Annotated in this window: 85 protein-coding genes, 2 tRNA genes and 1 pseudogene; 45 read left to right on the forward strand and 43 right to left on the reverse strand. The window is 32.9% G+C overall.

Features of this window, described 5'->3' with window-relative positions; genetic code table 11:
• Positions 1 to 160 precede the first annotated feature (160 nt).
• From folB to ACVBED_RS00040, 7 genes are read right to left on the reverse strand one after another with little or no spacing between them, the layout of a single operon-like run.
• Complete coding sequence (folB, locus tag ACVBED_RS00010) at positions 161 to 532, reverse strand: dihydroneopterin aldolase (protein WP_447119925.1); 372 nt, start codon at positions 530 to 532, stop codon at positions 161 to 163.
• Positions 525 to 1,034: a hypothetical protein gene (locus tag ACVBED_RS00015; RefSeq protein WP_473094280.1), complete on the reverse strand. Its 510-nt coding sequence runs from the start codon at positions 1,032 to 1,034 to the stop codon at positions 525 to 527. Before ACVBED_RS00015 ends, folB begins: the two co-directional genes overlap by 8 nt.
• 1 nt (position 1,035) lies before the next feature.
• Positions 1,036 to 2,052 carry a quinolinate synthase NadA gene (gene nadA, locus ACVBED_RS00020; protein WP_447119927.1) on the reverse strand — a complete coding sequence of 339 codons (1,017 nt, stop codon included), beginning with the start codon at positions 2,050 to 2,052 and terminating at the stop codon, positions 1,036 to 1,038.
• Positions 2,053 to 2,054: 2 nt separating this feature from the next.
• On the reverse strand, positions 2,055 to 2,813 hold the full coding sequence (gene tpiA / locus ACVBED_RS00025) for a triose-phosphate isomerase (RefSeq protein ID WP_447119928.1): 759 nt from the start codon (positions 2,811 to 2,813) through the stop codon (positions 2,055 to 2,057).
• A gap of 4 nt (positions 2,814 to 2,817) precedes the next feature.
• Positions 2,818 to 3,168, reverse strand: coding sequence for a tellurite resistance TerB family protein (locus ACVBED_RS00030; RefSeq protein WP_447119929.1), 351 nt, complete (start codon positions 3,166 to 3,168; stop codon positions 2,818 to 2,820).
• 9 nt (positions 3,169 to 3,177) lie between these two features.
• Positions 3,178 to 4,257 carry a BT_3928 family protein gene (locus tag ACVBED_RS00035; RefSeq protein ID WP_447119930.1) on the reverse strand — a complete coding sequence of 360 codons (1,080 nt, stop codon included), beginning with the start codon at positions 4,255 to 4,257 and terminating at the stop codon, positions 3,178 to 3,180.
• Between the two features lie 4 nt (positions 4,258 to 4,261).
• A complete protein-coding gene (locus tag ACVBED_RS00040; protein WP_447119931.1) occupies positions 4,262 to 4,828 on the reverse strand; it encodes a DUF1599 domain-containing protein in 567 nt (188 codons plus the stop codon).
• A 114-nt stretch (positions 4,829 to 4,942) separates the two neighbouring features.
• Between ACVBED_RS00040 and folP the strand changes: the two genes are divergently transcribed.
• On the forward strand, positions 4,943 to 5,788 hold the full coding sequence (gene folP / locus ACVBED_RS00045) for a dihydropteroate synthase (protein WP_473094281.1): 846 nt from the start codon (positions 4,943 to 4,945) through the stop codon (positions 5,786 to 5,788).
• Here the strand turns inward: folP and ACVBED_RS00050 are convergent.
• The 6 genes from ACVBED_RS00050 to ACVBED_RS00075 form a co-directional block, all read right to left on the reverse strand.
• Complete coding sequence (locus tag ACVBED_RS00050) at positions 5,785 to 6,021, reverse strand: hypothetical protein (protein WP_447119932.1); 237 nt, start codon at positions 6,019 to 6,021, stop codon at positions 5,785 to 5,787. The two genes, folP and ACVBED_RS00050, sit on opposite strands and share 4 nt — an antisense overlap.
• 22 nt (positions 6,022 to 6,043) lie before the next feature.
• A complete protein-coding gene (locus ACVBED_RS00055) occupies positions 6,044 to 6,688 on the reverse strand; it encodes an alpha/beta hydrolase (protein ID WP_473094282.1) in 645 nt (214 codons plus the stop codon).
• A 67-nt stretch (positions 6,689 to 6,755) separates the two neighbouring features.
• A complete protein-coding gene (locus tag ACVBED_RS00060; RefSeq protein ID WP_447119934.1) occupies positions 6,756 to 9,191 on the reverse strand; it encodes a hypothetical protein in 2,436 nt (811 codons plus the stop codon).
• Between the two features lie 110 nt (positions 9,192 to 9,301).
• Positions 9,302 to 11,959 carry an alanine--tRNA ligase gene (gene alaS, locus ACVBED_RS00065; RefSeq protein ID WP_447119935.1) on the reverse strand — a complete coding sequence of 886 codons (2,658 nt, stop codon included), beginning with the start codon at positions 11,957 to 11,959 and terminating at the stop codon, positions 9,302 to 9,304.
• 150 nt (positions 11,960 to 12,109) lie between these two features.
• Complete coding sequence (locus ACVBED_RS00070) at positions 12,110 to 12,955, reverse strand: ABC transporter permease (protein ID WP_447119936.1); 846 nt, start codon at positions 12,953 to 12,955, stop codon at positions 12,110 to 12,112.
• A gap of 1 nt (position 12,956) precedes the next feature.
• The gene (locus ACVBED_RS00075; RefSeq protein ID WP_447119937.1) at positions 12,957 to 13,847 is read right to left on the reverse strand and encodes an ABC transporter ATP-binding protein; all 891 of its coding nucleotides are present in this window, start codon (positions 13,845 to 13,847) and stop codon (positions 12,957 to 12,959) included.
• A 164-nt stretch (positions 13,848 to 14,011) separates the two neighbouring features.
• Here ACVBED_RS00075 and ACVBED_RS00080 point away from each other — a divergent pair, with 164 nt between their 5' ends.
• The 3 genes from ACVBED_RS00080 (at position 14,012) to ACVBED_RS00090 (ending at position 17,197) form a co-directional block, all read left to right on the forward strand.
• Positions 14,012 to 15,001 (forward strand): AAA family ATPase, encoded by a 990-nt coding sequence (locus ACVBED_RS00080; protein WP_447119938.1) that lies wholly within the window; start codon positions 14,012 to 14,014, stop codon positions 14,999 to 15,001.
• A gap of 176 nt (positions 15,002 to 15,177) precedes the next feature.
• Positions 15,178 to 16,290, forward strand: a complete 1,113-nt coding sequence (prfB, locus tag ACVBED_RS00085; protein ID WP_447119939.1) for a peptide chain release factor 2 — start codon at positions 15,178 to 15,180, stop codon at positions 16,288 to 16,290.
• Positions 16,291 to 16,525: 235 nt separating this feature from the next.
• The gene (locus ACVBED_RS00090) at positions 16,526 to 17,197 is read left to right on the forward strand and encodes a DedA family protein (RefSeq protein ID WP_447119940.1); all 672 of its coding nucleotides are present in this window, start codon (positions 16,526 to 16,528) and stop codon (positions 17,195 to 17,197) included.
• A 142-nt stretch (positions 17,198 to 17,339) separates the two neighbouring features.
• Here ACVBED_RS00090 and ACVBED_RS00095 read toward each other — a convergent pair whose 3' ends face one another.
• Entirely contained in the window at positions 17,340 to 18,269 is a 930-nt protein-coding gene (locus tag ACVBED_RS00095; protein ID WP_447119941.1) for a YeiH family protein, read from the reverse strand.
• A 72-nt stretch (positions 18,270 to 18,341) separates the two neighbouring features.
• Positions 18,342 to 19,226, reverse strand: coding sequence for a LysR substrate-binding domain-containing protein (locus tag ACVBED_RS00100; protein WP_447119942.1), 885 nt, complete (start codon positions 19,224 to 19,226; stop codon positions 18,342 to 18,344).
• 128 nt (positions 19,227 to 19,354) lie between these two features.
• Between ACVBED_RS00100 and ACVBED_RS00105 the strand changes: the two genes are divergently transcribed.
• The 3 genes from ACVBED_RS00105 to ACVBED_RS00115 all read left to right on the forward strand — a co-directional run bounded on the left by ACVBED_RS00105 (position 19,355) and on the right by ACVBED_RS00115 (position 22,091).
• A complete protein-coding gene (locus tag ACVBED_RS00105) occupies positions 19,355 to 19,915 on the forward strand; it encodes an RNA polymerase sigma factor (protein WP_447119943.1) in 561 nt (186 codons plus the stop codon).
• 87 nt (positions 19,916 to 20,002) lie between these two features.
• Positions 20,003 to 20,872, forward strand: coding sequence for a lipoyl synthase (gene lipA / locus ACVBED_RS00110; protein ID WP_447119944.1), 870 nt, complete (start codon positions 20,003 to 20,005; stop codon positions 20,870 to 20,872).
• Between the two features lie 382 nt (positions 20,873 to 21,254).
• Complete coding sequence (locus tag ACVBED_RS00115) at positions 21,255 to 22,091, forward strand: dienelactone hydrolase family protein (protein ID WP_447119945.1); 837 nt, start codon at positions 21,255 to 21,257, stop codon at positions 22,089 to 22,091.
• Between the two features lie 26 nt (positions 22,092 to 22,117).
• Here ACVBED_RS00115 and ACVBED_RS00120 read toward each other — a convergent pair whose 3' ends face one another.
• Both ACVBED_RS00120 and ACVBED_RS00125 read right to left on the reverse strand, forming a co-directional pair.
• A complete protein-coding gene (locus ACVBED_RS00120) occupies positions 22,118 to 22,252 on the reverse strand; it encodes a DUF6496 domain-containing protein (protein WP_447119946.1) in 135 nt (44 codons plus the stop codon).
• Between the two features lie 60 nt (positions 22,253 to 22,312).
• A complete protein-coding gene (locus tag ACVBED_RS00125; RefSeq protein WP_447119947.1) occupies positions 22,313 to 22,780 on the reverse strand; it encodes a hypothetical protein in 468 nt (155 codons plus the stop codon).
• A gap of 165 nt (positions 22,781 to 22,945) precedes the next feature.
• On the opposite strand from ACVBED_RS00125, the gene ACVBED_RS00130 reads away from it, so the two are divergent.
• From ACVBED_RS00130 to recG, 6 genes are all read left to right on the forward strand, one after another.
• Complete coding sequence (locus ACVBED_RS00130) at positions 22,946 to 24,232, forward strand: DUF819 family protein (protein ID WP_447119948.1); 1,287 nt, start codon at positions 22,946 to 22,948, stop codon at positions 24,230 to 24,232.
• A gap of 16 nt (positions 24,233 to 24,248) precedes the next feature.
• On the forward strand, positions 24,249 to 25,166 hold the full coding sequence (locus ACVBED_RS00135; protein WP_447119949.1) for a prohibitin family protein: 918 nt from the start codon (positions 24,249 to 24,251) through the stop codon (positions 25,164 to 25,166).
• An 85-nt stretch (positions 25,167 to 25,251) separates the two neighbouring features.
• On the forward strand, positions 25,252 to 27,000 hold the full coding sequence (locus tag ACVBED_RS00140) for a peptide MFS transporter (RefSeq protein ID WP_447119950.1): 1,749 nt from the start codon (positions 25,252 to 25,254) through the stop codon (positions 26,998 to 27,000).
• Between the two features lie 86 nt (positions 27,001 to 27,086).
• The gene (locus ACVBED_RS00145) at positions 27,087 to 28,598 is read left to right on the forward strand and encodes a peptide MFS transporter (RefSeq protein ID WP_447119951.1); all 1,512 of its coding nucleotides are present in this window, start codon (positions 27,087 to 27,089) and stop codon (positions 28,596 to 28,598) included.
• Between the two features lie 15 nt (positions 28,599 to 28,613).
• On the forward strand, positions 28,614 to 29,147 hold the full coding sequence (locus ACVBED_RS00150) for a thioredoxin family protein (RefSeq protein ID WP_447119952.1): 534 nt from the start codon (positions 28,614 to 28,616) through the stop codon (positions 29,145 to 29,147).
• A 91-nt stretch (positions 29,148 to 29,238) separates the two neighbouring features.
• Positions 29,239 to 31,332 carry an ATP-dependent DNA helicase RecG gene (gene recG / locus ACVBED_RS00155; RefSeq protein ID WP_447119953.1) on the forward strand — a complete coding sequence of 698 codons (2,094 nt, stop codon included), beginning with the start codon at positions 29,239 to 29,241 and terminating at the stop codon, positions 31,330 to 31,332.
• Here the strand turns inward: recG and ACVBED_RS00160 are convergent, their stop codons facing one another.
• Positions 31,333 to 32,142 (reverse strand): anti-sigma factor, encoded by an 810-nt coding sequence (locus ACVBED_RS00160; RefSeq protein ID WP_447119954.1) that lies wholly within the window; start codon positions 32,140 to 32,142, stop codon positions 31,333 to 31,335.
• Positions 32,143 to 32,146: 4 nt separating this feature from the next.
• Positions 32,147 to 32,719: an RNA polymerase sigma factor gene (locus tag ACVBED_RS00165; RefSeq protein WP_447119955.1), complete on the reverse strand. Its 573-nt coding sequence runs from the start codon at positions 32,717 to 32,719 to the stop codon at positions 32,147 to 32,149.
• Positions 32,720 to 32,793: 74 nt separating this feature from the next.
• On the opposite strand from ACVBED_RS00165, the gene msrB reads away from it, so the two are divergent.
• The 4 genes from msrB (at position 32,794) to ACVBED_RS00185 (ending at position 35,691) form a co-directional block, all read left to right on the forward strand.
• Positions 32,794 to 33,336, forward strand: a complete 543-nt coding sequence (gene msrB / locus ACVBED_RS00170) for a peptide-methionine (R)-S-oxide reductase MsrB (protein WP_473094283.1) — start codon at positions 32,794 to 32,796, stop codon at positions 33,334 to 33,336.
• 77 nt (positions 33,337 to 33,413) lie between these two features.
• Positions 33,414 to 33,989, forward strand: coding sequence for a fasciclin domain-containing protein (locus ACVBED_RS00175; RefSeq protein WP_473094284.1), 576 nt, complete (start codon positions 33,414 to 33,416; stop codon positions 33,987 to 33,989).
• A 245-nt stretch (positions 33,990 to 34,234) separates the two neighbouring features.
• The gene (locus ACVBED_RS00180; protein WP_447119957.1) at positions 34,235 to 34,810 is read left to right on the forward strand and encodes a fasciclin domain-containing protein; all 576 of its coding nucleotides are present in this window, start codon (positions 34,235 to 34,237) and stop codon (positions 34,808 to 34,810) included.
• A gap of 371 nt (positions 34,811 to 35,181) precedes the next feature.
• Positions 35,182 to 35,691, forward strand: coding sequence for a fasciclin domain-containing protein (locus tag ACVBED_RS00185; RefSeq protein WP_447120017.1), 510 nt, complete (start codon positions 35,182 to 35,184; stop codon positions 35,689 to 35,691).
• Positions 35,692 to 35,759: 68 nt separating this feature from the next.
• Here the strand turns inward: ACVBED_RS00185 and ACVBED_RS00190 are convergent, their stop codons facing one another.
• Entirely contained in the window at positions 35,760 to 36,251 is a 492-nt protein-coding gene (locus ACVBED_RS00190; protein WP_447119958.1) for a GNAT family N-acetyltransferase, read from the reverse strand.
• Positions 36,252 to 36,533: 282 nt separating this feature from the next.
• On the opposite strand from ACVBED_RS00190, the gene rimO reads away from it, so the two are divergent.
• From rimO to ACVBED_RS00225, 7 genes are all read left to right on the forward strand, one after another.
• Positions 36,534 to 37,835, forward strand: a complete 1,302-nt coding sequence (gene rimO, locus ACVBED_RS00195) for a 30S ribosomal protein S12 methylthiotransferase RimO (RefSeq protein WP_473094285.1) — start codon at positions 36,534 to 36,536, stop codon at positions 37,833 to 37,835.
• A 306-nt stretch (positions 37,836 to 38,141) separates the two neighbouring features.
• Positions 38,142 to 38,516 (forward strand): septal ring lytic transglycosylase RlpA family protein, encoded by a 375-nt coding sequence (locus ACVBED_RS00200; protein ID WP_447119960.1) that lies wholly within the window; start codon positions 38,142 to 38,144, stop codon positions 38,514 to 38,516.
• A gap of 464 nt (positions 38,517 to 38,980) precedes the next feature.
• Positions 38,981 to 39,277: a hypothetical protein gene (locus ACVBED_RS00205; protein WP_447119961.1), complete on the forward strand. Its 297-nt coding sequence runs from the start codon at positions 38,981 to 38,983 to the stop codon at positions 39,275 to 39,277.
• 189 nt (positions 39,278 to 39,466) lie between these two features.
• Complete coding sequence (locus tag ACVBED_RS00210; protein WP_473094286.1) at positions 39,467 to 40,465, forward strand: hypothetical protein; 999 nt, start codon at positions 39,467 to 39,469, stop codon at positions 40,463 to 40,465.
• Positions 40,466 to 40,687: 222 nt separating this feature from the next.
• Positions 40,688 to 42,229, forward strand: a complete 1,542-nt coding sequence (locus ACVBED_RS00215) for a WG repeat-containing protein (protein WP_473094287.1) — start codon at positions 40,688 to 40,690, stop codon at positions 42,227 to 42,229.
• A 59-nt stretch (positions 42,230 to 42,288) separates the two neighbouring features.
• On the forward strand, positions 42,289 to 42,624 hold the full coding sequence (locus ACVBED_RS00220) for a hypothetical protein (protein ID WP_447119967.1): 336 nt from the start codon (positions 42,289 to 42,291) through the stop codon (positions 42,622 to 42,624).
• Positions 42,625 to 43,174: 550 nt separating this feature from the next.
• A complete protein-coding gene (locus tag ACVBED_RS00225; RefSeq protein ID WP_447119968.1) occupies positions 43,175 to 43,462 on the forward strand; it encodes a hypothetical protein in 288 nt (95 codons plus the stop codon).
• 585 nt (positions 43,463 to 44,047) lie between these two features.
• Here the strand turns inward: ACVBED_RS00225 and moaA are convergent.
• Genes moaA through ACVBED_RS00270 form a run of 9 tightly spaced genes read right to left on the reverse strand, consistent with a single transcriptional unit; the run spans position 44,048 to position 51,187 of the window.
• The gene (gene moaA / locus ACVBED_RS00230) at positions 44,048 to 45,052 is read right to left on the reverse strand and encodes a GTP 3',8-cyclase MoaA (protein WP_447119969.1); all 1,005 of its coding nucleotides are present in this window, start codon (positions 45,050 to 45,052) and stop codon (positions 44,048 to 44,050) included.
• On the reverse strand, positions 45,053 to 45,958 hold the full coding sequence (moaCB, locus tag ACVBED_RS00235) for a bifunctional molybdenum cofactor biosynthesis protein MoaC/MoaB (RefSeq protein WP_447119970.1): 906 nt from the start codon (positions 45,956 to 45,958) through the stop codon (positions 45,053 to 45,055).
• Positions 45,959 to 46,399, reverse strand: a complete 441-nt coding sequence (locus ACVBED_RS00240; protein ID WP_447119971.1) for a molybdenum cofactor biosynthesis protein MoaE — start codon at positions 46,397 to 46,399, stop codon at positions 45,959 to 45,961. It lies immediately after the preceding gene.
• Positions 46,362 to 47,420 (reverse strand): ThiF family adenylyltransferase, encoded by a 1,059-nt coding sequence (locus ACVBED_RS00245; protein ID WP_473094288.1) that lies wholly within the window; start codon positions 47,418 to 47,420, stop codon positions 46,362 to 46,364. The genes ACVBED_RS00240 and ACVBED_RS00245 overlap by 38 nt, the downstream gene beginning before the upstream one ends.
• 8 nt (positions 47,421 to 47,428) lie before the next feature.
• A complete protein-coding gene (locus ACVBED_RS00250) occupies positions 47,429 to 47,659 on the reverse strand; it encodes a MoaD/ThiS family protein (RefSeq protein ID WP_447119973.1) in 231 nt (76 codons plus the stop codon).
• 7 nt (positions 47,660 to 47,666) lie between these two features.
• On the reverse strand, positions 47,667 to 48,416 hold the full coding sequence (locus ACVBED_RS00255) for a sulfite exporter TauE/SafE family protein (RefSeq protein WP_447119974.1): 750 nt from the start codon (positions 48,414 to 48,416) through the stop codon (positions 47,667 to 47,669).
• A gap of 4 nt (positions 48,417 to 48,420) precedes the next feature.
• Positions 48,421 to 49,593, reverse strand: coding sequence for a molybdopterin molybdotransferase MoeA (locus ACVBED_RS00260; protein ID WP_473094289.1), 1,173 nt, complete (start codon positions 49,591 to 49,593; stop codon positions 48,421 to 48,423).
• The gene (locus ACVBED_RS00265; RefSeq protein ID WP_447119977.1) at positions 49,590 to 50,168 is read right to left on the reverse strand and encodes a nucleotidyltransferase family protein; all 579 of its coding nucleotides are present in this window, start codon (positions 50,166 to 50,168) and stop codon (positions 49,590 to 49,592) included. The genes ACVBED_RS00260 and ACVBED_RS00265 overlap by 4 nt, the downstream gene beginning before the upstream one ends.
• Complete coding sequence (locus ACVBED_RS00270) at positions 50,165 to 51,187, reverse strand: XdhC family protein (RefSeq protein WP_473094290.1); 1,023 nt, start codon at positions 51,185 to 51,187, stop codon at positions 50,165 to 50,167. Before ACVBED_RS00270 ends, ACVBED_RS00265 begins: the two co-directional genes overlap by 4 nt.
• 245 nt (positions 51,188 to 51,432) lie before the next feature.
• On the opposite strand from ACVBED_RS00270, the gene ACVBED_RS00275 reads away from it, so the two are divergent.
• The 3 genes from ACVBED_RS00275 (at position 51,433) to ACVBED_RS00285 (ending at position 55,675) form a co-directional block, all read left to right on the forward strand.
• Positions 51,433 to 52,257: a 2Fe-2S iron-sulfur cluster-binding protein gene (locus tag ACVBED_RS00275; RefSeq protein WP_473094291.1), complete on the forward strand. Its 825-nt coding sequence runs from the start codon at positions 51,433 to 51,435 to the stop codon at positions 52,255 to 52,257.
• Positions 52,254 to 53,246 carry an FAD binding domain-containing protein gene (locus ACVBED_RS00280; protein WP_447119981.1) on the forward strand — a complete coding sequence of 331 codons (993 nt, stop codon included), beginning with the start codon at positions 52,254 to 52,256 and terminating at the stop codon, positions 53,244 to 53,246. The genes ACVBED_RS00275 and ACVBED_RS00280 overlap by 4 nt, the downstream gene beginning before the upstream one ends.
• A gap of 137 nt (positions 53,247 to 53,383) precedes the next feature.
• The gene (locus ACVBED_RS00285; RefSeq protein WP_473094292.1) at positions 53,384 to 55,675 is read left to right on the forward strand and encodes a xanthine dehydrogenase family protein molybdopterin-binding subunit; all 2,292 of its coding nucleotides are present in this window, start codon (positions 53,384 to 53,386) and stop codon (positions 55,673 to 55,675) included.
• Between the two features lie 194 nt (positions 55,676 to 55,869).
• On the opposite strand, the gene ACVBED_RS00290 is transcribed toward ACVBED_RS00285, so the two are convergent.
• Together ACVBED_RS00290 and ACVBED_RS00295 are read right to left on the reverse strand one after the other, a co-directional pair.
• A tRNA-Ser gene (locus ACVBED_RS00290) sits at positions 55,870 to 55,956 on the reverse strand.
• A gap of 66 nt (positions 55,957 to 56,022) precedes the next feature.
• On the reverse strand, positions 56,023 to 57,039 hold the full coding sequence (locus ACVBED_RS00295) for an asparaginase (protein WP_473094293.1): 1,017 nt from the start codon (positions 57,037 to 57,039) through the stop codon (positions 56,023 to 56,025).
• 291 nt (positions 57,040 to 57,330) lie between these two features.
• Here ACVBED_RS00295 and ACVBED_RS00300 point away from each other — a divergent pair, with 291 nt between their 5' ends.
• Positions 57,331 to 57,765: a J domain-containing protein gene (locus tag ACVBED_RS00300; RefSeq protein WP_473094294.1), complete on the forward strand. Its 435-nt coding sequence runs from the start codon at positions 57,331 to 57,333 to the stop codon at positions 57,763 to 57,765.
• A gap of 119 nt (positions 57,766 to 57,884) precedes the next feature.
• Complete coding sequence (gene gcvP / locus ACVBED_RS00305) at positions 57,885 to 60,746, forward strand: aminomethyl-transferring glycine dehydrogenase (protein ID WP_473094295.1); 2,862 nt, start codon at positions 57,885 to 57,887, stop codon at positions 60,744 to 60,746.
• Between the two features lie 73 nt (positions 60,747 to 60,819).
• On the opposite strand, the gene ACVBED_RS00310 is transcribed toward gcvP, so the two are convergent.
• Entirely contained in the window at positions 60,820 to 61,392 is a 573-nt protein-coding gene (locus ACVBED_RS00310; RefSeq protein WP_473094315.1) for a basic secretory protein-like protein, read from the reverse strand.
• Positions 61,393 to 61,488: 96 nt separating this feature from the next.
• Positions 61,489 to 63,779 (reverse strand): annotated as a pseudogene (locus ACVBED_RS00315) (GH92 family glycosyl hydrolase); the annotation flags it as partial.
• A gap of 152 nt (positions 63,780 to 63,931) precedes the next feature.
• Here ACVBED_RS00315 and dgt point away from each other — a divergent pair.
• Both dgt and ACVBED_RS00325 read left to right on the forward strand, forming a co-directional pair.
• Entirely contained in the window at positions 63,932 to 65,290 is a 1,359-nt protein-coding gene (gene dgt, locus ACVBED_RS00320; protein WP_473094296.1) for a dGTP triphosphohydrolase, read from the forward strand.
• Between the two features lie 61 nt (positions 65,291 to 65,351).
• On the forward strand, positions 65,352 to 66,305 hold the full coding sequence (locus ACVBED_RS00325; RefSeq protein WP_447119995.1) for an SPFH domain-containing protein: 954 nt from the start codon (positions 65,352 to 65,354) through the stop codon (positions 66,303 to 66,305).
• 71 nt (positions 66,306 to 66,376) lie between these two features.
• Here the strand turns inward: ACVBED_RS00325 and ACVBED_RS00330 are convergent, their stop codons facing one another.
• The 3 genes from ACVBED_RS00330 to ACVBED_RS00340 all read right to left on the reverse strand — a co-directional run bounded on the left by ACVBED_RS00330 (position 66,377) and on the right by ACVBED_RS00340 (position 70,113).
• Positions 66,377 to 66,688 carry an Mpo1-like protein gene (locus tag ACVBED_RS00330; RefSeq protein ID WP_473094297.1) on the reverse strand — a complete coding sequence of 104 codons (312 nt, stop codon included), beginning with the start codon at positions 66,686 to 66,688 and terminating at the stop codon, positions 66,377 to 66,379.
• Between the two features lie 39 nt (positions 66,689 to 66,727).
• Positions 66,728 to 68,350 (reverse strand): M1 family metallopeptidase, encoded by a 1,623-nt coding sequence (locus ACVBED_RS00335; RefSeq protein WP_447119997.1) that lies wholly within the window; start codon positions 68,348 to 68,350, stop codon positions 66,728 to 66,730.
• Positions 68,351 to 68,436: 86 nt separating this feature from the next.
• Positions 68,437 to 70,113, reverse strand: a complete 1,677-nt coding sequence (locus ACVBED_RS00340; RefSeq protein WP_447119998.1) for an APC family permease — start codon at positions 70,111 to 70,113, stop codon at positions 68,437 to 68,439.
• A gap of 441 nt (positions 70,114 to 70,554) precedes the next feature.
• On the opposite strand from ACVBED_RS00340, the gene ACVBED_RS00345 reads away from it, so the two are divergent.
• The 3 genes from ACVBED_RS00345 to ACVBED_RS00355 all read left to right on the forward strand — a co-directional run bounded on the left by ACVBED_RS00345 (position 70,555) and on the right by ACVBED_RS00355 (position 75,450).
• Positions 70,555 to 73,521: a tetratricopeptide repeat protein gene (locus tag ACVBED_RS00345; RefSeq protein ID WP_473094298.1), complete on the forward strand. Its 2,967-nt coding sequence runs from the start codon at positions 70,555 to 70,557 to the stop codon at positions 73,519 to 73,521.
• Positions 73,522 to 73,597: 76 nt separating this feature from the next.
• Positions 73,598 to 75,364: a TonB-dependent receptor gene (locus ACVBED_RS00350; RefSeq protein WP_447120003.1), complete on the forward strand. Its 1,767-nt coding sequence runs from the start codon at positions 73,598 to 73,600 to the stop codon at positions 75,362 to 75,364.
• Positions 75,365 to 75,376: 12 nt separating this feature from the next.
• Positions 75,377 to 75,450, forward strand: a tRNA-Arg gene (locus ACVBED_RS00355).
• A 111-nt stretch (positions 75,451 to 75,561) separates the two neighbouring features.
• Here ACVBED_RS00355 and ACVBED_RS00360 read toward each other — a convergent pair.
• From ACVBED_RS00360 to ACVBED_RS00380, 5 genes are all read right to left on the reverse strand, one after another.
• Positions 75,562 to 77,421 (reverse strand): PLP-dependent aminotransferase family protein, encoded by a 1,860-nt coding sequence (locus tag ACVBED_RS00360; RefSeq protein ID WP_473094299.1) that lies wholly within the window; start codon positions 77,419 to 77,421, stop codon positions 75,562 to 75,564.
• 146 nt (positions 77,422 to 77,567) lie between these two features.
• Positions 77,568 to 78,059 carry a CIA30 family protein gene (locus ACVBED_RS00365; protein ID WP_473094300.1) on the reverse strand — a complete coding sequence of 164 codons (492 nt, stop codon included), beginning with the start codon at positions 78,057 to 78,059 and terminating at the stop codon, positions 77,568 to 77,570.
• 106 nt (positions 78,060 to 78,165) lie between these two features.
• Positions 78,166 to 78,588: an organic hydroperoxide resistance protein gene (locus tag ACVBED_RS00370; protein ID WP_473094301.1), complete on the reverse strand. Its 423-nt coding sequence runs from the start codon at positions 78,586 to 78,588 to the stop codon at positions 78,166 to 78,168.
• Between the two features lies 1 nt (position 78,589).
• Entirely contained in the window at positions 78,590 to 79,024 is a 435-nt protein-coding gene (locus ACVBED_RS00375; RefSeq protein WP_473094302.1) for a MarR family winged helix-turn-helix transcriptional regulator, read from the reverse strand.
• Positions 79,025 to 79,052: 28 nt separating this feature from the next.
• Complete coding sequence (locus ACVBED_RS00380) at positions 79,053 to 79,685, reverse strand: NAD(P)H-dependent oxidoreductase (protein ID WP_473094303.1); 633 nt, start codon at positions 79,683 to 79,685, stop codon at positions 79,053 to 79,055.
• Between the two features lie 180 nt (positions 79,686 to 79,865).
• Between ACVBED_RS00380 and ACVBED_RS00385 the strand changes: the two genes are divergently transcribed.
• Both ACVBED_RS00385 and ACVBED_RS00390 read left to right on the forward strand, forming a co-directional pair.
• Positions 79,866 to 80,285 (forward strand): SRPBCC domain-containing protein, encoded by a 420-nt coding sequence (locus tag ACVBED_RS00385; protein WP_473094304.1) that lies wholly within the window; start codon positions 79,866 to 79,868, stop codon positions 80,283 to 80,285.
• A gap of 27 nt (positions 80,286 to 80,312) precedes the next feature.
• Positions 80,313 to 80,753: an SRPBCC family protein gene (locus ACVBED_RS00390; protein WP_473094305.1), complete on the forward strand. Its 441-nt coding sequence runs from the start codon at positions 80,313 to 80,315 to the stop codon at positions 80,751 to 80,753.
• Between the two features lie 4 nt (positions 80,754 to 80,757).
• Here ACVBED_RS00390 and ACVBED_RS00395 read toward each other — a convergent pair whose 3' ends face one another.
• Entirely contained in the window at positions 80,758 to 81,231 is a 474-nt protein-coding gene (locus tag ACVBED_RS00395) for a BlaI/MecI/CopY family transcriptional regulator (RefSeq protein ID WP_473094306.1), read from the reverse strand.
• Between the two features lie 7 nt (positions 81,232 to 81,238).
• Positions 81,239 to 81,682 (reverse strand): phosphatase PAP2 family protein, encoded by a 444-nt coding sequence (locus tag ACVBED_RS00400; RefSeq protein ID WP_447120011.1) that lies wholly within the window; start codon positions 81,680 to 81,682, stop codon positions 81,239 to 81,241.
• A gap of 347 nt (positions 81,683 to 82,029) precedes the next feature.
• Here ACVBED_RS00400 and pdhA point away from each other — a divergent pair, with 347 nt between their 5' ends.
• The 9 genes from pdhA to ACVBED_RS00445 all read left to right on the forward strand — a co-directional run.
• The gene (pdhA, locus tag ACVBED_RS00405) at positions 82,030 to 83,037 is read left to right on the forward strand and encodes a pyruvate dehydrogenase (acetyl-transferring) E1 component subunit alpha (RefSeq protein ID WP_473094307.1); all 1,008 of its coding nucleotides are present in this window, start codon (positions 82,030 to 82,032) and stop codon (positions 83,035 to 83,037) included.
• A gap of 63 nt (positions 83,038 to 83,100) precedes the next feature.
• Positions 83,101 to 84,777, forward strand: coding sequence for a 2-oxo acid dehydrogenase subunit E2 (locus ACVBED_RS00410; protein WP_473094308.1), 1,677 nt, complete (start codon positions 83,101 to 83,103; stop codon positions 84,775 to 84,777).
• Between the two features lie 103 nt (positions 84,778 to 84,880).
• Positions 84,881 to 85,549 carry an ABC transporter ATP-binding protein gene (locus ACVBED_RS00415; RefSeq protein ID WP_473094309.1) on the forward strand — a complete coding sequence of 223 codons (669 nt, stop codon included), beginning with the start codon at positions 84,881 to 84,883 and terminating at the stop codon, positions 85,547 to 85,549.
• 10 nt (positions 85,550 to 85,559) lie between these two features.
• Positions 85,560 to 86,237: a RadC family protein gene (gene radC, locus ACVBED_RS00420; RefSeq protein ID WP_447120012.1), complete on the forward strand. Its 678-nt coding sequence runs from the start codon at positions 85,560 to 85,562 to the stop codon at positions 86,235 to 86,237.
• Positions 86,234 to 87,133 (forward strand): hypothetical protein, encoded by a 900-nt coding sequence (locus ACVBED_RS00425; protein ID WP_473094310.1) that lies wholly within the window; start codon positions 86,234 to 86,236, stop codon positions 87,131 to 87,133. Before radC ends, ACVBED_RS00425 begins: the two co-directional genes overlap by 4 nt.
• Before the next feature lie 95 nt (positions 87,134 to 87,228).
• Positions 87,229 to 88,338: a hypothetical protein gene (locus tag ACVBED_RS00430; protein ID WP_473094311.1), complete on the forward strand. Its 1,110-nt coding sequence runs from the start codon at positions 87,229 to 87,231 to the stop codon at positions 88,336 to 88,338.
• A 32-nt stretch (positions 88,339 to 88,370) separates the two neighbouring features.
• On the forward strand, positions 88,371 to 88,880 hold the full coding sequence (locus ACVBED_RS00435) for a DUF7935 family protein (RefSeq protein WP_473094312.1): 510 nt from the start codon (positions 88,371 to 88,373) through the stop codon (positions 88,878 to 88,880).
• 13 nt (positions 88,881 to 88,893) lie between these two features.
• Entirely contained in the window at positions 88,894 to 89,505 is a 612-nt protein-coding gene (locus ACVBED_RS00440) for an inorganic pyrophosphatase (protein ID WP_473094313.1), read from the forward strand.
• A gap of 165 nt (positions 89,506 to 89,670) precedes the next feature.
• The coding region (locus ACVBED_RS00445) for a sodium-translocating pyrophosphatase (RefSeq protein ID WP_473094314.1) at positions 89,671 to 91,316 on the forward strand (1,646 nt) is incomplete at its 3' end.

The following is a 91,316-nucleotide window of genomic DNA, read 5'->3' on the forward strand; positions in this document are numbered from 1 at the left end:
AACGATCTCTTTATGGAAATCGATGTACCAAAAAAAGATGGTTGCAAGAAAAAATACTATTAAAAATACGGTCAGAAAAATTATTGTAAAATTTAATATTTTACTCATTTTCACTTTATTTTCCTTTGATTTTTCTAAAACTTTAAACATAATTATAAGACTAAAATTGTTTGAAACTTTCTTCCATTTCCACACTGACGCCGTCCATTTCACCTTTCATTGGCGGATTTGTTTTGGTCAGTTTTACTTTTATAAAAGAGATTTGCGTGAAAGTATTTTTTAAATTTTTAATTATTCTCCCGATTGCATGTTCTAATAGTTGCGATGGAATTGCCATTTCAAAATGAAGAATATCATTGATTTCTGCATAATTAATGGTGTCTTTTAAATCATCAGATTCTGCGGCTTTTTCTAAATCTGCATGAATTTCTAGATTTAAAATATAGTAAGTTCCCAGAATTTTTTCTTCGGGCAAAACGCCGTGATAAGCGTAGATTTTTAGGTTTTCGAAGATTATTTTTGAATTATTCAACTGGTACTAAATCTTTGTTTATTATTTTTAAATCTGGACTTAAGTTTGGAAAAACTTTTTTTAATAAATTTCTATTTTCTTTTGTTGTTCCAACAAACTTCCAAACTTTACCATTATCGTTAGAGATTGCGATCATTGTATTTTCCTCTAGAAGTTTTCCATTTTTTGTTCTAACTACTATTTTTTGAATAACCGCTGCTTGCAATTCTCCTTTATATTTAATAATTTTTATTGGCGGTTCATAATTGTATTTTTCAAAAATAAAACCTTGCTTTTTATATTCTGCAAATGAATTCGTGAAATTTTTTATTGCATTTTGCTTTCCGCCAAGATATTTAATTAATTGTGGATGGAGGAAATTAACGGCATTTTTCACATCGTAATTTTCATTAAACTTTCCCATTTGATTAACTTGCGTCATCAAGTTCTCTTCTGAAGTGGAATTTTGGCTGAAACAAAAATTTGAAAATATAATTAAGATAAATATAATTTTATTTTTCATCTTACTTTATACTTTTACTCATTTCCAACATGGCTTCAATCGGTTTTAAGGCTTTTAAACGCAATTCTTCGTCCATCATGATCTCTGGCAATTCATATTTCATGCAGAGATAAAGTTTTTCTAAAGTGTTTCTTTTCATGTGAAAACACTCGCTGCAATTGCAACTTTCGTCAAAAACTAAAGCGGGAATTAATTCTTTATGCGGCGCACGTTTTCTCATTTCGTGTAAAATGCCTTCTTCAGTCGCCACAATAAATTTCTGTGAATCATCTTTTTCCACATAATTTAAAAGGGCAGAAGTGGAACCGATAAAATGCGCGAGATCTAAAACCGCAGTTTCAGATTCTGGATGCGCAATCAGTTTTGCATCAGGATTTTCTGCCATTTGTTTTGCAATTCTTTCCATAGAAAAAGCCTCGTGAACGATGCAACTTCCGTCCCACAAAATCATGTCGCGACCGGTTTTTTTCATTAAATATTTGCCTAAATTTTTATCCGGCGCAAAAATCAGCGGTCGGTCTTTTGGCAAAGATTCTATAATAACTTCTGCGTTGGAACTCGTCACAATAATGTCAGATTCTGCCTTTGTTTCTGCGTTGCAATTGATGTAAGTCGCGACCAAAGCATTTGGATGTTTTTTACGCATTTCACGTAAACCTTCTCCGCTACAACCATCTGCCAGAGAACAACCAGCCTGTAAATCGGGCAAAACCACTTTCTTGGTTGGATTGAGAATTTTTGCGGCTTCCGCCATAAAATGAACGCCACAAAAAACGATCATATCGGCGTCAGTATCTTTTGCTTCACGCGCTAATTGCAATGAATCACCTAAAAAATCTGCAATATCCTGAATATCTGCAGTCTGGTAATAATGTGCCAAAATAATGGCGTTTTTTTCCTTTTTTAAATCTAAAATGGCTTGAACCAATGCTTCACCTTTCGGAATTTCAAACTCTTTAAATTTCAAAAATCCGTGAATGGGAAGCGTCACTTTTGCTTGTTCTAATGAATTTTCCATACTTAATTAAATCCTTCAATAATTTTAGAAAAATCGTCAATTTTTAGAGCCGCGCCACCTATTAAACCACCATCAACATCGGGCATTGAGAAAATTTCTTTCGCGTTATCTGGTTTCACAGAGCCGCCATATAAAATCGAAATTTCATCTGCAACATCCTTTCCATATTTTTCTGCAATTAAATTTCTGATAAAAGCGTGAACTTCCTGCGCTTGTTCTGCAGTTGCCGTTTCGCCAGTTCCAATTGCCCAAACTGGTTCGTAAGCAATGATTACTTTTTTGATTTCTTCCGCGGACAAAGTAAATAAAGCAGTTTTTGTCTGGTTTTCTATAACTTCCAGATAATCGCCGCCTTTTCTTTTTTCTAAATTTTCGCCGTTACAATAAATAGGCGTTAAATTTTTATCCATTAAATTTTTAATTTTCACATTGGCGCGAGCGTCGGTTTCGCCGTGATAAAGTCTGCGTTCAGAATGTGCAACTAAACTTCCTTTAACACCGATAGAATTCAACATGTCAACCGAAATTTCACCAGTATAAGCGCCTGATTCGAATTCTGAAATATCTTGAGAAAAAACGCCAATTTGGTTATCCTCAAAAACATCTTTTGCCATTGTGAGATACAAACTTGGCGGCGCAATGTAAATTTCACAGTTTGGTTTATTGTTTTTTTTATATTCTAAAAGTTGCAACATTAACAGTTGTGCTTCAGAATAATTCAAATTCATTTTCCAGTTTCCGGCAACAATATTTTTTCTCATGATTTTAGTTTAATTTCCAGATTTTTTTCATTAATAAATAATAGTGATGCTCTTCTTCAGTTACTTCATCATCAGCTTTAATTAATGTTTTCGCAAATTTTAAAAAGTCTTTGCGTTCTTCTTTTGAGGAATCTTCATTAAAACAATTGGCGTGAAATGTAAAATGTTTTTCCCACTCTTCCGCATGAAGTGTTGCGATGACATCCAATTCATTATCCAAATCCATTTTAAATGGAAATTCATTGGCTAAATATGCCTGAATTAAAAGGCCTTCTTCAGCTGAAAATTCATTATCGACAGACGATAAAATCATTAGTAAGTGATAACCCGCGATTGATTTATTAGATTTTTGCATAGTGTAATTTTATTTTTTTAAATAATCTTCCGCAGAAGATTTTGCGGTAATTTTTCCGTGTTGTAAAGTTAAGATAAATGGATTACTTCTCGCAATCGTTTTAATTGCTGTTCCGTCCATTAGGGCATTTTTAATAGTTTTAAAGGTGTTTTGCGAAGTAGAAACTCCTAAAATAAGCGCATCTTTATTACTTTTCATTTTCTTAATTACTGCTTCCAGGTTTTCAGTTTTCATTTCTGAAGTATTGTAAGAGAAAATTAAAATAGCATTCGGGGCATTCAATATTTCGTCCGTAAGAACGCTTCCGTTTTCATCTTCAATTTTAAATTTTGAAATTTCGGAAACGTAACCTTGTTTAACCACTTCTGAATGGGTTTTGTCAGATTGGATTTCCCAATCTTTATTTTCCCAATAATTTTTTGAAATATAATCGTCTTGATTTACTTTTAAAATCTCGCCGGTTTTTTTATTTGTTAATGTGTAAAAAGTTTTAAATATTGCCGGATCTGCTGTAATTTTCGCTTGTTCTGCTTTAAGATCTGTTCCAATTTTATAATCTCTAAAATCAATTAAAGGTTCATGTTTTACACCAAAATAAATATTAAATAAGAAATCCAAAATCAAAATTACCAAAATTGAATATCTTAAAGTTTTTGCGGAAACATCTTCGAGATTTTTGCGGTACAAATAATATATAACACAAAGTAAAACCAGTAAAATAATATCTTTCCCAAAACTTTGCCACGGGGTAAATTTAATAGCATCACCAAAACAACCGCAATCTGTCACAACTTTAAAATAAGCGGAATAGAAGGTTAAAAATGCAAAGAAAATACAAAGTAAAATGAGCAAATTAAGCGTCAATTTTAATTTAATTTTTAAAACCAACATCACTCCTAAAATCAATTCTAAAAGCACCATAAAAATTGAAAGTGGTAACGCTAATTTTTCTAAAAACGGTATATTAAAAACCGAAGCCGAAAAATATTCCTCCATTTTAAAGGAAAAGCCAACAACGTCAACAGATTTTACAAAACCCGAAGCGATGAAAACTAAACCGACAAGAATTCGTAAAATATTTTTAAACATACTTTTAAATAAATTTTGTTTCAACCGATTTATCTTCTTCAGAAAATTTAATTAAACAAAAAACTGCGTAATTTAAAATATCGAAATAATTAGCGTCTAAACCTTCTGAAACAATTGTTTTCCCATTGTTATCTTCAATTTGTTTTGTTCGCAATACTTTTTGATAGATTAAATCTGTGATAGAAGAAATTCGCATTTCGCGCCAGGCTTCGCCATAATCATGGTTTTTTTTCTGCATTAATTCTGTTGCTTCTTTTGCGTAGAAATCATAAAGTTTTAAAATTTCTGCTGGATTTTCATCCAAAACTTCACTAAAACCTTTCTCTAATTGAATTAAACCAATAACAGAATAATTAACGATCGCAATAAATTCACTTTCCTCGCTTTCATCAATCATTTGAACGTCTGTCATTTGCAATGTTCTGATTCTGTTTACTTTAATGTAAATTTGATCTGTAATTGAACTTGGTCGCAAAACACGCCATGCCGCACCATAATCGGAAAGTTTTTTTTCAAAAAGTTCGCGACAATTATTGATGATTTCTGAGAATTGTGATTTGGTATTTAGCATAAAAATTCTTGATGCTTCAAATATAGTGAAAATTTGAAATTTTAGAAGTTGTAAAGTCGTTTAGTTGTAAAGTTGGATACCGAAAAACTATAATTTAATTCTTAATTTTGAAAAATGATTTCAGACTTTCAAAAACCTTTTCATTCCATCAATTGCAACGGAAAATTAATAGATTTAAATCGCCCAAAAATAATGGGAATTTTAAATCTGACGCCAGATTCTTTTTCAGACGGCGGACGATTTTTTGAGGAAAAATCTGCTTTAAAGCAAGTAGAAAAAATGATTTCTGATGGCGCCCATTTTATTGATATTGGCGCCCAATCTACACGACCGAAAGCAGAATTTCTTTCAGCGAAAACTGAAATTGATAGATTGAGAAATATTATTTCAACTATTAAAAAAGAGTTTCCAACGATTATAATTTCATTGGATACTTTTTATTCAGATGTTGTAAATTTTGGTTTTAATGAGGGAATTGATTTGGTTAATGATATTTCTGCGGGACAATATGATTCAAAACTTTTAGAAACTGTCGGGAAATTGAAGTTGCCCTACGTTTTAATGCACAATCACGCGGAATATTCTAAAATGCATGAAAAAATTAAGCACGAAGATTTGATTTTGGCTTTAAATTATTTCTTTTCAGAGAAAATTTTAGAATTGCAATATCATGAAATTACGGATTATATTTTAGATCCGGGTTTTGGTTTTGGGAAAACGGCAAAACAACAATTTCAATTAATTGATGAATTACAATATTTGAATTTTGGCAAAAATCCTTTGTTGATTGGGATTTCACGAAAATCTTTTATTTATAAATCTTTAAATAAATCGCCGTTGGAAATAAATGATGAAACCCAGAAATTACATCTGACATGTCTGCAAAAAGGGGCCAAAATTCTGCGTGTTCATGATGTTTCAGAAGCTAAAAAAACGGTAAAATTATTCGAAGAAAATTAAGTAAGATTTGCGATTTTCTCAGCATATTCGTGGGAAAATCTTTTTTGATCAGTTTTTAGCTGCTCAACATCTTTTGGCAAAAGATATTCAAATAACAGTTGATCATCATTATCCGAAAATAGTAATAATTTTTCTTCGCCATCGATCATCTGCGAAAAAATATCCCACATCGATTCTCCTTTTAATTTTAAAAGTTCAAAAAAAGGTGCGGCTTTTATTTCTATATTTTTCATTAATCTAAATTATGGTGTAAAATTAATTTAAAATTTGTTTCAGTGCGGCAGAAACTTCATCAGCTTTATTCAATACCATTAAATGACTTCCATTTTTTATCTCAAAATCAGGTGTAGAAACTTTCACTGGTAAAAGATGATCGTTACTTCCATGAATTCTGAATAAGTTTTCTGGAACTTTCACATTTTTCCAATTCAAGATTTCATTTATCGCCCAAACTACAAAATCTAAATCTGTATCTCGCAAAACTTCCTTAAGTAAATTTTTATCTTCTCTTTTTTTTACTCCAAAAAGCCAATAAATAAAAAAGTTTGATTTTTTATAAAGTTGACACGGGATCAATGTATTTAAATTTAAATAAGCGGCGAATTGATATAGTTTCGGAATTTCAAATTTATCTTTTGCACTGGAAATTAATATAATTTTTTCAGTTTTGATTATTTTTGAAATTTCTACCGCCATCATTCCGCCTAAAGATAAACCAATAATGATTGGGTTTTCTTGGTTAATTTGAGGTAATAAGCGGGACGCATAATCTGAAATAGTCTCATTCTTTTCGGGTGAAATCCATTTAATATATACAGTTTCAAAATTGTGAAAATTGAGTCGCTGAAACATTCTTTCATCTGTGCCAAGACCGCTGATCAAAAACAATTTTTTAGACAAGATTTTTTTTTTAGAAATTTAAAATTACATATTAAATAAATAAAAAATGCAAGAACAATTTTAAAAATTAAAAACCAAGCGCTTTCAATTTTAATTGAATAGCAAAATTTTCTTTAAAGACAGAAGTTTGATAATAACCAACCCGGTAGAAAACACCTAAATTAAATTGCGAAGAAAGGAAATTATTCCATTCAAAACCTACTTCCTGATAAAGATGGTTTAATGGTTTAAAATCAAAATTCTGGTATTCCGGATGTTTCATATCTCCTGTAATACCTCTATAAATAACATCAAAACTGGAAACATTTTTACCAAAACTTTTAAAATACCAGGGAATTCTGTGTGTGAAATAATAGCCAACGAATTTATCATTATAATATTTTCCGCCTTCCATCGTCGCAAAACCAAGGTAACTACTCAAATTAAAATGAGAAAGTAAACCTGTAATTTCGTGAGGTCCCAAACCATTCATTTGAAATTGATGCCAAACTGGAGTATCTGCGGTACTATAACCCCCAAATAAACGAAGTCCTGTAACGCCTAATCTTGATTTGAAAGTGTCATTAAACATTGCATCAATACGGCTATATTGTAAATCTCCACCCAACGTTTTAAATCCTTGCTCATAATTTAAATAAAGTTCAGGATAATTTTGATCATATGTATATTTACCTGAAGGCGTCATGATGTTTTTAGAATTTGGGGAGAATTTTAGCGTTACTAAAGTAGCAACATTGTCGAATTTATTACCTAACCCTCTAAAATCATAAAGAAATCTGGATTCTTCCTGGTCTTTTTTGGCTGAAACATTTAAAGTGATGCCGTTTGTTAAATCGTTTTCATAAGAAACTTTAAAACCTTTAAAAGCATAAAAACGATCATTTTTTAGATCTACACCAGAATTGCTAAGTCTCATGCGAAAGTTCCATTGATTTTCACTAAATCTTCCGGCGGCCAATACATCATTATAATATTCCGCACGAAAAAATGAGTTTTTTTGAAGTGTTGTTTTGAAATCAACACCGAGACCATATTTAAAACCTCTGTCTTTAAAACCATAGGCAACATAACCATCTGGCGAAATGTATCTATTAAATTTTTCATTTAATTTTACACCAACACCTAATCTTAGCCCCTCATACTGATCATAGCCGAGAAATCTAGTAGCATCAAAATCAACTTCACCGACTCTCAGTTTTCCTTTCAACAAATTTGCAAAAGCACTAGCTTTTTGATCAATGTGGTATTTTTTGCCAACACTGTCTATTTTTACGTACGTGTTTTTTTCTCTATCTGTTAATGGTTCGCTGCGGTATTTTGCGAGAGAAGTTCCATCTGCTTTTTCCACATTCATAGTGTATCCGCTAAAATTTTTAGATTTATCATCTATGGGTGTTTTAATGTCGAAATAATTGGAATTTACATAAACGTAATTTCCAAATTTTTTCTTTTTCTTATCTTTTTTATCTTTCGAATTGTTTTCATCAAAAGTTATATCTCCGGCTCTCAATTTTAAATTTTCTTTATCTAAAAACCATTTGTTATCGTACGGTTTCCAAATAGAAGTGATACTGCCATCGCTTGCGATTTTACTGTTACTTTCTATCTTCTTTAAGGCATAGGAATCTTTGTCGATGTAAAGATAACCGTTGAACTTTCGTTTCATTCTGGCCACTTTATAATCCACTTGACGAAATCTAATGACATAGTTTTCCCTTCCCTCGATCTCAATTGAATCTGTTAAAAAGTAACGGTATAGATCTCTGTTCTCCTTGCTAATTTCTTTTGGGATCTTTCTTAAATTTGAGCGAAGGGTCATCATTTCATATACAGGCTGTTTTAAACCTGACACACGATTATCTAAAACATTTATTTTATCACCATATTTCTGCGAAAAAAGATGTTCCTGAACGCGTTCCCACAAGAAAAATTTGCTGCTTCTAATCAACTTAGATACATCAACGCTTTGTATCGAATCTTTCATTTTCTTTTTTGAAAGTTTTTCCTGCGGTGTGTTTTGTAAAGAGTCATTTCTTTGCGCCACATATTCTTTATAATTGGCAAGACTGTCAATATTAATGTCAAAGGCTATTTTATCGTATGACTTAAAGCTATATGAATCTAAACTTTGTGGTGAATTATCTTTGTATTTTGAGTTAACGATATCCAGTATTTTTAAAGCGCGGGGATCACTTTTATCACTTAAAACGATACCTTCAATATTTTTTATATCCTTAGCTTCTTTGGCTAATTCTACTTCCATTTTAGAATCTACAACGACTTCGTCTTCATTATAGCCTTTGGCAAAAACCTTTACTTTAGCACATTTAGATTTAAATTTTAAATTCCCGGAAACATCAGTATAGCCTAAAATCACATTATTACAACTGACTTTTGCACCCGAAATTGCAGTTCGGTTTCCCGCAGATAAAACGCTTAATTGAGATTGAGAAAATAGAAAAGAAGAAAATAGAGAGAGGAAAAAAACAGAGATATTTTTCATAAAATATTTTAAACAAATTTATACTTATAATTGAAATTTTTTCGGTACTTCAACTTAAGAAAGGGGTTTACAAAAATTGCACCCTTTTTTACTATTTCTGCGGAATTATTTTAAATATTCAAAGCTAATTGATAGGCGCTTTCCAAGCCTTCTAAATTTTTACCGCCTGCAGTTGCAAAACCTGGATTTCCACCGCCGCCACCCAGTATTTCTATAGCTAATTTTTTAATAATATTTCCTGCAGGATATCTACTTTCTAAATCGGCTGAAACGCCAACGGTAATCATTGGTTTTCCCTGAGAATCAGACAAAATAATAGTAATTGAGTTTGAGATTTCTTTTTTTAATTGAAATACCAGATCTTTGACAGAACCTGAATCCAAAGAAGTTTTTTTCACCAAAAGCATTTTCCCATCTTTATCTAAATAATTATTTTTCCAGTCGGAAACTTCGTTGTTTGCTTTTTCTTTATTTAAAGAATCGATTTCTGATTTCAAATTTGAGTTTTCTTCCAATAATTTTTCAACTGATTTTTTCAAATCTTTTGATTTTAAAATTTCGGAAAGTTCTTTTATTTCAGTTTCTAAATTTTTAAAATAGTCGCTGCTTTTCTCTCCAGAAATCGCTTCAATTCGACGAATTCCCGCGGCAGCCGAAGTTTCCTGCTGAATTTTAAAATGACCGATTTCGCCCGTATTTTTTACGTGCGTTCCGCCACATAATTCTTTCGAACTTCCAAACTGAATTAAACGAACATCATCGCCATACTTTTCCCCAAAAAGTGCCATCGCCCCTTTTTCCATCGCTTCTGCAATTGGAATATTTCTAAACTCTTGAAGTGCTAAATTTTCTTTAATTTTTTGGTTTACTTTATTTTCTACCAAAACCAAATCTTCTTCATTTATTTTTCCAAAATGAGAGAAATCAAAACGCAAATAATTTGGACTAACAAATGACCCTTTTTGTTCCACATGGGTTCCTAAAACATCTCTCAAGGCTTCATGTAAAAGGTGTGTCGCAGAATGATTCGCTTGAGAATTTTGGCGATCATCATTTTTAATTTTAGCAAAAAATAGTGCGCCTGCGTCTTTTGGCAGATCTTTAATTAAAGAAATATTGAGATTATTTTCTTTTTTAGTTTCTAAAATTTCAATAATTTCCGGATTATTTTCAATGTTAAAAAGGTTTGGATTTGAAATATCAAAATCTTGCGCATAAGAAGGAATCAGAAAACCTTTATCGCCAACTTGTCCGCCACCTTCAGGATAAAAAGGTGTTTTCGCTAAAACGATTTGGTAAAAAACGCCGTCTTTATTTTCTATTTTTCTAAATCTATTGATAAAAGTTTCAGATTCAGATTGGTCATAACCAACAAATTCTTGTGCTTTATCTTCTAAAATTTCCCAGTCGTAAACTTTTTGCGCAGAAGACTTTTTAGAACGTGTTTTCTGATTTAGCATTTCTTCATCAAAGGCTTTTTCATCGATACTTAAACCGTTTTCTTCGGCAATAATCCGAGACAGATCTGCAGGAAAACCGAACGTGTCATATAATTCAAAAACCTGATTTCCTGGAAGTACTTTTTCGTTTTTAGAAATCGTTTCTGTGATAATATGATCAAGTCGAAATAATCCCGTTTCAATGGTTTTTAAGAAAGAATTTTCTTCTTCTTTGATTACTTCGGTAATTAACTTTTCTTGTTTAATTAATTCAGGGAAAAAGCCGCCCATTTCATTTTTTAAAACAGCAACCAATTCAAAAAGAAAAGCTTCTTTCATATTCAAAAAACGGTAAGAATAAGAAATCGCACGTCTTAAAATTCTTCTGATTACATAACCTGCGCCATTATTTGACGGTAATTGTCCGTCTGCAATTGCGAAAGAAACCGCACGAATATGATCTACTAAAACGCGGATCGCGATATCTTTTTCATTTTCTAAAATTCCAGTATATTTTGTGCCGGAAAGTTCTTCAACTTTTGCAATTAAAGGCGTGAAAACATCGGTGTCGTAATTTGAAGTTTTTCCCTGTAAAGCCATACAAAGACGTTCAAAACCCATTCCTGTATCGACATGTTTGTTGGGTAATTTTTCTAAACTTCCGTCTGCTTTTCGGTTAAATTCCATGAAAACTAGGTTCCAAACTTCCACCACTTGCGGATGGTCATTATTTACCAGATCTAATCCGGAAACTTTTGCTTTTTCTTCGGCAGTTCTTAAATCAATGTGAATTTCTGAGCAAGGTCCACAAGGTCCGGATTCGCCCATTTCCCAGAAATTATCTTTTTTATTTCCGTTGATTATTCGGTCTTCGGAAATGTGTTTTTTCCAGTAATCAAAGGCTTCGTTGTCTCTTTCTAAATTTTCTTTGGCGTCACCTTCGAAAACGGTAACGTATAAATTTTCTTTCGGGATTTTATAAACTTCAGTCAATAATTCCCACGCAAAATCAATGGCTTCTTTTTTAAAATAATCGCCGAAAGACCAGTTTCCCAGCATTTCAAACATCGTATGGTGATAAGTATCCCGACCAACATCATCCAGATCATTGTGTTTCCCGGAAACGCGCAAACATTTTTGAGTGTCCGCAATTCTGGGCGAACTTGGCGTTTTGTAGCCTAAAAAATAATCTTTAAACTGCGTCATTCCCGAATTGGAAAACATCAAAGTGGGATCGTCTTTTAAAACAATCGGCGCGGATGGCACGATCTGATGCTGTTTGCTCTTAAAATAATCTAAAAATTGCTGGCGGATTTCTTGTGAAGTCATGATGGTTCTCGGTTGTCAGGAATTATGTTCTTAATAAACCACAAATTTATGAAATTTTTGGAAGAAATTTTTGACGAAATAAATCAAAAAAAATCCGCAAAATTAACTTTGCGGATTTTAAAAATATAATTTAAGATAAATTTAAATCATTTACCAATCTCTCTTTTTCAAAATTAAATATGAACCTGCAATAAAAATTATTGACCAAACGATACAAGCAATTAATGCTCCTGTAGGATAATGAAACTCGTATTGCAAACCAATTTGTTGTGCCAATTTTGTTCTGGTAAATGGTGCTTCAATCAATTTTGACATACTGCTTAACGGCAGATCATCTGAAATGAAATTATGATCCACCATTGCTTTCATAGCTTCTTTGCCTTTTAATCCTCTTAAAGTGATAAAGCTTTCCAATCCTTTTGCAATTCCTTCTATAAACCAGATTACAAAAAAAGACAGGAAAACAAAAATCGATTTCCGTAGTAAAATAGAAAGAAACATTAAAAACGAAAAGAAAGTAAAAAGTTTTAGAAAATAATTTCCAATAAAGAATATCTCTTTAAAAACCATGGCGTTATCTTGGTTATCAGAGTAAGTTTTGCCCAAATAAAGCGTAATTAAAAAAACCAAAACTGTAGATATGAGGGAAAATAAAACGATTGTAGAAAGTTTAGAAATTACAAATTCTTTCCTACTAAGACCATCAATTATGTTTTGCTTAAACATTCTGTTTGAGAATTCCTGACAGATTGAAAATATGATGATACAGCCCAAAAATATTTTAAGTAAACCAATGATGTATGTTGTAAAATTCCAGATTCCAGGAAAATTATAGATGCCTTGTTCTTTTAGATTGATTTTATTTCCAAAGAGATCGAAATCAACTAAACCGACAAAAAGTAATAGGATTACAATTGAAAAATATAGAATTGTAAAGACTTTGAAAGGCTTGTAATTGTAGTTTTTCAGCCATTCGATTTTTAATAATCTGTTCATATTATTTTTTTACAAGTTCTAAAAATTGAGTTTCAAGACTTTCTTTTTTCTTCACTAAATGAGAAAGAAAAATGTCTTTTTGTACTAATATTTGGTTTAAATCTTTTGCTGCAATATCTTCTGAAATCTGCGCAACTATTAAATTATCTTTCATTTTTACGGATGAAAATAAATTTAAATCAGTTAAGGTTTGTACTAAATTTTCAGAATTCTCAGCCTTAAGTTCAAAAAAACCTTTGCTATTACTCATTCCTTCTACACTACCAGAATAGAGAGAAGTTCCATTTTTTAACACAATCACGTGGCTGCAGATTTTTTCAATTTCATCCAGTAAATGGCTTGCGATAATAATAGTAGTGCCGGTTTTCGCAATATTTGAAATAATTTCGCGTATTTGAATAATTCCTTCCGGATCTAAACCGTTTGTAGGTTCATCCAAAATTAAAACCTGAGGTGAATTTAGCAAGGCAGAACCTATTGCCAATCTTTGTTTCATGCCCAAAGAATAGGTTTTAAAAGGATCTCTTTTTCGGTCTAACAAGCCCACGATTTCTAACACTTCATCAATTTTCGAAAAAGGCACATTTTTAATTTCTGCAACAATTTTTAAATTTTTTTCTGCACTTAAATACGGATAAAAGTTTGGCTGCTCTATAATTGCACCAATTTTTTTTAATGTTTCCGTAGTTGTTCCTTTTTCTCCAAACCAAAACCAATCGCCCGAAGTGGGATTTATGGTGGTTAATAACATACCGAAAGTAGTAGATTTCCCGCTGCCGTTTGGCCCGAGCAACCCGTAAACATTGCCTTTTTCTACATCAAATGAAATGTTATTCACCGCAATATGTTTAAATTTTTTCGTGAGATTTTTCACAGAAAGTACATTCTCCATATATTATTATTTACGTATTTAGTTGCAATTTTTTTTAAATTGTTACAAATTGAGCTTTAACCATAAATTATAATTCAATCTTACGACTTGCATTTGTAATTTTTTAAAAGTTGCATGGGCTAATTTTTAATTTATAAATTTGATTGACTAAAAAATAAAATTTAATGAGTATTGCAATAACGAACGATCGGAAAAATAATCAAAATTTTAAATTTATCGGCTATCAAGATTTGTTTTCTTATATCTCTGATGCTATAGAACCATTTATTGGAAATGTGGAAATTAAAAATTGGGGTATTCAAAAACCTGCTGGAATTATTTTATACGGACCGCCCGGATGTGGAAAATTCTTTTGGGCAAATAAAATCGCAGAAATCACAAAGTATGAATTAAAGGAAGTGAAACAGCATTATTTGGGCGCTACATTTGTCAATGGAAATCGTAAAAATTTTAACCATTTTTTAGTCAGCGCTATAAAAAAAGATAACGTTTTGCTTTTTTTAGAAGATTTTAATGAAATTATGCGAACCGATAATGCCTCAGAAACAGTGAATTGTGATGATGAAGAGACCAAGGAAATTGTGCTTCATTACATCAATAAATTTGAGCAGGAGGGCGTTCTGGTAGTTGGGTCTGCCAATTTTATAGAAGGAATAGATTCCGAAATCTTAGCACCTGGAAGATTTGACGTTTTGATACCTATTTTCCCGCCAAATTCTGAAGAAAGGGCAGAATTATTACTTTTTCATATGACAAAAGATTTATGTGAGAATGCGCATTTGTCAGGAATTTTGAAGGAAAATAAAGCAGATTTAGTCGCTTTCTGGAAACCAATTTCCGAAAAAATGAAAGCTTTTTCAAATACGATGATGATTGATTTTACCCAAAGTTTAAAAAAGAAGATCCGCAAACAATTTTATAGAAATAAAAAAGATAAAATTTTAATTGAAACGCTTTTAAATGTTTCATTAAAAGAGGCTTCCGCCAAATTAACGCCGGACTATTTAACAAAAGTTGATCAATTTTTGGAAGATGTAAAAAAAAATAATTCTGATGATTTTGAAGCAAGAATTATAAATCTTTCTGATGAATTAGAAATCTATAAAATTATTCCACAAACAGACAATCCGATTGGTTTTCATCCAAATGACTAATTTTGTAATTCCTATAATAACCTAAGAAATTACTTTTGCAGATTTTTTATTAAAGCAATCTATCTGCTTAATCTTAAAAATTTGCTTGATCTGGAAAATCTGGGTTAACTTGTTTTTAATTATTTCGATCCAGATAAAATAAACAGCAATTATTTTTCCTTAATTTTGCGTAGTCTATGATTAATAATGACCAAATTAAAGATCTTCAAATTCGTATTGAAGAGCTTCATAAATACCTTCAGATAGAAAGAAAGAAACTTGAAATCTCCAATGATGACGAGAAAACTCTAGCGCCAGATTTTTGGGATCATCCAAAAGAAGCAGAAGTATTTTTAAGGATTTTGCGTTCCAAAAAGAAATGGGTGGAAGATTATGAAACCATTTTTACAGATTTTGAAGATTTGCAGGTTTTAGTGGAATTTGCCAAAGAAGATCCAGATTCTGAACAGGAATTAGATAAAAATTACCCAAAACTTCTTGAGAAAATTGAAAATTTGGAGTTTAAAAATATGCTTTCAAACGAAGGCGATGAATTGTCTGCCGTTTTGCAAATTACTGCAGGTGCAGGTGGGACAGAATCTTGCGACTGGGCACAAATGCTGATGCGGATGTATACAATGTGGGTAGAAAAACAAGGGTATAAACTTAGAGAATTAAATTTCCAAGCGGGCGATGTTGCAGGCGTAAAAACCGTGACTATCGAGATTGACGGCGAATTTGCTTTTGGTTATTTAAAAGGTGAAAACGGCGTTCACAGATTGGTGCGTATCTCGCCGTTTGATTCTAATGCCAAAAGACACACGAGTTTTGTATCCGTCTACGTTTATCCGCTCGTGGATGATTCTATTGAGATCAATATTAATCCCGCAGATGTTTCCTTTGAAACCATGCGAAGTTCTGGCGCGGGTGGACAAAATGTGAACAAAGTGGAAACCGCCGTTCGCCTTCGCCACGCGCCATCCGGGATTATAATTGAAAATTCAGAAAGCCGATCTCAGCTTCAAAATAAAGAAAAAGCGATGCAACTTTTGAAGTCCAGATTGTATGAAATGGAATTAGCAGAAAAACTAAAAGCGCGCAATGAAATTGAAGCCAATAAAATGAAAATTGAGTGGGGTAGCCAAATCAGAAATTACGTTATGCAACCCTATAAATTGGTGAAAGATGTGCGTTCCGGGCATGAAACTTCCGACGTAGATGGCGTGATGAACGGCGATATTACACCATTTCTTAAAGCATTTTTAATGGCAGACGGAACTGCTATTTCTGATGAAGAAGACGTTTTTTGATTTTTTAGGAGCATCAAGATTGTTTTTTCTTTCGAAAATTATACCCGCTCTCCATTACAATCTTTTATTTTTTCTGCAAAAAAATAAAAGGATTTTCACTGCAATCGGGGCTATAAGTTCATTTCTGTTTTTTTCTGGAATGACTTTATTCTTTAAAAATTACATTTGTTAAATAATTCACAATAATTTTTTAAACGCAAATAAAAAAACTATTTTTGTGAAATAACATATTTTAATGGACCATTTTGAAAGTTGGAAAGATCTATTAAACCCAGAATTTTACATTAAAATTGGTGGTTTTTGGCTGATATTATTTATTATTTTTGCAGAAACGGGTTTGTTTATCGGTTTCTTTTTACCGGGGGACAGCTTGCTTTTTGTTTCAGGGATCTACGCTGTAGAAATAGTAAACCAATCGATCGGACATACGGGAAGTGATTTTTTAAACACTGCTGTTTTGGCGACTTGCGTTTCAATTGCCGCAATTATTGGCAATGAAGTTGGCTATTATTTTGGATTGAAAACCGGCCCAATTCTTTACGAAAAAAAAGACTCCTTTCTTTTTAAGAAAAAATATCTTTTTAAAGCCCATGACTTTTTTGAAGAACATGGAAATGTTGCCGTAATTATGGCGCGTTTTCTACCAATCGTGCGCACATTTATCCCGATTGTTGCAGGAATTGTGAAGATGGATAAAAAGAAATTTTTTGTTGACAATGTTATTGGGGCCTTTTTATGGTCATTTATTCTGATTTTTGCGGGTCATTATTTAAATGAACTTTTTAGAAAACAATTTGGGATTGATCTTAAAAAACATTTGGAAATAATTATTTTAATTATTGTTCTTATCACAACTTTGCCTATCCTTATCAAATTTTTCAGTAGTAAAGCGCAAATAAAAAATTAATAAAACCTCTTATTTCTTTAAATTATAAGTTTTTTTTCTCACTATTTTTGCCTCCGTGTACTTTTAAAGGTAAAATTTGTAAGACTTAATTTATCTATGATTAAATTTTGTGACGAGGCGAATAACTTCGATATTAAATAAATTATTTTGAAAAATACGTGATATAATACAACGCAAATATTGAAATTGTTACCCAAAGAATTACAGCCAATAAAATTGGTTTATAACCTGTTATTTTCAAATCATTAAAACTGATTGTAGTACCAACTAAAAATAGAGTTACCACCAAAAGTCTTTTGGAAATTATTACAATATTTTCAGTAATAACAGTTGGTAATACCTCATAAGAATTTATCAAAATTGCGATTATAAATAAACCTATAAAATAGGGAATTTTAATTTTTTCCCCTTTGGTCTTAAACATAAACATTGATAAAATTGACAACGGAATAATCCACAAAGTTCTGGAAAGTTTCACGGTCGTGGCAATTCTCAATGCTTCATCGCCATAGCCTAAAGCTGCGCCTACAACGGAACTTGTATCGTGAATTGCAACGGCGCACCATAATCCAAATTGGTTTTGACTTAAATTAAAATAGTGACCAAGTGGTGGAAAAATAAATAAGGCAATAGAATTCAGTAGAAAGACAATTCCTAATGCAATACTAATGGTTTTTGGCTCTGCTTTAATCACGGGTGCAACTGCCGCAATCGCACTTCCGCCACAAATCGCCGTCCCGGAAGTTATTAAATGTCCTAATTTTAAATCAATTTTTAAAAGTCTGGAAAGTAAAATTCCCAAAGTAACTGTGATAATAATTGAGAAAAAAGTGAGGCTTAAACCTTCTTTTCCCGTTTCTAAAGTTTGTTTTATTAACATTCCAAAACCCAAACCTACAACTGCAATTTTCAGCAAATAAGAAATCGTCTTCTGGCTTTCTTCTTTGTGCGGATGTGCGAAAATTACAGCGAAAATAAATCCGAGTAAAAGCGCGGTTGGACTGTTTAAAATCCCTAAAAGTGCTAAAATCCCGATGCCGAAAAAGACAACCTGCGAAATAATTCTTTTCATGTTTTTAAATTAGACCTCAAAGGTCGTCGAATTGCAAAACATTTTAGCAAAGTAAATTGCTATTTTGGATAACTAAAAGTTATGGTTATCAATAATCAACTTTTCAAAATAATCCAGTAATTGCGATTGGTAACCCGTTCGGGAAACAAAGTAAAACCATCGTTCTAAAATAAAATCATTAATGTCAATAATTTTCAAGTTATTATTTTTCAGATCCTCAGAAATCGCACTAATTGATATAAAAGCATAGTGATTGGAATGTTTCAAGTAATTTTTTATGGCTTCCGTACTATTTAAAGTAATAACTGGATTCAATTTATTAATTCCTTTTTTGTGCAATGCTTCCGTAATAATATCGCGCGTTCCAGAACCAATTTCACGAGTTATTAAAGGAAGTTTTGTCAAGTTTTGAAGTGTAATGAAGTCTTTTTTTATAGTTTTGTTTTTTGAATTCGTGACTAAAACAATTTCATCTTTAATGAATTTTTTATACTGAAGTTTTCGGTTCGTATTTTTCCCTTCAATAATTCCGAAATCTAATTTTTGATTTAAAATCTCCTCTTCAATCTGTTCAGAATTTGCGCTCTTAATATCAAAAGAACTTTGTGGAAATTTTACCTGAAACTGTGAAATAATTTTTGGAATAATATAAGTCGCAATTGTTGTGCTCGCGCCAAACGTAATATTTTGCGGCATACTATTTTTTGTACTCAAAAACTCAGTTTCCATTTCTTCATAAATCGCAAGAATTTGACTGGTGTATTTTAGAAAAATTTGTCCTTCTGGCGTGAGTAAAATTGAATTTTTTTGACGGATAAAAAACTGAGTTTTATACTCGTCTTCCAGATTTCTAATCAATTTAGAAATTGCAGGTTGTGAAATGAAAAATTGTTCTGCTGCTTTCGTAAAACTTAAGTTTAAAGCAACATATTTAAAAATTTGAAGTTTTCTTTTCATTAAATTTATTTAGAAAAACTAGAATTTATTTGAATAATTTAAATAAGAATTTTAAAGTTTAAATTTAGTTTAAATTATTTTGAAATTTATACGTGCTAAAATTTTATCTTTGCTAAAGACGGCAAATTATGACCAAAGAAAAACTTCTACCACTTTTGCAATTGGCTTTAGAGAAAAATCAAAAGGCGCAAACACAGTTGATCAACTATTACTGGAATGACGTTTTTTCCTTTAGCCTTCAAAAATTAAAAGATTATAATATTGCAGATGAAATTACGGTCGCTGTTTTTGCTAAAGTTTTGTCTAAACTAAATTTATACGATCCCGCTTTTCAATTTAAAACCTGGCTTTTGACAGTTACGCAAAATACGATTATAGATTATTGGCGAAAGAAATCACGGGAAAATGAAGACACGACGGATGGTTTGGAATTGGTAGAAAATCAGTTTGCTAAATCGCCGGAAGAACTCATGATATCCGATGAAGAGCAGAAAAAAATCTTAAAAATTATTGAAACTCTAGATGCTAATTATCAGGCCATCATTCAACTTCGTTTTTTTGAGGAAAGAAGCATTAAGGAAATTGCTGAAGAACTGCAAATTTCCGTTTCAAATACTAAAGTCAGAATTATGCGCGCTAAAAAATTATTAGCTAAATTGTTGCAAAATGAAGATTTTAGTGAACTTTAATGTGATATATTTCATTGATACATTCAATATTTTCATAAAATTATTCTAAAAAATTAGCCGTAAATTTGATTTTTTAAAAAGACAATTATGCAAGAAACTGCGACTTTACCTGAAACTTTACAGAAACCAAAATGGATCCGTGTAAAGTTGCCAACAGGGAAAAATTACCGGGAACTCAGAACTTTAGTTGATAAATATAAGTTAAATACCATTTGCCAAAGTGGTTCTTGCCCAAATATGGGCGAATGTTGGGGCGAAGGAACAGCAACTTTCATGATTTTGGGAAATATCTGCACCAGAAGTTGTGGATTTTGTGGCGTAAAAACAGGAAAGCCTTTAGACGTTAATTGGGATGAACCGGAAAAAGTAGCGCGTTCCATTAAATTAATGAAAATAAAACACGCGGTTTTAACTTCTGTAGATCGAGATGATTTAAAAGATATGGGTTCTATTTTATGGGCAGAAACGGTAAATGCCGTGCGCAGAATTTCACCGGGAACGACGATGGAAACTTTAATTCCTGATTTTCAAGGGATTGAAAAACACATTGACCGGATTTTAGAAGTGGCGCCAGAAGTGATTTCTCACAATATGGAAACCGTAAAACGTTTGACGCGTGAAGTGAGAATTCAGGCAAAATATGAACGAAGTTTAGAAGTGTTGAATTACATGAAAAATTCCGGGCAAAAACGTACAAAAACTGGATTAATGCTTGGTTTAGGTGAGGAAAAAGAAGAGGTTTTAAGAACGATTGAAGATATTAGAAACGCACATGTTGACGTAATTACGATCGGTCAATATTTGCAGCCAACTAAAAATCATTTACCTGTAAAACGCTTCGTTTCATTGGAAGAGTTTGAGGAATACAGACTTTTCGCTTTAGATTTAGGTTTCCGTCATGTGGAAAGTTCGCCTTTGGTGCGCAGTTCTTACCACGCAGAAAAGCATATTCATTAATTTTGAAATTAAAATTTCGAGATTCAAGAGGGAAGATTCAAGATTTGAGAATCAAGAGCCAAAAAAATAAATTTCAACTGATTTGTCAAAGTTTAAAATCTTTGGCAATTTTTTTTAAGGAGCAACAAGATTTTCGCTTCTTTCAAAACAAGTCCCGCTTTGCGTTGCAATCTTTTTTGAAACAAAAAAGGATTTCCACTGCAATCGGGGCTAGATTTCATGGTTCGCTTTTTCTTTTAAAATGAGATTAAAGATAATTTTCAAAAACTCAAATATTTTTAAAATTATTTAATTTTTTTTTAATTTGTAAAATCGATCTTATTTTTTCAAGTTCTGTATATTTGTTTGGAATAAAAATTTAATTGAATCAACTATACTAATTATGAAAATTATATTGTCACTTGTTCTATTGGCTTTTACACTTTCACTTTCATCATGCTTTAAAAAAAGTGAAAAAGTAATGTTGGCAGAAATTGGTGAAAGAGCGCCAGATTCTGCAAAAGTGGAAACGCAAACCGTAGAATACCAATTAAATGGAAAAACCTACAAAAGTTTCGCGGCGTACCAAAATAATTCTGACAAGAAACCTGTCGTTTTAGTAATTCCAGAATGGTGGGGCTTAAATGATTACGCGAAAAGTCGCGCAAAACAATTAGCAGATTTAGGCTATTTCGCTTTAGCAGTTGATTTCTATGGAAACGGCGAATCTGTAGAAACGCCAGATCAAGCCACAAAATTATCAGGTCAATTTTATGGAAATGCTGCTTTAGCAAAAGAAACTTTTGACGCCGCAAAAAAATCTGTAGCGAAATTTCCAAGTGCAGATCTAACTCAAATGGCTGTAATTGGTTATTGCTTTGGTGGTGCGCAAGCCTTAAATATGGCTCGACAAGAAAAGGATTTGAGAGGTGTTGTAAGTTTCCATGGAAATTTAATGACTGGCGTAAAACCTAATAATAGTGATGTTCCTTATTTGGTTTTAAACGGCGAAGATGATTCTTATGTTCCGCAAAAAGAGAGAGATGCTTTTAAAAAACAAATGGATTCTGCACAAATTGATTATCAGTTCATCAACTATCCGGGCGCAGTTCACTCTTTTACAAATCCAAATTCTACGGAAATAGGAAAAAAATACAATATGAAAGTAGCTTATAATAAAGATGCGGACGAAAAATCTTGGATAGCGATGAAAGATTTTTTTGATAAAATATTCAAATAAATAAAGGTCTCAGACTTTTGGTGCCTTTATTTTTTCTTTTGCTTTGGCACTTTTAGTCCCTTTTCTTTAGCTTCTGAAATTCCAATTGCTATGGCTTGTTTTCTGTCAGTAACTTTTTCGCCGGCAGAAGTTTTTAACTTACCTTCTTTGAATTCATGCATCACGTCTCCGATTTTTTCTTCTGCTTTTTTGAGTATTTTTTTTCTGCCATGATTTTACTTTTATTTGTTAATAACTACTCCAATTTGATAAACCTTTGCGTGTTTTAGGTATTTTGAACGTTCTCTGGAAGTTACAGATTCCACTTCGCCGTTTTTTAACACAATTACGGGGTCTTCTTCCATTTGCGGTTTCCCCGGAGCAAAATACTTTTCCTGTATATCTTCATTTTTTAAATCTGATTCTTTTTCCATCAGATACGCGGCGAATTCTTTAAATTGGGGCTCACCGGAGTGAATGAATTTGTATTCGGGTCCTGCAAAAGCAGCGAAATGAGTTTTGTTTTCTAATAATCCTGCTTCATTCGTTATTTCCGGATTATCATTTCCATCTTTAAAACCTATTTCAGATAATATTCCATTTTCAGCAATTGAAAAATTTTCTGCTTCATCGAAGTTAGAGAATCCTGTAAAAATAGTCTGATCTTCTAATTCGTATTTATTTAGTTTGTCTTTCAAATCTGAGCTCATAATATTTAATTTTAATTAGTAATTACCTGATTCTACTTAAACTTATTCAATAATTTAGCCAAAGAAAAAGTTATAAGTCTAGAAAGTTTTTTTATTTACTGTAAAAATGGCTTGTTTTTAATTAATTTGCTTATTTTCAATGCTTCAAATATTTAACATAAAATAATGCGAGAAGTTTTAGAAACTCACCCTCTTTTTCAGAATAATATTATCGTTTTCGGGATTTTGGCTGTTTCACTCGCTGTCATTTTTTATACCTCTTCACTAAAAAGTTGGAAGAAATTCTATACCATCTTCCCAGCTTTACTGCTATGTTATATGATTCCAGCAATTTTAAATACAACAAATATTATCTCTAGCGAAACGAAGGAATATGAGGCTCTTTATTACGTTGCAACCCGTTATCTTTTACCTGCATCATTACTTTTGCTATGTCTGGGAATTGATTTAAAAGGTCTAATAAATCTGGGTTGGAAACCAATCATCATGTTTCTTGTAGGGACTTTAGGCGTTATAATTGGTGGACCCATTGCACTATTTATTTTTAGTCAAATCCATCCGGAGACGGTTTCTGGTGGGGGAAATCAGGAAGTCTGGCGTGGTCTTTCCACCATTGCAGGAAGCTGGATCGGTGGTGGCGCCAACCAAACAGCAATGCTCGAAATTTTTAGCTTTGATAAAAAACTTTACGGAGGTATGATCTTGGTAGATATTGTTGTTGCTAATATATGGATGGCTATTTTACTTTTTTTAATTTCTAAAAATGAAAAAATAAATAAATGGTTGAAAGCAGATAATTCTTCGGTTCAAAATTTAATTGACCGGGTAGAAAATTATTCTTTAAGCGTACAAAAACAGCCAACTTTAAAGGATTATATGGTAATGTTTGGGATTACTTTCGGTGGCTTGGCAATTTCATTTTACGCTGCTGAATTAATCTCAAAATATCTTTCAAACATTTCATATTTTTCAAATCCAAAATCTTTTTTTAATTCTTTTACTTCCAGTTTTTTATGGCTGATATTATTTTCAACTGTTATTGGCGTCATTGCTTCAACCACTAAATTAAGAAGTTTAGAAGGTGTTGGAGCTAGCAAAATCGGAAGTATTTTTATTTATATTTTGGTTGCGGTTATAGGAATGCGAATGGATATCATGCAGATTTTTGATAATCCGTTTTTAATATTTTTAGGAATAATATGGATTTCAATTCATGTTGGACTATTATTTTTGGTAGCAAAATTAATTAAAGCGCCTTTATTTTTTATAGCCGTGGGAAGTCAAGCAAATATTGGTGGTGCTGCTTCTGCGCCGGTTGTAGCAGGTGCATTCAATCCTAGTTTAGCACCCGTTGGTGCCTTGCTGGCAATTTTAGGATATATTGTAGGAACAGTTGGAGCTTTATTTTCTGCAATGATGATGGAGTGGGTGAGCAAAAATTTTATAATTTAAATAAATATATATATATATGAGTTGGTTAATTGTTATTTTAGGAGTACTTATTTTACTTTTTGGTGCGTCTTTCGTCAAAAATATACCACAAAATGGGTCGGTAAAAGGTTTAGGCGGAAGTACAAAAATAATAGGTGTTTGCCTAATAGTATTGGGCGTTATGTTGGCTTCAGTAGTGCAGATAGAAACTGGTTTTATCGGTGTGAAAAAGTTATTCGGCAAAGTACAGCCGGATATTTTGGAAAGTGGAATGAGTTTTATAAATCCACTAATGGACATAGAAAAATTAGATGTTAAAACGCAAAACTATACGATGAGCGGCGTGAAAAACGAAGGGCAAATTGAAGGGGATGATGCAATAAAAGTACTGACAAATGATGGATTAGAGGTTACAATGGATTTAACTGTTTTATACAGATTAAATAAAAATGATGCCCCAAGATTATTAAAAGAAACAGGCGCAAATTACACGGATAAAATAATCCGTCCTTTGGCCAGAACAAAAATCCGAGATAATGCCGTAAGATTTGATGCCGTAGCCTTGTACTCGCAAAAAAGAGAAATGTTTCAAAATCTTATCACAATTGATATTGAAAAATCTTTTAAACAAAGAGGTATTATTTTAGAAAATATTCTGATCAGAAATATCTCCTTACCTGCAGCAGTAAGGTCAACTATCGAGCAAAAAATTCAGGCTGAACAAGAAGCTCAAAAAATGCAGTTTGTACTACAAAAAGAACGACAAGAAGCCGACAGAAAAAGAATTGAAGCACAAGGAATTGCAGATTATCAAAATAAAATAAGCGTTTCATTAACTCCGGAATTGATTCAATATGAGCAAATTAATGCGTATAAAGAACTAGCGCAATCTGCAAATGCGAAAATTATTGTGATGGGAAAAGGTGATGCGCCTATTATTTTAAATGGAAAATAAAATAAATCAAAATTTTGCGATTCCTTATTTTTTGTCGCAAAAAAAACTATATTTGCTATAATTAACAAAAAATTAACATATAAAAATGGATAACGTTCAAGCCTTAGATGCAAATGAGGAATTTATAAACGAGCCAAAAAGTAAGCATCCGAAAGGATTATGGGTTCTGTTCGGTACAGAAATGTGGGAGCGGTTTAACTTCTACGGAATGCGGGCGTTACTGACCTTATTTATGGTAAACTCTCTTTTAATGAATGAAGGAGATGTCACCATTATTTACGGAGGATTTTTGGCTCTTTGTTACTTGACGCCCATGTTAGGCGGTTTTATAGCAGACCGATTTTTAGGAAATAGATATTGTATTATTGTTGGAGGCACTTTAATGGCAATCGGCCAGTTGTTGATGTTTATAAGTGCTTCAACATTTGGAACAAATATGGCTTCTGCGCAAATGTTGATGTGGATTGCTTTAGGTGTCATTATTTTCGGTAATGGATTTTTTAAGCCCAACATTTCTTCCATGGTGGGAAGTCTTTATCCAAAGCAGGAAAAATCAAAATTAGATTCCGCATTTACAATTTTCTACATGGGAATAAACTTGGGTGCATTTCTAGGCCAGTTTATCTGCCCTTTTTTAGGAGATGTAAAAGATTCTGCAGGAATTAGAGATATCCATGCTTTTAAATGGGGTTTTTTAGCGGCTTCAATTGCAATGGTTATTGGAACAGTTACTTTTATTTTACTTAAAAATAAATATGTGGTCACACCAGAAGGAAGACCAATTGGTGGATTGCCAAGTGAAAATACCTCGGAAGATTTTGAAGAAGGAGAAGCTCAAACAGCTAAATTTTCTGGAAAATCAATTGGTATTGCCGTGGCTATTTTTATTTTAACATTCTTTGGATTTCAGTACTTATTTGTAGATCACATTGGATTTGGTTCTGTAGGAATGGGCGAATTTGTGAAAGCAGTTATTTACCCATTTATATATTCAATGGGTCTTGCTTTGGCATATTTAATAATGTCTGCCACGGAAAATAAGGTGGAAAGAGATAGAATTTGGGTAATTTACATCGTATCTTTTTTTATTATTTTCTTTTGGGCAGCTTTTGAACAAGCAGGATCGTCTTTAACGTTCATTGCAGATAACCAAACGGACAGAAATATTTTTGGCTGGAACATGCCACCGTCGATGGTGCAAATTTTTAATGGTTTGTTTATCGTTCTTTTAGCAGTGCCGTTCTCGATGCTTTGGGATAAATTAAGAGCGAATAAAAAGGAACCGGTTTCGCCCTTAAAACAAGCAATAGGTTTAGGTTTAATAGCGTTAAGTTATTTAATAATTGCGTACAATGTAAAAGATTTAGGAAATGAAGGACTTCTTGCGGTAAAATGGTTAATCTTACTTTATCTAATCCAGACAATGGGTGAACTTTGTTTGTCGCCGATCGGTTTATCCTTGGTTGGAAAATTAGCACCAAAAAGGTTCGCATCTCTTTTATTCGGTGTATTTTTTATAGCGAATGCTGCAGGTTATGCTTTATCAGGAATTTTAGGTTCAATTTTGCCTGCAACTGGTGATAAGTTTTTGAAAGCTAAAGAGTTAGGATTCAATCTTCAGGATATACTAGATAAAAAAGTTGCTTTAAGTACAGATCAACTATCTCTACTTAATAAAGAGCAAATTCCAACTTTTTACAATAGTTTTGTAGGCTTTGAAATTCATAATTTGTTTGAATTTTTTATGGTATTTGTTATTCTTTGTGGAATTGCAGGTGCAATTTTAGCGGCAATTTCTCCTATTTTGAAAAAAATGATGCACGGAGTTAATTAGTGCGTTTGTAAATATAATTCTACCAAACCATCGATTTATTCGGTGGTTTTTTTTACATTCGTGTAGAAAATTTTTAAAACTATAGCATGAATTTAACTCTCGAGCAAATCCAGGATTTTAAAGGCAAATATCCAAGACAAATCTGGAGTCTATTTTTCTCTGAAATGTGGGAACGTTTTTGTTTTTACGGGATGCGGGGAATGCTTGTTTTCTTTATGATCTCTCAATTACATTTAGATGAAAAAAATGCCAATTTGCAGTATGGCGCGACGCAGGCATTCGTTTATGCGTTTACTTTTGTAGGTGGGATTTTCGCTGATAAAATTTTAGGTTTTCGGAAATCTTTATTTTGGGGTGGTTTTTTAATGATTATTGGCAGTATGATTTTAGCGGCAAATCCGCACGCTTATTTTTTCCTAGGAATTTCTTTTACCGTCGTAGGAACTGGTTTTTTTAAACCAAATATTTCTACAATGGTTGGGAAACTTTACAAATCTGGTGATAACAGAACTGACGCAGGATTTTCGCTTTTTTATGCAGGTATTAACCTGGGTGCGCTTTTAGGCGGCTATTTTTGTGTTGCTATTGGTAAAGGTGAAATGTTCAATTCTTTAATTCCTGAAAATAAAAGATGGAATGTGGCCTTTGGTTTAGCTGCCGTTGTAATGGTTATAAGTTTAATTAATTTTATTTTTACCCAAAGAAGATTAGGACCGATTGGACTTCAACCTCTAAAAATGTTAAAGGACGGACAAGAAGTCGCGATGGAAAAATGGAAAGAATACGGCGTTTACGTTTTGTCTTTAATTTTCGTTCCGTTGATTATGATAATGGTTGCTAAAACTGAGTACACTGATTATTTTATGTACACCATCGGACCGTTGACTTTGCTTTATTTGTTTTATGAAATGTCAAAAGTATCAGCGGTTGAACGCAACAAATTATTTGCAGCACTTATATTTATCTTATTTTCAATTGTGTTTTGGGGCATTTACGAGCAAAGTGGTGGTTCACTCAGTATTTTTGCGGCTGATAATTTAAATCAGGATTTATTTGGTTTGGATCCAAACGGGGTAAATAATTCCGGCGGTGCATTTTTTATATTATTAGTTGCTGTTCCTATTGGTTTACTTTGGATCTGGCTTGGCAAGAAAAAAATAGAACCCAATACTATTATAAAATTTGGACTCGGTTTTCTGTTTCTAGGACTCGGATTTTATGCAATTTTTGCCACTAAATTTTTTGCGAATTTACAGGGTGTCACTTCTTTAAGTATTTTTACAATTGCACTTTTCATTATAACAATTGGTGAAATGTGTTTGTCCCCGATTGGTCTTTCGATCATGACGAAACTTTCTACCCAAAAACTTCAAGGAATGATGATGGGAATGTGGTTTTTAGCCTCAGCTTACGGACAATATGTTGCAGGTTTAATTGGCGCGAATTTAGCTACCGCAAGAGTAGATTCTTCAAACTTAGAAAAGCTCAATGCTTATACATCTGGCTATAAAGATTTGGGATTGTATGCAGTAATTGCAGGCGTGGTATTGATTTTGATATCACCGCTCGTGAAAAAACTCATGCATGGCGTGAAGTAATTTTAAAATTTATTTATGAGAAAATTTGTATTTCTACTTTTTTTGGGCACGTCATTAATTTTAAATGCACAAGTAAAATGGATGACTTTCTCAGAAGCAATGACCGCACAAAAGATTCAGCCAAAAAAAATAATAATTGACTTTTATGCAGACTGGTGTAAACCGTGCAAAATAATGGATCAAAAAACATACGGAAATTCTATAATCGCAAACTACATCAATGAGCATTTTTATCCCGTAAAATTTGAAGCAGACGGCAATGAAAAAATTAATTATCTTGGGCGCACCTTTGGTAAAAATGATACGGAAGTAAGCAATAAAAAAGAATCATTAAATGATTTTACACGTTTTATGAATGTGAGCACCATTCCTTCAACTGTTTTTTTAGATGATAAATCTTATCCAGTTACAAATTTAAATGGTTATTTGACGGCAAAAGAGTTGGAAGTTTATCTTAATATTATTGCAACAGATGATTATAAGAAAATAGAGACCAAGGACGAATGGGAAAATTACACTAATAAATTACAGTCGAAAATTAAAGAATAATTGTTAAAAATTTATATTAAACTTTGTCATTATTTAGCAAGTTTTTTTTTATTCCCGAAATTCGCTTACTTTCATATCAAATTATTTTTCTTTGTTAAATCTTGAGACTTCCATAGAATTTTTAAAAGGAATCGGCGCAGAGCGTGCGAAGGTTATTAAATCTATTTTAGAGATTTCCACCGTGGAAGATTTCCTCAATTTCTTTCCAATTCGATATTTAGATAAAAGCAAAATTTATCTAATTAAAGATTTAACAGAAGATTTACCGGATGTTCAGTTACAAGGCAGAATTACAGAAATACAGGAAATTACTTCTGGAAAAATTAAACGTTTAGTGGCAAAATTTCAGGATAAATCCGGAACGATGGATTTAGTTTGGTTTCGGTACACGAAATGGATGAAAGAGCAAATTCCAATTAACAAAGAACTCTATATATTTGGTAGGGCCACACTTTTTAATAAACAATATTCCATTGCTCATCCTGAAATTGAAGTTGAGGAAAATAAAGAATCAGAAACCTGTCTGAAACCAATTTATCCAAGTTCTGAGAAGTTAGTAAAAAGGGGCTTAAACCAGAAGTTTTTTGTGCAAATCATGAAAAATATTATGGTTGAAATGCCTAATTTAATCAATGAGAATTTACCGCCTTATTTGATTGAAGATTTAAATCTAATGTCAAGGCAAAGTGCCTATTTTAACAGTCATTTTCCCAAGGATTTAGCACATTTTGAAATCGCCGAAAGGCGTTTGAAATTTGAAGAGGCGTTCTTTTTTCAATTAAGTTATGGTTTAAAAAAACAATATCACAAAGTTAATTCTATCGGGAATCCAATGCCGAAAGTTGGCGGTAATTTTAACGATTTTTATATAAAATATTTACCTTTTGAATTAACGGGCGCGCAAAAAAAAGTGTTGAAGGAAATAAAAAAAGATTTAGCCAAACCCATTCAAATGAATCGTTTATTGCAAGGCGACGTAGGTTCTGGAAAAACGATGGTTGCTTTATTAGCCATGCTTTTAGTTTTGGATAATGGTTTTCAATCTTGTTTAATGGCGCCAACAGAGATTTTAGCGCAGCAGCATTTTAATGGGATTTCTGATCTTTTAAAGGAAACCACTATTAGTGTAAAATTGTTAACAGGTTCTACAAAAAAATCTGAACGGAAAATTATTCACGAAGATTTATTAAGTGGTAAACTTTCTATTTTAATAGGAACGCACGCAGTTTTAGAAGATATTGTGCAATTTAAAAATTTAGGTTTAGCAATTATCGATGAGCAACATCGCTTTGGTGTCGCGCAGCGTGCAAAGCTCTGGGCAAAAAATAAAATAGCGCCTCACATTTTGGTAATGACTGCTACCCCGATCCCCAGGACTTTGGCAATGAGTTTTTACAGTGATTTAGAAGTTTCTGTGATCGATGAAATGCCTGTTGGTAGAAAGGAAATTATTACTGCCCATCGTCGTGAAAAAGATCGTGGTTATGTCTATGATTTTTGCAAAGATGAAATTAAAAAAGGCCGGCAAATTTATTTTGTTTATCCTTTAATAGAAGAATCTGAAACTTTAGATTATAAAAATTTAATGGAAGGTTTTGAACGAATTTCAGAATATTTTCCAAATCCGGATTTTAATACAAGTATGCTTCACGGGAAAATGAAACCTGTTGAAAAAGATATTGCAATGCAATACTTCGCCAGTGGAAAAGCCAATTTGATGGTTGCAACGACGGTTATTGAGGTGGGCGTTAACGTACCAAATGCATCCGTAATGGTGATTGAAAGTGCGGAACGATTTGGTCTTTCCCAGTTGCATCAGTTAAGAGGCAGAGTGGGACGTGGCGCTGAACAAAGTTATTGTATTCTAATGACTTCCGATAAACTCAATAATGAAAGCCGAAAACGCATTAAAACAATGTGCGAAACGAATGATGGTTTTAAAATTTCTGAAGTCGATATGGAACTTCGTGGTCCGGGTGATATTTTGGGAACGCAACAAAGTGGCATAGTAGATTTTAAAAAATTAGATTTGGTCAAAGACGGTAAAATTATTAAAGCTGCAAAAGATATTGTCGAAAATATATTAAAAAAAGATCCGCAACTTGTGGCTGCGGATCATATTTCTTTGAAAGATTTCTATATAAAACAATACAAATCTAAAAATAAATGGGGGAAAATTTCCTAATTATGTTGTTCCCATCACCATCATATTCTCCATAGTTGGCGAGGCACTTCCACCCGCTTTCTCTAAAGTAATTGCAAATGCTTGTGCTTTATCAACTACAGCCATAGACTGGATCTGATCTGGCTGACTTCCGTCAAACATCCCTGCACTAACAGGCTTTCCGTCTACAATCGCCCAAAGTTGATACTGTTGACCTTCGGGTGCACTTGGTAAGTTATTAACTTTCAAATGAACTTTTTTGGAAGTAGTGTCCCAATATACATTTGCAAGCATTCCTGGATGAGTCTTTACGCCCTCCAATTTGATATTTCTGGAATTGAGTATTAAGGAATTTTGATTTTGAAGATCAGTATTCTGTGTTTTTAACACATTATTACTTGCCGTCATTTGCGTCATTTCCTTTTCTTGATTTTGACTGGTATAAAAATTGTAGCCTAAACTCAATAATAAGAGTAAAGATGCAGCAACGAGTAAAAATTTTGAGAAATTATTAGTTTGATTTTTATGTGTGCTACTATTTAAAGGAATGATTGGAGTCGAAACGGGTGATTTATTCTCGTCAGTAATTTCATTAACCTGGGGTTTGGTGAAATCTAATTTTGCAAATATGTCAGATTTCAAGTGAGATGGCACTTGTACAGCTTCAGCATCAGCTAAAAGTTCAAATGTTATCTGAGCCTCTAAAACTGCAGCTCGTACTTCTGCATTATTTTTCATCACACACTCGAGGATAGAAGCATCTTCCTGTGGAAGTACTCCTAGTGCGTATTCTTCAATGATACCGGTTGATATGTAAGTTTTTGTGTCCACTTTTTTATAAATTGTGTTTAAAACCTTTCAATAATTCTCGCAGTTCCTTTATTGCTGCTCTGCATCGTGTTTTCACTGTACCTAAAGGAATTCCTAAATCTTCAGAAATTTCTTCATGTGTGTATCCACCGAAGTAAGCTTTATTAATTATCACTTTATAGTCGTCCCGAAGTTTATCTACAAAAGACTGTACTTCGTTAAACTCGTGTTTCTGCTCTGTTGAAAGTGTTGTACTGTCATTTACGAAATCAGGAATACTTTGGTTTTTCAGATCGTTTCTGAATGATTTAGATTTTAAACGATCGATGGCGGAATTTCGCGCTATATTTAGCATCCATGTGTAAAGACTGCCTTTATTTTCATCAAAAGACTGTATAGAATTCCAAACTTTTACAAATACATCTTGTAAAACTTCATTGGTTTCCTCTTTGTAGGTTAGGATTTTTATAATTATTCCATAAAGGGCGCCAGAATAATTATCGTATAGGTAATTAAAGCCCTTCTCATCCCTGCTTTTTAGCAAAGCGACCAATTCTTCTGTTGTGAGCTTTAGTTTATTCAAAATATAATTTCGCATCAAATATAATCCAAATTTTAGAAATAAAATCTACTTATTCAATAAATTCGTAACTATTACCAAATTTATTCACAATGAAATCAACCATTTTTAAAACTATGCTTCTTTTGGCAGCAGCCATTTTCGCTAATCAAACTGTCTTTGCTCAAAAAATACAGGTTGTGAATGGCAAGAGTGTCGTAAATCCCTTTTACTCCAGAACTGATACTTCAATTTTACATGTAACAGATGTACAATGGAAGAAAGTTTTAAATAAAAATCTTTTTGCAACAGCTCGTAAGAATAATACTGAGATGGCTTTTACCGGAAAGTATAATGATTATGATGGAATTGGAACATATTATTGCGCTGTTTGTGGAAATGCATTATTTAAATCTGATTCTAAATTTGCTTCTACCTGCGGCTGGCCTAGTTTTTTTAAAACCATCCGTTCGAAATCTGTTATTTATAAGGAAGACGATTCAGACGATATGCTCAGAACAGAAGTAAGATGCGGTAGATGTGATGCGCACTTAGGTCATGTCTTTGATGACGGCCCCACAGCAAGTAAAAAGAGGTTCTGTATGAATTCTATTTCTTTAGAATTTGTGCCGGATAAAAAAATTGCAAAACGATAAATCTAAAAGGTTTTCGCAATCGTAAATCATAATAACACAGTGTAACTATATATTCTTTAACTTAAAAATCAAACTTTATGAACTATTTAAAAATTACTACCGCAGCATTGGCATTAACAATGACATTCGGTTTAGGAAATCAACTTTCTGCACAGAAAATGATGCACAAAGAAAAAACAGTAATGGTGGGCGGAGCAGCAATGTATCCTACTAAAAACATCGTACAAAATGCGGTCAACTCTAAAGACCACACTACTTTAGTTGCAGCAGTAAAAGCAGCAGGCTTGGTATCAACGCTGGAAAGCAAAGGACCATTTACGGTTTTTGCACCAACTAACGAAGCTTTCGACAAATTACCTGCAGGAACTGTAGAAACAGTTTTAAAACCAGAAAATAAAGCAACTCTTGTTTCAATTTTAACTTACCATGTTGTACCGGGAAGAATTTCTTCTAAAGAATTAGCAAAATGGATCAAAAAAGGACATGGTAAATACATGGCAAAGACTGTACAAGGTGAGAAATTAACATTTACTATGAGTGGAAAAAATATCTATGTTTCTGATACGAAAGGGAACAAAGCCAAAGTGACCATTGCGGATGTGAACCAGTCAAATGGTGTGATACACGTTATAGACACGGTATTGATGCCATAGTTTTCATAGTTTTTTAATGTTATGTGAAGGTGCCGCAGTCAGAAATGATTGTGGCATTTTTCTTCAATTATGCTTTCAAACATTTCATCAATAATGTTCATCAATAATTTTTAAGGGTTTCGATCTTAAATCATAGTAAGAAAATATACTAAATATTTTTATTTATCAAAAAATAAAACTAAATTTGAAGTTAATTAGTATATGAGAGAAAATTACTTCACTTAAAATTTTAAAAAAAAATCATTATGAACTATCCAAAAATCACAATTGCCGCAATGGCAATAACAATGACTTTAGGTCTAGGAAACCAACTTTCTGCACAGAAAATGATGCAAAAAGAAAAAACAGTAATGGTAGGTGGCGCAGCAATGTATCCTACTAAAAATATCGTGGAAAACGCGATTAACTCTAAAGATCACACAACTTTAGTAGCAGCAGTAAAAGCTGCAGGTCTGGTTGAAACTTTAGAAAGTAAAGGTCCATTTACAGTATTTGCACCTACAAATGAAGCTTTTGCTAAATTACCTGCTGGAACTGTAGAAACCGTTTTGAAACCAGAGAATAAAGCGCTGTTAACATCGATTTTAACTTATCACGTAGTTCCTGGAAAAATTTCTTCCAAAGAATTAGCAATGTTGATTAAAAAAGGGAATGGAATGTACATGGCAAAAACAGTTCAAGGCGAAGAATTGACATTTACAATGGAAGGAAAAAATATCTATGTTTCTGATACAAAAGGAAACAAAGCAACGGTTACCATTGCGGATGTAAACCAATCTAATGGTGTAATACACGTTATAGACACAGTATTAATGCCTTAGTTTTCATAGTTTTTTATGTTGAGATGCCGCACTTTTAGATGAGTGTGGCATTTTTTTATATTTATAATCTCTTCTAATATTTTTTAAAATTGACAAAATAATATAAGCAATTTCTCAACTTTCTGCACTAATATAAATAAATTATTGATTGGATAGGTGAATTATTATCAGTGTTTACCATATTTTGATTTGAATCTAAAAAAAAATTAATATTAAATAAATCTAAAAAATCTTTATCCTCGTAAATTCTAACATTACAAATTCACATTAAATAATAATTAAAAAAGTAAATTATGAACTATTTTAAAATGACCATCGCAACACTTGCAATTACAGCAGGAATTGCTTTTTCAACTCAATCTTGCTCATCAATGATGGGTAACAAATCAATGGGTATGAATAAAACAGTAATGGTAGGAGGTGCAGCAATGTATCCTACTAAAAATATCGTAGAAAATGCGGTTAACTCAAAAGATCACACTACTTTAGTTGCAGCTGTAAAGGCAGCAGGTTTAGTACCAACATTGGAAAGTAAAGGACCATTTACGGTTTTTGCACCAACAAACGAAGCTTTTGATAAATTACCTGCAGGAACTGTTGATACAGTTTTGAAACCAGAAAATAAAGCGTTGCTTACTTCTATCTTAACTTACCACGTTGTACCGGGAAGAATTTCTTCCAAAGATTTAGCAACTTGGATCATGAAAGGAAATGGTTCTTACATGGCTAAAACAGTACAAGGCGAAGAGCTAACTTTCACAATGTCAGGAAAAAATATTTATGTAGCAGACATGAAAGGGAATAAAGCAGAAATCACTATTGCAGATGTAAATCAGTCTAATGGAGTTATACACGTGATTGACACGGTATTAATGCCATAAGATTTCGAAATTTTTTTATGTTATGTTTAAATGCCGCCTTCAGAAATGAAGGCGGCATTTTCTTAATACTAAAGTTTGTATTCCATTAAACAATCGTCCATCACAAAGCCGCTTCCGATATCAAAAACATCTTCCTTATAAGTTTTAAATCCTTGGGAAATATAAAAATCTAAAGCCGGGTTTTCTTTATTCACATTCAGAATTATTTTACTATCACTTAATTTTTCTACTTCTTTTTTTAAAAATTGAATGGCAAACTTTCCAAATCCTTTACCCTTAGTTTCTTTTAAAAGATATATTCTGTGAAGTTTCGTTGTTTTAGGCTCATAAGCATTTTCGAAACCCATAATTCCTACCGCAATTTCTTCATCTAAAATTAAGTAATAATGATAATTTTCATTTTGAAAGTGGATTTTGATTTCCTTTTCAGAATACATAAGATCAAGCATGTAGGTGATCTGTTCTTCGGAAATTATACCTGGATAATTTGCGCGCCAGGATTTTTCTGCTAATTCTTGAATTAATGAGATGTCTTTTTCAAGAGCTTTTTTTATTTTCATTTATAATACGTTTGTAATTGAGGCTTAAGATTATTTTTTTACAATCAAAAATTTTCTATTTAATATTTTCTTTAATTTTTTTTGATGATCAAAGATAGTAATTATTAGTTTTTTTGTTGAAGTAAATTAGATTCCTAAAACAATTCTTCACTTAAATTCTTCATTCTAAGCATGTTTCTAGGTAAATTTTCTTAAATTTGCACCCTTAATAATTGACCTTAAAAGTCAATTTACTTCCTACACGGATAAAAAATCCTAAATCCTTAATCTTTATATTTTAAAATGCGCACAAAATCCACCGGTCAGAAAAGAATAAATATCGTTACGCTTGGATGTTCCAAAAACGTTTATGATTCTGAAGTTCTAATGGGACAGCTAGAAGCGAATGGAAAAGATGTTGTACATGAAGACCGTGGAGATATCGTTGTGATTAATACCTGCGGGTTTATCGATAATGCCAAAGAAGAAAGTATCAATACTATTTTAGAATATGTAGATGCGAAGAAACGTGGCGAAGTCGAGAAAGTTTTTGTTACAGGCTGTTTGTCAGAGAGATATAAGCCGGACTTATTACGTGAAATTCCTGATGTTGATCAATATTTTGGAACGCGGGATTTACCACTTTTACTTAAACATTTAGGCGCAGATTATAAGCACGAATTAGTGGGTGAAAGAATGATCACTACGCCAAAACATTACGCTTATTTAAAAATATCTGAAGGTTGTGACCGACCGTGTTCATTTTGCGCTATTCCTTTAATGCGTGGAAAGCACATTTCTACACCCATTGAAAATTTAGTTTTAGAAGCACAAAAATTAGCTAAAAAAGGCGTAAAAGAATTAATTCTAATTGCGCAGGACCTTACTTTTTACGGCCTTGACATTTATAAAAAACGAGCTTTAGGTGAATTATTAAAAGAGCTGGTAAAAGTAGAAGGGATTGAGTGGATTCGTTTACATTACGCCTTTCCAACTGGTTTCCCAGAAGATGTTTTAGATATTATTAGAGAAGAACCAAAAATCTGTAATTATATAGATATTCCTTTGCAGCATATTAATTCTAAAGTTTTAAAGGATATGAAACGTGGAACAAGTCACGAAAAAACCAATACACTTTTGGATAAATTTCGGGAAAAAGTTCCGGATATGGCAATCAGAACAACTCTTATAGTTGGTTTTCCTGGTGAAACTGAGGAAAATTTTCAGGAAATGAAAGACTGGGTGAAGAGTCAGCGTTTTGATAGATTGGGTTGTTTTACCTATTCTCATGAGGAAAATACCACAGCGTTTATTTTAGATGATGATGTACCGCAAGAAGTAAAAGATGCGCGTGTAGAGGAGATTATGGAAGTACAGTCTCAAATTTCTTGGGAAAAAAATCAGCAAAAAATCGGTAAGATTTTTAGATGTTTGTTCGATCGTAAAGAAGGAAATTATTTTGTGGGAAGAACAGAATTTGATTCACCGGATGTTGATAATACTGTTTTAGTTCCAGCAGAAAATATATACATATCTGTCGGCGACTTTGCTGAAGTGAAAATAACTTCCGCAGAAGAATTCGATTTAATTGGGGAATTGGTATAATTTTCAATTAACTTATTTGAGACGATCTCTTCATTTTTTGAAGAGATTTTTTTTGTTTAAGTGGTTGATTGTCATCTATATAAAATGAAAAATTATGTATTTTTCTTAAAATTTAGTTAATTACATTAACTTTTTTTTCTTGTTTTTAACACAATTTAACATTCTTTGCGAAAAGCCTTTATTAAAGGGGAAGTCTTACGTGTAATGGTGTTTTTAACAAAACTTTAACAGAGCGGTGGTGAAAAAGTATTGCATAATTCAGAAACTAAATACCTTTGACCTGTCAAAACCCCCAAAATATATAAAATGGAGAAAAGACTCATTCTTTTAGCGATTATGATAATATCAGTTTTTAGTATTTATTCATTTAAGAATACTTCTAAATTTGAAAATGTAAAGACAAGTTTTGCATCTTATTATCACAGCAAATTTAACGGTAGAAAAACAGCAAGCGGTGAGATTTTTAGTAATTTAAAAATGACCGCGGCAAACAAAAGTCTTCCGTTTGGTACATTAGTAAAAGTTACTAACCTGAGAACAAATAAAAGTGTAGTTGTAAAAATTAACGATCGCGGACCTTATCATACATCACGCGCAATAGATTTATCCAAAGCTGCATTTGATGAAATAGGAAATCTTGATCGCGGTATTATGCCAATCGAATATGAAATAGTAAATTAACACAATTTCATTTACTTAAAATTAAAAAGAGTTTGCCTACGCAAGCTCTTTTTTTATGGATTTACTCTCCTTATTAATTAGAAAGAACCAGTTTTTAAGCTGGTTTTTTTTTAATTTTTCTTTAATCAAAGTTTTAGATTTTAATTATTTAGGTTGTTAAAATTTGGCGGGCAGATTAATTTCAACGTCAAAATTATATTTCTTCAAAAATTTAAAAAAATGAATATTAAAATCCAATTTATTTTATAGGAATCAATTCAGCTATAAAATTATAAACTATAAAGATCGAACTACGCTGGATTTTTTACTTAAAATAGTGAAATTATACAATTCATTTAACATACAAAAAACGAGTAATAGATATTGATTTATAAATATAATTGCTAAAAAAATAGGTTATAATTAATAAAATTACATATATTTGATAGTATAAATAATTTGACTTAATTTTATAAAAAACAATATTGAAATTAATTAATACTTTTCTATTGGTACTTTGCTTTTCACGAAGTTCAAATGCCCAAAATCCCATTATAAATTCTGCATTATTTGGTGAATGGAAACTTGTAACATTAGAAAATGGTTATGATTCTTATAATTACGATACTCAAAATAAAAAATTGGATATGAGTTCTGATCTGTTATTTGCAATGGGTGAATACCGGTCTAAAATTTTTGAAAATAAAATTAGACAACTTGCTGAAAAATCATCATTCAAATTAACGAAAAATGGACAATATGAGTTGAATTTCGGTAAGTAAGATATTCTGAAAGGGATTTGCAGATCGATGGTTTATAAAAAGGTGGAAGAAGGTTTTTAAATTAATTGACAACGTAAAAAAATTATCAACGCATATTTTAAAATAAAATCTGGAAATAGACTAGTAAAAAGTTGACAAAAGTTAATTCTTAACATTCTGTTTTAAATTAAAAAATTAAAAATCTAAACCATGAAAAAAAATATCACATTCTTCTGCTTAATGCTATTTTCTGGGATTTGTTTTGCTCAGGAACTCACAACGAATAAAACGCAAACAATTGCTTTGCTAAATAATGAATTTAGTAAAGTCAACGGAAAAATTATAAAATATGACGAGGGAAATGTTACAGTTAAAAATAGTAGAGTTAGTTTCGAAAGAGGAATGCTTACAATTACGCAATCATATTTTGAAAATGATAAGATGTCTTCTACTAAATCCTATTATTTTAGTCCTCTAGATTTTGATGGAGTTGTTGATGGTTCTAAAGATTATAAAAGAAAAAGTGACGACGAAGTTGGTGATGTACGAATTTTTGGCAATAAACACAAGGTTATATGGAAAAATCAGATTTTTCCAGAAGTTGAAAAAACTTTGATGCACAACAGTATTATGTCTTTGAATTTTTTTTACAATGAAGGTAAAGGTTTTGCTCCGATTAAAAATGCATTGCTCCGTTTGCAAACTTTGCTAAAGGCAGAATCTGATCCATTTGAAACAAATGATAATGAAAAAAGATTAGCAACGCTTATTTCAAAATATAAAACATGGAAATACACCAATACAAATGGAACAAAAAGGCTGTATGAAAATTTGATATTTTCTCAGAGTGGACCAGTTTGTTCCTACAGTTCGAAAAAGACTGTAACCAATGCTAATGGATATGTAATGGTCTCAATTGAAAAGACTGATTTTTGGTGGAATCTTGTGGATAATATAAAATATTATAAAGAAACGGGACATGTTGAATTAAAATCAAAAGAATTGCTTTTCTACAGCGAAGTTTCTTTAGGAGGAAACGATCAAACATCGGTAGTTACAGGTCTATTTCAACATTTTTATTTCATATCGCAACCGAGTGACAACAATGGTGAAGGAAAAAAAGATATTATCGAAATTATCGACCTTATTAAAAAAATAGTAAAAAATTACAGCGGTAAAGAACCAAAACTAGAAATCGTTGAAATCTAACAAAGTCGACTTCAAATAAAATTATGATCAATCTCATTGAACATTTTTAACAAATAATTACAGAAATATATAATTAATTTTATCTAAAATCTATTTTATTTATTTAAATATTCAAAAATTGATGGTTGATTGACCTTTATAAATAGAAATGAATTAATATAATTTCTACGCGGTAAAACCTTTTTGTTATTTCAGCGACAGCAAATAAATAATCTATATAGCATGATGAAAAACATTATTATAATTTGTCTTTTTTTTAGTTTCTGCTTTTCCCAGAGCCGAATACTAATTACATCAAATGATGCAGATTTAGTTTTACAAACCAAATTCGAAAAAATCCCTTTAACAAGTTTTTTAGCTAAATCGGAAAAAAAATTTAAGGTAAAAACTAATCTTACAGCTATTAAAAAATTTGGTGAAAACCCCTTCTTAAATTCAATATCCATCTCAAGTGATCAAGCAACAATTAAATCTTTAAAAGCATTGAGAGATGACAATGTTAAATTAAGTTCAATAGTTAGTAGTAAAATTCAACAAAAAGATAAAGAAGAAAAAAAGAATAATATTTATACCAAAATTTTGACTGATACTGTCATTTTGCCTTTTCACTCATCTCTTGCTGCGGTTCGATTGAATGGAAAATGGGGCTTTGTAAATAATTTGAGCAAATTAATTATTCCAGCAGTTTATGATAGCATCGGTCATTTTTCAGAAGGTTTGGCTTCGTTTTATGTCGGCACTGATCGAGATAAAAATGGAAGATTAAAAGGTGGCTTTTGGGGTTTTATTGATAAGAATGGAAAAAAAATTATCCCGCCTAAATATTTTGCTGTAAAAGAATTTTCCCAAGGTTTTGCTTCCGTCCAATTTGAAGAAACTCAAAATGGATCAAATACTTCCAATTACATTAATAAAAAAGGTGAACAATTATTACCTGAAAATAAATATGTTACTGAGAGTTTTTTACCAAGTAACTTAGCCATTACAAGTGGACTATTCATCTCCGACGAATTAATAAATACTAAAGGCGAAGTTGTCGCAAAATATGGAAAAATTAAATCTCTTGGCGAAGGATTATTTTTGGCACAAGAAGATTTTAAAGGCACAATGATAGTTGATAGCGGTGGACGAATAATTGTGAATTCTGGTAGATATAATAGAGTATTACCATTTAATGAAGGATTTGCAAGAGTTGGCAGACATGATATGGACGCAGGGGTTGAAACTAATATCTATGGATTTATCAATAATTCGGGTAAAGAAATTATAGCCCTTAAATATGAAGCAGCTGGAGATGTTTCAGACGGAATTATAATTGCAAAATTGAATAAAAAATACCACGCTTTAAACATTAAAGGAAACGATATTTTACCGGTTACTGATAACTTTATTACTAATTTCTCCGAAGGAATGGCGGCGCTTTATGAAAATAAAAAATTTAAGTTTATCAATAGAACTGGAGAAAAAGTGATTAGCAAAGAGTATAATCTTGTTCTTCCTTTTTCTGAAGGTCTTGCTGCGGTAAATGATGGTGGTAATTCCACTTATTTTTTCTGGTCATTAAACGAAAAGAAAATGACAGTCGGCGGAAAATGGGGGTTTATAGATAAAAAGGGGAAACTAATAATAGAGATGTTATACGATGGTGTTTCAAAATTTGAGAATGGATTAGCATTGGTCAGAGACGATAAACATTGGCTTTATATAGACAAAGATGGCAATGACGTCGCTAAAATGTTGTTGAAAAATCTAAGTGGAAAATAAAATTAGTATTCTAAAAATTAAAGTAAAATCGATGAAAACCAGGAGCATCATTTAGACTGATGGTTTTATTTCATTCGTTGGTGAAACACAATCTTAAACTATTTGAAGAAGATCTTAGACAAGGTGCACAAAAATCCATGTTTAGATTAGATAAAAATGGTGGCTATGAGCTGATACTTGGTGAAAAAGATAATTGGAAATCTGAGGCAGTAAAAGAGTTGGTGAATGGTTTCATTCCAGACACGTTTGGTATTTTATCGCTTATAAATGATAATGATAAAGTGCCTTTTGAGATCACTGTTATTGTGGAAGGAAAACAGTTATTTTTATCAATTAGCATGAAGTCAAAACAAATATTCATTTTTAGAAAGGATTTTAAAGGGATTACTTTTTAAAAGTTTGACACCATTAAAATATTAGATCATGAGGAAAACTAGAATATTAAAATTGACAATAAGTAAAAACACGTAGAACAAATTAATTATTTAAAAGCAAAAATGATGAGAACAAAACAAATACTCTTTTTAACACCACTGTTTTTTAGCATATCAATTTTTGCCCAAAAAAAACACTGAAAAAAGTAGAGAAATTTCACGCAAACAAATTTCATATAATATGATGGATCACCAACTTGGGAAATAAAGTTTAACGATAAATCGCAGCATTTTAAGAATGTTAAGTATTTTTCTGAAATCAGTATTTATGAAGCCGCAGAAATAATAAGTAAAAAGTTTAAAGAAGGAAAAATTGAAGATCTCATCATTAATGAACATATAAAAATAAAAATATTAAATCAGACTATTCCACAGATAAAAACCTGTATAAATCTACCCTCACAATAAAAAATACAAAATCAAACTTTATCAGTGATTATGATGGAAAAAAATATTTCAATATTGTCACTGCAAGTGGAGAAAATTCGGATACTGACGGAGTACCCGATTAATGAAAAATGTAAAAGGCGTAATTATACTCGATCTAAATGAAACTGACATAACGAATAAAAGCATAAAAATTCTTAATAATTTGGAATATACCAATGAACTACGCACCAAAGAATGCCGATATTTAACTTATGATTGCACAGAAGATTTGAATAGATTAAAAACTCAAAATTTCTTACACTTAAAAAACACAGCAATTACGGTTCATGGACTTTTAAAGTTAAAAAATCTCATCAACCTCAAAACATTAATGTTTTCTGCAGAAGATATTCCTTCAATAAAAGAATAGCTATTACAGTTAAAATTAATGCATTTATGTTGTGAAATAGTTATTCATTCTAAATCTTACAATTATAATTCAGTATATCTTTTTATGGAATTTCTAAAAGACAAACCATTTTTATATAATTAAAATTAAAAATACAGAATCGGGGGCGGTTTGTGGCAAACTGCTTAGTCATCCAAAAGAAAATCGCATAGAACTAGAAAGTCAAGGAAAGCTTTCTTTAGAAGAAATTGAATGGCTCGAGATTAAATTTAGAAAATAACAGTAGTGATAATTCGCAATCGTCTCAATTTAATGGGTTGTAAAATTTATTAAACATTCTAAACATTCCATTTGTTATCGAAAACGGCATTCTCAGCCTGTATATTTTCGAAACTTCAATATATTAACTTCAAAAGTTTTGGTTAAATGAAAGCCAGTCTTGTGATTTAAGACAATTGCAAAAATCGATTACAGAAAATAAAAACTACTAAGTAAATTTTGGACGCACCGATATCTATTCTAATAATTTAATTAAATTTTTAATTGAAATTAAAGACCAATTTAATCTAGATTCGACTCTTTTTTTTTAGTAAAAATGAGGTGTAATTATCCGCCAATCGTGATCATACTTCTATTTTTATGATTTTTTAAATCTTCAAAATCTTTCAAATTATCCATGCCTGCACGAATGGCTTTTTTCTTATTAATGGCTATCTTAATCAAGGGTTCGATACTTTCATCATTTCGAAAGGCTGCTAATAGATCAGTTTCTGAGGTTGAAAATAAACAGTTTTTAATTTTGCCATTAGCAGTTAAACGAATTCTATTGCAAACATCACAAAAGGGATTTGTGACTGAGGAAATAATACCAAAACTTCCCGCGTAATCTTTTATTTTAAAATTTCTGGCGGTAAAATTTTGCTCATTTTTTATAGGAATGAATTGATCGGCGGAATAATTTTCATCAACTTTATCTAATATTTCCTTGAAACTGACTAATTTAGATTTGTCCCAACTGTTTCCACTAAAAGGCATAAATTCGATAAATCTCACGTTGATCGGTTTTATTTTTGTGAATTCTATAAAATCAATAATTTCATTTTCGTTAAAATCTTTGAGTAAAACCACATTAATTTTTACATTAAAACCTTCCTTAATAAGCAATAGAATATTTTGATACGCTTTATCAAATTGATTGCGTTTTGTAATCGTATTAAATTTTTCTGGATTTAAAGTGTCTAAACTGACATTAATATCCTTCAAGTTGTATTTTTTAAAGTCTTCAATGTGACGATCAACCAAAATTGCATTTGTAGTGATCGATATCTGCACAGGTAGTTGCGATAATCCAGCTAAAATTTCTGGAAAATCCTTCCTCAAAAGTGGTTCGCCACCTGTAAGTCTTATTTTATTAACACCGTTTTTCACAAATATTTTTGCAATTTCGATAGCTTCCGATGCCGTCATTAAATTTTCTTTCGGAGACAATTCTACACCATTTTCTGGCATACAGTATGTACAGCGCAAATTACATTTTTCTATAAGCGAGATCCGCAGGTAGTTGTGTTGACGTCCAAAAGTGTCCGTTAATATGTCAGTCGTTGTACTCATTTAATGTTTTTCGCCTTTCATTATTTTAAAACTGTGAAAAAGTGCGGGAAATACAGCATCTAAGCTTTCTGCAACGCCCTTATTCGAGCCGGGTAGCGACAAAATTAAAGTATTTCCAATTATTCCCACAATACTTCTTGATAGCATCGCAAACGGCATTCTGTCTTGTCCGTATCTTCTGATGGTTTCTTCTGCGCCAAATAATCTTTTGTCTAAAAGTGGTAAAACAGCTTCGGGCGTGTTATCTCTCGACGATAATCCCGTCCCACCGGTAATAATTACGATATCATTACTAGTAATTAAATCTTTTAGAGTGTCTTGAATTTGCCCTAAATCATCCGGAATAATATTTATTTCCGAAGATTCTAGTCCAAATTTCTGCATTTTTTCCCGAATCACAGGGCCAGATTTATCTATACCTTCACCATTATATAAACTGTCTGAGCACACTAAAATCCCAACTTTTATATTTGAAATATCAGCAATTGGAAATGAACTTTTACCCCCGGTTTTTTCTAAAAGTTTGATGGTTCTTATTTCAATGCCTTTATCGATCGGCTTAAGCATATCGTAGATATTTAAGGCTACGACGCTTGCACCGTGCATAGCTTCAACTTCTACACCAGTTTTATAGATGGTTTTCACCGTCACTTTTATAATAATCTCAAGGTCTTTTATTTCATATTCTACGCCAGTAAATTCTATCGGCATTGGATGACAATCTGGCAATAATTCCGGTGTTTTTTTTACTGCTAATAATCCCGCAGCTTTACTCATTTCAAAAACATTTCCTTTCGGAACTTGATTATTCTCAATGGCTTTTATAGTTTCCGAAGTACTTACTTTTACCGTCGCCTGTGCTGTCGCACTGCGTAATGTATTGGATTTATGCGTGATATCTACCATCTAAATATTCTTTTTCCATTGATAAGATTCATCTTCAAAAATTTCTTTACCAAAAATGGGAACTTCACTTTTTACCCGGTTCACAATATATTCTGTGGCCTCATACACCTGCGGTCGGTGAGCTGCAGAAACGAAGACAAACAGACAAATTTCGCCCACATTGACGCGGCCCAGACTGTGGTAAATATGCATGCAGGTTAAATTAAATTTGTCAAAAGATTCTTCCCTAATAATTTCTAATTTTTTATCTGCCATTTCCTGATAACAACTAAAATCTAAAGCTATGACTGTTTTTCCTTCTATAGCATCTTTTCGAACTTGTCCCATAAAAATATTATGAGCACCAATTTGTGTTTTTGTCTGGTGTTTTTGGATGGCGTCGGCAATAAAAGCGGATGTTATTTCACCCTGCAGAAAGACCTGCTTTGTTTTCTTTATCATTAATTTCTGATGCATTTTCCTTTAAAGAATAAATTTGTTTAAAACTTTTCTGACTTAAAATTTTTGCGGCAGTGTCACTTCTTTTTCCGCTCTGGCAAAAAATAAATATAGGTCTTTCAATTGGTATTTTAGCTAAATTTTCCTCTAAATCTGCAAGAGGAATTTGAAGGTAATTTTTAAAATTTAATTTCGGTTCTTCTTCCGCATTTCTTACATCTAAAAATGTACCGCTTAACTCAATCGCTTCGTGATAACTTATGGTTTTTAACTTTAAAGAATATTCTTTTAAAAAAAAATCCGCTGTAATATAATCTGTTGCTTTCTTTTCATATTTAAATAAATGCTGCTCATTATTTAAAGTATCGATCAAAAGCATTTTATCAGTCAGCAATTCACCAATATTTAAAAAATATTTAAAAACTTCATTGGCTTCATAAATTCCTGCCATTGCAACGGTAACCGGCATAACGCCAGCTTCGGCGCAACTGAGAATTTCTTTTGGCGGAGTCGGGTAGAGGCACCGATAAGTACCGCTATTTTTAAAATTAAAGGTGGCAATCTGAAACTGAAACCGATAAACAGAAGCGTGAATAAAAGGCTTTCCAGTTAAAAAGCACGCATCATTAATTAAGTAGCGAACATTAATATTGTCAGTCGAATCCACGATAATATCATAATCTTTAAAAATTTGCAAAGCATTTTCCCCGGCTAAATAGTCATTATAATTTTCAATTGAAATATCTGGAAACTGAAGTCGTAATTTTTTTGCCGCGGTCTTAGATTTTGATTGATTTAAATCTTTTTCAGAAAAGAGGATTTGGCGGTGAAGATTACTTTTAGACACAATATCGCCGTCAATAATTCCAATTTTTCCAATTCCGGAAGAAGCGAGATAAGGCAAAACTACATTTCCCAAACCTCCTGCGCCGACAACCAACACGGAAGCCTGTCTTAATTTTTCCTGACCTTTTGCACCAATTTGTGGTAAAGTAATTTGACGTGAATACCTGCTATCTTCCATATCATTTTTTATCCGCCTGCGAATGCCGACAAAATTGCAATTTCATCTGTTTCATCTAAATTTTTCTCTGCTGAACTTTCTATGATTGAATGGTTGATCGCAATGTGAAAGTCACTTTCATTTAATTCATAATTGTCTTTTAGAAAAATAATTAAAGAATTTATACTCGTAATTTCCTCTAAATTTTCTGAGCTTTTACATGTTTTATCAGCGATTTCGCCAAAATAAGTGATTTTCATATAGTCTTTAAACTAAAAATAATTTTACGGCGGCGATGGTTAAAACTCCAGCTAAAACATATTTCAGCGTGTTCATATTAAATTTTTGACTTCCGTAAAGTGCACCCAAACTTCCGCCAATTACGGCCACAGGAATTAGATACCATGTTTCAATCGGAACTTCGCCGCCATTAATAGTGAAACCTACGATTCCAGAGATTGAATTTACGAAAATAAAAAGCGATGAAACTGCCGCAGCCTGCTTCATATTTCCCCAGCCCAAAAGTATAATAATTGGACTCAGAATAATGCCGCCACCAATACCAATCATTCCAGAAAATAATCCAATTGCACCTCCGATCACCAAAGATAAATAGAGATTATTTTCTTTAAATTCTGTTCTTGGTTTCCCAAAAATATTTAGCATTCTTAAAATTGCAATTACAAGAAAAACACCTAAAATCTGCTTGTATAAAATTGGATTTATCTTTAAAAAACCACCGATGAACGCCATCGGAATGGAAGTGATGGCGAACGGATAAAATAATTTCCATTTAAAATGATTGTTCTTTTTAAAAAACCAAAATGAAATCGCCGATACAAAAATATTCAGCAATAATGCAGATGGTTTCATGACGAAAATTGAAAAGGAAAAAAGTGCCATTAGTGCCAAATAACCACTTGCGCCGCCGTGACCCACACTCGCATAGAGAAAGGCAACTACGGCTAAAATGACCATAAATAATATTAATAATTGAGGTTCTACAAATATATTCACTTTATTAATCGAGTTTTAAATAATTTAATAATTCTCCTTTTTTAATTAATTTTATATCTTCCGGAATAATCAAAAGTGCGTTAGAAATTGCAAATGATTTCAACATTGAAGATGCTTGTCCGGAAAATTCTGTTGCAATCTCATTTTCCACATTTCCCTTCAAAAATAAAGTTTTTCCGAAATTATTTTGAATATCGCTGTTAGCTTTTGCCTTTAATATTGGCAAATGAAATGCTGCAAAACCCATTTGCGCTTTTAAAAGTGGCCAAGCGAAAACATAAAAACAAGTAAGACTGGAAGCTGGATTTCCGGGTAAGGCAAAAATTATTTTCTTTCCTTTTTTACCAAACCAAAGCGGTTTTCCGGGTTTTTGATTAACATTATAAAATAATTGTTTTACGCCGTTTTCATTTAAGGCTTCTTCCACAAAATCATAATCGCCGACAGAAATTCCGCCTGAAATCAAAATAACGTCATTGTCATTTAATAATTTTTTGAGAGAATTGGTGGTTTCTTCAAGCGTGTCTTTCGCAAATAAAATTTCTATTTCTTCAATACCAAGACGTTGCAAACCCAATTTTAAAGTTAAAGAATTGCTGTCATAAATCTCGCCTTCTTTTAAAATTTCTCCACTATTTTTTATCTCGTTTCCTGTAATTAATATGCCCACTTTTGGACGACTGAAAACTTGAATATTTTTAATTCCAAGTCCGGCTAAAAATCCAATCGCGGCTTCATTTAAAAAAGTTCCTTTATTTAAAGCGACATCTCCTTTTTTTATCTGTTCGCCTTCCCGACGAACATTACTGCCTTTTGCGGGATTTTTTTCAATAATAATTTCATTATCAATTCTTGAAACATGTTCCTGCATCACCACTGTATCTGCCTTATCAGGAACGCGCGCTCCCGTAAAAATTCGGATCGCTTCGCCCTTTTTTAAATTAATATTTTGAGAAATGCCGGTTTGTACTTCGCCAATGACTTTGTACCAATTCTCATCAGAATAAATAAACGCATAACCGTCCATTGACGACTGTTTGAAAGGTGGCATATTTAGCGGTGAAATAATATTTTCTGCTAAAATATAACCGTAAGAATCTACAACATCTTTGGCCACCGATTTTAAAGGTTTGCAATATTTTTCTACTGCTGCAAGTGCTTCTGAAACTGAAATCATTGAACAAATTTTTTGTAGTCTTCAGGCGTGTCAATGTCTGTAACATCAGGTGTCATTTCGATTGTTTTAACGATTATTAATTCACTGTTTAGTAAATCTGCGGCGCCTTTTTCACCCTGCAATTTAAGCAAATCTGGAAAATATAAGCGTGGAAAAATTGCGGGAACTCCATTTTTCGTTCCATATTTTGAAGCAAAAATAAATTCCGGTGACTTTTCAAAATTAGAAATTAAGGCGTTCAGATATTCTGAAGTGACATTAGGTTGATCGCCGAGTATAATCAAAACGGCGTCAAATGAATGTTTATCTAAATTTTTAATTCCACAAGAAATACTGGAACCGAGTCCTTTCTGAAAGTCCAAATTCTCAATTATTTCAACTTTATAGTTGGTGATGCTACATTTAATTTGATCTGCATTTGCGCCTAAAACACAAAAAACATTTTCAGCATTTGTTTTTTGTGCGTTTTCAATACTAATTCCTAAAAGTGTTTTACCACCAATTGGTAATAATTGCTTAGCAGTTTTCATTCGGGAAGCGGTTCCAGCGGCGAGAATTAGAACTGCAATTTTCATAGATCATAATAAATTTGCCCGATATTATTTTGCATTTCAATAAAATTCGTTTTTCGTGTAACCGCTAAAATCTCTGAAAGAATAGAAAGTGCAATCTCTTCCGGTGTTATCGCGCCAATATTTAAACCGGCAGGACTGTGAATTTTATCTAAAAATTCTTCATTTAGTTCTGGGTTAAATTCTATTAATTCGTTTAAAATCAATTCGCGACGTTTTTTAGAACCGAGAATACCTACATATTGAAGATTAAAATTCTGTAATTTTAAAAGATATTTGAAATCCAGCACGTAGTTGTGCGTCATTAAAACAACTGCCGTTTGATTATCTAAATTAAAATCAGCAACCTCAGGCGTTTTCGGAGAAACTTTTTTTGCGCCCGGAAAATCTGAAATATCTTTGGGATCTTTTATGGAAGTTATGACTTCAACGTCCCAACCCAGAACACTTGCCATTATACAAAGTTTTACTGCATCATGTTCGCCACCAATAATTATTAATCTAAATAAAGGATCTAAATTTTGCGAAAACACATCCAAACTACTTGTGTTTTCCACATTAAAGTGGTCATTAAATTGATAAGTAGAATGATCGGAAAAATTGATTTGGCTTCCAAAGTGTCCTGTCGCGTTATTTTTTCTAACATAATTGGAAGTCAGTTTAAAACTTTCCCGAAGATCTAATGCTTTTTGAAATTTTAAATAAAGTTGCTCAGAAATTATAAAAGGCTCAATTAAAATATATAAAATGCCTTCACAGCCTAATCTATAGCGCCCGTCATAAGTCATTATTTTTGACTCGCCGGTTTTGAAAACACTTTCCGCCCTGTGCTTTATTTCTTTTTCTACGCAACCGCCACTTACAGCACCTGTCATTTTTCCATCTTCCGAAATAAGCATTTGAACACCAGGTTTTCGATAAGATGAGCCTTCTAAAAACACAACTGTTGCCAAAACATTTTTTAATCCTTTCGCTTGGTTAGCGCAGGCATCAGAAAATATGTTTTTTATTTCGTGTGTCATAAAGATTTGATGAAAAACTTTTTAGAGCAGTAATTGTCACATTAAATAAGTAAATCAAAATTAGTGAATTTGAATTTATTTAAAAAATTAATTTCTAAATTTAATGAAGAAATTTAAATAACGAAGTTTATTGATTTTAATTTAATTTAAAAAATTTAAAGAAAATAATCGGTATAATTAAGTTTTTTTCTTAATTTAGTGAATGAAATAAGAGTCATTATTTCTATTCAATTTAAGTTTTCCTTATGAAAAACGCTATAAATAAATCTGGTCTCACCGAGGCAGAACAAAAATTACTTGAAAAAATATTAGCTGAAGATGCTGCGGGGGTTACGCCTTTGGGTGAAAGCCGTCGGCATTTTATAAAATTGATGATGACTGCAGGTGCAGGATTAATGGCGCTGCAGATGGTAGGCGGTGCGCAGGCAGTGTCCAAGGGTTTTTCTGGATCAGAGCCAACGTCACTTGAAAATCCTTTAAAGGTCAGTTTTTTCGTGAACGGAATAAGTAATTCATTGACGATTGATTCCAGAATGACTTTGCTTGATGCTTTGCGGGAACGTTTGCAATTAACAGGTTCTAAGAAAGGTTGTGATCACGGTCAATGCGGTGCGTGCACAGTTATTGTAGATGACCATCGTGTTTTATCCTGTTTAACTTTGGCGGCAACTCTCGAAGGAAGTTCAGTAACGACTATAGAAGGAATTGCAAAAAATGACGTTCTTCATCCTATACAATCCGCTTTTGTAAAACATGATGGTTTCCAGTGCGGTTATTGCACACCAGGACAGATCTGTTCATCAGTGGCTTTGTTAGGTGAAATTAAAAGAGGTGATGTGAGCTTCGTAACACCTGATGTAAAAAATATGAAACCTGAAATTTCTGATGATGAAATCAGAGAAAGAATGTCTGGAAATATTTGCCGATGCGGTGCTTACCCAAATATTATAGCAGCAATACGCGAAGTTTACGGGGGAAAAGAAGTTGAACAGTTTTGGCAATTTTTAGATGATAACCAGAATATTTCTATGAATATTGATCAAAATTTAAAAGAAGAAATAACCATATGAGAGCCTTTAAATATTCGAGAGCGACAGAACCACAACTCGCCACAAAATTAGTCTCAGAAAATCTCAAATCTCAGTTTTTAGCAGGCGGCACTAATCTTTTAGATTTAATGAAGGAAGATGTAGAGCGTCCAAATGAATTGGTTGATATTTCTCGTCTGGAACTTTCTGAGGTTACGGAAAATGGAAATATAATTTCGATTGGCGGGCTCGGTAAAAATACGGCAACTGCAAATCATCCGTTAATAAGAAATAATTTTCCAATGCTTACGCAGGCAATTCTAGCAGGTGCTTCAGCTCAAATTCGTAATATGGCAAGCAATGGTGGAAATTTAAATCAACGGACGCGGTGTTCCTATTTTTTCGAAACTGCAATGCCTTGCAATAAAAGAGAACCAGGTTCTGGCTGTGGCGCTTTAGAAGGTGTAAATAGAATGCACGCTATTTTTGGCTGGTCAGAAAGTTGCATTGCCGTTCATCCTTCTGACATGTGTATTCCTTTAGTAGCTTTGGATGCTGTGGTGAAAATCCAGGGTGTAAATGGTGAAATGAGAAGTTTACCTTTTTCAGAATACCACCGTTTACCAGGTGATGAACCACAGAAAGACAATAATTTGAAGCACGGTGAACTCATCACTTCTATAGAAATCCCTAAAAATAACTTTGCCAATAATTCTTGTTATTTAAAAATAAGAGACCGTTCGAGTTATGCATTTGCTTTAATATCTGTCGCCGCCGCGCTTGATCTAGATGGGACTTCCATTAAAGAAGTTCGCTTGGCTATGGGTGGCGTTTCACATAAACCTTGGCGGGCTTTAACAGCTGAAAAATTTTTAAAAGGAAAAACGGCAAATATTGTAAATTTCAAAGATGCTGCAGAAGCAGAGATGAAATCCGCAAAAGCATTTGAACACAATAAATTTAAAATTGAGATGGGTAAAAAAGCAATTGTTAGAGCCTTGTCTCAGGCGATGAATGGCGGAAAAGTATAGTTTTATTAAACCAATATTTTATTTAGTAGTTCAATCTCTTTGTAATTAATATTAAAATTTTTTTTGAATAGCCTTGATAATTATCTTGCTAAAAGAGTCAATTCTAGGCTGGATTCATCAGATTAAATAAGTCACTTATGAAAAAACAAACTGTAATTGGAAAACCACTGGACAGAATTGACGGACCATTAAAAGTTAGTGGTACTGCAAAATATGCTGCTGAATTCAATCAAAAAGATATGGCTTATGCTTTTCCGGTTCGGTCTACAATCGCGAAAGGGACTATATTAAATATCGATATTAATGACGCTAAAAAGTTACCGGGTGTAATTAAAATAGTAACCTATGAAAATGCACCAAAATTAGCGGCGGCGAGTGGCGAAGAAAAAAACAAAAGTGGAGCAAGTATGGGCGAAAATATATCGCCTATGCAGGATAATCAAATTCATTACTGGGGACAATATATCGCGTTAGTAATTGCTGAAACTTATGAAGAAGCGCGAGCAGCAGCGGCAATAGTAAAAGTTTCTTACAAGAAAGATCAACCTGCTATTAATTTAAAAAAAGCCTTGCCTGGAGGATTTGTACCGCAAAAAGGTAATGGTCATTCCGTTCAAATTAATGAAGGAAAAGCTCAGGCAATTATAGATGCGGCGGCTGTTAAAGTAGATCATAGTTATTCTACTTCTACGGAAAATCACCATCCGATGGAACCTCACGCGACAGTGGCGGTTTGGAGAGGTGATGATAAAGTAATTTTATATAATGCAACGCAAGGCGTTATTGCCATGCGTGGAACGATAGCGTATTTCTTTAAATTACAACCTGAAAATGTGCAGATCATTAATCCTTTTGTGGGAGGCGGTTTTGGTTGTAAAGGTTCAGAATGGGGACACGCCCTTTTGGCAACAATGGCGGCTAAAATAATAAAAAGACCAGTAAAATTAGTGATCACACGGCAGATGATGCAAACCAATGTCGGTCGTCGTAGTGAAACACATCAAAATGTAGCATTAGCAAGTGATAGTAGTGGAAAATTGCAGGCCATGCGCCATGAAAGTGGAACTTATGCAAATCTCTCTGGTTATTACGAGCCAAGCGGAAAACAAACGGCAGTTCTATACGCTTCGCCTATGCGCGAAATCACTTACAAAGTTGCGAAACTTAATATCGGAACGCCAACATTTATGCGCGCACCTGGAGAAACACCCGGGATATTTGCATTAGAAACGGCAATGGATGAACTGGCGCATGAACTTAAAATGGATCCTATTGAGCTTCGGAAAATAAACCACACTTCTGTTGATCCCATGAAAAAACATCCCTTTTCCAGTGAGTATTTACTTGAATGTTATAAAATGGGTGCCGAAAAATTTGGGTGGAATAAAAGAAATATGAAACCAAGGCAGACCAGAATTGGAAACCATTTGGTAGGTTATGGTATGGCAACAGCAACTTATCCTGCAATTAGAAGTGCTGCGTCAGCGAAAGTTCAGATAAAAAGTGATGGGTCAGTAACAGTATTGTGCGCTACTCAAGATATTGGTACAGGGACTTATACCATTATGGCTCAAACGGCGGCAGATGCTTTAGGCGTTCCCGTAGAAAATATTACAGTGAAATTGGGAGATTCAGGTTTGCCTCCAGGTCCAGTTTCGGGTGGTTCTACTACAACTGCGAGTGTAAATCCTGCAGTCTATGAAGCTGGAGAAGCACTTCGGAAAGATTTAATGCTTCTCGCTAGAGCAGATTTGAAATCGCCATTATATGGTAAACCAGTCGAAGAAATTAATTTTGAAAACGGTTCTTTTTACTTAAAAAATGACGAATCTAAAAGAGATACTTATACTGCGGTTATGCATCGTAATAAAAAAACGGTGATGGAAGGTTGTGTTACTGCAATGCCGGCCTCGGGAAGCGGCCTCGGCTCTCAGAAAGCTATGTGCAGTGTTGCTGATATTGATCTGGATGAAAATGGTGATTCAGATAAATATTCATTTCATTCCTTTGGAGTACAGTTTGCGGAAGTTTGGGTTGATGAAGATTTTGGGACTGTGCGTGTAAAAAGATTTGTCAGCGTTCACGATGCCGGTACGATCATGAATGAAAAAACTGCCCGCTCACAGATTATCGGTGGCGTAATTTATGGTTTTGGATCTGCCTTAATGGAGGAAACGGTTTACGATGAGCGTTATGGTAATCCAGTTACTCGAACTTTGGCAGATTATCATGTTCCTGTAAACTTAGATGTACCACCAATTGATGTTTATTTTATCGGTAAAAAGGACCCTCATATTTCACCAATTGGTGCGCGCGGAATTGGCGAAATTGGCATTACCGGAGTTTCTGCCGCGATAGGTAATGCTATTTTTAATGCGACAGGACGTCGGTTACGAGACCTACCTTTTACACCAGATAAGTTGGTTTAAATTTGGTCAAAATTTACGAGATCTTTTATAAGTAAATTATAAAAGATCTGTAACAAAGCTTTATTTAAATATACTTCCTAGTAATTTGCATCCTTGCGGCAAGTGGAGGGACTAGCTAATCAACAATAAAATAAAAAAAAATCAGGAACTAGAATTCCTGATTGGCTTAAGTAAGTAATTGTTAAATTTTTTTGTAGAGAGGATGGGATTCGAACCCACGGTACAGTTGCCCGTACACTAGCTTTCCAGGCTAGCTCCTTCAACCACTCGGACACCTCTCTATTTTAAGTGCGCAAAAGTAGGTTTTTTTATTTAAAAATACAAAATTTATTAGCTTCTAAAAAATTTTATTCAGAAATTTCTCCGCGTAGATTTTTTCCAAAATTGTCTCTAAACGTTCCTTCGTAATTTGGATTGTTTAGTAAATGCATCGCTTTAGTAATTGCACTTTCTGCGGTCATATCTTTTCCGCTGATGGCTTTTATATCCGTGAAAATATTACTGTTGTTATATTTTCCAAATGAAATTTCACCGGAAATACACTGTGAAACAACTACTATTTCTGTTCCGTTTTCTCGCAGTTTTTCTAAAGTGTCTTTCGTTTTATTGGTGTTAAAAATCGTTCCGGAACCAAAAACCTGTAAAATTAAAACCTTCATTGTTGGTAGATCTTGAAAGTGTGAAAGTTGCATTCCCGGGAAAATACGCCAAAATAAAACATCTTGTGAAATATGTAAATCGGCAGAAAATGTCTCGTTTTTATCGGCACGAAAAAGTTCGTTTTTTTCAATTTTTAAATTGACGCCAGATTGACCCAAAATGGGATAATTCGGACTTTGATACGCATCAAAATACTCCGCAGAATATTTCAGACTTCTGTTACCACGCATCAATTTATATTCAAAATAAAGCGCAACTTCCTGCAAAACGGCTTCATCGTTTTCATACAAGCTCGCATAATAAAGACTCGTTAAAAGATTTTCTTTTGCATCGGTCCGTAAATCTCCAATGGGAAGTTGAGAACCCGTTAAAATGACCGGTTTTCTTAAACCTTTTAGCATAAAACTTAATGCTGAAGCCGTGTAAGACATAGTGTCTGTACCATGTAAAATTAAAAACCCATCAAATTTTTCATAGCTTTTAGAAATATGTCTGGCAATAGTTTTCCATTCCTTGGGACCCATATCCGAAGAATCTAAAGGCTTTTTGAATGGATATACCGAAACTTCACATTCTATTAAATTTAATTCTGGTATTTTTTTAAAAATATTCGCAAAATCAAATGCGCGCAAACTGCCCGTTTCATAATCTTTTTCCATACCGATAGTTCCGCCGGTATATATAAGAAGCACCTTTCTTTTCATGTGCTAAAATTAAACAATTTTTTACTTAACCTTAACTTTTGGCTCAATCTTTTACTTTTCATACTTTTGTTTCTCAATTTATAATTTTGAAAGATTACTACTATTTTCTTGGCATTTTACCTGACGTGTCTTGTAGAAGATATTAAACAAGCCTATCGAAATTATCTCTAAAATACCATCTAGATAAAACCGATAATGACATCATCTTTGAAAATCGTCTCCGTGAAGCGAGGGAAGCTTATGAGATCTTTAATTAATGAATTTTACGATGGATCATGATCAAATTTTTCATTGCCAAAATATCTGTCACGTAATAATTTACCACCTTTTATAAAAAGCTTTAGTGCCAATAAAATTAGAGTAAAAAAAGGCGACGAAATTATTATTAATTGGCAAACTCAAAATGCAGATTTGGTAAAAATTTTACCTTTTGGCTTAGAAAAATCTTACGGTGAAAGAACTTTTAAAATAAATGAATTTGTAGATGGCAAGTTTCAAATTTTACTTCACGCGACAAACTCCGTTATCCAAAAGACTTCCGTTAAAGGTATTACTATCACTGAAGTATTCGAAAATGACAGAGAAAAGATAAAAGCAGAAGTACAGGAGTTACTTAAACCACAAAAAAGAACCCCTAATAATTCATCCGGTTTTTCTAAGGTTTTAAAATTTTTTCTGGTACTTTTTATCCTGATTATAATTATTGTATTTCTTTTGAACAAGTAAATATTTACATTTTTTCATCTTGATAAATATCATATATTTAAGCAATTAGAAGTTGTTAACTCCTCTGAATTTTTGTATTTTTACAGTACAATTTTTATTAAAAAATCTTTTAAAATAATATGAACACACAGCAGTTTGTTAATCGGCATATCAGCCTAAACGAAAGTGATACGAAGGAAATGCTTGACAGAATTGGCGTTTCTGATATTTCAGAATTGATTTCGCAAACAATTCCCGATTCTATTAGATTAGAAAAAGATTTGAATATTTCTGAGCCACTTTCAGAATATGAGATGCTTGCACATTCAAAAGATTTAGCCTCAAAAAATTTAATGTTTGATAATTATATCGGTTTTGGTTATCATAATGTTATTTTGCCGTCAGTTATCCAAAGAAATATTTTAGAAAATCCAAGCTGGTATACGGCTTACACACCTTACCAAGCAGAGATTGCACAAGGAAGATTGGAAGCACTTTTAAATTACCAAACTTTAGTGGTTAGCTTAACAGGTTTGCCGATTGCCAATGCATCATTGCTAGATGAGTCTACGGCGGCGGCGGAAGCAATGCACATGTTTTTTGAAAGTAGAACTAAAGATCAGAAAAAGGGAGAGGCAGTTAAGTTTTTCGTTTCAGACTTAGTTTTGCCACAAACAATTTCAGTTTTAAAAACTAAAGCAAAAGGTTTAGGAATTGATGTCATTATTGGCAATCATAAAAACCACCAGTTTAATGACTCTTATTTTGGAGTTCTACTTCAATATCCAGGGAAAAATGGTGGGATTATAGATTACACGGAAAATATTAAATATTATAAAGAAAACAATTTACAAGTCGTCGTGGCTTGTGATCCTTTGTTTTTAATTAAAGCTAAATCGCCCGCAGATATGGGCGCAGATTGCGCAGTTGGAACTACGCAGCGTTTTGGAATTCCGATGGGTTATGGCGGTCCACATGCAGCTTTTTTCGCCTGTAAAGAATCCTACAAGAGAGATATTCCAGGAAGAATTATTGGTGTTTCTCAAGATATGTATGGGAAACGTGCGTTGAGAATGGCTTTACAAACCAGAGAGCAGCACATTAAAAGAGAAAAAGCGACTTCAAATATTTGTACTGCACAAGTTCTTTTAGCAGTCATGGCATCAATGTATGCGGTTTATCACGGGCCAAAAGGCTTAAATTTTATTGCAGATCAAATTCATTTTAAAACTAATGCTTTAAAAGAAGGTCTGCTCGCACTTGGTTATGATTTGGTGGAAGAACCAATTTTTGACACCGTAAAATTCAGAATGCATCCAGAAGATAAAAATTCATTGATGCGTTTAATGCGTGATCAAAAAATAAATTTAAATTATTTTTCTGAGGGTTTTGTAAGTGTTTCTTTAAATGAAACTTCTACCTTAGAAAAACTTCAAAGATTGTTTGATTCTTTTGCGCAGTTTGTAGATAAGCAAAGTTTTAAATTGACAATTCGTGATGAGGTGAAAATCCCAGATGAAATCCTGCGTAAAGATTCAATTTTACAGGAAAATGTTTTTAATTCCTATCATACAGAAACAGAATTAATGCGTTATATAAAGAGATTGGAACGTAAAGATTTATCGCTAACCGATTCCATGATTTCTCTTGGTTCTTGCACCATGAAACTTAATGCAGCAACTGAAATGTTGCCAATTTCTTGGGCAGAATGGGGAAGTGTTCATCCATTTGTTCCGACTGAACAAGCAGGAGGCTATCAAATAATGATTAAAGAATTAGAGAAAGATTTATCTGAAATCACCGGTTTTGCTGGAACCTCTTTACAGCCAAACTCTGGCGCTCAAGGAGAATATGCAGGTTTAATGGTGATTAGAGAATATCAAAAATCAATAGGTGAAGGTCATAGAAATATTGTACTTATTCCACAATCTGCACACGGAACAAATCCTGCATCTGCAGTTTTAGCCGGTGGTAAAGTGATAGTTGTAAAAAACTTGGAAAGTGGCGAGATTGATTCTGAAGATTTAAGAGCGAAAGCCGAACTGCACAAAGAAAACCTTTCTGCCGCAATGGTTACTTATCCTTCAACATTCGGTGTTTTCGACGAAAATATTAAAGAGATAACAAAAATAATTCATGATAACGGCGGCCAGGTTTATATGGACGGCGCTAATATGAATGCACAAGTAGGTTTTACAAGTCCTGGAAATATCGGTGCAGATGTATGTCATTTAAATTTACATAAAACATTTGCAATTCCTCACGGAGGCGGTGGACCAGGTGTTGGACCAATTTGCGTTGCAGCCCATCTGGTTAAATTTTTGCCTACCAATCCAAATATTAAAATAGGCACGAAAGAATCTATTGATGGTATTTCTGGTGCGCCTTATGGCTCATCTTTGGTGTTAAATATTTCTTACGCGTACATTAAAATGCTTGGGACTTCTGGTTTAATGAAAGCCACGGAACACGCCATTTTAAATGCTAACTATTTGAAAGAAGTTTTAGGTGAACATTTTCCTATTCTCTACGTCAACAAAAAAGGCAGAGTTGCGCACGAATGTATTTTAGATTTCCGACAGTTTAAAGCCATCGGAATTGAAGTGGTTGATGTTGCAAAACGACTGATGGATTACGGCTATCATGCGCCAACAATGAGTTTTCCAGTTGCTGGAACCATGATGATTGAGCCAACAGAATCTGAAAGTAAAGAAGAAATGGACCGTTTTGCAGAGGCTTTAATTTCTATTAAAAAAGAAATTGATGAAATCGCAAATGGTGAAGCAGACGAAAAAAATAACGTGCTTAAAAATGCGCCACACACAATGGAATTGGTGATTTCGGATTCTTGGGATAAACCTTATTCCCGTGAAAAAGCGGCTTATCCGTTAGATTGGGTTCGCACTAGAAAATTCTTCGCTTCGGTTTCCCGTGTGGATGATGCTTTCGGCGACAGAAATCTGATTTGCACCTGCGCACCGATTGAAAGTTATATGGAATAAGATATTCATAATCAAATTTAAAATCCTTCATTTTTGAAGGATTTTTTTATTTAATGTAAAGAAATATTAATGTTTATTTTAAAAGAGAATTTGTAACATAATTTTGCCACAGTTCCTCAATATTTTTCCCGGTATTTTTCTTCCAAAATTCTGGCGTGTAATTATTATTTCTGGCGTCATTATTTAATTTAATAATTAAATCTTTGTCAAAATTCTGAGTCAACCAAAGAAGAAATCTCGCGGTAATTCTGTAAGAATTATCAAAATTATTTCCAGGTTTTAAGTCGTATAATTTCCAGCCTGCTTTTTCACTGTTCACGCCTTCTGTTGCTCTTGCGTAATCTGCGATACCTTCTGTGAGCCAACCTGGGATTTTTCCGTCCTTATAATTCTGTACAGTGTGCATTAATTCATGCGTGATCACATCGAGATCTTCAGGGTTTTTTGCAAACCATTCCGGATTAAATTTTATGATTCCATTATCAGTTTCTGCAACGCCTTTGTAATTTTTATCGATAATAAAAGTGACTTTTTTCAGAGAATTTTTATTGTATTTCTGAATCAGTTTTGGATATTGAAGAAAATACATATCAATAAATCTTTGTTTGTAAGCGTCTGTAAAAACAGAATCTTTATCAATTAACATCAAAGATAAATCGCCTCTCGTTTCAGTTTTTATTTGATTTTTAAAAACAGATCTGTCAGAAGTTGTCGTTTTTAAATTGAGTTCCTTATAAATAGGTTCATCTTTCGAGAAAGAATAGGGCAAATCGCTGTCGGAAGTTTTTCTGTTTTTATTTGGTAAATTACTCATTTCAAAATCTAGATTTCCGCCTTTTAACATCTCAAAATGGTTTAAGTAAGTTTTAGAATAATTTTTACCATTCAGTTTTTGGGAAGAAATATATCTATTTTCATCACCGTTTTTTGGTGAATTAATAATGAATTTTTTACCGTCTTTTAGAGTTAAAGTTATTTTTTTAAATAATGGCGCACCAATTACATATTCAGGCGTCGCAGGGCAAACCGGATAAAATCCCATCGCGCTGAAAACATACCAAGCACTCGTTTGGCCATTATCTTCATCACCGCAATAACCGTCTGGCGTTGGTTTGTACATTCTGTTCATCGTTTCTCGCACCCAATATTGCGCTTTATACGATTCTTTAGCATAATTGTACAGATAGATCATGTGTTGAATTGGTTGATTTCCGTGCGCATATTGTCCCATATTTGCGATCTGCATTTCACGAATTTCGTGAATGGTACCGCCATAATAACTATCGTCAAAATCTGGTGCCATTGTAAAAACTGAATCCAACATTTTTGCAAATTCTTTTTTGCCGCCCATCATATTTGCTAAACCATCGATGTCGTGAAAAACGCTCCAAGTGTAATGCCAAGCGTTTCCTTCCGTAAAAGCATCGCCCCATTTTAGCGGATTAAACGGACTTTCAAAAGTGCCGTCAAAATTTCTACCGCGCATTAAATTGGTCGATTTATCAAAAACATTTTTATAATTTAAAGCACGCTGCGCATATTTTTTCTTAATATTTTCATCAATATTTTTGTTTTTAATAAACTGATAAATACTGAAATCATCGTAGGAATATTCTAAAGTTCGCGCCGCGCTTTCGTTTATATTGACATCGTAAGGAACATAACCGATTTTATTGTAATAATCGACACCAAAGCGGCCAACTGCGCTCATCGGACCTTCATTATTGGCGCCATTTTCTAAGGCTTTCCATAAAATATTGGTATCCTGATCTGGAATTTTTTTAATAAAAGCATCTGCAACAACTGACGCAGAATTATTGCCGATCATAATATCTGCAAAACCCGGACTGCTCCATTCCGGCAAAAAGCCACCTTCTCGATAATCATTCGCCAAACCTTGCTCCATTTCAGAACTTACATCTGGATAAAGTAAATTTAATAATGGATAAAGTGCGCGAAAAGTGTCCCAAAATCCCGTTCCGCCGTACATATAACCGGGCAAAATTTTTCCGTTATACGGTGAGTAATGCACAATTTTTCCACTCGCATCTATTTCGTATAATTTATTTGGAAACAATGCTGTTCGATACAGGCAACTGTAAAAAGTTCTTTTTTGATCATCCGTTCCACCTTCTACCAATGCTTTTCCTAAAACATCATTCCAAAGTTTATGCGTTTCAGTTTGAACTTGAGAAAAGGTTTTATTGCCGACTTCTCTTTTTAAATTTAATCTCGCTCGTTTCGTAAACTGATAATTAATGACGACGCCACTTTTGCGGTCACAACCTGATTTTTTTTAGTAATATCAAAACCCACAACTGCGCCAGAATGTTCGCCTTTTGTGGAAAGACTATCTAGTAAATTATCTTTCTGCCAAACTTTATTAAAGGAAAATGGTGTGTCAAAAGTGATGACGAAATAGTTGGCGAAATTTTGCAGTTTTCCACGTCTGTAATATTTATTATAACCTATAATTTTATTGTCGCCCGGAATGATTTTTACAAAACTACCTTTATCAAAAGCATCTAAAACTAAGTAAGATTTATCTTTTGTGCCGAAAGTAAATTTAAAAATAGCGGCTCTTTCCGTCGGTGTAATTTCTGTGGTTATATTATAATCTGCGAGATAAACGCTGTAATAATCCGGTCGGGAAATCTCCGATTTGTGACTGAACCAACTTTGTCTGTCTTCTTCTTTAAATTTTAAATTTCCGCTAATTGGCATTAAAGAAAATACACCATAATCATTCATCCATGGACTTGGTTGATGCGTTTGTTTAAAACCTCGAATTTTTTCGGCAGTATAAGAATATTGCCATCCGTCACCATTTTTTCCGGTTTGCGGCGTCCACATATTCATTCCCCAAGGGGTAGAAATTGCCGGATAAGTATTGCCGTTACTCAAATCGGGTTTCGAAAAAGTCCCCATTAATGGATTGACGTATTGTACTAAATCCGTTTTTTGGCTGTAGAAATTTAAAGTAAAGAAAAAGCAAAAGAGAAAAAATGAGAGTCGTTTGATCAGGGAAGTCATTTTGTTTAGTTTTTATTTCTGTTAAAATTATAATATTTTTATTAAAAAATAGTTTATAAAATCTAATTTGAATTATTGTATAATTGTTTGAGCTGGTGAAAATTGCATTTTTTTCAGAATTTTAGTTGACGTAATTTTCCGATATTTGCCGCATGACTTCACTTAATCATTTATTTACCCATGAAAGAACCGGAAATCATTCCGCAGTTTCTGGCTCACGAACTGATTTTCAGCGGGATTTTGATCGAATTATTTTTTCTTCTGCATTCCGCCGACTTCAAAATAAAACACAGGTTTTTCCTTTGCCCGGAAGTGTTTTTGTGCATAATAGATTAACACATTCTTTGGAAGTTTCTTCTGTCGGTCGAAGTTTGGGTAGTTTGGCTGGTGAATTTATAAATGAAAATTTTTCAAATGATTTAAATGAAAATTCTAAACTATTTTACCAGCACAATTTAAGTAACGTTATTGCTGCCGCTTGTTTGTGTCACGATGTTGGAAATCCTGCATTTGGACATTCCGGAGAAGATGCGATTGCGAGTTATTTTGAAAAAAATGAATTGGATCTAAAGCAAAAATTTAACGAAAAAGAGTGGGCAGATCTAATTAATTTTGAAGGAAATGCCAATGCTATTCGGGTTTTAACGCATCAGCAGAAAGGAAAAGATTTAGGTGGGACACAGATTACATTTACAACTTTGGCAAGCATTGCAAAATATCCGTGTGAAGCCATTGCCAAAAAAAAAGGACAAGTTCATCGAAAAAAATTTGGCTTTTTTCAAACTGAAAAAGACACTTTCAAAACCATTGCTAAATCCACGGGTATTATAGAAGAGAATTCTGAACCTTTAATTTACAAAAGACATCCTTTCGTATGGCTGGTAGAGGCCGCAGATGATATTTGTTATAATATTATTGACATGGAAGATGCGCACCGATTAGGCATTGTTTCAACGGCAGATTGTGAAAATCTTTTTTTTGACTTAATTAAATCCGAAAATTCAAATACCAAAAGGGTTGAGGATAAATTAAAATTTATAACGAATTCGAATGAACGTATTTCTTATCTGCGTGCAAAAGTTATTAATGCCCTAATTAATAAATCTTTGCAATTATTTAAAACTAATTTTAGTCAAATTCTTGACGGTACTTTAAATGAAGCCTTACTTGACATTTATAGAAGAGAAAATCCGACTTTACAGGAAATCGAAAGTTTTTCAATAAAAAAAATCTACAACCACAAAGCCGTTATAGAAATCGAAAATGCCGGTTATAATGTAATGTATGAACTTTTGAACCATTTTATTCCGTCTATTTTAAAACCAAAAGAAACGCAGAAGTCTTATGATAAAATGGCGCTAAAACTTTTACCTGAACAATTTGTTTACAGCGAAGGAACAGATTATGAAAAAGTGATGGGTGTTTTAGATTTTGTTTCTGGAATGACAGATAATTTTGCAACGGATCTTTATAGAAAAATTAAAGGAATTGATATCGGAATGACGATGTAAATCACTTTTTTAATCAATAAATTTTCACTATCTTTAAGATTAATTAAAAAAATAAAAAAACATGCCTTATTTAGCAATTATTGGATTTTTCCTTTTAATAACGCTTTTCGCCTCTTTTTTCACCGTAAAGCAAGAATCTGCTGCAGTAGTAGAACGCCTTGGTAAATTTTTGAAAGTATGCGATTCTGGTCTGCATTTAAAAATTCCCTATATAGATCAAATTTCTAAAAGATTGAACTTAAGAATTCAACAGTTGGATGTAATGATTGATACAAAAACATTGGATAATGTTTTTGTGAAGATGAAAGTTTCTGTGCAATATCAAGTCATTAGAACAAATGTGAAAGATGCGTATTACCGTTTAGAAAATCCGGAAAATCAAATTACTTCCTACGTTTTTGATGTGGTAAGAGCAGAAGTTCCAAAAACAAGATTAGATGACGTTTTTGTGCGAAAAGATGATATCGCAAACGCCGTAAGAAATGAGTTGCAAGAAGCGATGCAAAGTTATGGTTATGATATTATTAAAGCCTTAGTGACAGATATTGATCCAGATGAACAAGTAAAACACGCGATGAACCGTATTAATGCGGCGGAACGTGAGAAAACGGCGGCGGAATATGAATCCGAAGCACAAAGGATCAGAATTGTTGCCGTTGCGAAAGCAGAAGCAGAATCGAAAAAATTGCAGGGGCAAGGTATTGCCGACCAAAGAAGAGAGATCGCAAAAGGTCTGGAAGAATCTGTGAGAATGCTGAATAAAGTAAATATTGGCTCGCAGGAAGCGTCTTCTTTAATCGTCGTTACACAGCATTATGACACTTTGCAAGCAATTGGTGCTAATAACAGAAGTAATTTAGTTTTATTACCAAACTCACCAACTTCTGCAAGTAATATGCTAAATGATATGATGGCTGCGATGATTTCCGTTTCAAAATTAGAAGAAGCAAACAGTCCGGATTTTCCGCCAGCGCCAGAAAGATATGGACACGATAATAAAGATGGAAGATATTAATTTTTTCTACTAAAAATATAATTAATATAATTTATTATAAACCTTTCAAGATTTAATTTCTGGAAGGTTTTTTAGGCTTTAAACTTCTGCTTCCCAATCAACAACTCGAAAAATAATTTAAAATCAGAAATTATAGACCAAAGTGGATGCCGAAAAGTGGCGGGTTGATTGTGCTCAAAAACTGCATGTGAAAACCACGCAAAACCATAACCGAAAATTGGGACATACCAAAGAAAACGTTCTTTGCCACTTTTTAAAACGTAAAAAATTACAACAAATATTAAAAACGTTCCTATAAAATGGAAGATTCGCGTCCAAGTTTTTGAATGTTCTGTCAAATAAAATTGATAGAATTCTGAGAAGTTTTTTATTTTTTCAGGCATAATTTTTTTTTTTAAATTTAAAATTGTGTCTTTTCAGGGCTAATTATTTTTATCTAAGTTAAAATTTTCAAACAACAAATCTACATTTGGATCTATTTTTATTTCTTTTGGCTGAAATGAAATTGTAAAATCTTCTTGCGTCACTTTATTTTTAATATTAAAAGTTTTGATAATTGTTTGGTTTCCATTAGTAAAAGAAATTGACAAAGGAAACTCAAAAAGATTATCTTGAATTTGTTCAATATTAACAGATATTTTTTTAGTTAATTTATCGTATTTCCAGTCAATATTTAAATTGGGTTGTCCAGTTGTGAAAAGCCATTGATGAAAAAATGTCTTCAGATTTTGGTGGCTGACTTCTTCAAATATTTTTTCAAGATCATCTGTATTTGCGTTTTTTCCTTTGTAGGTTTCGTAATAGGAACGAACGCTTTTCCAAAATAATTCGTTGCCGATACGTAATCGTAGCATATGTAAGACCCAACCACCTTTTTGGTAACTGTTGGCATTTAGTAGATTCATTAAATTGTTGGCTTCTGAAGAATCAACGATAGGTTTTTTAAATTTTTTGGAAAAATCGATAACCTCACTTCTCTGTTGTTTCAAAAGGCTTTGCAAACTGTCTTTTCCATACTTATTTTCGAGATACATATCGGTCATATAAGTCGCAAAACCTTCACTCAGCCAAAGATGCGGCCAGTCTTTTTCGGTCACATTATCGCCAAAATATTGGTGCGCAGTTTCGTGTGCCATCAAACTTTCTACACCTTTACTAGTAACAGAATTTTCGTCATAAAAAATACAACTGGCATTTTCCATTCCACCGAAAATCGTTTTAGATTGTACATTGGCTAGTTTTTCAAAAGGAAAAGGACCAATTTTACTGACATAATATTTTAAAATATTTTTTGAGAATTCATAACTTTTAAATCCGTTGTCACGGTCCTCAGGAAAGATCCAAGCAGAAACTGGAACTCCACCAATATTTCCCATATTATTTACCGAGAACTTAGTAACGCCAATCGCCATTACTTTTGTGGACAAAGGAATTTCAGATTTCCAGTGTGTCAATTTTAAATTTTCAGGAAGATTAGTTTCCTCGATTTCCCGGCCATTACTCACCACTTGATAATGATCTGGCGCAATTACCATAAACTCCGAAGTTGCTTTATCCGAAAGATGATCGTTGCAAGGAATCCAATTGTGAGCGCGGTTCGGCCAGTTGTCTGCGAAAAAACTTCGGTCGCCATTTTTTGTATTTCCGATAATTAATCCATCAGCGGGAATGCCTTCATAATTGACGGTATATGTATTTTCCTGTCCTAAAATTCCCTTATCATTAATTATTAAATGTTGCGCATCTTGAGAAAATTCTAAAATTTGATTATTTTTTGTCACGGAAAGGACCGTCATGCCTTTTCCTTCAGGATTTTTATTAACTAAATCGAATACAATATTATTTTCATTATCGGAAAATCCAGTTGTAATTACGGCTGTTCCTTTAATAATATTATTGTTGTCATTCAGCGAGATATTAAAGGCATAATGCTTTACATCCAATCCGTTTGTGGGAAGTTGAGCAGAGAGAAATGAATTGCACAATAATCCAAGAAAAACAATGAAATACTTTTTTTGAGAGATTTCAAAATATAGATTTTGCATTATTTAATTTTTTTAAAAATAGTTAGAAAATATATTCGCTAAGTTTTGACTTCAAAATAATGTTAACTTTATTTCAAACCTAAATTTTACTCATTTTCCGGTCTTAGTTTACTTTTTCTATAGCCGTAAGCAAAGTAGATTACCAAACCAAGCGCGAACCAAATGCCAAAATATTTCCAGTTTTCATGGCTCATTCCTGTTAAAAGATAAAGGCAAGAACTTAGACCTATTAAAGGAATTAGAGATAAATTTTTAATAAAAGATAAGCCGCATAAAAATAGATTGATGATAATGTAAATGACAACTGAGACTTTAAATTCTTTCTCAAGTGGATTACTAAAATCAAGTAAATTATGGAAAAAAGCCGGTTGCCAAAAGTAAAAGAAAATCAAACCACCGATAAATAAAACTGGGAAAATTAATTTAGAATTTACATATGGCATGTGAAATCTTCCTGGAAGTTTTTCCTTTGCTGGTAATAATAAAACGCCGCCACAAACCAAAACAAATGCGAAAATGGTCCCAATACTTGTGAAATCTAAAATAAAACTTTTGTCAGTAAATAAAATCGGAATTCCCACCACAATTCCTGTCACAATCGTTGCGAAAGAAGGTGTATGGTATTTCGGGTGTATTTCCTGGAATTTTTTCGGCATTAATCCATCGCGACTCATCGCGTACCAAATCCTAGGTTGACCCATTTGGAAGACCAAAAGCACCGTCGTAATCGCGACAATTGCGACAAATGAAACTGTCATTTCCATCCAGGCGACATTGGCGTTGGCTTTTTCAAATATGAAAGATAAAGGATCACCAACGCCATCGAATTTTTTGTAATCGACCATTCCAGTAAGAACGAGGGTTAAAACGATATAAATTACCGTACATAAAACAAGCGAAATAATCATCCCGCGTGGTAACGTTTTCTGCGGATTTTTCGTTTCTTCAGACAAAACACTCAATGCATCAAAACCTATGTAAGCAAAGAAAACTCCAGAAACTGCGCTCATAACGCCAGAAAAACCGTTTGGCATAAAAGCAGAAACTTTCGTAACAGGATTAATTGGCGTCCAATTATCAACATTGACATAGGCCACACCTACTAAAATTATTAAAACAATGACGGCTAATTTCATTAAAACCAAAGCATTATTTAAATTTTTACTTTCACGCACACCTCGGTAAACCACCCAAGTAATCAAACCATTTATGACTAAAGCCGGAATATCAACAATTAATTTTAAATTATTAATCATAGGCGCATTTTTCCAGGCAGTTAATAATTCGATATTTTGAGAGGCGCCTAAAAATGCTTTTTTTGCTTCCGGATAGCTACATGTTAAATATTCTGGAATATGAACGCCAACTCGACCCATAAAACTGGTGAAATAATCTGACCAAGAAAAAGCTACATAAATATTTCCAAAAGAGTATTCCATAATTAAAGCCCAACCAATCACCCAAGCGATTAATTCACCAAAACTTGCATAAGCATAAGTGTAAGCACTTCCTGCCGTGGGAATTCTAGAGGCAAATTCCGCATAACAAAGCGCTGTAAAACCGCAAGCGAATCCACAAATGATATATAAAATTATTACCCCTGGACCGCCCCGAAAAACGGCTTCACCTAAACTGCTAAAACTTCCCGCACCAATGATCGCTGCAATTCCAAAGAAAACAATATCCCAAGTTCCCAGGACTCGTAGAAGTCCTGAAGGATGGTCTTTTGTGCTGTAATTTTTTCTTTTGAAAAGTTGATTCATTTTTAAATTTTTAGTTTGAAAAAAACAAATGTAATGATTTCTGAAAAAAAGTATTAAATTTTTCCTAAAATTATTCAATCTATAGTTTGTAATCTGAAGAAAAATCAACCAATTTTAAAATCAAAACAAAAAATTAAATTAGTATAAATTGTAATAGATAGCAATGTAAATAAAGAGTAAAAAATTACTGAATGTTATAAATTTTATCCTTTTTTTTTTAATCTTAGTCTTAAAATTTGTGAATGCTTTCTAACGAATTAATAATATTGTCACTTATAATTTAACAGCCGATTTAACTTTATCCACAAACTAACTAAGTTCAAATTACCTTGTATAAACAATAAGTTTTAACTATTTTCGTTGATATTTTGTGGATAACTTTTCTATTTATTTTAAAAAGGGAAATTGTTTACAAGTCTTCTTCAAACAAAACATTCATTAATGAACTCAAAAAATACCATCATTGCGGCAGCAATTTTCCTATACGGATTTTCCGAGGCTCAACAATCGCAATATTTTACAGATCAAGAAGCGTATCGATTTAATTTAGCGGAAAATCTTTATCAATCCAAAATCTACAATAGCTCACAGTATGAATATGCACGGCAGTACTTTTACAATCAAAATTTAAGCGCCTCAAAAAAGGAAGCTGCACAATTTTTTGACAATATAATTGGCGTTATTTTAAAACGCGATCATGCCGAACAAGGTTTGGAAGCGTTTATACGCGACTATCCAAAATCTGCTTATTTTGCGCAGGCTAATTTACCTTTAGCAGATTATTATTTGGGTCAAAAAGATTTTGCAAAAGCACTTGAAACTTTGCAAAAAGTAAATCAATCACAATTAAGTCCAGAAGAAAATACGCAGTACATTTTAAAATTAGGCTACGCGAAGTTTATGACCGGCGATTCTCAAGGTGCTATTCAGGCTTTGGAAGAAGCTTACAATAATGTGCCAGAAACTGAAAGACCTGAAGTTGCTTATATGTTGGGACATCTTTATTACGCCGATAAAAATAATGAAAAAGCGTTTCAATATTTTGATCAAATTAAAGATAATCCGAAGTTTTCACGTTTGGTAAAACCGTATTATGTTCAGTTATATTACAATCAAAAAAACTATGATCAGGCAATTTCTTCAGGAAATGATTTGTTAAATGAAAATTTACCGCCAAATTACAATACGGAAGTTCATAAAATCACTGGCGAAAGTTATTTTATGAAAAAAGATTACGTTTCGGCTTATCCACACTTAAAAATTTATGCCGATTCTAAGCCAAATCCTTCAGAAAACGATTTGTATGAAATGGGTTTTGTAGCGGCCGAAATAAAAAAATATGACGAAGCGGTTTCGTATTATAACCAATTGATAAATAGTGACTCGCCAACTGCACAGAATGCTTATTACCAATTGGGAAATGCCTATTTGGAAGTCGGCAAAAAGCAGGAAGCATTATCCGCTTTTCGGTCATCTTCGGAAATGACTTATGATAAAAATGTAAAAGAATTAGCATTTCTTCAATATGCAAAATTGAGTTATGACATTGGAAATCCCTTTGAATCTGCGCCAATTGTCATTCAAAAATTTGTAAAAAAATACCCGAATAATCCACAAGTTCCGGAACTTAAAAAGTTATTGATAAAATCTTACCTCTATTCCGGGAATTACAAAGAAACTTTAGCAGCCATCGACCAACTGCCGAATTCTACGCCTGAAACTGATAAAATCGATCAGGAAGTGTCTTATCTATTAGGAACAGAAGAATTTAATAAAGGAAATTATGATACGGCTGAAAAATACTTATTGCGAAGTTTAGAAATAAACCAAAATAAAGAATTTACACCAAGAGCAACTTATTGGCTCGCTCAAACCTTTTACCAAAAAGGAAATTATCCATCAGCAATTGTTCGTTTTGAAAAATTAAAAACAGCGGATGATTTCCCAGAAAAACAACAATTAAATTACGATTTGGGTTATGCTTATTTTAAATCTAAAAAATTTACTCAGGCGCAAAATTCTTTTGAAGAATATCTAAAAAATCCAAAACCTGAATTTAAAAATGATGCAAAATTAAGATTAGGCGATTGTTATTATGCTAATAATCAACTAAATGAAGCGATTTCTGTTTATGATGACAGCGCAGGCGGAAGTGATTATACTTCATTTCAAAAAGCGATGGCGCTCGGTTTTAAAGGTGATTCTGTTGGTAAAATTGCTGAGTTAAAAAAATTGATTTTAACTTTTAAAAATTCAGATTATACGGATGATGCGCAATACGAAATTGCTTCGGCTTATGCGTCAAATGATGACTTTAATAACTCAAATGATTATTTTAATCAAGTCATTAAAAGCAGTCTAGATGCAGATTTGGTTGCGAACGCAAAAATTTACAGAGCGCAAAATTATATCGATTTAAATCAGTCTGATAAAGCCTTGGTAGATTTAAAACAACTCGGACAAGAATATAAAAATACGGCTTACGCAGAAAAAATCGTACAGGCGGCGCGACCGATTTTTACAAAGAATGGCGATACAAAAGGATATCAAAAATTTGCATCTGATTTAAATGTAAAAATTGATGCCTCAGAAATTGACGAGATAAATCTGAACACGGCGAAACAGTTTTATGCTAAAAAAGATTATAAAAATGCAATTTCTTATTATGAAAAATATTTAACGCAAAACCCAACGGGTAAAAATCTTTATCAAGCCAAATATGAGTTGAGCGAAAGTTATTTTCAAACAAAAAATCCGACAAAATCGCTTTTAACCTTGCAAGAAGTAGCGAATGTTCAAAATGATTATCAGGAAGATGCTACGACGAGAGTGGCACAAATTTATATCGCGCAAGGGAATTCTGCAGATGCAAAAAAATATCTTTTAAACTTAGCTGATTCCTCAAACGCGACGATCAAAAATTATGCAGATGTGGAATTAATGAAGATTTCCGCGGACGAAAAAGATTTCACTCAGGCAGAAAATTACGCGGATCTGGTTTTAAATAATTCTAAAAATTCGGCATCCGTTTTAGAACTAGCCAAGGTAATCAAAGCGCGAAGTTTGATGAATAAAGGTAAAGATAAAGAAGCGCAAACGGCATTTGCCAATTTAGAAAAATCTTCAAATACGGAAGTTGCCGCAGAATCACTTTACGCAAAAGCCTTTTATCAAAATAAAGGAAAAGCCTTTAAATCTTCCAATGAAACGATTTTTAAATTGGCTAATAATTATGCTTCTGAAGAATATTGGGGTGCAAAATCTTTGGTTTTAATGGCGCGAAATTATTTGGCTTTAAAGGATAATTACCAATCGAGTTATACCTGCGACCAGATTATTTCAAATTACAGCGATTTCCCGGAAATTGTTGCGGAAGCCAAAGAGGTTAAGAAATTAATTAAAAAATAATTGTACTATGTAAAATGTAAACTGCAGCTCAAGTACATTGTCCTTTTTACATTATACAACAATTCAAAAGTAAGAAATGAACAAAAGAATTCAAATATTAAGTTTCCTTTTTTTAGGATTGTCGCAGATTGCTTTTTCCCAGATTAAAGAGGAAAAATTAATCTTAGATAAAAAGAGAGAACCTGAAGTGAAGAGAATAGAAAAGAAAAAAACTTCAGTGGAAAGCATCAAAAATTATCCACCGGAAGAGAAATCTGCAAATCCCGTCACCTACGATATCACAAATGTTCCGGCGGTTTCAGACTTCAAAACTTCTACCATTCAGGGTGAAGATATTTCACCAGAATTTAAACAGGATTACCAAGATAATTACGTGCGTTTTGGTTTGGGAAATTATGGTAAAGTTTTGGGGGATGCGCATATTTCTAAGGTTTTAGAAAGTAAAATGGAAGTAGGTGCAGATGTTCATTATCTTTCTACGACTGGTTTAAAGAAAGATTACGACTGGAATTCTAAACAAACGGGCGCTACTTTGGGCGCATTTATTAATTCTTATAGCGAAAAAGGTAAACTAAATTTAGAGGCGAATTTTGGTCTGCAAGATTATAATTATTACGGTATTTATGCGTTGCAGCCTTCAGCGGATGTTGATTTAAAACAGAAAACCAATCAGTTTCAAATCAATGGGTATTATGATTTTTATTCAAATGATATTTTAAATGACGTGCGTTTGCAAACTTCTTATTTAAGTGATCATTTTAATGCAAAAGAGAATCAGGCAGCCATTACAGTAAATCTTTCTAAATATGACCTTTTAAAGAATGAAAATTTTAAAATTAATTCAGATTTAGGTGTAAAATTAGAAACTTTAAAAACTGATTTTGCATTATTAAATCAAAATAGTTCAAACTTTTTTAATGCGTCCTTGATACCTCAAATTAGTTTTTATAAAAATGATTCTTATTTAAAAATTGGGGCGAATGTGAATTTTTTAAACAGAAGCAATGAAAGTTTAATTCTGCCTCAATTTAAAAAAAGTGAAATTTTGTGGTCGCCGAAAGTTGAAGTTTTATTTGCAGCGCAGGATGAATTTAAATTTTACGCCGGCGTCGATGGCGGTTTAAAATTGAATTCTTATACTGAACTTTTAAAAGAAAATCCGTTTCTGGTTTCTGATATTCAGCTGCGCCCAACTCACACAAAATACCACGGTTACGTCGGTTTGAAAGGTGATATTTCCGAAAATGTAAAGTATGATTTCTCTGCAGGATATTCACAAATAAATCAAATGTTGTTCTTTCAAGCAAATCCTATTTTTGATGATGTTTATACTTTAAACCGTTCCGCATATAATTTCGCAAATACTTATTCCGCGATTTATGATAATGGAAATGTGAGTGAAGTGAAAGGAAGTGTTCAATTTTTCCCGTTGGAAAATTTAGATTTAAGCGCTGAACTTTTATTTCAACAATATAAATTGAATCGATTAGATGAGGTTTTAAATAAACCTTTATTACAAACTACTATTTCTGCAAAATATTCGATGCTCAATAAAAAATTGAATTTTGGTTTTAAGGGGATTTTTGTAACAGATCGAACTTCAAATTCTTTTCAAATTACACCCGACAATGTCTCAAAGCCAATGGCTTACGTTTCAACTGAAAATAGAAATACAAAAGTGGGCGGCTATGCAGATTTAAATTTATCCGCAGAGTATAAAATTCACAAAAATTTCAGTATTTTTGCACTCGGTAATAATTTACTAAATACCAAATACCAAACGTTCAATGGCTACAAAGTTTTGGGCGCTCAGATTACAGGTGGTGTGAGGATTACCTTTTAGACATAAGATTTAGGCTGCGTAGTTCAACTGGATAGAATATCAGATTTCGGCTCTGATGGTTGCAGGTTCGAACCCTGCCGCGGTCACAAAAAAACAGGAAAATTGAGAGAGTTTCCTGTTTTTTTTTAACTTTTATATCGCAAAACGTAAAAAAGCCATAATTTTAAATTTGTGGCTTTTTTCTAAAATTTTATATTTTACATATCCTTCACAAAATCTAAAAATACTTTTTTGTGCAATTCGAGATCCAAATCCGGTGATAGGGAAGTGCGAACGATATAATCTTTGTCACCTTCTTTCGTAGTGCCTTGCGTGGAAGTGGCAGGAACCGTCCAATAACAACCTTTTAACTGGCCATAACTCACGCAGAATTTGCTTTCATTTGGAATCTGGGTGATCATTAAGTTAATTAATTTTAAATTTAAGTCTCTTTTATTTTTCTCTTTTTCTGACGGCGTATTGCCTTTTGCGGGAAGATCTAAAGAAAAAACGGAAGGTGTAAAACCTTGCTCCGCCAGATCTTCTGAAACAAAATTGATTTTTGCCTCTGGTAAAACCTCGTGAATATAATTAACGAACTCGCGGGTATTTTTATAAGCGTCTTTAATTCTTTGCGTCATTGAAGGTAACTGTTTCGCCAAAATTTCATATTGAAGATCGGTCGCTTCATTATCACAAAGATTGAGATGCAATTCTATTTTATCTAAAATAGCGTCAGTTTTAGAATTTCCAATAACATAACCTGCTGTGCATTTCCCGCCGCTTGGAAACTTAGATCCACTGGCGTAAGAAATACTCCGAACCGTCGAAAGTATTTCATCTTCACCCAAAAAAAGATAATTCGGGCAAAAAGTTTGATCTAAAACAAAAACAGGATCTACTGCAGTTTCGCCCGTCGAAGTTTTGCGCTCTTTACTTAAAACAGCCTTTAAATCTTCAAGATTTGGAACTTCTACGCGAGGATTAGTGGGGATTTCCGCAATGATGTAGGGAACGGCATCTTCTTTACCTATTTTTTCTAAAATAATACCCAGACTTTGCACCATTTCATTATCACCATCAACGGGCAGATCTACCACTTCTACATTGTTAAGTGATTCAGCGACACGTCTTGCCTGATCATTTGTGCCGCCGTAACAGTTAGGTGGCACAATAAATTTAATCGATTTTCCAGGATGTTTTTCAATCGCTTCGTGAACGAGACCCATCATAATTGCATACTGTGTGGAAAGTCCGCTCGTTGCTACCAAAACTTTGCTCGTGGTTCCGGTAATTTCATGTACAGAATTGGCAACGCTTTTTTTATCGGTTTCTCGATTGCTTTCTTGAGATTTAGATGCTGATCCGTTGACAAGCATTTTCAAAGCAGTGAGGGAATCAGCAGGTGTCATAGCAACAGTTTCCCGACGTCTGACGTGCTGAATATCTGCTATATAATCTTCATTCTTTGAACCATTAATTAAGAGAATACTTCCCAAATTTAAATAAAGACTTATTAGAAAATCAATATTAGGGTTTAATATTTTTTCATCAGATGATGCAGTTAAAACCGTATGATCCTGAGAAATAAAAATTGTACTTCCGTGAAAGGATTCGACATTTTCTAAATTCTCAACTTTCTTTACTTCAAATTCATAACCGTAAATTTCTTTTACAATTACTGTATCGAAAAATTTTGGTAGATTTTCGGTATAAAGAATCTGCGTTGTTTTTTTTCGTACAGCATTAGTTCTCAAAATTGCCAAGATGGGCATTGTCTGGGAAGAAAAACTGATCACATTATCTGCGTTCAAATTATATTGTCTTGCAATTCCCCATTCCAGAATACAGGAAAGCGGATGACCCAACCGAATATAATCGTATGCTGTTGGCAAGGCTTTTAAGGCTGAATTTTCAAAATTATTAACTTTAAATAAATGTTCAAAATGATTCAAAAAATCACTTTTTGCGGCTTGTTCATCGTAAATATCCAGACGATGAGTGGTTAGTCCCAACCAATCTTTTGGTCTATTTTCAACAACATTTTTAATATAATCAATTATTTTATTTTCTTTCATAAATCTTCTTTTAAGAGGTACGAAAGATACGAAAATTAGATTTTTTTAAAGAAAATTAGTTGGATTAATAGGGTGAAATTTAACAGAAAATTATAAATTCTGGTAAGTTGTCTTTTGTGCGATTAACCTTATGGAAATAGGAAATTCTACCACAATTCTATTTTATCCAATATTAATTTAAAACTTTCATTCTCTTTATTGCCAATTAAAAAGGTGATTTCCTGAATGCTATCGTCGGAAAAATTCGGCAGATCTAATTTTTGTCCGCGAAAAACAGGATACATATCTTCCAAAGAAATCTCTATTTTTTGCAATTCACCAGAAGTGTGGAAACTTGAAATATAAGAATGACGCTCCTTTACATTGCTTTTAATTCTAAACTGGTAATCCTTGGCATCACCTTTTAAAGTTAAAATAATTTTATTGAAAGATTTTACACCGGCGACATTTAAATTATGTCGAACAGAAGAAAATCCACCATTATTGGCTAACGAAATATTACCTTCAAAAACACCAAAACCTTCTGAATTTAAATAATAGTTGCCGGCTGATTGGCCGCCCATTACTATATCGTCAACGACCGTCCAGTCCTCAATATTTGAATTTTTATTAAAATTATAAATTGTTTTCGCTTCCATATTTATTAATCAGGAGTTGAAGTTACTGATTTAAAGTACAAAAAACATTAAATGAGAAAGATCCAAATTAAAAAATCTGGATCTTTAGTCTTGAAATTAAAATGACTTAGTTGTTAGTCACTGACAATTTTACTTCAATATTATTTCTTGTCGCATTAGAATAAGGACAAATTTGGTGTGCTTGATCCGTTAAAGATTGTGCCTCTTCCAAAGAAACGCCTGGTATATTGACATCCATTTCAACTGCTAAACCAAAACCGCCATTTTCAATTTGACCGATGCTCACTCTTGCAGTAACAGAAGTTTCGCCGGTTTCAATTTTAGATTTCCCAATTACTAAACTTAGCGCACTACCAAAACATGCAGAATATCCTGCTGCGAAAAGCATTTCTGGATTTGCGAAATCATCGTTTGCTCCACCTAAAGCTTTTGGAGTTCTTACCTCTAATTCTAAGATGCCGTTTTCGCTTTTCACATGTCCATCTCGGCCGCCTTTTGCTGTTACGCTTGTTGTATAAAGTGTTTTCATTTTACTTTGATATTTTAATTAATAATTTATTGACTGTTATTTTTAATTCCTCTAAATCTTCATCACTAAGATTAAGTTTTTCTTGCATTTTTGTAGGAATAGCGCAGGCTTTCTGCTTTAAATCGTTACCTATTTTGGTAAGAAAGACTTCTACCGCACGTTCATCCTCTTTTTTTCTTTGTCTCAAAATATAGTTTTTAGTTTCCAATCTTTTAAGCAATGGCGTTAAAGTACCGCTATCTAAATATAATTTTTCACCAATTTGATTAACTGTTAATCCTTCATTTTCCCAAAGTACCATCATCACTAAATACTGTGAATAGGTAATATCCAATTCCTCCAAAAACGGACGGTACATTCCAGTTATTTCTTTGGAAATGACGTAAAGTGGAAAGCAAAGTTGATTTCCTAATTTTGGGGGATTTTGATTTTTCATAATTTTAATTGTAGAATTATTGAAAAAATTATCTTATTATAATAAATTCTTCCATCGGAATTCGTACTTTTTTCATATGCGCTAAATAATCATTGGCATCATCTCGATAGCCTAAATATAGTAAAGTAACGCTTTTTAAACCTAATTTTTCGAGTCCTAAAATTTCATCTACAACCGCGTTGCTAAAACCTTCTGCAGGTGTAGAATCTATTTTTAATTCTGCAGCTTGAGCCATTGATAAACCCAAAGCAATATAAGTTTGACGGGCGGTATGTGCGAAATGTTCCTCCGGTGTTTGCCCATTATACAAAACTTTAATTTGATCTGTGTAACTACTAAATCTTCCTCTCGGTAAATCTCTCACATCGGTGTGGTGATCGTAAACTTTATCAATTTTTGTATCAGAATAACTGTCCCAAGCGGCAAAAACTAAAACCTGGGAACAATCTCTCATCACCTCTGGATTAAAAGCGCCTTTTACCATTTGTTCTTTTAACATCTGATCCTCTACAACGATCACTCTAAAAGGTTGCAATCCGGATGAAGTTGGAGCTAATCTCGCAACTTCTAAGATTTTATTAAGATCCTCTTCTGATACTTTTTTTGTTGAATCGTAAGCTTTAACTGCGTGTCTCCAGTTTAAATTTTCAATTAATGACATAATTTTCAATTAAAATATTACGGCAAATATAGTGCGCAATTAAATTGTGTGCAATTTTAAATCGATAGAATTATTACATATGTCTTATTTCTACTTTCTACTTTAAATAATCAGTTCAAATATTAATTTTTAGATAATTAAAAAATTGTAATTTTATTTAATATAAAAATTTAGAAAATTATGCAAACGGAAAACATCATATTAAAAATTACAATTTTAGAAAATGTGAAAAAAGTGTGGGAATATTACACAAAACCTGAGCATATTATAAAATGGAACTTTGCAGAGTCTACTTGGCATTGTCCTAAAGCAGAAAATAATCTGGAAGTTGGCGGAACATTTAATTACAGAATGGAATCAAAAAAAGATGATTTTGGATTTGATTTTAAGGGTATTTTTGATGAAATCAGACCTTCAAAATTATTAAAATTTCATCTTGATGACGGACGGAAAGTTGTAGTAGATTTTAATAATATTGACGAAAAAACGACCGAAGTGACCGAAACTTTTGAACCAGAAAATGATAATTTAATTGATATGCAACGTGATGGTTGGTATTCAATTCTGAATAATTTCCATAAATATGTAGAAAATAATTAAATAATTTCATCAACAAAAATAAATTCTATGGAAACTTTACATTTTGAAACTGAAATTTGTGCCTCGCCTGAAAGAATATGGAAAATCCTTTGGAGTAATGAAACTTACTCAGATTGGACGCAGTTTTTTGCAAAAGATTCTGTCTTTAAAACCGATTGGAAAATTGGCGGTCAAACTTATTTTTTAGATCCAGAAGGAAATGGGATGGTTTCTACAATTTCCAGTTTAGATGAGCCTTTTAAAGTTGTTTTTAATCATTTAGGTTTGGTAAAAAATCATATCGAAACTATCAAATCTAAAGAAGTAGAAGAGTGGAGCGGAATGGAGGAAAAATATTTTTTAACGCAGCGCGATGGTTTCACGCATTTAAAAGTAATTGTGCGTTCTCCAAGCGAGTATCATGAAACTATGAAAACTGGATTTATAAGAGGTTTAGAAATGGTAAAAACTTTATCACAGAAATTATAATATTTTAATTTTTGTTCTTTTTCTTTTTATTACTTTTCTTGCTTTTCTTCTCAGTTAGTTCCTCTACAAATTCTCTTAGAGCAGATTTTTGCTTTTTTTGCTTTTTGATTTTCGGGACAACGCTTGTTTTTACGTCAAAAAATTGGTAAAGATCTTCAGTTGAAATGATATTTAAATCGATTAATCGTTCTATCAATTCTTTTGGATTACTCGTAAAGTATTTTTTTAAAAGTAATTTTAATTTAAAGTTTTGATACTCTTCCAAGGGAATTATAACTTGGTATTTAAAAATTCTACCTTCCTTTTCCGTGCTTAAAAATTCTTTTTCCACTAATATTTTAAGGTAGGTTGAAACCGTGTTTTGATGCGGTTTTGGATCAGGTAATTCTGCCATCACGTCTCTCATATAAGCAGAATCTAATGCCCATAAACTAAACATTATATCTTCTTCGGCAGGCGTGAGGTTTGTAATTTTCATATAAAACTTAATTAAAATTTAAAAATATAACAGAGACTAAAAGGGCAATAACTGTCCCGCTTAGAACTTCCTGAAATGTGTGTTTTTTTAAAATGATTCTGGTAATTCCAACAATTATACTGATCATTAACCAAATAATGCCAAAGATATGGTTTTGAGAAAAAAACAAAGCCGCTGTGAAAATATTTAAAGCCGTATGCATAGAACTTTTTATAAAAAAATTGCTGATCTGCATTATAAAAAGCAGGAGGAGTAAATAAATCATCACAAAATCTAATCTACTATTAATTAAATAATCTATTGAAATAAAGATAGCAATTGCTGCTATAAGAAAAATATAAAGTGATTTTCGTTCTTCTCTGTTTGAAACATCCGAATCAGAATATTTTCCGCTTTTAACACGTCTGTAAATCCAAAAAGAAACGGGTAAAATTAATAAGACGAATATCAAAATAAACTTTTTTAACCCGACCGGAAAACTGTTAAACTTTACTGTCACATAGGAAAAATAGAGTAGTAGTGAAAACAGCGGATTAAATAAATTTGAGATAAATTTTGCACTTTTTAAAATTAAAGATGAGAATTTACTTACCATAGATTTTTCAATCCTTCAAAATTAATATAAAAATAGGTATAGATAAAAATTTATTACCAAGGTTTCACCGTAAAAAAGAAAGATTTTTATTATTTTTGCGTAATATTTAAAGTTAGTGTGAAATCACCCGAGTCAAAACTTAGTAATAAAATATTACGGACAAAAGCGATTACATATGAGCCAAAAAAAATAAGAATCTACGTATGAAAGAATTTTCGCAAGAAGTTTACCTTAAGTGGTATGAAGATATGACAATGTGGAGAAGGTTTGAAGATAAATGCCGTTCTCTTTATTTGAAACAAAAAATCCGTGGTTTTTTACATTTATATAATGGTCAAGAGGCGATTCCTGCGGGTTTTACACATGCAATGGATCTATCGAAGGATAGTATGATCACGGCTTACAGATGTCATATTCATCCAATGGCGATGGGTGTTGATCCAAAAAGAATTTTAGCAGAATTATGTGGAAAAGCAACCGGAACTTCTGGTGGAATGGGTGGTTCAATGCACATCTTTAGTAGAGAACACCGTTTTTATGGTGGTCACGGGATTGTCGGTGGTCAGATTCCTTTAGGCGCTGGAATTGCGTTTGCAGATAAATATTTCGAAACTGGAGGTGTTAATATCTGTTTCTTTGGGGATGGAGCTTCACGTCAAGGTTCTTTGCATGAGACTTTCAATATGGCAATGAACTGGAAGCTTCCAGTCGTTTTTGTTGTTGAAAATAACCAGTATGCAATGGGAACACCTGTCAGTAGAACTGCAAATCATGAAGATATTTATAAATTAGGATTGGGTTATGAAATGCCATGTCTTCCAGTCGATGCGATGGATCCTGAAAAAGTAGCAGAAGCCGCTTATGAAGCTATTGAAAGAGCGAGAAGAGGTGATGGACCTACTTTTATTGAAGCCAGAACTTATCGTTACAGAGGGCATTCAATGTCTGATGCAGAACCTTACAGAACTAAAGAAGAAGTGGCGATGCATAAAAATGACGATCCTTTAGAATTAATTAAACAAAGAATTTTAGATAACAACTGGGCGACTAAAGAAGAACTTGAGGTTATTGAAAATAAATCTCGGGAGTTTGTGGATGAATGTGTAGAGTTTATGGAAAATTCGCCATATCCTACAAAAGATAAAGTTTATGAATACGTTTATTCTCAGGAAAATTATCCATTTGTCAATCAGTTCGAAGATAAAAAATAACAATAGTTGAGTTAATTTTTTTAAATAAATCATCATTAATCAATTAGCAATCATTATAAAAATATGGCTGAAGTAATTACAATGCCGCGCCTTTCTGATACAATGACAGAAGGCAAAGTGGCGAAATGGCATAAAAAAGTAGGGGATTCTGTAAAAGAAGGAGATATTTTAGCCGAGATTGAAACAGACAAAGCCGTACAGGATTTTGAATCTGAATTTGACGGGATCCTTCTATATGTTGGCGTTGAAGAAAACGGCGCTGCACCAGTTGATGCTATTTTAGTTATTATTGGTAAAGAAGGCGAAGATATTTCTTCTTTAAAAGGTGATAAAATAGAAAATGGAAATTCTGAAAAAGTTGAAGAAACAAAATCTGAAGAGAAGCCCAAAGCTAAAGCTGAGATTTCAAGTAACGAAGAAACTTCTAATGAAATTCCCGAAGGTGTAGAAGTTATCAATATGCCACGTCTTTCTGATACAATGACGGAAGGAAAGGTTGCGAAATGGCATAAAAATGTTGGCGATAAAGTAAAGGAAGGCGACATTATTGCTGAAATTGAAACTGATAAAGCTGTACAGGATTTTGAATCTGAATTTGACGGAACACTTTTGTACAGAAGTGTGGAAGAAAATGAAGGCGCACCAGTAGATACCATTTTAGCGATTATCGGACCGGATGGAACAGATGTTTCTGGAATTGTTTCTGGAGGTTCTGCTTCAAAAAAATCTGCCGAAAATAAAACTGAAAGTTCACCAACAGAAAATAAAACTGCTGAAATAAAAGAAGAAGCTCCTGCAAAAACTGAAACGCACCAAGTTCCGAGCAATCAAAATTCAACCGACCGTGTTGCAATTTCTCCCTTAGCCAAGAAAATGGCAGAGGGAAAAGGGATTGATTTAAATGCTCTTAAAGGAAGCGGAGATAACGGAAGAATTGTAAAAAAAGACATTGAAAATTATCAGCCTTCAGCGAAAGTTGAACCTGCAGCGGTACAGAAAATTGCAGATGTTGCTGCCGTAAAAGCTACACCAGTTCAAATTCCTAATAATTTTGTTGCGGGTGAAACTACAGAAACACCAAATTCTCAGGTTCGAAATATTATTGCAAAACGTCTAACTGAAAGTAAATTTTCTGCACCGCATTATTATTTAATGGTTGAAATCATTATGGATAAAGCGATCGAAGCCAGAAAAGAAATTAATACTTTGCCAGATACTAAAGTTTCATTTAATGACATGATTATTAAGGCAACGGCAATGGCTTTACGTAAACATCCGCAAGTAAATTCTTCCTGGCAAGCCGACAAAATTATTCACCATGGTGATATAAATATTGGAGTAGCCGTTGCAATTCCTGATGGTTTAGTAGTTCCTGTGTTGAAAAATACAGATTTTATGAATTACACGCAGATCTCCGCTTCTGTAAAAAATTTAGCTGGAAGGGCAAAATCTAAAGGTTTGAAAGCCAATGAAATGGAAGGTTCTACATTCTCAGTTTCAAATTTGGGAATGTTTGGTATTGAAACTTTTACCTCTATCATTAATCAGCCAAATTGTGCTATTTTATCTGTTGGTGCAATTGTTGAAAAACCGATTGTAAAAAACGGACAAATTGTGGTAGGAAATACAATGAAATTATCTTTAGCGTGTGACCATAGGGTCGTAGATGGTGCAACGGGCGCAAAATTTCTACAGACTTTAAGGATTTATTTAGAAAGTCCGCTTAGTTTACTGCTTTAAAAAATATTTTTTAAAAATAGGTAGAACCGTTTAAATTTTTAAGCGGTTTTTTTTATTATTAAATTTTAATTGTAATTAAATTCAAATCCCTATTTTTGATGTTATGATTAAAGCAAAAAATATTCATAAATCTTACGGCAATCTGGAAGTGCTGAAAGGTGTCGAAGTCCATATAAAAGAAGGTGAAGTAATATCTATCGTTGGTGAATCAGGTGCAGGAAAATCAACACTTTTGCAAATTTTAGGGACTTTAGATTCTCCAACTACTACTAAAAAATATAAGACAGAAATCACCTTAGACGGTGAATCGTTTATCAATATGAATGACAGGCAATTATCTAAATTTAGAAATGAAAAAATAGGTTTTGTCTTTCAGTTTCCTCAATTATTACCAGAGTTTACGGCGTTCGAAAATGTATTGCTTCCCACGAAAATCGCTGGAAAAAATGTAAAGGATTCTATGGATAAAGCTTATGCTTTATTCGATGACCTCCGATTAACAGACAGATTACATCATAAACCACATGAGCTTTCTGGTGGTGAAGCGCAAAGAGTTGCCGTGGCAAGAGCATTAATTAATTCGCCAAAAATTATTTACGCCGATGAACCTTCCGGAAATTTAGATTCCAAAAATGCCGATGATCTTCACCAGTTATTTTTTGATTTACGTGACAAATACAACCAAACCTTTGTGATTGTGACGCACAACCAAAAATTGGCAGAAATTACGGATAGAAAGTTGATAATGAAGGACGGCCTAATTATTAATTAATTTAAAACAGATGTCCATTAAATTACTTGCTGAAGACGACCGACCTCGCGAAAAATTTGCTTTAAAAGGAAAAAGTTCATTATCGGATTCTGAGCTTTTAGCAATAATAATGAGTAGCGGAAACCGTGAAGAATCTGCGGTGGAACTGGCAAGAAGAATTTTAGAGTCTGTCGGCAATAACTGGCACAATCTCAGTTTGCTCAATCTTCAGGATTTAATGAAATTTAAAGGAATCGGTGAAGCAAAAGCTATTTCTATTTCAGCAGCATTGGAAATTGGTCGGAGAAAATCTTCGCAGGAAGTACCCGAAAAAGTAAAAATTGCGAACAGCACCGATGCGTTTAAAGTTTTTCACCCACTTCTTGCAGATCTTACAGCGGAAGAATTTTGGGTGATTTTTCTCAATCAAAATAATAGAATTTTAGGTAAATCTCAGCTTTCAACCGGCGGAATTAATTTCTCTTTGGTAGATTTGCGTATACTTTTTAAATTGGCTTTAGAGTTTTCTTGCAGTGCAATAATGATTGCGCACAACCATCCTTCGGGAAATCTCAAACCTTCAGAAGCTGACAATACAATAACCAAGGAAATTGCTGAGGCTGGCAAAATTCTAAAAATTCAACTTTTAGACCACCTTATTATTACACAAAGTACTTATTTCAGCTTTGCAGATGAAAATTTGTTATGATCAAAGTTTTACAATATTCAGAAATAAATTTTGAGAAATATTCCGAATGCGTAAAGCATTCACAGCAGTATAAATATTCTGCAGAGAAATTTTTTTTAGATATTACTTCAGGTCATAGCTGGGATTTGTTGGTTCTAAATGACTATGAATTTGTAATGCCAGTTCCTTTTGTAAAAAAATGGGGTTTTAAATTTGTTATAAATCCGAAGCTTTGCCAGCAGCTAGGAATTTTTTCGAAAGAAGATAAACTTGAAATAAATGATTTATTTTTAGATTTTTTAGAAAAAAAATATTTTATTTGGTACTATGCTTTTAATGCAAAAAACGTATTTTACAGACCATTATCAACAAGAAAAAATTATTTTATAAAACCGGATAATTATGAAAATGTGCAGCGAAAATATTCACCAAAGCGTAAAAGAAAATTACGTCTGGATGAAGAGGTTTTACATAATTCATTTGTGTCCAAGGAAATAGATTTTGGACTTGCCTTGGATTTCATTAAAAAAAGTATTTCCAAAATAATTAGATCTAAAGATTTACATAGTTTTGTAGCTCTTTTTGAAAGGCTTCATCAAAGTAAAAGTTTAGAATTATATGGTTTTTTTTACCGTGATAAATTAATTAACCTGGTTGCAATAGATGTTTCAGAAAAAACTGTTGCGCTTCTTGGAACTTTTAATGAGCCCGATTTCATAAAAAATGGCGGCTCATCAATTTTAATAGATAGAGTTCTAAAAGATTATATCAATACTAAAACTTTTGATTTTGAAGGGAGTGAAATTCCTTCCGTTGAAGAGTTTTTTCGGGGGTTTCGTCCTAGTTTAGAGCATTATTCTTTTTTACAAAATTCTAAAATTGAAATTCTAAAATTGAAATTATTTAATTTAAAATAACAAATAATCAGTCATTAAACGCCAAAATTGAAATGGGGAAATATTTTAAAATAGATAAAATTGCTTTATTATTTTTGACTGTATATTTAAGTATAATGTCTGTTTATCTTTACAAGCATCAATACTATAACTCTGATATTGAGGCTTATATGGGTTTGGTTTATCAAAATAACTTTCCTAAAATGGATATTGAAACCATTCATAAAAAGGTGTACGCAGAGCTAAAAATAAAAAATCCTAAACTTTTGGAAGCTAATAATTCTGCAACAGAAAAAACAATTGGCGAAAACACTTACTACAAAACTATTGCTCAAAGCCCCGAAATTTATGAAGAAGAATTACAGCTGTTCAAGGTGAAACCATTCTACAATTTCATTAATTTAGGTTTTTATAAAATAGGTTTTAGTGCTTCTGTCTCTACCTTTATGATTAGTATTGTAAGTTATTTTCTTATTGTTTTTTTTATTTTTTTATTTTTTAAAAGTCAACTGTCTAATGTTTTTTTAGCGTTATCATTATCTATTTTGGTTTCTTTATTTAAGCCACTTTTAGAAGCTTCAAGACATGCTTCGCCTGATGTTTTAGCGTGTTTGTTACTGCTTGTAAGTGTTTATTTTATATTCATTAAAAGAAATCTTTTTGTGGCCACGATTTTTGGAATGCTTTGTATTTTAACACGACCAGACTACTTTATTTTTTATTCGTTATTTCTGGTGTTGCTTTATTTTTTTAGAAAAAACTTCAATTTTGAGGTGAAAACCCTGCTTTTTTCATTTGTGTATTTTCTCTTATGCTTTGGCTTAATACAGTTTTTTAATCAGATTCCGTGGTCTGTTTTATTTATGAATCAATTCACGAAAGTGCAGTTATACCCGGTTTCTCATCCAGATGTTTTGCGAATTTTAGATTATTTTAATGTCATAAAAAGCAGTTTATTCCTGGAGTTTAATGCGTCCTATTTTCCAATTTTATTGATGATTATAGTTTCAGTTTTATCTAGCAAATATTCATTAAATAAAGAAAACATTCAGTTTTTCGCTTTTTTCTTATTAATCATTTACGCATCAGTTTTTATAAGATTTTTTATATTTCCATCACTTGTAAATAGAATGATGCTCGGTTTTTATTTACTTATTATTTTATCTGTAATTTTTATCCTGAACGGCAAACGACAATTATTTAGAAATTCTTCTACTAAGAGATAAAATATCAGTAATTTTGCACCCTGAATTTTGATATGAATTTCGAGAGTTATTATCCTTACGCTTTTGCCTTAGTTATCGCAATTCCATTTCTGGTTTTTGCTCGTCAGTTTGTTTTTAAATTTATTGAATTAAAAAACAAAGAGATTCAGATTTTAAGCTTAAAATCCAATTCCGAAAATAAACTTCAGGCTTACGAAAGAATGACGCTTTTCTTAGAACGTTTAAAACCGTCAAATTTAGTAATGAAGTTTGACAGAGATCTAAAACCTAACGAATTTATATTTCTTACTGAAAAAAATATTCGGGAGGAATTTGATTATAATGCTTCGCAACAGCTATACGTGAGACAAACTACTTGGAATAATGTGGTAACTTCTAAAAATAATATTATTCAACTTTTACATAAAACTTATGAAGAAGTACATAATTTAAAAGATTTAGAAGATTTTAAAACAGTTTTTTTAATGAAGTATGTAGAAGATTCAGATTTTATTTCAGAAACAATAAATGATATGCGCAGAGATGTTGCGCTTTTAAACTAAAATATATTATAAAATGATTCCAAATTTCAAAGCCCATCCGTGGCACGGAATTTCCGCCGGAGAAAATGCACCTGAAGTGGTGACTGTGTACGTAGAAATAGTTCCTACAGATACAATAAAATACGAAGTAGACAAAGAAAGCGGTTATTTAAAAGTAGACAGGCCACAAAAATTTTCAAATATTATTCCAGCATTGTATGGATTTATTCCAAGAACTTATTGCCATGATGAAGTGATGAAGTTAGCTGTTGAAAGTGGTTCAGAAGACGTTGCTTCAGGTGATCATGATCCTTTAGATATTCTAGTTTTGAGTTCTCATAATATACATGCTGGAAATTTCTTAATGGATGCCATTCCGATTGGTGGTTTTAAAATGATTGATAAAGGTGAAGCTGACGATAAAATTGTTGCGGTAATGGTTGGTGATCAGTCTTACGGACATTTCCGTGATATCTCAGAATTACCGCAAGCAGAAGTTTCAAGACTGCAGCATTATTTTTTAACTTACAAAAATTTACCAACAGAACCTTCTAAGTGTAGAATTGATTTGGTATATGGCTCAGATCACGCAAGAGAAGTTATTCTTGCTTCACAAAAAGATTACGCAGATAAATTTGGTGGCTAGTTTCGAAAACGATAATTGTACTTATTAATAATTACTTTATTAAAAGTTTATGCATCTTAATTTAAAAGATAAATATGAAAATGTTTATCTTTTTTTAATTTAAAGCATCTACTTTGATTGGAATTTTCTATATTTAACACCAATTTAACAAAAACTTTTTAAACTATGAATTTATTTTATTTGGTGCCGGTTTTCGGTATCTTGGCTTTAATTTATACTTTTATCCAAAGCAGGTGGGTCACAAAACAGGATGCGGGCGATGAGAAAATGAAGTTGATCAGCGGCTATATTTCCGATGGAGCAATGGCTTTTTTAAAAGCGGAATATAAAATAATGGGATACTTTGTTGTCATAGTTGCTATACTTTTAGCAATTATGGGTTCTACAAATGAAAATTCTCATTGGAGTATTGCAATTTCATTCATTGTGGGCGCCATTTTTTCGGCATCAGCAGGGTTTATTGGGATGAAAATCGCAACAAAATCAAATGTAAGAACTACGCAAGCTGCAAAAACTTCTTTGGCTCAAGCATTAAAAGTTTCATTTACGGGTGGAACTGTTATGGGATTAGGTGTTGCCGGTTTAGCTGTGCTAGGTTTAGGTTCTCTTTTTATTATTATTAAACAAATTTTTGCGCCAGATGCAGCTGTGAGCTCGCACGAAATGGAAAAAACTATTGAAATCTTAACAGGTTTTTCTTTAGGTGCGGAATCAATAGCACTTTTCGCGAGAGTTGGCGGTGGAATTTATACAAAAGCAGCCGATGTAGGTGCTGATTTGGTTGGTAAAGTAGAAGCGGGAATTCCTGAGGATGATCCTAGAAATCCTGCAACTATTGCAGATAATGTAGGAGACAATGTAGGAGATGTTGCCGGGATGGGCGCCGATTTATTCGGTTCGTACGTGGCCACAGTTTTAGCAACGATGGTTTTAGGTAGAGAAACTATTTCGGTTGACAATTTTAATGGCTTTGCACCGATTTTATTACCAATGTTAATCGCTGGAACAGGAATTATATTTTCAATCTTAGGAACATTTTTTGTAAAAATTTCGGAAGATGTGGGATTAAGTACGCAAAAAGTACAAAACGCTTTAAACTTAGGAAACTGGGGAAGTATCCTGATTACGGCATTTGCTTCATTCTTTTTGGTAAATTATCTTATGCCGGAACATATGGAATTGCGCGGTCACGCTTTCACTAAAATGGGTGTTTTCGGTGCCATTATCGTCGGTTTAATTGTTGGTACTTTAATGAGTGTTATAACAGAATATTATACGGCAATGGGTAAAAGACCGGTTCAAAGTATTGTTAATCAATCTTCCACTGGTCACGCAACCAATATTATTGGCGGTTTGGCCGTCGGAATGGAATCTACTTTTTTGCCAATTTTAGTTTTAGCAGGTGGAATTATTGGCTCTTATGCTTTTGCAGGATTATATGGTGTCGCAATCGCCGCTGCCGGAATGATGGCAACGACGGCAATGCAACTAGCAATTGATGCTTTTGGACCAATTGCAGATAATGCCGGTGGAATTGCCGAAATGTGTGAACTTCCAAAAGAAGTACGAGAAAGAACAGATATTTTGGATGCTGTTGGTAATACAACTGCTGCGACCGGTAAAGGTTTTGCAATTGCTTCTGCAGCTTTGACCTCATTGGCTTTATTTGCTGCTTTCGTTGGTATTGCCGGCATTGACAGCATTGATATTTACAGAGCGGATGTTTTAGCCGGATTATTTGTGGGTGCAATGATTCCATTTATATTTTCGTCATTGGCAATTCGTGCAGTTGGTGAAGCTGCAATGGCAAC

This window comes from Halpernia sp. GG3 (assembly GCF_052976925.2).

Bases quoted from the DNA above. Each gene is read 5' to 3' on its own strand.
- ACVBED_RS00150 (WP_447119952.1), top strand. From the start codon at position 28,614: ATGAGAAAATTTGTATTTCTACTTTTTTTGGGCACGTCATTAATTTTA.
- ACVBED_RS00100 (WP_447119942.1), bottom strand. From the start codon at position 19,226: ATGAAAAGAAAACTTCAAATTTTTAAATATGTTGCTTTAAACTTAAGT.
- ACVBED_RS00200 (WP_447119960.1), top strand. From the start codon at position 38,142: ATGGAGAAAAGACTCATTCTTTTAGCGATTATGATAATATCAGTTTTT.
- moaCB (WP_447119970.1), bottom strand. From the start codon at position 45,958: ATGGTAGATATCACGCATAAATCCAATACATTACGCAGTGCGACAGCA.
- ACVBED_RS00070 (WP_447119936.1), bottom strand. From the start codon at position 12,955: ATGAACAGATTATTAAAAATCGAATGGCTGAAAAACTACAATTACAAG.
- ACVBED_RS00410 (WP_473094308.1), top strand. From the start codon at position 83,101: ATGGCTGAAGTAATTACAATGCCGCGCCTTTCTGATACAATGACAGAA.
- ACVBED_RS00340 (WP_447119998.1), bottom strand. From the start codon at position 70,113: ATGAATCAACTTTTCAAAAGAAAAAATTACAGCACAAAAGACCATCCT.
- ACVBED_RS00225 (WP_447119968.1), top strand. From the start codon at position 43,175: ATGAAAAATGTAAAAGGCGTAATTATACTCGATCTAAATGAAACTGAC.
- ACVBED_RS00285 (WP_473094292.1), top strand. From the start codon at position 53,384: ATGAAAAAACAAACTGTAATTGGAAAACCACTGGACAGAATTGACGGA.
- msrB (WP_473094283.1), top strand. From the start codon at position 32,794: ATGAAATCAACCATTTTTAAAACTATGCTTCTTTTGGCAGCAGCCATT.
- tpiA (WP_447119928.1), bottom strand. From the start codon at position 2,813: ATGAGAAAAAATATTGTTGCCGGAAACTGGAAAATGAATTTGAATTAT.
- dgt (WP_473094296.1), top strand. From the start codon at position 63,932: ATGACTTCACTTAATCATTTATTTACCCATGAAAGAACCGGAAATCAT.
- ACVBED_RS00370 (WP_473094301.1), bottom strand. From the start codon at position 78,588: ATGAAAACACTTTATACAACAAGCGTAACAGCAAAAGGCGGCCGAGAT.
- ACVBED_RS00240 (WP_447119971.1), bottom strand. From the start codon at position 46,399: ATGATAAAGAAAACAAAGCAGGTCTTTCTGCAGGGTGAAATAACATCC.
- ACVBED_RS00220 (WP_447119967.1), top strand. From the start codon at position 42,289: ATGGTTTTATTTCATTCGTTGGTGAAACACAATCTTAAACTATTTGAA.
- ACVBED_RS00030 (WP_447119929.1), bottom strand. From the start codon at position 3,168: ATGCAAAAATCTAATAAATCAATCGCGGGTTATCACTTACTAATGATT.
- ACVBED_RS00390 (WP_473094305.1), top strand. From the start codon at position 80,313: ATGGAAACTTTACATTTTGAAACTGAAATTTGTGCCTCGCCTGAAAGA.
- ACVBED_RS00440 (WP_473094313.1), top strand. From the start codon at position 88,894: ATGATTCCAAATTTCAAAGCCCATCCGTGGCACGGAATTTCCGCCGGA.
- lipA (WP_447119944.1), top strand. From the start codon at position 20,003: ATGCAAGAAACTGCGACTTTACCTGAAACTTTACAGAAACCAAAATGG.
- moaA (WP_447119969.1), bottom strand. From the start codon at position 45,052: ATGAGTACAACGACTGACATATTAACGGACACTTTTGGACGTCAACAC.
- ACVBED_RS00080 (WP_447119938.1), top strand. From the start codon at position 14,012: ATGAGTATTGCAATAACGAACGATCGGAAAAATAATCAAAATTTTAAA.
- ACVBED_RS00090 (WP_447119940.1), top strand. From the start codon at position 16,526: ATGGACCATTTTGAAAGTTGGAAAGATCTATTAAACCCAGAATTTTAC.
- ACVBED_RS00430 (WP_473094311.1), top strand. From the start codon at position 87,229: ATGTCTGTTTATCTTTACAAGCATCAATACTATAACTCTGATATTGAG.
- ACVBED_RS00380 (WP_473094303.1), bottom strand. From the start codon at position 79,685: ATGTCATTAATTGAAAATTTAAACTGGAGACACGCAGTTAAAGCTTAC.
- gcvP (WP_473094295.1), top strand. From the start codon at position 57,885: ATGAACACACAGCAGTTTGTTAATCGGCATATCAGCCTAAACGAAAGT.
- ACVBED_RS00335 (WP_447119997.1), bottom strand. From the start codon at position 68,350: ATGCAAAATCTATATTTTGAAATCTCTCAAAAAAAGTATTTCATTGTT.
- ACVBED_RS00015 (WP_473094280.1), bottom strand. From the start codon at position 1,034: ATGAAAAATAAAATTATATTTATCTTAATTATATTTTCAAATTTTTGT.
- ACVBED_RS00095 (WP_447119941.1), bottom strand. From the start codon at position 18,269: ATGAAAAGAATTATTTCGCAGGTTGTCTTTTTCGGCATCGGGATTTTA.
- ACVBED_RS00035 (WP_447119930.1), bottom strand. From the start codon at position 4,257: ATGTTTAAAAATATTTTACGAATTCTTGTCGGTTTAGTTTTCATCGCT.
- ACVBED_RS00075 (WP_447119937.1), bottom strand. From the start codon at position 13,847: ATGGAGAATGTACTTTCTGTGAAAAATCTCACGAAAAAATTTAAACAT.
- ACVBED_RS00180 (WP_447119957.1), top strand. From the start codon at position 34,235: ATGAACTATCCAAAAATCACAATTGCCGCAATGGCAATAACAATGACT.
- ACVBED_RS00040 (WP_447119931.1), bottom strand. From the start codon at position 4,828: ATGCTAAATACCAAATCACAATTCTCAGAAATCATCAATAATTGTCGC.
- ACVBED_RS00260 (WP_473094289.1), bottom strand. From the start codon at position 49,593: ATGATTTCAGTTTCAGAAGCACTTGCAGCAGTAGAAAAATATTGCAAA.
- ACVBED_RS00105 (WP_447119943.1), top strand. From the start codon at position 19,355: ATGACCAAAGAAAAACTTCTACCACTTTTGCAATTGGCTTTAGAGAAA.
- ACVBED_RS00425 (WP_473094310.1), top strand. From the start codon at position 86,234: ATGATCAAAGTTTTACAATATTCAGAAATAAATTTTGAGAAATATTCC.
- prfB (WP_447119939.1), top strand. From the start codon at position 15,178: ATGATTAATAATGACCAAATTAAAGATCTTCAAATTCGTATTGAAGAG.
- ACVBED_RS00365 (WP_473094300.1), bottom strand. From the start codon at position 78,059: ATGGAAGCGAAAACAATTTATAATTTTAATAAAAATTCAAATATTGAG.
- ACVBED_RS00395 (WP_473094306.1), bottom strand. From the start codon at position 81,231: ATGAAAATTACAAACCTCACGCCTGCCGAAGAAGATATAATGTTTAGT.
- ACVBED_RS00270 (WP_473094290.1), bottom strand. From the start codon at position 51,187: ATGACACACGAAATAAAAAACATATTTTCTGATGCCTGCGCTAACCAA.
- alaS (WP_447119935.1), bottom strand. From the start codon at position 11,959: ATGACTTCACAAGAAATCCGCCAGCAATTTTTAGATTATTTTAAGAGC.
- ACVBED_RS00135 (WP_447119949.1), top strand. From the start codon at position 24,249: ATGAGTTGGTTAATTGTTATTTTAGGAGTACTTATTTTACTTTTTGGT.
- ACVBED_RS00125 (WP_447119947.1), bottom strand. From the start codon at position 22,780: ATGAGCTCAGATTTGAAAGACAAACTAAATAAATACGAATTAGAAGAT.
- folP (WP_473094281.1), top strand. From the start codon at position 4,943: ATGATTTCAGACTTTCAAAAACCTTTTCATTCCATCAATTGCAACGGA.
- ACVBED_RS00375 (WP_473094302.1), bottom strand. From the start codon at position 79,024: ATGAAAAATCAAAATCCCCCAAAATTAGGAAATCAACTTTGCTTTCCA.
- ACVBED_RS00165 (WP_447119955.1), bottom strand. From the start codon at position 32,719: ATGCGAAATTATATTTTGAATAAACTAAAGCTCACAACAGAAGAATTG.
- ACVBED_RS00385 (WP_473094304.1), top strand. From the start codon at position 79,866: ATGCAAACGGAAAACATCATATTAAAAATTACAATTTTAGAAAATGTG.
- ACVBED_RS00265 (WP_447119977.1), bottom strand. From the start codon at position 50,168: ATGAAAATTGCAGTTCTAATTCTCGCCGCTGGAACCGCTTCCCGAATG.
- ACVBED_RS00295 (WP_473094293.1), bottom strand. From the start codon at position 57,039: ATGAAAAGAAAGGTGCTTCTTATATATACCGGCGGAACTATCGGTATG.
- ACVBED_RS00210 (WP_473094286.1), top strand. From the start codon at position 39,467: ATGAAAAAAAATATCACATTCTTCTGCTTAATGCTATTTTCTGGGATT.
- ACVBED_RS00130 (WP_447119948.1), top strand. From the start codon at position 22,946: ATGCGAGAAGTTTTAGAAACTCACCCTCTTTTTCAGAATAATATTATC.
- ACVBED_RS00360 (WP_473094299.1), bottom strand. From the start codon at position 77,421: ATGAAAGAAAATAAAATAATTGATTATATTAAAAATGTTGTTGAAAAT.
- ACVBED_RS00415 (WP_473094309.1), top strand. From the start codon at position 84,881: ATGATTAAAGCAAAAAATATTCATAAATCTTACGGCAATCTGGAAGTG.
- ACVBED_RS00435 (WP_473094312.1), top strand. From the start codon at position 88,371: ATGAATTTCGAGAGTTATTATCCTTACGCTTTTGCCTTAGTTATCGCA.
- ACVBED_RS00245 (WP_473094288.1), bottom strand. From the start codon at position 47,420: ATGGAAGATAGCAGGTATTCACGTCAAATTACTTTACCACAAATTGGT.
- ACVBED_RS00120 (WP_447119946.1), bottom strand. From the start codon at position 22,252: ATGCATGAATTCAAAGAAGGTAAGTTAAAAACTTCTGCCGGCGAAAAA.
- nadA (WP_447119927.1), bottom strand. From the start codon at position 2,052: ATGGAAAATTCATTAGAACAAGCAAAAGTGACGCTTCCCATTCACGGA.
- ACVBED_RS00185 (WP_447120017.1), top strand. From the start codon at position 35,182: ATGATGGGTAACAAATCAATGGGTATGAATAAAACAGTAATGGTAGGA.
- ACVBED_RS00060 (WP_447119934.1), bottom strand. From the start codon at position 9,191: ATGAAAAATATCTCTGTTTTTTTCCTCTCTCTATTTTCTTCTTTTCTA.
- ACVBED_RS00215 (WP_473094287.1), top strand. From the start codon at position 40,688: ATGATGAAAAACATTATTATAATTTGTCTTTTTTTTAGTTTCTGCTTT.
- ACVBED_RS00275 (WP_473094291.1), top strand. From the start codon at position 51,433: ATGAAAAACGCTATAAATAAATCTGGTCTCACCGAGGCAGAACAAAAA.
- ACVBED_RS00050 (WP_447119932.1), bottom strand. From the start codon at position 6,021: ATGAAAAATATAGAAATAAAAGCCGCACCTTTTTTTGAACTTTTAAAA.
- ACVBED_RS00190 (WP_447119958.1), bottom strand. From the start codon at position 36,251: ATGAAAATAAAAAAAGCTCTTGAAAAAGACATCTCATTAATTCAAGAA.
- rimO (WP_473094285.1), top strand. From the start codon at position 36,534: ATGCGCACAAAATCCACCGGTCAGAAAAGAATAAATATCGTTACGCTT.
- ACVBED_RS00325 (WP_447119995.1), top strand. From the start codon at position 65,352: ATGCCTTATTTAGCAATTATTGGATTTTTCCTTTTAATAACGCTTTTC.
- ACVBED_RS00145 (WP_447119951.1), top strand. From the start codon at position 27,087: ATGAATTTAACTCTCGAGCAAATCCAGGATTTTAAAGGCAAATATCCA.
- ACVBED_RS00140 (WP_447119950.1), top strand. From the start codon at position 25,252: ATGGATAACGTTCAAGCCTTAGATGCAAATGAGGAATTTATAAACGAG.
- ACVBED_RS00345 (WP_473094298.1), top strand. From the start codon at position 70,555: ATGAACTCAAAAAATACCATCATTGCGGCAGCAATTTTCCTATACGGA.
- radC (WP_447120012.1), top strand. From the start codon at position 85,560: ATGTCCATTAAATTACTTGCTGAAGACGACCGACCTCGCGAAAAATTT.
- ACVBED_RS00250 (WP_447119973.1), bottom strand. From the start codon at position 47,659: ATGAAAATCACTTATTTTGGCGAAATCGCTGATAAAACATGTAAAAGC.
- pdhA (WP_473094307.1), top strand. From the start codon at position 82,030: ATGAAAGAATTTTCGCAAGAAGTTTACCTTAAGTGGTATGAAGATATG.
- ACVBED_RS00175 (WP_473094284.1), top strand. From the start codon at position 33,414: ATGAACTATTTAAAAATTACTACCGCAGCATTGGCATTAACAATGACA.
- ACVBED_RS00350 (WP_447120003.1), top strand. From the start codon at position 73,598: ATGAACAAAAGAATTCAAATATTAAGTTTCCTTTTTTTAGGATTGTCG.
- ACVBED_RS00330 (WP_473094297.1), bottom strand. From the start codon at position 66,688: ATGCCTGAAAAAATAAAAAACTTCTCAGAATTCTATCAATTTTATTTG.
- ACVBED_RS00310 (WP_473094315.1), bottom strand. From the start codon at position 61,392: ATGTTAATTGATAAAGATTCTGTTTTTACAGACGCTTACAAACAAAGA.
- ACVBED_RS00280 (WP_447119981.1), top strand. From the start codon at position 52,254: ATGAGAGCCTTTAAATATTCGAGAGCGACAGAACCACAACTCGCCACA.
- ACVBED_RS00115 (WP_447119945.1), top strand. From the start codon at position 21,255: ATGAAAATTATATTGTCACTTGTTCTATTGGCTTTTACACTTTCACTT.